At 70.4% G+C, this 115,343-nt stretch carries 98 protein-coding genes, 1 tRNA gene and 1 pseudogene (1 of these 100 running past the window's edge); 41 read left to right on the top strand and 59 right to left on the bottom strand.

The genetic code is table 11. The features are described 5' to 3' along the window. From ACIBD9_RS25145 to ACIBD9_RS25135, 3 genes are all read right to left on the bottom strand, one after another. On the bottom strand, positions 1 to 1,062 hold the beginning of the coding sequence (locus tag ACIBD9_RS25145; protein ID WP_396721337.1) for a glycosyl hydrolase family 95 catalytic domain-containing protein. 1,938 nt of this gene lie to the left of the window's left edge; only the first 1,062 of its 3,000 coding nucleotides appear in the window; its start codon is at positions 1,060 to 1,062; its stop codon lies beyond the left edge, outside the window. Positions 1,063 to 1,215: 153 nt separating this feature from the next. Then, complete coding sequence (locus tag ACIBD9_RS25140) at positions 1,216 to 1,383, bottom strand: hypothetical protein (protein WP_396721336.1); 168 nt, start codon at positions 1,381 to 1,383, stop codon at positions 1,216 to 1,218. A 33-nt stretch (positions 1,384 to 1,416) separates the two neighbouring features. Beyond that, positions 1,417 to 2,415 (bottom strand): hypothetical protein, encoded by a 999-nt coding sequence (locus ACIBD9_RS25135; protein ID WP_396721334.1) that lies wholly within the window; start codon positions 2,413 to 2,415, stop codon positions 1,417 to 1,419. A gap of 101 nt (positions 2,416 to 2,516) precedes the next feature. Between ACIBD9_RS25135 and ACIBD9_RS25130 the strand changes: the two genes are divergently transcribed. Then, positions 2,517 to 3,518 carry a hypothetical protein gene (locus tag ACIBD9_RS25130; protein ID WP_396721333.1) on the top strand — a complete coding sequence of 334 codons (1,002 nt, stop codon included), beginning with the start codon at positions 2,517 to 2,519 and terminating at the stop codon, positions 3,516 to 3,518. On the opposite strand, the gene ACIBD9_RS25125 is transcribed toward ACIBD9_RS25130, so the two are convergent. After that, positions 3,497 to 4,333: a helix-turn-helix domain-containing protein gene (locus tag ACIBD9_RS25125; RefSeq protein WP_396721375.1), complete on the bottom strand. Its 837-nt coding sequence runs from the start codon at positions 4,331 to 4,333 to the stop codon at positions 3,497 to 3,499. The genes ACIBD9_RS25130 and ACIBD9_RS25125 overlap by 22 nt on opposite strands. Before the next feature lie 183 nt (positions 4,334 to 4,516). Here ACIBD9_RS25125 and ACIBD9_RS25120 point away from each other — a divergent pair, with 183 nt between their 5' ends. Further along, positions 4,517 to 4,861 carry a DUF1330 domain-containing protein gene (locus tag ACIBD9_RS25120; RefSeq protein WP_396721331.1) on the top strand — a complete coding sequence of 115 codons (345 nt, stop codon included), beginning with the start codon at positions 4,517 to 4,519 and terminating at the stop codon, positions 4,859 to 4,861. 112 nt (positions 4,862 to 4,973) lie between these two features. Continuing rightward, a complete protein-coding gene (locus ACIBD9_RS25115) occupies positions 4,974 to 5,849 on the top strand; it encodes an alpha/beta fold hydrolase (RefSeq protein ID WP_396721329.1) in 876 nt (291 codons plus the stop codon). A 7-nt stretch (positions 5,850 to 5,856) separates the two neighbouring features. Here ACIBD9_RS25115 and ACIBD9_RS25110 read toward each other — a convergent pair whose 3' ends face one another. Continuing rightward, positions 5,857 to 6,087, bottom strand: coding sequence for a hypothetical protein (locus ACIBD9_RS25110; RefSeq protein WP_387174566.1), 231 nt, complete (start codon positions 6,085 to 6,087; stop codon positions 5,857 to 5,859). A 94-nt stretch (positions 6,088 to 6,181) separates the two neighbouring features. Here ACIBD9_RS25110 and ACIBD9_RS25105 point away from each other — a divergent pair, with 94 nt between their 5' ends. Together ACIBD9_RS25105 and ACIBD9_RS25100 are read left to right on the top strand one after the other, a co-directional pair. Then, positions 6,182 to 6,904: a TetR/AcrR family transcriptional regulator C-terminal domain-containing protein gene (locus ACIBD9_RS25105; RefSeq protein WP_396721327.1), complete on the top strand. Its 723-nt coding sequence runs from the start codon at positions 6,182 to 6,184 to the stop codon at positions 6,902 to 6,904. Between the two features lie 171 nt (positions 6,905 to 7,075). Beyond that, positions 7,076 to 7,474, top strand: a complete 399-nt coding sequence (locus ACIBD9_RS25100; RefSeq protein WP_396721325.1) for a hypothetical protein — start codon at positions 7,076 to 7,078, stop codon at positions 7,472 to 7,474. An 82-nt stretch (positions 7,475 to 7,556) separates the two neighbouring features. On the opposite strand, the gene ACIBD9_RS25095 is transcribed toward ACIBD9_RS25100, so the two are convergent. From ACIBD9_RS25095 to ACIBD9_RS25085, 3 genes are all read right to left on the bottom strand, one after another. Then, entirely contained in the window at positions 7,557 to 8,726 is a 1,170-nt protein-coding gene (locus ACIBD9_RS25095; protein WP_396721323.1) for a hypothetical protein, read from the bottom strand. After that, positions 8,723 to 9,238 (bottom strand): SigE family RNA polymerase sigma factor, encoded by a 516-nt coding sequence (locus ACIBD9_RS25090; RefSeq protein ID WP_396721322.1) that lies wholly within the window; start codon positions 9,236 to 9,238, stop codon positions 8,723 to 8,725. The genes ACIBD9_RS25095 and ACIBD9_RS25090 overlap by 4 nt, the downstream gene beginning before the upstream one ends. Before the next feature lie 122 nt (positions 9,239 to 9,360). Beyond that, positions 9,361 to 10,539 (bottom strand): MalY/PatB family protein, encoded by a 1,179-nt coding sequence (locus tag ACIBD9_RS25085; RefSeq protein ID WP_396721321.1) that lies wholly within the window; start codon positions 10,537 to 10,539, stop codon positions 9,361 to 9,363. Positions 10,540 to 10,823: 284 nt separating this feature from the next. On the opposite strand from ACIBD9_RS25085, the gene ACIBD9_RS25080 reads away from it, so the two are divergent. Beyond that, positions 10,824 to 11,870, top strand: a complete 1,047-nt coding sequence (locus ACIBD9_RS25080) for an SMP-30/gluconolactonase/LRE family protein (protein ID WP_396721320.1) — start codon at positions 10,824 to 10,826, stop codon at positions 11,868 to 11,870. A 50-nt stretch (positions 11,871 to 11,920) separates the two neighbouring features. Here ACIBD9_RS25080 and ACIBD9_RS25075 read toward each other — a convergent pair whose 3' ends face one another. Beyond that, the gene (locus ACIBD9_RS25075; protein WP_396721319.1) at positions 11,921 to 12,559 is read right to left on the bottom strand and encodes a hypothetical protein; all 639 of its coding nucleotides are present in this window, start codon (positions 12,557 to 12,559) and stop codon (positions 11,921 to 11,923) included. Then, positions 12,556 to 12,717, bottom strand: coding sequence for a hypothetical protein (locus tag ACIBD9_RS25070; protein ID WP_396721317.1), 162 nt, complete (start codon positions 12,715 to 12,717; stop codon positions 12,556 to 12,558). Before ACIBD9_RS25070 ends, ACIBD9_RS25075 begins: the two co-directional genes overlap by 4 nt. A gap of 72 nt (positions 12,718 to 12,789) precedes the next feature. On the opposite strand from ACIBD9_RS25070, the gene ACIBD9_RS25065 reads away from it, so the two are divergent. The 6 genes from ACIBD9_RS25065 to ACIBD9_RS25040 all read left to right on the top strand — a co-directional run bounded on the left by ACIBD9_RS25065 (position 12,790) and on the right by ACIBD9_RS25040 (position 21,212). Further along, a complete protein-coding gene (locus ACIBD9_RS25065; protein WP_396721316.1) occupies positions 12,790 to 16,869 on the top strand; it encodes a tetratricopeptide repeat protein in 4,080 nt (1,359 codons plus the stop codon). Between the two features lie 66 nt (positions 16,870 to 16,935). After that, the gene (locus ACIBD9_RS25060; RefSeq protein ID WP_396721314.1) at positions 16,936 to 17,622 is read left to right on the top strand and encodes a haloacid dehalogenase-like hydrolase; all 687 of its coding nucleotides are present in this window, start codon (positions 16,936 to 16,938) and stop codon (positions 17,620 to 17,622) included. 399 nt (positions 17,623 to 18,021) lie between these two features. Beyond that, positions 18,022 to 18,543 carry a hypothetical protein gene (locus tag ACIBD9_RS25055; RefSeq protein ID WP_396721312.1) on the top strand — a complete coding sequence of 174 codons (522 nt, stop codon included), beginning with the start codon at positions 18,022 to 18,024 and terminating at the stop codon, positions 18,541 to 18,543. Between the two features lie 2 nt (positions 18,544 to 18,545). After that, a complete protein-coding gene (locus ACIBD9_RS25050; RefSeq protein ID WP_396721310.1) occupies positions 18,546 to 19,118 on the top strand; it encodes a hypothetical protein in 573 nt (190 codons plus the stop codon). Positions 19,119 to 19,125: 7 nt separating this feature from the next. Next, on the top strand, positions 19,126 to 20,355 hold the full coding sequence (locus tag ACIBD9_RS25045; RefSeq protein ID WP_396721309.1) for an MAB_1171c family putative transporter: 1,230 nt from the start codon (positions 19,126 to 19,128) through the stop codon (positions 20,353 to 20,355). Further along, positions 20,352 to 21,212, top strand: coding sequence for an oxygenase MpaB family protein (locus tag ACIBD9_RS25040; protein WP_396721308.1), 861 nt, complete (start codon positions 20,352 to 20,354; stop codon positions 21,210 to 21,212). The genes ACIBD9_RS25045 and ACIBD9_RS25040 overlap by 4 nt, the downstream gene beginning before the upstream one ends. 50 nt (positions 21,213 to 21,262) lie before the next feature. On the opposite strand, the gene ACIBD9_RS25035 is transcribed toward ACIBD9_RS25040, so the two are convergent. Further along, positions 21,263 to 21,928, bottom strand: a complete 666-nt coding sequence (locus ACIBD9_RS25035; RefSeq protein WP_396721307.1) for a response regulator — start codon at positions 21,926 to 21,928, stop codon at positions 21,263 to 21,265. Then, a complete protein-coding gene (locus ACIBD9_RS25030; protein ID WP_396721306.1) occupies positions 21,925 to 22,773 on the bottom strand; it encodes a sensor histidine kinase in 849 nt (282 codons plus the stop codon). Before ACIBD9_RS25030 ends, ACIBD9_RS25035 begins: the two co-directional genes overlap by 4 nt. Positions 22,774 to 22,885: 112 nt before the next feature. On the opposite strand from ACIBD9_RS25030, the gene ACIBD9_RS25025 reads away from it, so the two are divergent. Genes ACIBD9_RS25025 through ACIBD9_RS25015 form a run of 3 tightly spaced genes read left to right on the top strand, consistent with a single transcriptional unit; the run spans position 22,886 to position 24,983 of the window. Continuing rightward, on the top strand, positions 22,886 to 23,599 hold the full coding sequence (locus ACIBD9_RS25025; protein WP_396721304.1) for an ABC transporter ATP-binding protein: 714 nt from the start codon (positions 22,886 to 22,888) through the stop codon (positions 23,597 to 23,599). Next, positions 23,593 to 24,345, top strand: coding sequence for a hypothetical protein (locus ACIBD9_RS25020; protein WP_396721303.1), 753 nt, complete (start codon positions 23,593 to 23,595; stop codon positions 24,343 to 24,345). The genes ACIBD9_RS25025 and ACIBD9_RS25020 overlap by 7 nt, the downstream gene beginning before the upstream one ends. Then, the gene (locus ACIBD9_RS25015; RefSeq protein WP_396721302.1) at positions 24,342 to 24,983 is read left to right on the top strand and encodes a hypothetical protein; all 642 of its coding nucleotides are present in this window, start codon (positions 24,342 to 24,344) and stop codon (positions 24,981 to 24,983) included. Before ACIBD9_RS25020 ends, ACIBD9_RS25015 begins: the two co-directional genes overlap by 4 nt. Before the next feature lie 82 nt (positions 24,984 to 25,065). Here ACIBD9_RS25015 and ACIBD9_RS25010 read toward each other — a convergent pair whose 3' ends face one another. The 4 genes from ACIBD9_RS25010 to ACIBD9_RS24995 are packed head-to-tail and all read right to left on the bottom strand — an operon-like array spanning position 25,066 to position 30,595. Beyond that, positions 25,066 to 27,390 (bottom strand): glycoside hydrolase family 3 N-terminal domain-containing protein, encoded by a 2,325-nt coding sequence (locus ACIBD9_RS25010; protein ID WP_396721300.1) that lies wholly within the window; start codon positions 27,388 to 27,390, stop codon positions 25,066 to 25,068. A gap of 39 nt (positions 27,391 to 27,429) precedes the next feature. Next, a complete protein-coding gene (locus ACIBD9_RS25005) occupies positions 27,430 to 28,296 on the bottom strand; it encodes a carbohydrate ABC transporter permease (protein ID WP_396721299.1) in 867 nt (288 codons plus the stop codon). Further along, positions 28,293 to 29,291, bottom strand: a complete 999-nt coding sequence (locus ACIBD9_RS25000) for a carbohydrate ABC transporter permease (RefSeq protein ID WP_396721298.1) — start codon at positions 29,289 to 29,291, stop codon at positions 28,293 to 28,295. Before ACIBD9_RS25000 ends, ACIBD9_RS25005 begins: the two co-directional genes overlap by 4 nt. Then, positions 29,288 to 30,595, bottom strand: coding sequence for an ABC transporter substrate-binding protein (locus ACIBD9_RS24995; RefSeq protein ID WP_396721297.1), 1,308 nt, complete (start codon positions 30,593 to 30,595; stop codon positions 29,288 to 29,290). Before ACIBD9_RS24995 ends, ACIBD9_RS25000 begins: the two co-directional genes overlap by 4 nt. 139 nt (positions 30,596 to 30,734) lie before the next feature. On the opposite strand from ACIBD9_RS24995, the gene ACIBD9_RS24990 reads away from it, so the two are divergent. The 4 genes from ACIBD9_RS24990 (at position 30,735) to ACIBD9_RS24975 (ending at position 36,835) form a co-directional block, all read left to right on the top strand. Continuing rightward, positions 30,735 to 31,739 (top strand): LacI family DNA-binding transcriptional regulator, encoded by a 1,005-nt coding sequence (locus ACIBD9_RS24990; protein WP_396721295.1) that lies wholly within the window; start codon positions 30,735 to 30,737, stop codon positions 31,737 to 31,739. Between the two features lie 178 nt (positions 31,740 to 31,917). Continuing rightward, complete coding sequence (locus ACIBD9_RS24985; protein WP_396721294.1) at positions 31,918 to 33,765, top strand: glycoside hydrolase family 15 protein; 1,848 nt, start codon at positions 31,918 to 31,920, stop codon at positions 33,763 to 33,765. 125 nt (positions 33,766 to 33,890) lie between these two features. Next, positions 33,891 to 34,445 (top strand): hypothetical protein, encoded by a 555-nt coding sequence (locus tag ACIBD9_RS24980; RefSeq protein WP_396721293.1) that lies wholly within the window; start codon positions 33,891 to 33,893, stop codon positions 34,443 to 34,445. 215 nt (positions 34,446 to 34,660) lie between these two features. Then, positions 34,661 to 36,835 carry a HelD family protein gene (locus tag ACIBD9_RS24975; protein ID WP_396721292.1) on the top strand — a complete coding sequence of 725 codons (2,175 nt, stop codon included), beginning with the start codon at positions 34,661 to 34,663 and terminating at the stop codon, positions 36,833 to 36,835. 102 nt (positions 36,836 to 36,937) lie between these two features. Here the strand turns inward: ACIBD9_RS24975 and ACIBD9_RS24970 are convergent, their stop codons facing one another. The 3 genes from ACIBD9_RS24970 to ACIBD9_RS24960 form a co-directional block, all read right to left on the bottom strand. Beyond that, positions 36,938 to 37,801, bottom strand: coding sequence for an alpha/beta fold hydrolase (locus tag ACIBD9_RS24970; RefSeq protein ID WP_396721291.1), 864 nt, complete (start codon positions 37,799 to 37,801; stop codon positions 36,938 to 36,940). Positions 37,802 to 37,924: 123 nt separating this feature from the next. Continuing rightward, positions 37,925 to 39,346: a dihydrolipoyl dehydrogenase family protein gene (locus tag ACIBD9_RS24965; RefSeq protein WP_396721289.1), complete on the bottom strand. Its 1,422-nt coding sequence runs from the start codon at positions 39,344 to 39,346 to the stop codon at positions 37,925 to 37,927. Position 39,347: 1 nt separating this feature from the next. Further along, complete coding sequence (locus ACIBD9_RS24960; RefSeq protein ID WP_396721288.1) at positions 39,348 to 39,908, bottom strand: hypothetical protein; 561 nt, start codon at positions 39,906 to 39,908, stop codon at positions 39,348 to 39,350. Positions 39,909 to 40,093: 185 nt separating this feature from the next. Here ACIBD9_RS24960 and ACIBD9_RS24955 point away from each other — a divergent pair, with 185 nt between their 5' ends. After that, positions 40,094 to 40,702, top strand: coding sequence for a TetR/AcrR family transcriptional regulator (locus ACIBD9_RS24955; protein ID WP_396721286.1), 609 nt, complete (start codon positions 40,094 to 40,096; stop codon positions 40,700 to 40,702). Between the two features lie 98 nt (positions 40,703 to 40,800). On the opposite strand, the gene ACIBD9_RS24950 is transcribed toward ACIBD9_RS24955, so the two are convergent. Together ACIBD9_RS24950 and ACIBD9_RS24945 are read right to left on the bottom strand one after the other, a co-directional pair. Then, positions 40,801 to 42,036: a low temperature requirement protein A gene (locus tag ACIBD9_RS24950; RefSeq protein WP_396721284.1), complete on the bottom strand. Its 1,236-nt coding sequence runs from the start codon at positions 42,034 to 42,036 to the stop codon at positions 40,801 to 40,803. Positions 42,037 to 42,146: 110 nt separating this feature from the next. Continuing rightward, positions 42,147 to 42,656: a hypothetical protein gene (locus ACIBD9_RS24945; RefSeq protein ID WP_396721282.1), complete on the bottom strand. Its 510-nt coding sequence runs from the start codon at positions 42,654 to 42,656 to the stop codon at positions 42,147 to 42,149. A 205-nt stretch (positions 42,657 to 42,861) separates the two neighbouring features. Between ACIBD9_RS24945 and ACIBD9_RS24940 the strand changes: the two genes are divergently transcribed. The 3 genes from ACIBD9_RS24940 to ACIBD9_RS24930 all read left to right on the top strand — a co-directional run bounded on the left by ACIBD9_RS24940 (position 42,862) and on the right by ACIBD9_RS24930 (position 45,531). Then, complete coding sequence (locus ACIBD9_RS24940) at positions 42,862 to 44,106, top strand: PQQ-dependent sugar dehydrogenase (protein ID WP_396721280.1); 1,245 nt, start codon at positions 42,862 to 42,864, stop codon at positions 44,104 to 44,106. Between the two features lie 468 nt (positions 44,107 to 44,574). After that, positions 44,575 to 45,009, top strand: coding sequence for a hypothetical protein (locus tag ACIBD9_RS24935; protein WP_396721279.1), 435 nt, complete (start codon positions 44,575 to 44,577; stop codon positions 45,007 to 45,009). A gap of 318 nt (positions 45,010 to 45,327) precedes the next feature. After that, positions 45,328 to 45,531, top strand: a complete 204-nt coding sequence (locus ACIBD9_RS24930) for a cold-shock protein (RefSeq protein ID WP_238661733.1) — start codon at positions 45,328 to 45,330, stop codon at positions 45,529 to 45,531. 125 nt (positions 45,532 to 45,656) lie between these two features. Here the strand turns inward: ACIBD9_RS24930 and ACIBD9_RS24925 are convergent, their stop codons facing one another. Then, positions 45,657 to 46,952 carry a hypothetical protein gene (locus ACIBD9_RS24925; RefSeq protein WP_396721278.1) on the bottom strand — a complete coding sequence of 432 codons (1,296 nt, stop codon included), beginning with the start codon at positions 46,950 to 46,952 and terminating at the stop codon, positions 45,657 to 45,659. 290 nt (positions 46,953 to 47,242) lie between these two features. Here ACIBD9_RS24925 and ACIBD9_RS24920 point away from each other — a divergent pair, with 290 nt between their 5' ends. Continuing rightward, the gene (locus ACIBD9_RS24920) at positions 47,243 to 48,016 is read left to right on the top strand and encodes a gamma-glutamyl-gamma-aminobutyrate hydrolase family protein (protein ID WP_396721277.1); all 774 of its coding nucleotides are present in this window, start codon (positions 47,243 to 47,245) and stop codon (positions 48,014 to 48,016) included. 194 nt (positions 48,017 to 48,210) lie between these two features. Continuing rightward, positions 48,211 to 51,780: a hypothetical protein gene (locus ACIBD9_RS24915; protein WP_396721275.1), complete on the top strand. Its 3,570-nt coding sequence runs from the start codon at positions 48,211 to 48,213 to the stop codon at positions 51,778 to 51,780. Positions 51,781 to 51,783: 3 nt separating this feature from the next. On the opposite strand, the gene ACIBD9_RS24910 is transcribed toward ACIBD9_RS24915, so the two are convergent. Further along, complete coding sequence (locus tag ACIBD9_RS24910) at positions 51,784 to 52,851, bottom strand: DUF1611 domain-containing protein (RefSeq protein WP_396721274.1); 1,068 nt, start codon at positions 52,849 to 52,851, stop codon at positions 51,784 to 51,786. Positions 52,852 to 53,032: 181 nt separating this feature from the next. Between ACIBD9_RS24910 and ACIBD9_RS24905 the strand changes: the two genes are divergently transcribed. Then, positions 53,033 to 53,875, top strand: coding sequence for an aminotransferase class IV (locus tag ACIBD9_RS24905; protein ID WP_396721273.1), 843 nt, complete (start codon positions 53,033 to 53,035; stop codon positions 53,873 to 53,875). A 14-nt stretch (positions 53,876 to 53,889) separates the two neighbouring features. Here the strand turns inward: ACIBD9_RS24905 and ACIBD9_RS24900 are convergent, their stop codons facing one another. Both ACIBD9_RS24900 and ACIBD9_RS24895 read right to left on the bottom strand, forming a co-directional pair. Continuing rightward, entirely contained in the window at positions 53,890 to 54,183 is a 294-nt protein-coding gene (locus ACIBD9_RS24900) for an NIPSNAP family protein (protein WP_396721272.1), read from the bottom strand. Next, positions 54,180 to 54,440: a hypothetical protein gene (locus ACIBD9_RS24895; protein ID WP_396721270.1), complete on the bottom strand. Its 261-nt coding sequence runs from the start codon at positions 54,438 to 54,440 to the stop codon at positions 54,180 to 54,182. The genes ACIBD9_RS24900 and ACIBD9_RS24895 overlap by 4 nt, the downstream gene beginning before the upstream one ends. Before the next feature lie 177 nt (positions 54,441 to 54,617). Between ACIBD9_RS24895 and ACIBD9_RS24890 the strand changes: the two genes are divergently transcribed. From ACIBD9_RS24890 to ACIBD9_RS24880, 3 genes are all read left to right on the top strand, one after another. Further along, entirely contained in the window at positions 54,618 to 54,752 is a 135-nt protein-coding gene (locus tag ACIBD9_RS24890) for a hypothetical protein (RefSeq protein ID WP_327031646.1), read from the top strand. Between the two features lie 812 nt (positions 54,753 to 55,564). Further along, positions 55,565 to 56,536, top strand: a complete 972-nt coding sequence (locus ACIBD9_RS24885) for a hypothetical protein (protein ID WP_396721268.1) — start codon at positions 55,565 to 55,567, stop codon at positions 56,534 to 56,536. 457 nt (positions 56,537 to 56,993) lie between these two features. Further along, positions 56,994 to 57,488 carry a hypothetical protein gene (locus ACIBD9_RS24880; RefSeq protein WP_396721266.1) on the top strand — a complete coding sequence of 165 codons (495 nt, stop codon included), beginning with the start codon at positions 56,994 to 56,996 and terminating at the stop codon, positions 57,486 to 57,488. A 124-nt stretch (positions 57,489 to 57,612) separates the two neighbouring features. Here ACIBD9_RS24880 and ACIBD9_RS24875 read toward each other — a convergent pair whose 3' ends face one another. Beyond that, complete coding sequence (locus ACIBD9_RS24875; protein WP_396721264.1) at positions 57,613 to 58,503, bottom strand: DUF1963 domain-containing protein; 891 nt, start codon at positions 58,501 to 58,503, stop codon at positions 57,613 to 57,615. Positions 58,504 to 58,555: 52 nt separating this feature from the next. Here ACIBD9_RS24875 and ACIBD9_RS24870 point away from each other — a divergent pair, with 52 nt between their 5' ends. The 4 genes from ACIBD9_RS24870 to zwf all read left to right on the top strand — a co-directional run bounded on the left by ACIBD9_RS24870 (position 58,556) and on the right by zwf (position 64,093). Then, positions 58,556 to 58,870, top strand: coding sequence for a hypothetical protein (locus tag ACIBD9_RS24870; protein ID WP_396721262.1), 315 nt, complete (start codon positions 58,556 to 58,558; stop codon positions 58,868 to 58,870). A gap of 733 nt (positions 58,871 to 59,603) precedes the next feature. After that, positions 59,604 to 61,292, top strand: a complete 1,689-nt coding sequence (locus tag ACIBD9_RS24865; RefSeq protein WP_396721260.1) for a hypothetical protein — start codon at positions 59,604 to 59,606, stop codon at positions 61,290 to 61,292. Positions 61,293 to 61,343: 51 nt separating this feature from the next. After that, positions 61,344 to 61,517 carry a transposase gene (locus ACIBD9_RS24860; protein WP_396721258.1) on the top strand — a complete coding sequence of 58 codons (174 nt, stop codon included), beginning with the start codon at positions 61,344 to 61,346 and terminating at the stop codon, positions 61,515 to 61,517. 1,082 nt (positions 61,518 to 62,599) lie between these two features. Beyond that, positions 62,600 to 64,093 (top strand): glucose-6-phosphate dehydrogenase, encoded by a 1,494-nt coding sequence (zwf, locus tag ACIBD9_RS24855; protein WP_396721257.1) that lies wholly within the window; start codon positions 62,600 to 62,602, stop codon positions 64,091 to 64,093. 364 nt (positions 64,094 to 64,457) lie between these two features. Here zwf and ACIBD9_RS24850 read toward each other — a convergent pair whose 3' ends face one another. Continuing rightward, the gene (locus tag ACIBD9_RS24850) at positions 64,458 to 64,727 is read right to left on the bottom strand and encodes a hypothetical protein (protein WP_396721256.1); all 270 of its coding nucleotides are present in this window, start codon (positions 64,725 to 64,727) and stop codon (positions 64,458 to 64,460) included. Positions 64,728 to 64,737: 10 nt separating this feature from the next. Next, positions 64,738 to 65,238, bottom strand: coding sequence for a hypothetical protein (locus ACIBD9_RS24845; RefSeq protein ID WP_396721377.1), 501 nt, complete (start codon positions 65,236 to 65,238; stop codon positions 64,738 to 64,740). On the opposite strand from ACIBD9_RS24845, the gene ACIBD9_RS24840 reads away from it, so the two are divergent. From ACIBD9_RS24840 to ACIBD9_RS24830, 3 genes are all read left to right on the top strand, one after another. Next, a complete protein-coding gene (locus tag ACIBD9_RS24840; RefSeq protein ID WP_396721374.1) occupies positions 65,129 to 65,899 on the top strand; it encodes a transcriptional regulator in 771 nt (256 codons plus the stop codon). The two genes, ACIBD9_RS24845 and ACIBD9_RS24840, sit on opposite strands and share 110 nt — an antisense overlap. Before the next feature lie 735 nt (positions 65,900 to 66,634). Beyond that, positions 66,635 to 68,644 (top strand): DNA/RNA non-specific endonuclease, encoded by a 2,010-nt coding sequence (locus tag ACIBD9_RS24835; RefSeq protein WP_396721254.1) that lies wholly within the window; start codon positions 66,635 to 66,637, stop codon positions 68,642 to 68,644. A gap of 64 nt (positions 68,645 to 68,708) precedes the next feature. Next, positions 68,709 to 69,698: a hypothetical protein gene (locus ACIBD9_RS24830; protein ID WP_396721253.1), complete on the top strand. Its 990-nt coding sequence runs from the start codon at positions 68,709 to 68,711 to the stop codon at positions 69,696 to 69,698. 629 nt (positions 69,699 to 70,327) lie between these two features. On the opposite strand, the gene ACIBD9_RS24825 is transcribed toward ACIBD9_RS24830, so the two are convergent. The 3 genes and pseudogenes from ACIBD9_RS24825 to ACIBD9_RS24815 all read right to left on the bottom strand — a co-directional run. Then, positions 70,328 to 74,188 (bottom strand): ThuA domain-containing protein, encoded by a 3,861-nt coding sequence (locus ACIBD9_RS24825; RefSeq protein ID WP_396721251.1) that lies wholly within the window; start codon positions 74,186 to 74,188, stop codon positions 70,328 to 70,330. Positions 74,189 to 74,969: 781 nt separating this feature from the next. Next, the gene (locus ACIBD9_RS24820) at positions 74,970 to 75,110 is read right to left on the bottom strand and encodes a hypothetical protein (RefSeq protein WP_396721249.1); all 141 of its coding nucleotides are present in this window, start codon (positions 75,108 to 75,110) and stop codon (positions 74,970 to 74,972) included. Positions 75,111 to 75,162: 52 nt separating this feature from the next. Further along, positions 75,163 to 75,347 (bottom strand): annotated as a pseudogene (locus tag ACIBD9_RS24815) (IS701 family transposase); the annotation flags it as partial. A 179-nt stretch (positions 75,348 to 75,526) separates the two neighbouring features. Here ACIBD9_RS24815 and ACIBD9_RS24810 point away from each other — a divergent pair. Continuing rightward, positions 75,527 to 75,751: a hypothetical protein gene (locus tag ACIBD9_RS24810; RefSeq protein WP_396721247.1), complete on the top strand. Its 225-nt coding sequence runs from the start codon at positions 75,527 to 75,529 to the stop codon at positions 75,749 to 75,751. Between the two features lie 199 nt (positions 75,752 to 75,950). On the opposite strand, the gene ACIBD9_RS24805 is transcribed toward ACIBD9_RS24810, so the two are convergent. The 12 genes from ACIBD9_RS24805 to ald form a co-directional block, all read right to left on the bottom strand. Next, a complete protein-coding gene (locus ACIBD9_RS24805; RefSeq protein ID WP_396721245.1) occupies positions 75,951 to 76,883 on the bottom strand; it encodes a hypothetical protein in 933 nt (310 codons plus the stop codon). A 2,261-nt stretch (positions 76,884 to 79,144) separates the two neighbouring features. Beyond that, entirely contained in the window at positions 79,145 to 79,345 is a 201-nt protein-coding gene (locus ACIBD9_RS24800) for a hypothetical protein (protein ID WP_396721244.1), read from the bottom strand. Between the two features lie 699 nt (positions 79,346 to 80,044). Beyond that, positions 80,045 to 80,677, bottom strand: coding sequence for a LysE family translocator (locus ACIBD9_RS24795; protein WP_396721242.1), 633 nt, complete (start codon positions 80,675 to 80,677; stop codon positions 80,045 to 80,047). A gap of 530 nt (positions 80,678 to 81,207) precedes the next feature. Next, positions 81,208 to 81,281: transfer RNA gene (locus tag ACIBD9_RS24790), tRNA-Pro, on the bottom strand. A gap of 208 nt (positions 81,282 to 81,489) precedes the next feature. Continuing rightward, positions 81,490 to 82,896 (bottom strand): ribosome biogenesis GTPase Der, encoded by a 1,407-nt coding sequence (gene der, locus ACIBD9_RS24785; RefSeq protein WP_328654992.1) that lies wholly within the window; start codon positions 82,894 to 82,896, stop codon positions 81,490 to 81,492. Then, positions 82,893 to 83,573 (bottom strand): (d)CMP kinase, encoded by a 681-nt coding sequence (gene cmk, locus ACIBD9_RS24780; protein WP_387174481.1) that lies wholly within the window; start codon positions 83,571 to 83,573, stop codon positions 82,893 to 82,895. Before cmk ends, der begins: the two co-directional genes overlap by 4 nt. Positions 83,574 to 83,765: 192 nt before the next feature. Beyond that, positions 83,766 to 84,536 (bottom strand): pseudouridine synthase, encoded by a 771-nt coding sequence (locus ACIBD9_RS24775; protein ID WP_238659881.1) that lies wholly within the window; start codon positions 84,534 to 84,536, stop codon positions 83,766 to 83,768. Continuing rightward, entirely contained in the window at positions 84,523 to 85,608 is a 1,086-nt protein-coding gene (gene scpB, locus ACIBD9_RS24770; protein WP_396721239.1) for an SMC-Scp complex subunit ScpB, read from the bottom strand. The genes ACIBD9_RS24775 and scpB overlap by 14 nt, the downstream gene beginning before the upstream one ends. Next, positions 85,601 to 86,638: a segregation and condensation protein A gene (locus tag ACIBD9_RS24765; protein ID WP_396721237.1), complete on the bottom strand. Its 1,038-nt coding sequence runs from the start codon at positions 86,636 to 86,638 to the stop codon at positions 85,601 to 85,603. Before ACIBD9_RS24765 ends, scpB begins: the two co-directional genes overlap by 8 nt. A 41-nt stretch (positions 86,639 to 86,679) precedes the next feature. Continuing rightward, positions 86,680 to 87,603: a ParA family protein gene (locus ACIBD9_RS24760; protein ID WP_124862901.1), complete on the bottom strand. Its 924-nt coding sequence runs from the start codon at positions 87,601 to 87,603 to the stop codon at positions 86,680 to 86,682. A gap of 179 nt (positions 87,604 to 87,782) precedes the next feature. Next, positions 87,783 to 88,748, bottom strand: a complete 966-nt coding sequence (locus tag ACIBD9_RS24755) for a site-specific tyrosine recombinase XerD (protein WP_396721235.1) — start codon at positions 88,746 to 88,748, stop codon at positions 87,783 to 87,785. A gap of 38 nt (positions 88,749 to 88,786) precedes the next feature. Beyond that, on the bottom strand, positions 88,787 to 89,902 hold the full coding sequence (gene ald, locus ACIBD9_RS24750) for an alanine dehydrogenase (protein WP_387174473.1): 1,116 nt from the start codon (positions 89,900 to 89,902) through the stop codon (positions 88,787 to 88,789). A 280-nt stretch (positions 89,903 to 90,182) separates the two neighbouring features. Here ald and ACIBD9_RS24745 point away from each other — a divergent pair, with 280 nt between their 5' ends. Next, the gene (locus ACIBD9_RS24745; RefSeq protein WP_372492730.1) at positions 90,183 to 90,470 is read left to right on the top strand and encodes a TM2 domain-containing protein; all 288 of its coding nucleotides are present in this window, start codon (positions 90,183 to 90,185) and stop codon (positions 90,468 to 90,470) included. Positions 90,471 to 90,554: 84 nt separating this feature from the next. On the opposite strand, the gene ACIBD9_RS24740 is transcribed toward ACIBD9_RS24745, so the two are convergent. From ACIBD9_RS24740 to recN, 9 genes are all read right to left on the bottom strand, one after another. Then, on the bottom strand, positions 90,555 to 91,160 hold the full coding sequence (locus tag ACIBD9_RS24740; RefSeq protein ID WP_238657994.1) for an NUDIX hydrolase: 606 nt from the start codon (positions 91,158 to 91,160) through the stop codon (positions 90,555 to 90,557). Then, positions 91,157 to 92,908, bottom strand: a complete 1,752-nt coding sequence (locus ACIBD9_RS24735) for a CTP synthase (protein ID WP_238657995.1) — start codon at positions 92,906 to 92,908, stop codon at positions 91,157 to 91,159. The genes ACIBD9_RS24740 and ACIBD9_RS24735 overlap by 4 nt, the downstream gene beginning before the upstream one ends. 163 nt (positions 92,909 to 93,071) lie before the next feature. Then, entirely contained in the window at positions 93,072 to 95,486 is a 2,415-nt protein-coding gene (locus tag ACIBD9_RS24730; protein WP_396721233.1) for a hypothetical protein, read from the bottom strand. Then, positions 95,486 to 96,664 (bottom strand): glycosyltransferase family 4 protein, encoded by a 1,179-nt coding sequence (locus ACIBD9_RS24725; RefSeq protein ID WP_396721232.1) that lies wholly within the window; start codon positions 96,662 to 96,664, stop codon positions 95,486 to 95,488. The genes ACIBD9_RS24730 and ACIBD9_RS24725 overlap by 1 nt, the downstream gene beginning before the upstream one ends. Then, positions 96,661 to 98,346 carry a murein biosynthesis integral membrane protein MurJ gene (gene murJ, locus ACIBD9_RS24720; protein ID WP_396721231.1) on the bottom strand — a complete coding sequence of 562 codons (1,686 nt, stop codon included), beginning with the start codon at positions 98,344 to 98,346 and terminating at the stop codon, positions 96,661 to 96,663. Before murJ ends, ACIBD9_RS24725 begins: the two co-directional genes overlap by 4 nt. A gap of 1 nt (position 98,347) precedes the next feature. Beyond that, positions 98,348 to 99,214: a hypothetical protein gene (locus ACIBD9_RS24715; protein ID WP_396721230.1), complete on the bottom strand. Its 867-nt coding sequence runs from the start codon at positions 99,212 to 99,214 to the stop codon at positions 98,348 to 98,350. 67 nt (positions 99,215 to 99,281) lie between these two features. Further along, positions 99,282 to 100,223, bottom strand: a complete 942-nt coding sequence (locus ACIBD9_RS24710; protein ID WP_396721228.1) for a copper transporter — start codon at positions 100,221 to 100,223, stop codon at positions 99,282 to 99,284. A gap of 27 nt (positions 100,224 to 100,250) precedes the next feature. Then, positions 100,251 to 101,429, bottom strand: coding sequence for a putative cytokinetic ring protein SteA (gene steA / locus ACIBD9_RS24705; RefSeq protein WP_091407271.1), 1,179 nt, complete (start codon positions 101,427 to 101,429; stop codon positions 100,251 to 100,253). A 119-nt stretch (positions 101,430 to 101,548) separates the two neighbouring features. Further along, positions 101,549 to 103,306 (bottom strand): DNA repair protein RecN, encoded by a 1,758-nt coding sequence (gene recN, locus ACIBD9_RS24700; RefSeq protein ID WP_396721372.1) that lies wholly within the window; start codon positions 103,304 to 103,306, stop codon positions 101,549 to 101,551. 89 nt (positions 103,307 to 103,395) lie between these two features. Between recN and ACIBD9_RS24695 the strand changes: the two genes are divergently transcribed. Continuing rightward, positions 103,396 to 104,415 carry a helix-turn-helix domain-containing protein gene (locus tag ACIBD9_RS24695; protein ID WP_396721225.1) on the top strand — a complete coding sequence of 340 codons (1,020 nt, stop codon included), beginning with the start codon at positions 103,396 to 103,398 and terminating at the stop codon, positions 104,413 to 104,415. Positions 104,416 to 104,496: 81 nt separating this feature from the next. Here the strand turns inward: ACIBD9_RS24695 and ACIBD9_RS24690 are convergent, their stop codons facing one another. The 5 genes from ACIBD9_RS24690 to ACIBD9_RS24670 form a co-directional block, all read right to left on the bottom strand. Beyond that, positions 104,497 to 108,216: a S8 family serine peptidase gene (locus tag ACIBD9_RS24690; RefSeq protein ID WP_396721223.1), complete on the bottom strand. Its 3,720-nt coding sequence runs from the start codon at positions 108,214 to 108,216 to the stop codon at positions 104,497 to 104,499. A gap of 158 nt (positions 108,217 to 108,374) precedes the next feature. Next, positions 108,375 to 109,259, bottom strand: coding sequence for an NAD kinase (locus tag ACIBD9_RS24685; protein WP_091407282.1), 885 nt, complete (start codon positions 109,257 to 109,259; stop codon positions 108,375 to 108,377). A 103-nt stretch (positions 109,260 to 109,362) separates the two neighbouring features. After that, entirely contained in the window at positions 109,363 to 110,223 is an 861-nt protein-coding gene (locus tag ACIBD9_RS24680; protein ID WP_396721222.1) for a TlyA family RNA methyltransferase, read from the bottom strand. A 38-nt stretch (positions 110,224 to 110,261) separates the two neighbouring features. Then, positions 110,262 to 110,573, bottom strand: coding sequence for a hypothetical protein (locus tag ACIBD9_RS24675; protein ID WP_396721220.1), 312 nt, complete (start codon positions 110,571 to 110,573; stop codon positions 110,262 to 110,264). Next, positions 110,570 to 111,157, bottom strand: coding sequence for a phasin family protein (locus ACIBD9_RS24670; protein ID WP_396721219.1), 588 nt, complete (start codon positions 111,155 to 111,157; stop codon positions 110,570 to 110,572). The genes ACIBD9_RS24675 and ACIBD9_RS24670 overlap by 4 nt, the downstream gene beginning before the upstream one ends. Positions 111,158 to 111,268: 111 nt before the next feature. Here ACIBD9_RS24670 and ACIBD9_RS24665 point away from each other — a divergent pair, with 111 nt between their 5' ends. Beyond that, positions 111,269 to 111,607, top strand: a complete 339-nt coding sequence (locus tag ACIBD9_RS24665) for an SCP2 sterol-binding domain-containing protein (protein WP_030334914.1) — start codon at positions 111,269 to 111,271, stop codon at positions 111,605 to 111,607. A 12-nt stretch (positions 111,608 to 111,619) separates the two neighbouring features. Here the strand turns inward: ACIBD9_RS24665 and ACIBD9_RS24660 are convergent, their stop codons facing one another. Both ACIBD9_RS24660 and ACIBD9_RS24655 read right to left on the bottom strand, forming a co-directional pair. Beyond that, entirely contained in the window at positions 111,620 to 112,651 is a 1,032-nt protein-coding gene (locus ACIBD9_RS24660) for an HAD-IIA family hydrolase (RefSeq protein ID WP_396721217.1), read from the bottom strand. Next, on the bottom strand, positions 112,648 to 113,631 hold the full coding sequence (locus tag ACIBD9_RS24655; RefSeq protein ID WP_396721216.1) for a Replicase polyprotein 1ab: 984 nt from the start codon (positions 113,629 to 113,631) through the stop codon (positions 112,648 to 112,650). Before ACIBD9_RS24655 ends, ACIBD9_RS24660 begins: the two co-directional genes overlap by 4 nt. On the opposite strand from ACIBD9_RS24655, the gene ACIBD9_RS24650 reads away from it, so the two are divergent. After that, complete coding sequence (locus ACIBD9_RS24650) at positions 113,620 to 115,167, top strand: hypothetical protein (RefSeq protein WP_396721214.1); 1,548 nt, start codon at positions 113,620 to 113,622, stop codon at positions 115,165 to 115,167. The genes ACIBD9_RS24655 and ACIBD9_RS24650 overlap by 12 nt on opposite strands. The last annotated feature ends 176 nt before the right edge of the window (positions 115,168 to 115,343 follow it).

Genomic DNA, 115,343 nt, shown 5'->3' with positions numbered 1-115,343 from the left:
CGGGTCGTTGACGGTGTTGTGCTGGGCGATCCGGACGTCGGTCGTCTGGTCGGCCGCGGATGTGCGGCCCAGATCGAGCGTGACCCGGCCGAACAGCGCCTGGTAGTCGGCCACGTGCCGGCTGCGCAGCTGGTCGTAGCTGCTGGCGCGCGCGGCGGTGAGGCGCTGCCGGGCGACGCCCTGGTAGTCACCGCCGACGTTGCGGTAGTTGACGTAGCTGGAGCCGATGGAGATCAGCAGGACCACGCTGTTGGCGTTGGTCACCCGCAGGGTCCCGCCGGAGCTGGACACGCTGCCACCGCTGACGGTCGCGTTGGCCAGGGCGAGGAAGCGGACCGCGCCGGTGACGCCCTCCATGTTTCCGGAGACGCCGTCGAGGCCGATGGTGGTGCCGTCCGGGCTGGACACCGTGGTGCGCTGCGGGCTGTCGAAGGTGGCGGTGAAACTGATCGAGCCGGTGCGGTCGGCGGTCAGTCGCATCGCGATGACCTGATCCGGCGCGCTGGCGAACACCTCCCGCTGGTGACGCACACCGTTCAGCACGTACGACGTGGTGACGGTGGCGGTGGTGAGGTCGAGCGTCCGGTCGTACTGGGACGCTCCGCTGGCGGATCCGAAGGCGAGCCGGAGGTTACCCACGGTCTGGTAGGCCAGCTGGCCGCCGGGGTTGCCCATCATGGTCTGGTTGATCAGATCCTGGGCCTGGGTCCACTGGTTCGCGTTGACCAGCCGCCGGATCTCCGCGAGCGCTCCCGCGCCTCGGGGGTTGCTGGGATCGTGCGGGCCACCGGCCCAGACGGTGTCCTCGTTGAGCTGAAGTCGCTCGGCGTCGACGTTGCCGAAGACCATGGCCCCGAGCCGGCCATTGCCGATCGGCAGCGCCCGCAGCCAGTCGGTGCCGGCCCCCTCGTCGTACCAGAGGGCGAGGTCCCCGGCGGCCAACACCTGCGGCGGTGCCACCGAGTCCGCCCGCGCCGTGGCGGTCCACGGCACCGGCAGGATAGCGCCGCCCGCGCCGGCTGCGCCGATCTTGAGGGCTTGCCGTCGGGTCAGGTCTGACATCGATCCTCCAAACGGTGACCAGTCCGGCCACCCCGAAGCGTGACAACTATGGGACTCGACATGGGGATCCGCTTGGTGGGGCCAACCGGGACCCCGCTGGAGCAGGCCGACGCAGGCCTTGGCGAGCCAGACATCTGATGTGTTTCGGGAAGGTTACTCCGGAGCCACAGAATAGGCAACGGTCGATCGAAGGGTGGGCACGATGCCCATCCGGCCGGTCAGCAAGACGCAGGGACTGGTGAGCAGCAGCGAATCGACGCGGCGCAGCGCCGCGATTCGCGAGATCGACGCCCACGACCACGCACCCGGATGGACATACATCAGATGTACGATCCCCTCCCGGATCGGTCCGCGTCAGGGAGCCGCCGTGGCATCGCGTGCTGACTGCCGCTCGGCACGGCGCCGACCGGTGTTCGCGACGATCAGCAGGCCAGGGATGGCACCGAGCAACCAGACCGCGATCAGCGGCCAGTGGATCAGCGCGCCCACCGCACCGCGGATCCGCGGGATCATCCCGACGGTGTACGACGCCTGCTGGTCCCAGGTTCGGCAGGACAACGAATAGGCGCCGGGCACGGGCACGTCGAAGGAGGCGACCCAGGCGTACGAGGCGTAGTCGCCCCCGTAGTCGCCCGGCGCGATGGTGACCACCGTCGCCGACACGACCACCTGGTCGACGCCGGTGACCTGGCAGTCCGGATCTCGCGGCGCAGAACCCACGGCGAAGACCGCGTACCGGCCGGCCGCCGGCAGCCTCAGCTCGCCCGACTGGCTGGCCGAGGCCGCATACGGTCCGACCGCCCCGTACTCGACCCAGTCCTGCCATTCTGTGCTGCCCTCCGCACCGAGCTGGACCGTCGTCTGCCCGAGCAGGGCGCCCACCACGGCGACGATCGCCCCGGCGACGAAGCCACGTCGGGTCGGCACGGGCCCCGGCCGCTCCCGACCTCGGCCGAGCAGGTGGCCGACCGTCGCGCCGCAGGCGGCCAGCAGAACGCTCCCGACCAGGACGTCCCGCCACGGCGCCGACCCGGTGAGCGGGATGACCCACCGGTAGACCGCCAACGTCGTACCCACGAACACCGCGCTGACCAGCGTGACCGCGACCACCGCCGCGACCAGGGTCCGCCCGGCACGACGCGGACCGGGACGCCGCGCTGCCACCACGGCCGCGAGGACGGGTGCCGCCCCCACGGTCCACCACAACGCCGCGCCGACCCTGGCGTTCTCCTCCCACCGGTGCGTCCACTCGAAGAAGACCAGCGGGGCCGGCACCGTCACCAGCAGCCACACCGCCAGAGCCATCGGTCCGGGGACCGACCGCCCCACCACCCGCCAGGTCGCCGCGTTCATGCACCGATCATCGGGCATTGAGCACAGCGGCTCCCGTACGCAATCGGGTTGTTCTCCGCCGCCATACGGGTGACCATGGGCGGCATGGCGGGAGCTCGGGGATGAGGTCGCCGCTTCAAGGTGGACTACCGCCGGGCGGCGCGGCGGTCGTCGGAGCCGTCGTGGAGATCGCCTGCGACGAGTCGGGATTCTCGGGCACGAACCTGCTGCACTCGACCGCCCCGGTGATCACGCACGCGAGCGTCGACCTGACCCTCGACGAGGCCATCGCGCTCATCACCGCCCTGCGGTCCGGGTTCCGGTTCGCACCGCACGAACTCAAGTCCGGGCGGTTCCTGCGCGGCTCGGGCGCGGACGAGGCGCTGGAGTGGTTCCTGGCGGCGCTGGCCGGCCGTGCGCACGTCCACCTCATCGACAAGGAGTTCTTCCTCGTCACCCGGATCGTCGACTTCCTGCTGACCGAGCCGTCGTACGCGGCGGGCACCCGCCTCGCTCGCGAGCACCATCAGGCCGCTCTCGCCCTGCACGAGGCCGGACGCTCGACCGGAGGCGACTGGGACGCCTTCCTGTCGGCGTTCGTCGATCTGGTCCGGATGAAGCGGCGGCTTCCGGTCGACCAGACGGTGCGGCGGTTCTTCCAGGCCCGCGACGCGCTACGGCGGCACGGGCTCGGCGCGGTGGCCGATGCCGTCCTCGACGGTCTTCGCCCGAGTCACGTGCGGTCCGTGGTGGCCAGGCTCGACGTCGACGACCGCACGGTCCCTCCCCCGCTGGAACCGCTGTTGCCGGCGCTGGCGGAGACGGTCCTGTCCTGGAGCGGCGGCCGGCGGCAGGTGCTGGTGACCCACGACGAGCAGAGCGCCCTGACGGCCGACCGGCTGACCCGTCTCCAGCGGGTGTTGGCCGACAACGGCGACGCGCCGGCGGCCGGCCTCGACCGGGCCGGGGCACTGCCGAACGGGGTGTCGCCCCTGGCCGGGCTGGTGGTGGTCGACTCCCGCGACGATCCGCGCGTCCAGGTCGCGGATCTCCTCGCGGGAGTGGCCCGGCGGATCCCCGGCATCATCGACGACGCGCTCCGTCAGCGGCCGCCTGCGGGGTGACGGGCGGCAGCCGAGTCACTATCGGCACGGGCTCGGAGGGCTTGCGTGGTCGCCGAGTCAGCGGGAAAGAACGCCTCGACGGCCAACCCGGCGACTGTGACATCGCGCGGCGTGCCGAAGAGGGTCGTGGTGCTGACGAAGGACAGCTCCTGGTCACCGTGCCGGTATCGCAGCGGGACGAGAACACGGGAGAGGGCATCGCCGACCGGTGTCGTGTCGACGTCGCCACCGGGATAGCCGCGAAGCTCCTCGTGCAGGTCGTACAGGATCGGGTCGTTGGTTGACGTCGCCTGCTGGTGCAGCCGTTTCAGCAGGTGGGCACGCCACTCGGGCAGGTTGACGATGCGCGGTGCCAGACCGTCGGGGTGCAGGCTGAGGCGCAGCACGTTGATCGGTGGGGTGAGCAGGTACGGCTGCGCGTCCATGGTGAACAGGGCGACGGCAGGGTTGGCGTCGACGAGGTGCCAGTGCTCGTCCACGAGCAGCGCGGGGTACGGACGGTGACCGTCGAGGATCTGCCGTACGGCGGCGCGTACCGGTGCCAGCTCGGGGTCGCTGAGTTCGTGGCGGGGGTAGGCGGGCGCGTAGCCGCCGGCCAGCAGCACCGTGTTGCGCTCGGCCAGCGGCATCTCCAGGTGTTCGGCCAGCCGCAGGATGAGGTCGGGGCTCGGCCGGGACCGGCCGGTCTCGACGAAGCTCAGATGCCGGGTCGACACTCCCGCCTCGATCGACAGGTCGAGCTGGCTCATGCCGCGAGTTCGGCGCCAGTCCCGCAGCAGTTCCCCCACTGGTCGTCCCGGCCGGGTCGAGATCATCACTCACCGACCCTAATTCCGCGTCGGCACCCGGGCCATTACCTGCGAGGTAATCGACAGCCCACCAGGACAGCGGAAATAGTGCTTCCGACACCACCGATCCGGCGCCGCGACGCGGCGGCCCACGCCGCCTGCCGCCACCGCGACCCGGGGCAGAAGACCAGACGCAAAGGACAGGCAATCATGACCGCGTACGCGCTCGCGCACCTCCGCAAGGCACCCGTGCACGCCGAGGTGCTGACGTACCTGGAGCGAATCGACGCCACCCTCGCGCCTTTCGCGGGCCGGTTCATCGTCCACGGCGGTGCCATCGACGTCCTGGAGGGCGACTGGCCCGGCGACGTGATCGTCATCGAGTTTCCCGACCTGGCCCGGGCCCGCTCCTGGTACCAGTCCAGCGACTATCAGGAGATCAAGCCCTTGCGGACGAGGCACCTCACCGGCGAGGTGATTCTCGTCGACGGAGTCGAGCCCGGCCACGACTCGTCGCAGCTGGCCGCGACCATCCGCCGCGCCACCGATCGGTAACCCCGGACCCTCGCCCCGCCCGGGTCGACGCGCGCGCGTCGTCTCGAAGAACCGGGTGGCTCGCCGCCCGCAAGGCACGACGACTCCGGTCGGCCGGCCGTAGTCTCATCGGATGCAGGACATCCAGACGCACACCCTGGTCATTCCCGGCGTCGACCTGGTCTACGACGTCCGCGGTCCGCTACCTCCCACTGGCGCCCGACGCGCGCTGCTCATGATCGGCCAGCCGATGGCGGCGGAGGGCTTCACCGCCCTCGCCCCGCACTTCACGGACCGCACGGTCCTCACCTACGACCCGCGTGGCCTGGGCCGCAGCGTCCGCAAGGACGGTCGGTCCGACCATACGCCGCAGCAGCAGGCCGCCGACCTGCACGCGCTCGTCGAGGCGCTCGACGTCGGTCCGGTGGACGTGTTCGCCAGCAGCGGCGGCGCGGTGACCGCACTCGAACTGGTCGCCACCCACCCCGGCGACGTCGCCACCCTGGTGGCGCACGAGCCGCCGATCAACGCCGTGCTCCCCGACGCCTCTGCCGCCGAGCGCGCCCGAGCCGGCTTCTACGAGGCGTACCAGGCGAAGGGCTCGGGTGCCGGGATGGCCGCGTTCATCGCGATGACGTCCTGGCAGGGCGAGTTCACCGATGCCTACTTCGCCCAGCCCACCCCCGACCCTGCGATGTTCGGCATGCCCGCCGACGACGACGGCAGCCGCGACGATCCGCTGCTGTCGAAGAGCTCGTGGGCGATCACCGACTATCGTCCCGACGCGGGTGTGCTCACCGCCGCGCCCACCCGGATCGTGGTCGCGGTCGGCGAGGAGTCGGCCGGGACGTACACCGCTCGCACCGCCCTGGGACTCGCGGCGCTGCTCGGTCAGGAGGCCGTGGTGTTCCCGAGCCACCACGGCGGGTTCCTCAGTGGCGAGTTCGGCTACGCGGGCAAGCCCGAGGAGTTCGCCGTGCGGCTGCGGGAGGTCCTGGACGCCGGCTGACGTCCGCTCAACCCGTCGTGTCCGAATAAACCTCGACGTCGTAGAGCAGCTGCACGTTGCGGCGCCCGTTCGTGATGCCGACGAAGACCGGGTCGCCGAACGGGGTGCGGCCCTGGCGCCACACCTGCTCCCGGGCCGCCTCACGCGACTCGTGATGGAACCTGCCCTCCTGGTGCAGTTGCAGCACCCGACGGGCGGTGGTCCGGTCAGTGTCGAGGTGAACTCGCAGGAGAGGCATGCCGGAACCTCCTTGCCAACCGTCAGCACAACTTACGTACGGACATCCACCTTACCGTCGTTAAATAGCCTGTCCACGTGTTTAGGATGGCTCCATGACCACCGTCGAGCCCGGTATGTCCACCTCGCCGTCGATGGCGCGAGACAACGGCACCGCACCGCCGGTATGGCTGCGTGCGGTGCCGTCGCGGGCGCGGCGCAAGCCGCCACTGAGCATCGAGCGCATTGTGGACGCGGCGGTGATCGTGCTTGACGAGCTTGGTGCCGAGGGCCTGACGATGCGCTGCCTCGCGCAGCGGCTCGACGTGACGGCGACCGCGTTGTACTGGCACGTGCGGACGAAGGACGACGTGCTGGACCTGGCCGTCGACCAGATCTTCGGCGACGTACCGGTTCCGGACGCCAGCGACAACTGGCTGGAGGACATCCGCCTCCTCGCTCGTGCCTGGCGCGGTGCCATGCTCGACCACCCCTGGGCGCCAGGGCTCGTCGGGCGCCCCATGCTCGGTCCCAACGTCCTGGCCCGCACTGAGTTCCTGCAATCGGCGCTGGTACGCGGCGGCTGCAGCGGCCTTCACCTCGCGGTGACCACGCGCCTGCTGGCCAACTACGTCATCGGCGCCTCGCTCACGGAAGCCACCTGGCGACGGACCGGGGCGCCCGAAACCCGGGCGGCTGCCCGGGCCCATATCGTCGCGCGCGCCGACGCCTATCCGACTCTCGATGCCTCTGGCCACCTCGACGACACCCGATGGGATGACGAGCTTCTGTTCGAGGAGGCCCTCAACGGCATCCTCCAGACAGCGGCGCGGCGGTAGCGAGCCGACCGGCCTCGGCGCCATCGGACGTCGCCACCCCCGCCGCGTGCTCCGCACGGCCCGGACGCGGAATTTCCCGCAGCTGACCCCAGCAGCCGTATCGTGGGAGGCAGCGGCGACGATCTGCCGTCTTCGATGAAGGCGCCACCCGCGGCGGTCGAGGAGAGCATAATGATTGGTCTGGCGACCATCGGCGCCCTCGTCGGCGTCCTGCTCGTTGGTCTCGTGGTCCTGGTCCGTAAGCCGGCCGACGCCCGGTCGGTGCTCAGATGGTCGGCCCTGGCGATCACCGTGCTGGTGGCCGCCGCGCTGGCTCCCCTCACCGTGGACGACTCGGGCGTCGCGGCCAGCTATCTGCTCGGCGTTCCCGTGGTCGCGGCACTGCTGCCCGTTCTCGCGCAGCGGGCCGGTCGGCTGGCCCTGGTCGCCGATCTGGGGGCCGCGTTCGTCATCACCGGATGGGGCCTGCTGCTCGGGCTGGGCATCGGTGGCGCGTTCCTACCAGCGGCGATACTCCTGATCGCCAGCGCCGTGGGCAGCTGGGCGCCGCGCCGATCCACCACCAGGTAAGGCGGCCCAGTCGTCGCCGACCCGCGCCAGCAGCCGCAGCACGCTCCCGGCGAGCCGCGTGGTGGAGTTCTGGCTGAACTCCTCAGCGAACGCAGCGCCACGCCAGCGGCCGGTACGCCTGGTTCTCGTAGACGGCCCCGACCACCGTCAGACCGTCGTCGCTGATCCCCTCGGCCGTGTACGTGCCGGCCTCGGTGGCCCGGACCTCGGGTCGGCCCGGCAACCGACGGGAGGTGCCGTCCGAGGCCACCACCAGCGGCGCACCGTCGGTGACCAGCAGGTCTCCATTGGCCGCGATGCCGGCCGCCCCGGGGAAGGGCAACAGGTTCACCGCGCCGGTGGCGAGGTTCCACCGCACCGGCAGCATCTGCACGGCGCCGCCCTGTTGGCCGCCGGGAACCATGCCGATCGCCCAGTCGCCGTGCGCCGAGTCGACCGACGCACGCGGGTAGCCGTCGGGCACCGCCAGCGCCGCCCCGACGCCCTGCGGCGTCCACCGGTAGGGCAGTTCGCCCATCGTGCCGACGATCGTGCCGTCCTCGGTGATCCCGGTCGCCGACGATCCGCGCTGACCGAGCAGCCGGTACTGCTGTGGGTGGTCCGTCGACCACAGCACGGCGTGGTGTGAGTCGTCGGACCTGCGGGCGGTCCCGACGATGTCGCCCCGGCCGTTGACCGCGTGGACGAGCACCGCGTCGTAGCCGGGCGGGGTGGCCAGGAAGCGCAGCTTCCCGTCCCGGTACACCCACCCGGTGCCGTCTCCGTTGGTGCCGACCACCTGGCCGCTGGCGTTGACCGCCGCCGCGTGCCGCGCGGCCGCCGGCAGGACGACCGGCCGGCCGTTGGTCCACAGCACGACCCGCCCGTCCTCCTGCCCGGTTCCGATGTCGCCGACGATGTGCCGCCCGGTGGGGTCGACCCTGTTGGCCACCGCGACCGGGCCGTCGATGGGCTGCGACAACCACGACGCCTGGCAGGTGACCGGCGGGCGCGGAGCGGCCGACCCGGTTTCGGCAGGTGACACCGCGAGCGCCGGCGTGGTCGGCGCCGGCGCGTTGGCGGTCCCTCCGACCTCAACGGCACCCACGACGCCGACCCCGGCCAGCACCGTCAGCGCGGCGATCCCGCCGACGCGGTGACGCTGGCGGCGTCGCCGGCCATCGCGGACCGCCCGGATCACGTCGACCCGCGGCTCGGGAACCGGCACCGACCGCAGCAGCGCGGCGATCCGCTGGTCGTCCACCGTGGTCATTTCGGACTCCTCACTGACATCTCGGTGACGTCAAGCACCTGGCGAACGGCCGCCAGCGCCCGAGCCGTCTGCGCCTTCACGTTGCCTTCGGAGCAGCCCATCGCGGCGGCCGTGTCGGTCAGCGACAGGTCGCACAGGAACCGCAGGACCAGCACGGTGCGCTGGCCGCGCGGGAGGCGGGCGAGCGCGGCGAGCAGGCTGTCCCGCTCGGCCAGGTCGTCCTGCGGCGTCACCGGCGAGCGCTCCGGCTCAGGCACCGACCCCAGCAGCCGGACCTTCGTCCAGCTCAACCGCTTCTCATCGACCAGCTTGTGCACCAGCATCCGGTGTACGTACGCGTCGACGTTGTCGGCCCGGCTGACCCGGCGCCAGTTCACGTAGAGCGCCGTGATCGTCTGCTGCACCACGTCGTCGGCCAGATGGGCGTCGCCGCACATCAGGAACGCGGTCCGATGCAGGCTCGGCAGTCGCGCGGAGACGTACTCCACGAACTCACCCTCGGCATCCACCATCGAGGCTCCCTCCTCCGCAAGCTCGACGGGACCGGACGCCCATCGGGTTGCGTTGCCGTCGAAGTACGGTCGGAAGCCGGACCACTCGGCCGAGTCGGGGGGTGTGCAGCCCCGTTCCGGTCTCAGCCGACGGCGCTGGCCATCCGGCGGACCGCCTCGGTGACGAGCTCCGGCGCGGTGGCGAGGTTCAGTCGCACGTGCCCGCCACCGCCGGTGCCGAACGCCGAGCCGGGGTTGAGCGCCACCCGGCCGCGGTCGAGGAACACGGTGGCCGGGTCGTCACCGAGGCCGAGGGCGCGGCAGTCCAGCCAGGCCAAACAGGTGGCCGGACCGGGGTGGTAGCGGATGGCTGGCAGGTGCTCGGTGAGCAGCGCGGCGAGGAGCCGCCGGTTGTCGTCCAGGCCGGTCAACAGGGCGTCGAGCCACTCGCCGCCGTCGCGAAAGGCAGCGGTGTGGGCTATCACGCCGAGGTGGCTGGTGCTGACGCTGACCCCGATCGGGACCCGGGCGAGGTCTTTGGCCGCGGCCGGGCCGGCGACGAGGAGCCCACCGCGCAGGCCGGCCAGGTTCCACCCCTTGGAGGCGGACATCAGCGACAGGCCGTTCTCCGTGCCGGGCACCGAGAGGTACGGCACGAACCGCGCTCCCCCAGCCACCACCGGAGCATGGATCTCGTCGGCGACCACCCGCACCCCGTGCCGCTCGGCCAGACCGGCGACGGCGGTCAACTCGGCCGCGGTGTGCACGACGCCGGTCGGGTTGTGCGGGCTGCAGAGCAGGTACGCCGCCGGCCGTCCACCGGTCCGAGCCCGCCGGAACGCGTCCTCCAGCGTGCCGGGGTCGATCCGCAGGTCCTCGCCGAGCGGCGCCTCCACTATCCGGCGGTCGGCGTGCGCCACGGACTCGTAGAACGGCGGGTAGACCGGGCAGTTGACGACCACCGCGTCCCCCGGTTCGGTGACCAGGCGCAGCGCCTCGACGACGCCGTGCATCACGTCGGGTACCAGCCTGGTGCGCTCCACGGCCAGCCCGTCCCAACCCCACCGCCGGGCGGCGAACTCGGCCAACGCCTGCGGGTAGGCCGTGCCGGCGGTGTATCCGGTGTCGCCGCGCGCGACGGCGTCGGTGATCGCTCGCGCGACCGGCTCGGCCAGCGGCACGTCCATCTCGGCCACCCAGAGCGGCAGAACGTCGTCGGGGTACTCCCGCCACTTGAGGCTCGTTCGCTGCCGGAGCTGGTCGATCGTGAGCTGACGGAGGGGATTCACCGCGGTTCGGGCACCACTGAGCAGGCCACTCATGGCCCAACCCTATTCCCTGCCGTCGGTGCCCGACGCCCCGAGCCACCGCCGGTCCATCCACTGTGGTCGTACCGGAAGGATTTTCCAGCACTGTTCGGCATTGAGCAGCGTCTTTGCGTTCGCTCTTGATCCGGGGCCGGAAGAAACGGCGAAAGACTGCTGCGGGTCGCCAGTTCATAACCTAGGCTCCCGAATACCCACATCGACGGCCCGCCCTCACGCCGTGCCAGCCACCGACCTCGCACGCCGGCCATCGCCACCCTCGACGCCGATTGGAGTATTCGATGACCTGGCGTCCCACCATTGCCGCACTGGCCGGCCTGTGCCTCGCGGTCAGCGCCACCACACTGCCCGCCGGTGCTGCCGTCGACGCTGCGCATGTTAGCGCTCACGTCACCCTCGCCGGCCCGCCCGGCGCACCGCCCGGGGTCTGCCCGACGGGAGCCAGCTACGGCCCACCGCTGCCGGCCAGCACCCTGACGGCCCCGCGAATCCAGGGCGGGTTCACCTTCCTCGAAGGGCCGGTCTGGGTCGCCGACGGCGGCTACCTGCTGCTGTCCGACATGGCGGCCGGCACCGGTCCGTACAACGTCCAGCCGTCGACGATCCGCCGGTTCACATCGCCGGCGACCTTCGACACGTTCATCGCCAACGCCGGCAGCAACGGGCTGGCGCTCAGCGCCGACGCCCAACAACTCGTCGCGGCAACCCACGACCAGCGCAGCGTTTCCACGTACCGGCTGAGCGACCGGGTCCGCGGCACCGTCGCGGCGAACTACCAGGGCCGGGCGTTCAACTCGCCGAACGACGTCGCGGTCCGTTCCGACGGCGTCGTCTACTTCACCGACCCCAACTTCCAGCGCGGCAACCGCGCCGACCAGATGAGCGGGCGTACCAGCGTCTTCCGCGTCTCCAACGGGCAGGTGTCGCTGGTGGACGACCGGTTGCGCCAACCCAACGGCATCTCGCTCTCCCCGGACGGGTCCGCGCTGTACGTGGGCGCCTACTCCGAGAACAAGATCTACAAGTACGCGGTCCAGCCCGACGGCAGCATCGGCGCCCGCAGCGTTTTCGTGAACTACATCGGCGGCCCGGACGGCGGCACGATCGACTGCGCCGGCAACGTGTACTGGACCTCGGGCGGCGACTCCCTGGTCCACGTCTACTCCCCCACGGGCACCCAGCTCGGCACGATCCGGCCCGGCAACACCGGCACGACAAACGTGGCGTTCGGCGGCCCCGACCGGCAGACCCTCTACGTCACGTCGGGCCCGTGGGGCGACTCCGGGCTGTACAGCGTGCGACTCAACATCCCCGGATATCCGTACTGAGCGACGGCTGATGGCGCGCCGCTGCCGTCGTGGCCCGACGTGGCGGCGCGCTACCCAGCGGTGGCGGCGATGAACACCACCGCCCCGACCACCACCAGCGCGGCGGCCAGGAAGGTCTGCCGGCGGGCCCGGCGCAACGCCTCCCGGACCTGCCAGGCGTGCGCGGTGGCGAGCAGCCACCGCAGGTACGGGTCGGTCCGGGCGATGTTGCGACGCGCGGTGGCAAGCCCTTCCCGCAGGACCTCCCGCTCCTGCGGCGGGGCCGTCGACAGGCGGCCGGTGATCTCCGCGGCGATCCGGCGGTGCCGCAGCAGGCCGTCGACGTCACCGGCGTACCCGCCGAAGTGGTACCAGGGCTCGGCCTCCAGCCGCTCGCGCAGACCGCGCAGCTCCGGCCCGGTGAGCGACGCCGGCGTGGTCATCGGCGGGACGAGCACCTCGCTGGTCCGCCAGATCGCCCAGGCGACGCCGAGCAGCGCCACCAGCAGACCGCCGCCCGCCCACATGGCGTGGATCCAGTCGGTGACCTTGCCGGCGGCGATCAGCGGGCCACCACCGAGCAGCAGCGCGCCCACCGCGCCGGCCGAGGAGATGATCCACCGTGCCGCGGCCCGGCTGTCCGCGACCGAGTCCAACGGGGACGGCAGCGCGTCCAGCCCTGCGCCGCTGGTCGGCGACTCCGCGGTCATCGGGGATCGTCGCGGAAGACGACACCCAGTGGGCCGTTCTCGTCGTCGGGCAGATCGGTGTACGGCACCCAGCGCTGGCCGTCGAAGAACTCCAGCTCGCCGCTGTCGTTGATCCGCACGGCGTTGACCTGCGCAAGCTCCTCAGGATCGTCAGCCATGGATACAGTATCGGTCAGTCCGGCAATCCGCCCCGGCGTCGGGTCGTCCGCCGGCGACAGCGGGGGGCCTCTTTGATCCGGTTGACCGTCAGCGCGACCGGCGTGGTCCTGGCCGTCCGAGGCGAGCGGTGGCGGCGCCCGGTGGGCCTGGCCGACCAACGCACCGCCGACCTGCTCTGGCGGCTGCGCGGCAACCCCTCGGTGGAGCTGTCGTACGAGGTAGGCGTCGCGCTCGGCCGCCGCTTCCTCGACGCCCCCGGCCCGGCCCTGCGCGCGGAGCTGGCCCGGCCCGGCCGGCACCGGCTCGGCATCGAGGTCATCGACCCGGCCCTGGCCGACCTGCCCTGGGAGACCCTGGTGCTGCCCGGCGAGGAGCTGCCGCTGGCACTGCACCCCGACGTCGACGTCTTCCGGACCGGCCCGGACACACCGGTACCCACGGTCCGGGTGGACGGCCCGCTGCGGATGCTCGCGGCGATCGCGAGCCCGGACGACTCCACCCAGCCGCTGCTGGACCACGAACGGGAACTCGGGCGGATCCTCGGCGCGGTGGAACCCGGGCACCGGCACGGGGTGCGGGTGCGCGTCCTGGAGTGGGGCAGCGCCGACGCGATCCGGGCGGCCCTCGCCGAGGAGCCGTTCCACATCCTGCACGTCTCCAGTCACGCGCGCCCCGGCGCGCTGCTGCTGGAGACCCCCACCGGCGCGGAGGACCGCGTGGACGCCGCACGGTTCCTGGCCGAGGTGCTGCCACCCGACCGGACCGTGCCGTTGATCGTGCTCGCCGGCTGCTCCACCGCCCGGCCGGACCAACGGGAACTGCCCGGGCTGGCCGGCGCGCTGCTGGCCCACGGTGCACCGGCGGTGCTGGCGATGAACGGGACGGTCAGCGACGCGTACACCATCGAGTTCTGCGCTCGGCTCTACGAGCGGTTGGCCGCCCGGAGCGAGCCGGAGCTACTCGCGGAGGTCTCCGCCGTACGCCGCGAACTGGCCCCGACCGCCGCCGAGTGGTGGATGCCGACGCTGTTCCTGGCCGACCACGGGCTGCGGCTGGCCGGCGGACGCGACAGCGGGGGCATCGCCGCGCCGACCGAGCAGTCGGTCGTCGGGGACGGCGTGGTGCGCGCGCCCACGGACTTCGTGGGCCGCCGTGAGCTCCTGCGCCGACTGTCCCGGGGACAACTGCGGGTGCTCGTGCACGGCATCGGCGGAATCGGCAAGACGAGTCTCGCCGCGGAACTCGCGCAGCGGTTCCGCGACGCCGGCGGCATCGTCGTGGCGACCCACGGCGACGCCACCGTCGACGGGATCCTCGACGAGCTGCGCCGCCAGGTGGAGATCCGCTGCGCCGGGTCGGCTCCCGACGACCCGCTGCGGCAGCTCCTCGTCGCCCTCGCCGAGCCGGGCCACGACTGGCGACGACGACTGGCGACGATCGGCACCGTTGGCCCGCCGCTCCTGCTCGTCCTCGACAACGCCGAGGACGCCCTGGACGCCGAGCACCGGTTGGCCGACGCGGACCTGGCCGCGTTCCTCGCCGCCTGGGCGGCCCGGTACGAGCTGGTGGTGACCAGCCGGCACCCGTTCCCGGTCGCCGGTCTCGAAACCTGCCATCTCGGCCCACTCTCCTGGCAGGAGACCCGCAAGCTGCTCTGGCGGCTGCCGGGCGTCGGCCGGCTGACGCCGGCGGAACAGCAACGGATGTGGCACCGGCTGGGTGGTCACCCGCGCGCGCTGGAATACCTCGACGGCCTGCTGCGCGGCGGCCACGCCCGATCCGACGAGGTGGCCAGCCGGCTGGCGGCGGCCGGCGGCGGCCGGGACGCCGGGCCGGCGGAGGACGGCACGCCGCTGGCCGAGGCCGGCGCGCTGGCCGCCGAGGACGTGCTGCTGCCCCGGCTGCTCGCCCGCCTGGAGGCCGTCCCGGCAGCCCGCCGGTTGCTGCTCGGCGCGGCGGTGTACCGCACCCCGGTAGACCGGACCGGCCTCGCCTGGCAGCTCGCCGACCCGACGGACGGCGGCGACCCACCACCGGAGCCCGCGGGGCTGGACGAGTCGGTCGAGACGCTGTCGCAGCTGGGGCTGCTCGCCCCGGTGACCGGGGGCCATCTGGTGCACAGGTGGACGGCGGCGAGCCTGCTGCGGATAGCGGGCCGCGACGCGGTGGTCGACTCGCATCGCCGGGCCGGCCGGTACTGGGGCTGGCGGGCCCGGTCCACGAGGGACCAGCACGAGTTCATCCGTCGGGTCGTCGAGGCGCGGTACCACCACCTGGCGGCGGGTGACACCGACGAGGTCGTCGCCTACTCGGAGTTGGCCTGCCAGGAGTTGCACGCGGCCGGGCACTGGGCCTGGGAGGAGAAGATCTGGCGTGAGCTGCTGCCGATGGCGCCGCCGGGCTCCGCGCGCGCGGCGAGCTTCCTCAAAGGGCTCGGCGACGTGCACCTCAACCGGGGCGAGTACCCGCAGGCGACGGAACGCTACGAGGCGGCGCTTGCCGTCTACCGGGAGCTCGGCGATGAGAGCGGGGTCGGCAAGCTCCTGCACCAGTTGGGCCTGGTGGCCGGCGACCGGGGCGACCTGGCGACAGCGGACCAGCTGTACCAGGAGGCAATGACGATCCTGAGCCGGCTCGGCGACCGCGGGGCGGTCTCCCGATCGCTGCACCAACTCGCCGGCATCGCCCGCAGCAACGGCGACCCCGAGCTGGCCATGACGCGCTACCTCGACGAGCTGGCGATCGCCCGGGAACTCGACGACCTGGACGGGATCGCGGCGGCTCACCACCAGATCGGCATGCTCGCCTTCGAAGCCCGGGACTTCGTGAAGGCTGAGCAGTGCATCCAGGTGGCCATCACCACCTACGGGCGGTTGGGCGTCCGGGTGCAGCAGGGCAGCGGGTTGGTGATGCTCGGACGGATCGCTCTCGCCCAGTTCGCGTACGACACCGCCGAGTCCCGGGTCCGGGCCGCCTTGAAGATCTTCGAGGAGGTCGGCAGTAACGGCCACATCGCGGAGTGCACGCTGCTGCTCGGTCACCTCGCTCGCGACCTCGGCGACCTCGAATTCGCCGAGAGCTGCTTCGCTCGCGCCCGGACGATCGTCGCGGCGCTCGGCGAGGCCCGGCTGCTGCGCCGTTGCGACGAACTGGTCGGCGGCGTCCGGACCGTTCTCGGCCGGGTCGCCGAGGCGGTGCCGCACACCCTGGGCGCGCTCGGCGGGGACGACGTGCCGCCGCACCAGTCGGCCCTGGAGTGGCTGGCCGTGCAGCGCCTGGAACTGGGCGCGGCCTTCGCCGACGTGCTGGCCCGACACCTCGACCCGGAGCAGGCGGCGTACGTGGCCGACCGGGTCGAAGCCTACCTGCGGTTCCGATTTGACGGTTCCCACCCGACCCCGCTCGGCAGCGGATACGTCCTGCTCGCCATCGCCGCCGCCCAGGCGGGCGAATTCGGCACCGCCCGGATGTGCCTCCTGCGGGCACTGCCGATCTGCGCCGCCGCCGGCTACCAGGCGGGGGTCGCCAAGTGCCACGAGGATCTCGGCATGGTGGCGCTGGAGACCCGCCAGCTCGCCGAGGCCCGGTCCCGCTACGAGCAGGCGCTGGAGGTCTACCGCGCGTTGCGACACGAGACCAACCAGGCCATCGTCCTGCACCAGCTCGGCCGGGTCTGCGAGGAACAGGAGGACCTCGCGGGCGCGGACGGGTTCTACCGCCGCTCGATCGCGATCAAGGAACGGCTGGGGAACCGGTCGGGCGTCTCCAACAGCACCTTCCACCTGGGCCGGGTCGCCGGCCTGCGCGGCGACCAGGCCCTGGCCGAGCGGTGCTACCGGACCTGCCTGCGGATCGACCGCGAGCAGGGCAACTGGGAGGAGGTGGCGCTGGACCAGGTGGCGATCGGGCAGCTTCGCGTCGAGCAGGGCCACCCGGCGGAGGGCATCCCGCTGATCGTCGAGGCACTGGTCATCGACCGCCAGATCGGGTCGACGAACGCGGCGCTCGATCTCAACGCGCTGCGCGAACTGCGGGCCGGACTTGGCGACGAGGCGTTCACGGCCATCCTCACCGACGCCTTCGGCCCGGCCCGCGCCGGTGAGGTGCTCGACCTCATCGCGGTGCTGCCGGCCGCGGCCAAGCCGACCTGACCCACCCGGCCGCCCGTACACTCGGCTGATGGCGCACCGCCCGTGGCACCGGGGTCGGTGAAACCCGTGAGGGCACCGGCCCCCGGCACCGTGATCGTCGATTTCGACGGTGTGCTGCTGCGCGGCGACGCCTTCGGGCTGTTCCTGCGACGCACTGCCTTCGCGGGTTCTCGGCTGCCGCTCGCCGTCGTCCTGCTCGTTCTCCTCGCGCCCATCGCCGTCGTTCCCGCCCTCCGTCCGTGGGCGGCGCGGTGGATCAGCCGGATCGGCTTGTTGGGCTGGAACGCGGACGAGCTGCGGGCAGAGCTCGAACGCTTCGGCGCGGACCTCGGTGCGGAGCCGGGGCGGATCATCTCGCCCGGTCTACGGATGATCCGTACCCACCTGGCCGCAGGCGACCGGGTCATCGTGGTGACCGCGTGCGAGCACACCCTGGCGCGCGCGGTGCTCGACGCGATCGACCTCGCCGGGGTCGAGCTCGTGGCCTCGCGCATTCGTGGGCCGCGACTGATCGTGCACAACCACGGGGCGACCAAGATGGCGCAGCTCGCCGTTCAGGGGGTGACGCCACCGTGGCAGGTGGCCTACAGCGACTCCCTGTCGGATCTGCCCATCCTCAGCGCCGCGCAGCAGCCCGTGCTGGTCAACGCGAACGCGCGTCAGGTCGCCAGGGCGCGGCGGTTACTCGGCGCCCGGCTGGCCACCGTCACCTGGATGAGTGGGCACGGCCCGGCCGAGGATCCTGACAACTGAGCCGGCTACCGGGTGACCGTCCGGCGCCACTGTCGCTGGGCCGCCGGCAGAAGAACTTGTCCTCTGCCGGAGCGGCCCAGCGACCCCCCACCAACAAGCGGCGACCGGGTAGGTGTGGTCTGCCGCCACCGAACCGACGCGCGAGCCACGCCGCGGGAGAGGCCCCCGTTGCTCCTTGCGGAGCTAACCCCTCCCACCGATGACTTCCCGGGTTCGGCCGGCCGGACCACACGCTCATCCGGCGCGCAACGGGTGTTGAGCCGATCGGGTTCACGCTCAACGCACGTTGCTCCAAACAGGAGCGAGCATACGCTCACGTTCCGTGCACGTGTCAACATCTGTTTTGCCTCGCGGCGTATCTGCGACACTGTCGTTTAGGCGGCTGGAGGGTGAAGAACCATGGTTGACGATTGGCCTGAAGAGCAGGAGCTGCCACCCCTCGACACGCTGGCCGCGAGGCTGGAGTACCTCTTCGACAAGATCCGCCCGACGCCCGACGAGCTCAGCGACTCCGACGAGTCCGGGCGCAGGTACACCAACCGGGAGATCGCCGACAAGATCAACGAGGTGGCGGCCGAGACGGGCGTGACGATCAGCGCCGCCTACATCGGAGAGTTGCGCCGAGGCGTGGCCAGCGATCCCCGTACCTCACACGTCCGTGCCCTGGCCGCCGCCTTCGGAGTCAACTCGGGCTACTTCGTCGACGACGCGGCAGCACGACGAACAGCGGACCAGATCACGCTGCTCAACGAGCTGCGCCGGATGGACGTCAAGCAGGTGGCGCTGCGCCAGGTGCTGGCCGACAACGGGCTCTCCGCGACGGACACCATGCTCATCGAGCAGATGGTGGCCCGCTTGCGAGCCGTGGCGGCAGGTGTCGGCGCCGGCACGACCAGTTCCGCGCCGGCCGATCGCGGCTAGCCGTGCAGATCCTTCGGTGGGAGTACACCGACGAGCGGGAGAACGCTGACGTGAAGTTGCACCGACTACGCAGGCGCTGCGAGCGGATCGTTGCCGAGCTTGAGGTGCCCGAGCCCTTCGACATCCGCAAGCTGTGCGACGTCCTCGCCGAACGGCGTGGCCGGCCGATCCACCTGGTGCCGATCAAGCTGCCGGCACAGACCGTGTGCGGGATGTGCGTACCAACCCGTGACTTCGACGCCATCTTCTTCGAGCAGGACACCTCGCCGCTGCACCAGTTGCTGATCATCGGTCACGAGTTGGGTCACCTGCTCGCCGGCCACCGGGCGACCGAGGTGCTGGACGCGGACGCCTCCCGCCTGTTACTACCGGACCTCGACCCGCAGCTGGTCCAGCGCAGTCTCGGTCGCAGCAACTACGCCGCGGCCGAGGAACGCGAGGCCGAGATGATCGGCTCACTGCTCCTGCGGCGGGTCCGCGGCAACCGCAGCGACGTGGACGACGCGCCGTTGACCGGCCGGGACGTCGAGCTGTACGGCCGGCTGCGGCACTCACTCGAACATCCCCACTGGTAGCGCCGGAATGGACACCGTCCTCTACGCGGTATGCGCCGCGGTCGGCTGGATCGCCCTCGGCTACATGGTGCGGCTCCAACGCCGGCACCCCAGCCAGGCCCGCCGCGCGATCTGCTTCGGTCTCGGCGCGTTCGCCGCCGGGATCACGGTCGCCATCCCGCCCGTCGCGACCGCGATCGACGAGGTGTCCGGGCTACCCAACCTGGCCAAGGTGATGGCCCACGCCGGCGCGCTGGCCATCTCGGCGAACGCCGAGATCATGCTCCTGCACTTCGCGCTTCCCCCGGCGACGGCCACCGCCCGGGCCCGCAGGTGGATCTGGGTCACCGCGTGCGCGTTCCTCGTCATGGTCGGCCTGTTCGCCTACACCCTCACCTACGACGAGCCGGTGCTCCTGACGGTCGAGTACGCCACCGACCCCGTCGTGACCGCCTACCTGCTGATCTTCCTGATGCTCGGCTTCTTCGCCTACTGCTTCGACATCACCCGGCTGTGCTGGAGCTTCGCGAAGATCTGCGGACGACCCTGGTTGCGACGTGGCCTCCGCATCACCGCAGTCGGGGCCGCCTTCGCGCTGCTCTACAGCACCAACAAGATCGGGTATCTCGTCGCCTACTGGGCCGGCTACCAACCGGTCGGCGAGCGACAGATCGCCGCGGTCCTGGTGACCATCGGCGCTCTGCTCATCACGATCGGCCTCACCATGCCGGCGTGGGGGCCCACCCTCAAGATCACGCGACGGTGGGAGGACTACCACTCCTACCGACGACTCGAACCGCTCTGGCGTGACCTCATCGCGGCCCTTCCCGAACTCGAACTTGACCCCACCCTGCGCCGACGCCGGGCAGCCGTCCGCGACACCGACTACGCGCTGACCCGCCGGGTGGCCGAGATCCGCGACGGCCGCCTGGCGCTGCGCCCGTACATGGATATCAGTGTGACGGCGCTGGCCGCACAGTTCGCCGAGCGAGCCGGGCTGACCGCCGAGGAGCGGCAGGCATCAGTCGAGGCCGCCCACCTGGCCTGCGCCCTGCGTCGCCACGGCGCCGGTCTGGTGGCCGCGGTCCCGCAACCCGCCGACGAGCTGCACCGCCCGGACGGCGGCTACGCCGGTGAGGTCGCCTGGTTGACGCTGGTCACCGAGGTCTACGCCCGCTCGCCGGTGGTGGCCCAGACGATCGCCGCGACCCGGGAACCGGCCACCCCGCATCCCACCGCTGGAGACGCCCGCCGATGAGAGGCCGCTACGCCAACCTGACCCGGACCCGCGCTCTCGACCCGGAGCGCGACTACCTGGCCATCTACCAGACGATGCTGCGCTACGAGTTTCCCTGGGACCTGAAGCTCGGGCTCAACCTCGCCTTCAACAGGTCCTTCTCCGTCCCCGCCATCGCCAGGGTGCACACCGCCACCGGCGAGTTGACCGAACGCACCCAGAAGCGGATCGACGACACCGGCCTCCTGATGTACGAGATGGTGCTCAACGGCTTCGACCAGCCGCGGGGCCGTGAGGCGTTGCGGCGCGTCAACCAAATCCACCGTCCATACGACATCAGCAACGATGACTTCCGCTACGTCCTCGGCTGCCTGGTCGTGGTCCCCACCCGGTGGTTGCAGGAGTACGGCTGGCGCCAACCCTGCTGCCACGAACGTCAGGCCACGTACCTCTTCTACCGGGAGCTCGGCCGGCGGATGGGCATCACCGACATCCCCGGGTCGTACGACGAGTTCGAGACCTGGTTCGACGCACACGACGCGGCTCACCTGCGGCCCAACGACGACGCGGCGGCCATCGAACGCGCCACTCGCATGCTGATGCTCACCCGGCTCCCCCGAGTGCTCGCGCCACTGGGAAACGCACTGGTCAGCGCCATGTACGACGCGCCGCTGCGACGGGCAACGCGGGTCGGCACGCCGGCCTGGCCGGTCCGGGCGGGGCTGCACCTGGCCTTGAAGACGCGCTCGCGGTTGCAGCGGTGGTTCGGGGCGCCACGGACGACGGCGTTGTTCGCCGACGGGATCAGGGCCAGGAGCTACCCCGACGGGTACGAGATCAGCCAGCTCGGGCCGCACCACGATCGGGCGGACGAATAGGTATCTCGGCGGCGACAGCGAACGCGCGACGCAGACCGCGACGCTCAATCTCAGTGACGCGGCCGCACCAGCCCCGCGTCGAAAGCCGCGATGACCAACTGTGCCCGATCTCGTACGGCCAGCTTCGCCAGCAGGTGCGTGATGTGCGTCTTCACCGTCTTCACGGAGATCACCAGGGCAGTTGCGATCTCGTCGTTCGACAGGCCGCCGCCGATCAGTGTCAGCACCTCGACCTCCCGGCCGGTCAGCCCGCGCAGCGCCGCTGTCGGCCGGTCCGGGTACGGCGCAGCGACGTAGTGCGCCACGAGCCGGGTGAGGATCGACGGCGCGAACAGCGATTCACCTCGGTGGGTCCGGCGGATCGCCTCGATCAGCTCCTCCGGGCGAGAGTCCTTCAGCAGGAAGCCGGACGCGCCGGCGTGCAGCGCCTCGTACACGTACTCGTCGAGTTCGAACATGCTCAGAACCAGCACGCGGGCGGCGGACAGCGCGGGGTCGGCACAGATGCGGCGGGTGGCCTTGAGGCCGTCGAGGTGCGGCATCCGCACGTCCATCAGGATGACGTCGGGGCGGGTGGTCCGGGCCTGCGCCACGGCGTGTGCTCCATCGCCGGCCTCACCGACGACGGCCAGGTCCGGCTCGTTGTTGATGATCATGGTGAGGCTGTGTCGGAGCAGCGCCTGGTCGTCTACCAGCAGCACCCGGATGCCGCTCACGCTGCCCCGTCCCGAATGCGCGCGGTGACGCGGAAGCCCTGGTCGACGTGCTCCGCGGACAGGGTGCCGCCGAGACTGCCGATCCGCTCCCGCAGCCCGGCCAACCCGTGCCCAGCACCGGGTGTTGCCAGCCATCCGTCACCTTGCGGGCCGGCGTCCGCAACCGTGGCCACCACGTACGTTCCGTCCCGAGACACCCGCACCCGAACGTCTGTCGGGCCCGCGTACCGTGCCGCGTTGCTGAGCGCCTCCCGCACGGTCTTGCAGACGGCGACCTGTACACCCTGCGATACCGAACCGAGCGGCTCGACCGTCAGCCGTGTTCGAAGCCCCGCGAGCGACGCCCCGTGCACGATGCCGGGTAAGTCGTCGAGGTTGTCCACCGGAGCACGGCGGCTGGCGGCCGACGGCTCACGGAGGACGGTGAGCATGCGGCGCAACTCGGCCGTCGCGTGCCGGCTCGCGTCCTCGATGTCGGTGAGCGCCGCCTCCACCTCGGCAGGTTTGGGTAGGTGCCGGGTGGCCGCCGCGCGGACCGTAATCAGACCCAATCCGTGCGAGACGATGTCGTGCAGGTCGCGGGCGATCCGCAGCCGTTCGGCGAGCACCGCCTCGGACGCCGCCCAGGCGGTCAACCGGGACTCGTAGGCGGTTCGGTCGGTGCGTGACCGTCGCACCGCCCACACCGCGGCGGCGACAGCGCCGCCGGCGATCAGCGGCGGCACGACGACCGCGAGCGGGCCGCGCGCGCCGACCGTACACATGGCCATCACCAGCACGCTGGTCACGACGACAACAACCGGCACGGCCCTGGACTGCCCGGAGGGGCGCGGATGGGCGTTCACCACCCCGACTGTAGATCTCAGACCAGGGTCTGACGGTCCGTGGCCCGACCCGGCCGTCGAAATCCGAGAACGGTCGGATGTACGAGGGCCGACGCGCCGGTTGACTCGACGCATGATCACGATCGAACGCGTCAGCAAGACCAGGAGCAGGACGCAGATCCTGTACGACGTCAGCTTCGAGGCCCAGCCCGGCCGGGTCACCGGCTTCCTCGGGCCGAACGGAGCCGGCAAGACGTCCACGCTCCGTATCCTGCTCGGCCTGGACCGCCCACAGAGCGGGACTGCACTGATCTGCGGGCGCCCGTACCGGAACTTGGACCGCCCGCTGACAACGGTCGGCGCGCTGCTCGACGGCAGCGGCGCGCACCGGGCCCGCCAGGCCCGCGCCCACCTGCGGTGGGTGGCCGCCAGCAACGGGCTGCCCGATTCCCGCGCCGACGAGGTCCTCGAGATCGTGGGCCTGACGGGCGCCGCGCGCAAGCGTGCCGGCCGTTTCTCGCTCGGGATGAGCCGCCGGCTCGGGCTCGCCACCGCCCTGCTCGGCGACCCCGAGGTGCTGGTGCTGGACGAACCGGTCAACGGCCTCGACCCGGCCGGGATCCGCTGGATCCGCGGGTTCCTCAAGGACAGCGCGGCGGAGGGCCGCACCGTCCTGCTCTCCAGCCACCTGATGGGGGAACTGGCCGAGATCGCCGACGACGTCATCGTGATCGACAAGGGGCGGGTCGTGATCCAGGGCAGCCTCGTCGACGTCACCGGCGGTCATCGCACGCTCGAAGACGCCTTCCTGGCGCTGACCGCCACCGAGGCTGGCGGATCATGGTGAGCCTTGTTCGCGCCGAGCTGCGTAAGCTGCTCGGCCTGCCCACGGCCTGGGTCGCCCTGGTGCTGGGCACCCTGGCGGCACCCCTGATCGTCGTGCTGAACGCGCCGTACACCCGCCGCGCGATCGCCGCCGGCACCGTCACCGACACGTCCGATCTGGGCCTACGCGACCTGGGCCTCGGTCTTATCGGTCCGATGATCCTCGGGGTGATCGTGGTGAGCAGCGAATACACGTCCACCGGACCGGACAGCCCCGGCGCCCGCCAGCTCACCACGACGCTCACCGCCGTCCCCGACCGCCTGCGTCTGCTCACCGCGAAGACCACCGCACTGGTGCTTGTCGTCGCGGCACAGGCGGCGGTCACCGCCGCCGCCGCACTCAGCCTCGCCCGAGTGCTGCACGGCGACCACGCGCGGACACCCACCGCGGCCCGAGTCGCCGGCGCGATCCTCTACTGGACGCTGACCGCCTTGCTGGCCTACGCGATCACGCTGATCACTCGCAACGGGATAGTGCCGCTGACACTGCTGATCGTCAACAACACGGTCGTCTCGGTGTCGTACCTGCTGACGAAGGTCACCGACCTCGCCGCCTACCTGCCGGACATCGTCGGGGCGCGGATGTTCATCCGCGCCGCGGACTTCCCCGTGGAGATCTCCCCGCTGACCGCCGGACTGGTGATGACCGCCTGGGTCGTGGCGTTACTCGCGGTCGGCGCGGTCCTGTTCCACCGGCGGGACGTGTGACCACCGCCCGTGCGGAACTACGCAAACTGCTGACCCTGCCGTCGCTGCGCCTGACCGTACTGCTGACCTGGACCGCCCACCTGGCACTGACCTGGGCGTACAGCGTGGCCGAGTCTCGCGGCGAGCCACTCGGCGACAACGCCGCCCTGGCGCCACTCAGCTACACCCAGGCCGGCTTCCTGGTGCTCGGCGTGCTGGCGGCCGCATCCGAGTACGAGGAGGGCGGCCAGATCCGCACCACACTGCTCGCGTCGCCCCGGCGGCTGCCTCTACAGGCGGTGAAGGCCCTCACGCTGGCCGTGGTGACGCTTCCGGTAGCCGCCACGACGGCGGCCACCAGTGCGTTGCCGGCCGGCGAGGCCACGTGGACACCGGCCGCAACCGCGTACCTGACGCTCACCACACTGCTCGGGGCGGCATTCGCCAGCGTCGTGCGCCGCGCAGTGCTCGCCGTGATCCTGTTGGTCGGTCTGTACTTCATCGCGGGACCGCTGATCCGCACCTGGTCCGCCACCAGCGCTGCTTACCTACCGGACACCGCGGCCCTCGACCCGTCCCGCGGCGCCGCCGCAACGGTCGGCTGGACCCTCGGTGCCCTGGCCCTCGCCGCCTACACCTTCCACCGACGCGACGCCTAGGTGTGCACATCTCCACCTGGGGGCACGCGAGTGGGGCCGGTCCGCCGACACGTCCACGAGGACTGACGGCGGACCGGCCCTTTCAGCGGATGTCGGTGGTGGTCCAGCGTGGCGAGGCGTTGGTGACCGGAACGGTGTCACCGACCAGCGTGGTCAACGCCTGGGCGTCCCGCCGCCCGCTGGTGCCGACCCAGAGTTCGACGTCGCCGGGCTCCACGACGCGGGTAAACGTCCGGTCGGAGAAGGCCAGGCGGGTGGTGGGGACTGTCAGCTCGACCGTGACGGACTGGCCCGGTTCCAGGTGGACTCGCCGGTAGCCGAGCAGCTGCGCCACCGGCCGGGTCACCGAGGCGACCAGGTCGCGACCGTAGAGCTGGACCACGTCGTCGCCGGCGACCGCGCCGGTGTTCGTCACCCGCACCGTCACCCCGAGCGCCCCGTCGGTGGGCACCGTGCCGGGCACGGTGAGGTCGCCGTACGCGAACGTCGTGTAGGACAGGCCGTGGCCGAACGGCGCCACGGGCGTCGCCGGCAGGTTGGTCACCTCGTTGCCCGCACCGAGGGTGGGGTGCAGGTAGGAGTACGGCTGCGCGCCGGCCGACCTGGGCAGGCTGACCGGCAGCCGGCCCGACGGGTTGACCCGCCCGGAGAGCACTCCCGCGATCGCCCCGGCGCCCTCCTCGCCCGGGAAGAACGCCTGCACCACCGCCGCGCATCGCGAGAGCGCCCAGCCGACCGCGTACGGCCGGCCGGTGAGCAGCACGAGGACGACAGGTGTGCCGGTCGCCAGCACCGCCTCGACCAGTTCGCGCTGGACGCCGGGCAGCTCCAGGTCGTCCCGGTCGCAGCCCTCGCCGACCGTGCCGCGTCCGAAGAGGCCGGCGTGGTCGCCGACGACCAGCACGGCGACGTCCGCTCCGGAGGCCGTGGCGACCGCCTCGTCGAAGCCGGATCGGTCGTCGGTGTCCACGTCGCAGCCGCGCGCCCAGGCGACGAGATCGCCGCCGAACTCGGCCCGCACGGCGTCGAGCACGGTCGGCACCTCGATGCCGGTCTCCACGCCGGGGTGCTGGACGAGGACGTGGTTGAGGAATGAGTAGCACCCGAAGAGCGCACCCTGCCGGTCGGCGTTCGGGCCGATGACGGCCACCCGTCGCCCCGCCGGCAGCGGCAGCGTGTCCCGGTTGGCGACCAGCACGATCGATTCCTCGGCGAGCCGGCGGGCGATCGACCGGTGCTCCGGCGAGTCGAGGTCGATCGCCGGGGGCGGCTCGTCGTTGAAGGTCGCGTCGAGCAGACCGAGGTCCTGCTTCTGCCGCAACACCCGCAGCACCGCGCGGTCGATGAGCGCCTCGTCGACCTTGCCCGCCCGCACCGACTCCCCCAGGGTCAGATAGGCGTCGCCGGTCGGCAGTTCGACGTCGACACCGGCGGTCAACGCCTGCCCGGCCGCGTCCGCGTGATCGCCCGCCACCTGGTGCAGCAGGTTGAGGAACGCGACCCCGTAGTAGTCGGCCACCACCGTGCCGTCGAAGCCCCACTCATCCCGCAGGATGCCGGTCAGCATCGTCGGGTCGGCGGCGACGGGCACCCCGTCGATCTCGGCGTACGAGTGCATGACACTGCGGGCGTCGCCGTCGAGGATCGCCATCTCGAACGGGAGGAGCAGCACGTCGGCCAGTTCCCGGCGGCCGACGTGCACCGGAGCGAAGTTGCGTCCGGCGCGCGAGGCGGAGTAGCCGGCGAAGTGCTTGAGGGTGGCGTGCACGCCCTGCGACTGCAGGCCGCGCACGTACGACGTGCCGATGGTGCCGACCAGGTACGGGTCTTCGGCGATGCACTCGTCCACCCGACCCCAGCGGGGGTCACGGATCACGTCGAGCACCGGAGAGAGCCCCTGGTGGACGCCCAGGGCCCGCATCGAGGCGCCGATCGCCGCGGCCATCTCGGCGACCAGTTCGGGGTCGAACGCCGCACCCCAGGCCAGTGGGGTGGGGAAGGTGGCCGCCTTCCACGCGGACAGCCCGGTGAGGCACTCCTCGTGGACGATCGCCGGGATGCCGAGGCGGGTCCCGGTGACCAGGTCCCGCTGGAACTTCCACAGCCAGGCCGCACGTTCCGCCGCGTCCAGGGGACGGGTGCCGTAGGCGCGGGTGAGGTGACCGAGCCCGTGCCGGGAGAAGTCCTCGAGCTTGAAGGCGTCGCCGAACTCTCCCTGCAACGGTGCGACCGCCTCGCCGTCCTCCTTTTCCCAGAAGCCGACGAGCTGGGCGATCTTCTCCTCGATCGTCATCCGGCCGAGGAGATCGCGTAGGCGCGCCCCGCCGTCGTGCCCGTCCGGACGGCCGTGCCCCGGACCTGCCTGAGCCGGCGCCGGCCCGTCCACCACCGCGTGGACCTCAGTCATGCTGTGCCTTCCTGTGGTTGTGCTCAGTACCGCTGCCGCTCAGCCCTTGACCGCACCCTGCAGGCCACCGACGATCTGCTTCTCCGCGAGCGTGAAGAAGAGCAGTGCCGGCAGCATCGCCAGCGAGGTGAAGGCGAGTACGCCTGCCGTGTCGGTGGTGTACTGGCTGGAGAAGTTCTGCACGCCCAGCGGCAGCGTGTGCAGGTTGACGTCGCTGAGCACGAGCAGCGGCAGCAGGAACGAGTTCCAGCTCGCCACGAACGCCAGGACGCCAACGGTGACGAGCGCGGGCCGCGACAGCGGCATCGCGACGCGCCAGAGGAAGCCGAGCCGACTCGCACCATCGATGGCGGCGGCGTCCTCCAACTCTCTCGGGATGGCCGAGAGGAAGGGACGCAGGATCACGATCGTCAGTGGCAGTGAGAAGGCGACCTGCGGCAGGATCACCGCGTAGTAGGAGTTGATCAGGTTCAGGTCACGCAACATGAGGTAGAGCGGCAGGATCGCCGCCCCGGCCGGAAACAGCAGGCCGAGGGTGAAGAAGGTGTAGAGCCCCTCCCGCCCGCGGAAGCGGTAGCGGGCGAGCACGAACGCGGCGGCCAGCCCGAGCACGACCACGGCCAGCGTCGTGCCGAGGGCGATGACCGCGCTGTTGAACGCCTGTTGCCAGAAGTTGCTCTGGGTCAGCACCCTGGCGTAGTTGTCCCAAACGAACGGGTCGGGCAGGCCGGCCGGGTCCGCGACGATCTGCGGGGTGGTGCGGAACCCACCGATGACGACGTAGATGACCGGGGCGATCGACACCGCCGCGATCGCGAGGGCGAGCGCGTAGGTGAGCGGCGTGCCCCAGGACACCTGACGGCGCCCGGTGGACGGGGGGAGAACCGTGTTCACGGCCATCGTCACTTCGCCCTTCCGGTGATGGCGCCCTCGATGTCGCGGCGGAGCAGGAACCGCTGGAACAGCAGCGCCGCCACGAAGGAGATGACGAACAGGATTACCGCCACGGCGTTGCCGTAACCCCAGAGCCGGGCGAAGAACCCGTTGTCCACCATGTAGGTCGCCATGGTGGCCGATGCGCCGAGGGACCGCACCGCGGGCACCGAGGTCACCCAGATCATGTCGAAGATCTGCAGCGAGCCGATCATGGACAGGAACATCCAGATCCGGATCGTCGGGCCGAGCAGCGGGATCGTGACGTGTCGTTGGATCTGCCACCAGCTCGCGCCGTCGATGGCCGCCGCCTCGGTCAGCTCGTCGGGCACATTGGACAGTCCGGCGAGGAGCAGGATGATGGCGAAGCCGACGTATTTCCAGGTGAGGATGGCCAGCAGGGTCCAGATGACCACATCCAGGTCCGCCAGCCAGGCCTGCACCAGGCCGCCCATTCCCAGCGACCGCATAAGAGCGTCGACAGTGCCGTGGTCGGTCAGCAGCAGCTTCCACATGATGCCGACGGTGACCTCGGCCAGCACGTACGGCACGAACACCAGCAGGCGGAACACCGCCCGCCCACGGAAGCGGCGGTTGAGCAGCAGGGCGACGCCCAGGGCGATCGGGCCCTGGATCAGCAGCGACCCGAACACGATGATGGCGTTGTTGCGCAACGCGTCGAGGAAGATCGGGTCCTGGAAGGCGAGGGTGTAGTTCCGCAGGCCGACGAACTCGGTGGGAGGCCCGACACCTCTCCACCGGAACAGGCTGTAGTAGACCGCGAAGCCCATCGGCACCAGCACGAACATCACGTAGATCAGGACGGCCGGCGTGGTGAGCCCGATGATCTCGTACCACTTGCGGCGGTTGTCGGCTCGGCGGGCGGAGTCGCGCCCGGCCCTGTGGGGGCCCGCCGGCGACGCGGAAGCGCCGCCGGCGGGCATACGGATCTGGTTGGCGGAGGTCACTTGCTTGCGGCCGCCTTCATTGCCGAGACGACCTTCTCAGGCGTCCCGTTGCCGGCGAAGATGGCGACGATCGCGTCGTTCATCGCGTTGCCGACGGTGCTGCCGTAAGCCGTGTCCAGCCAGAGCTGGACGTAGCTCGCGCTGGAGGTGGCCTCCAGGATGGACTTCAACGCGGGGTCCTTCACGGCGTCCGCCGCGCCCTTGGCGACAGGCAGGCCGGTGCCGGTCTCGGCGTAGCCCTTCTGCACCTCGGGGCTCACGATGTACTTGAGGAACTCGACGCACTCCGCCGGGGCGTTCTTGGCGCAGGAGAACCCGTCGCCACCGCCGAGAGCCGCCTTCGGGTCGCCCGGGGAACCGGAGATCGCCGGCACCGGGAACCACCCGAGGAACGACGCGAGCTTCGCCTTGTCCGTGGTGACGGTGTCCAGCGTGCCGCGGTTCCAGTCACCCATGAGCTCCATCGCGGCCTTGCCGTTGGCGAGCATGCCGTTGGCGCTGGTCGGGTCGTTCTGGCCCGGGGTGGCGATGAAGTTGGGCTGGAACGGCTTGGTGTCGATGAACGTCTTCAGGTCCTGGCCGGCCTTCACGAAGCACGGGTCGTCGAAGTTCTTCTCCGCGGAGGCCTTCTTGAGGGCGTCGACCGAGCAGGCGCGCAGCGCCATGTTGTACCACCAGTGCGCGGCCGGCCACTTGTCACCGGCGCCCACGGCGATCGGAATGACGTTGGTCGCCTTGAGCTTGGTGACCGCGGTGTTGAGTTCCTCGAAGGTGGTCGGCGGAGCCGAGATGCCCGCCTTGGCGAACATTTCCTTGTTGTACCAGATGCCCTCGATGCCCATCCGGAACGGCAGGCCGTACTGCTTGCCCTTGACCTGCCAGATCTCCGCGGCGCTGCCGATGTCGCCGACCTCGGTCTTGGTCTGGTCGGTGATCTCCTTGAGGTAGTCGGCCTCTACCTGCTCGGTCATCTCGCCACCGCCCCAGGCCTGGAAGATGTCCGGCGGGTCGCTGCTCAGCAGCGCGGCAGGGAGCCGGGTGCGCTGGAGCTGGTTGGTCTCGATCGCCTCGATCTCGATCTTGACGGTGGGGTGGAGCGCGGAGAAGTCCTTGGCGACCTTCTCCCAGTAGGTCTTGCCGGGCCCGTCCTGGGAGGCGTTGTGCCACCAGGTCAGGGTCACCGGGTCCTTGTACAGCTCGCTCTGAGGGGCCGCCTCTTCGCCGCCGCCGGAACACCCGGCGAGGACGACAACACTTGTCATTAACAGTGCCAGAACGGCACTCGCACGCCGCTTCGTTGCCATCGATGTCTCCTCGACTAGTCAGTCGCGGTACTCGGCCTGCGGCGAAGTTTTACAGTCATGTAACTTGATGTCAATCGGTATCGATAACGTTTTCGAGTCGCTGACGACGCACCCCCGGCGGGGCCCTATCATCATCGACGTGGTGTTTCAGCAGCGCGTCAAGATGTCGGATGTGGCACGTACTGCCGGCGTCTCGGTCGCGACCGTGTCGAAGGTCGTCAACGGCCGCTACGGCGTGGCCCAGGCGACCGTGGAGCGCGTCCAGCAGGTCATCCACGAGCTCGGCTACGAGGCGAGCCTGGGGGCGCAGAGCCTGCGCAGCCACCGCACCAACGTGCTCGGCATCCTGGTCGCCGAGTTCGAGCCGTTCTCCACCGAGCTGCTCAAGGGGGCGTCCCAGGAGGTCGCGGGGAGCGGATACCAGCTGCTGGCCTACTCCAGCGGGGACGGCGAGGGCGCCGCCGTGGGGTGGGAGCGGCGCTCGCTCGCCCGGCTCTCCGGCACTCTCATCGACGGCGCCGTGATCGTCACGCCGACCGTGGTCGAGACCGAACACAGCTTCCACGTCGTGGCCGTCGACCCGCACACGGGGCCGTCCGACCTGCCCACCGTCGATTCGGACAACTTCGCCGGCGCCGTGCTGGCGACCAACTACCTACTGTCCCTCGGCCACACGCGGATCGGGCACATCAGTGGCCGCACCGACCTGAAGTCGGCGCAGCTGCGCGAGGCCGGCTTCCGCAGTGCGATGGCCGAGGCCGGGGTGCCGGTGGACGAGCGGCTCGTCCGCGTCGGCGGGTTCCGGATCGAGAGCGCCGCCGGCACGGCCGCGGAGCTTCTCGCCCTGACCGACCGGCCGAGCGCGATCTTCGCGGGTAACGACCTCTCCGCGATCTCCACGATGACCGTGGCCCGCGACATGGGCCTGTCGGTGCCCGACGACCTGTCGGTGATCGGCTTCGACAACGTCCCGGAGTCGGCGCTGGTCAACCCGCCGCTGACGACCATCATGCAGCCGCTGCAGCGGATGGGGGCCGAGGCGTTGCGCCTGCTCATCGACCTGATCGCCGGTGTCGAGCGGGACACCCACATCCGGCTCCCCACCGAGCTGGTCATCCGGTCGTCCTGCCGCCCGCAGCGCTGACGCCCTCGGGCCGGGCGCGGCACCGGCCGGCGAGCGCTCCCGTCTCCGCGAGCGCCGGTCCGGGCCGGAGTCGTCGGGGTGGGGGCACGCGACAGGGTGGCGGAACATGAATCTCACCTAAGTCGACAATTCTCCCCCTAGGTTCGATGCGCAGGACGCAGCCGAACCGGGGAGAGACGTGGACAGCTATCCGGCGATCGAGGATCACGGGCTCATCGGCGACCTGCAGACCGCCGCGTTGGTGACGTGTGACGGGACGGTCGACTGGTTCTGCGCGCCGCGGTTCGACTCGCCGAGCATCTTCGCCGCGCTGCTGGACAAGGAGAAGGGCGGCTACTTCCAGATCGCGCCGCACGACGTGCGGTACGTGACCAAGCAGCTCTACCTCCCCGGCACACCCATCCTGATCACCCGGTTCATCAGCGCCGACGGCGTGGCCGAGGTGATGGACTTCATGCCGGTCACCGGCGAGCGGGCCACCGACGCGCACCGCCTGGTCCGCACCGTCACCATGGTCCGAGGCAGCATGCGCTTCCGGGTGGAGTGCCGGCCGCGGTTCGACTACGCCCGCGAAGAGCACCAGCTGGAACGCCACCACAACGGCTACGTCTTCCGCAGCCGGTCGGCGACGCTGACGTTCAACCCGGTCGACCCGGTGCGGCGGTTGATCTCCGAACAGGGTGACATCCACCTCGAGGGCGGTGACCTCGTCGCGTACGGCACCCTGAACGAGGGCGACACCGGCGGGGTGGTCCTGGAAACGGGCGGTACCGAGCCACGCGTCATCCCGCCGGAAGAGATCCAGGGCATGTTCGAGTGGACCCGGGACTACTGGCGACGCTGGCTCGAACGCTCCCGCTACACCGGCCGTTGGCGGGAGATGGTGGAGCGCTCCGCCATCACGCTGAAACTCATGACGTACGCGCCCACCGGCGCGATGATCGCCGCGCCCACCGCCGCGCTGCCGGAACTGGTCGGCGGAACCCGTAACTGGGACTACCGCTACACCTGGGTACGCGACACGTCGTTCTCGGTGCACGCGCTGCTCGGCCTCGGCTTCACCGAGGAGGTCAGCCGGTACATGAACTGGCTGGACGAGCGGATCCGCGAGGCCGGCGACCACCAGGACCCCCTGAAGATCATGTACCGAGTGGACGGCTCCTCCGACCTGCACGAGGAGGTGCTGGACCACCTGGAGGGCTACCGCGGCTCCCGGCCGGTGCGGATCGGCAACGGCGCCGCCGACCAGGTCCAGCTCGACATCCACGGCGAGGCGCTCTACGCCATGCACCTCGCCGACGAGCAGGGCATCCGCGTCTCGCACCAGGTGTGGAAGAGCACCGTCCGGCTCGTCGACTGGCTCTGCCACAACTGGGACCAGCCCGACGCCGGCATCTGGGAGAGCCGCCACCACCCCCGCAACTACACCTTCGGCCGGGTGATGTCCTGGGTCGCGCTGGACCGGGCCATCCGGCTGGCCACCCGCACCGGCCGCCCCGGGGACATGACCTGCTGGACCGAGCAACGCAACCGCATCTACGACCAGGTCATGGCCCGCGGATACGACCGGGCCCGCGGCACCTTCGTGCAGGCGTACGACGAGGCCGTGCTGGACGCGGCACTGCTCGCCATGCCGGCGGTCGGTTTCGTCACGCCGAGCGACCCCCTGTGGCAGTCCACCCTGCAGGCGATCGAGCGCGAACTGGTCTCCGACAGCCTGGTCCACCGGTACGACCCGGTCCACTCCCCCGACGGTCTCCCCGGCCACGAGGGCACCTTCAACATGTGCACCTTCTGGTACGTCGAGGCGCTGGCCCGTTCCGGCCGTCTCGACGACGCCCGACTCACATTCGAGAAGATGTTCACCTTCAGCAACCACCTCGGCCTCTACGCCGAGGAGATCGCCGCAACCGGAGAGCAGATCGGCAACTATCCCCAGGCGTTCAGCCACCTCTCACTGATCAACTCCGCGCTGACGCTCAACGACCTGCTCGACACCGAGGCCGACGCTCGCCGCCGCCGGTAGCGCGGGCACGCCCCGGTCAGCCGCCGTCGCGCGGCCGACCTCGGGAAGGGCTTGACGCGCCCACGTCCATCGCGCATGGTCGATACGCATTGACCATCTCGAATGTATTGACGCGGGGAGAACCAATGAGAGCATTCGTCACCACCGCCTCGGCTGCGGTCCTGCTGCTCCTGGCCACGGCCGGCGCATCCCACGGCCAGCTGGCGGCCGACCCGCCCTGCACCGGACAGGTCCACCCGAACCCCGGGTTCGAGCGCGGCACCACCGGCTGGACCGCCGGCCCCCGCATCGTCGTGTTCGGCGACGCGCCCCGACCCGCACACACCGGCCGCGCGTACGCCGCCTTCGCCGGACTGGACGTGACGCGTACCGACCTGCTGCGCACCACCGTCACCGTGCCGGCCAACTGCGACCTGACGGTCCGCTTCTGGGTCCGGACCACCACCACGGAGACCAGCCGAAGCGACTATCTGAACGTCGGACTGGCGGTCACCGGGATACCCCCGAAGACGAGGTTCTCGCTGGCCTTCGACGGCGGGGCGCAGTGGCGGGAGTACGCCATGTCGAGCGGAACCGCGACGACCGAGCGGACCGCGACGGTCAGCTTCGTCGGCAGCGAGACGGCCGGCAACGGCACCACGGCCTTCGACGTCGACGACGCGACCTTCACGTTGAGCTGACCTGAGCGAGGGCCCGCAGAACAGATAAAGACCGGACTGTCAATAAGCGAATCCGAATTGGTGAGGCCACAAGCAACCCCGGAACTGCAAGGCATTGAGATTCCGATCTCTGCCGACGGATTTCCTGGCCGATGGGGAAAAGCAACCCTATGCTTGCCGCCGAATGCACTGCGGCTCGTCCGGGCCGAGGGTTCCACCGATACGGGGATTTGCGAATGCACCGGGAGTCTGCTCTGAGCAGCGGCATTGTCGACGTCAGCGAAGCACCACCGGACGGCCAACTGCCAACCTCCACCGCGGAGGGTGCCGCGCGTCGATCCGCGGTCGCCGAGGAACAGGCGTTTCTGGACGTGGCCACGGCCCGGCGCGACAGGCTGGCCGACCACCTGCAGGCCGAACTTTCGGCAGAGACGCTGGACGCGTTGGAGCAGGCCCGGCAGCGCATGCTCCGCCGGCAGTACGACGAGCTTCGGCGAGCAGGGGAAGGGTTGGTCTTCGGCCGCCTCGACGGCCGTGACGGCACCGTGCGCCACGTGGGCCGTGTCGGTCTCCGCAACGACGGCGAGGACGATGAGCCGCTGCTGGTGGACTGGCGCGCTCCCGCAGCTCGGCCGTTCTACACCGCGACGGCCGTCGACCCTCAGGGTCAGGCACGGCGCCGGCACATCCGTACGACGGGATCGACAGTCGTCGGCGTGGACGACGAGCCGCTGGACGGGACCACAACGGCGGAACTCGTCGGCGAAGGCGCTCTACTGGCCGCCCTCGACCAGCGGCGCACCGGGCACATGTCGACAGCCATCTCCACCCTGCAACGCGAACAGGACGACATCATCCGGGCGGAGGCGACCGGCCCGCTGATCGTCCAGGGCGGCCCGGGCACCGGCAAGACCGTGGTTGCTCTGCACCGCGTCGCGTACCTCCTGTTCACCCATCGGCAGATGGCCGACCAGGCGGTCCTGGTCCTCGGCCCCTCGCCGCGGTTCCTCCAGTACATCGCCCAGGTGCTGCCCGCGCTCGGTGAGACCGCCGTCGTCTCGGCGACCTGCGACACGCTGCTCAGCGACATCCAGGTGGGTCGCGACGAGAGCCGACTCGTCGCCGAGATCAAAGGCCGTGCCCTCTGGCAGCCCGCGCTCGAGAGCTACGTCGCGTCGCTGCTCCCCCGGTCCCGCGAACTGAAGCTGCGCTGGGAGGGCGAGTTCTACGTCATTCCAGCCGCAACCGTGGCGCAGGCGCTGGCCTCGGCGGTGCAGGGACGCCCGTACCACCGTGCCCGCGCGGCGTTCGCCGAGCAGTTGCACCACCTCCTTGCCGATGTCGTGGCCGAGCAGCGCGAGGCGCTGATGGACGAGATGGAGGAGGGGTTCGAGGACATCCTGGCCCGCGTCGACAGGGGCATGGGGTACGAGCACCACTCCGCCCGGACGTCCACCGGCAGCGACATCGACGGGTTGCTCTCCGAGGAGGAGATCGAGCAACTGCGTGGTCGGATCGCCGAGGACCCCACGATCGCCCGGTTCATCGAGGCATGGTGGCCGACCCGCGACGCCGAAACCCTGCTGGGTGACCTCCTGACCGACCGCGCCCTGCTGGCCCGGTTCGCTCCGCGACTGTCCCCCGAGGAGATCACCGCCGTCGCGGCCGAGCCCGCCCCGTGGGCACCAAGCGACATCCCTCTGCTCGACGCCCTCGCCGACCTGCTCGGCGAGGTCGACGCCCCGCAACCACAGGGCGAGTTCGTCGCCGACCGGGCGCGCCGCCAGCGCGGCTGGGTGTACGGCCACGTCGTGATCGACGAGGCGCAAGAGCTGTCCGAGATGCAGTGGCAGATGGTCCTCCGGCGGTGTCCCAGTCGCTCCATCACCGCCGTGGGCGACATCGACCAGGCCGAGGCAGCGCACCGGCACACCAGTTGGGCACAAGCGGTGCAGGCCGTTTTCGCAGACCGCTGGACCGCCGCGGAACTCACCATCTGCTACCGGACCCCGCGCGAGGTCATGGACCTCACCGAACCGGTCCTGAAAAAGGCTGGCAGCCACAACACGCCGCCACGAGCGGTGCGCTCCTCCGGCATCGTTCCGTGGGAGCTCACCATCACGACCGCTGAGCTTGCCGGTGCCGCCCTCGAAGCGGTGCGGCAGTTGCAGCAACGGTGGCACGGCGGCACGGTCGGCGTCATCGCCCCCGCGGCCCGCATCTCCGCACTCCTGGCCGTGCTGGGTGATGTGCCGGTGCTCACCGCGACCCAGTCCAAGGGATTGGAATGGGACGCGACGCTCCTCATCGACCCTCAGGGAATCGCCGCCGAACCGCGCGGCTGGAACGGCCTCTACGTCGCGCTCACCCGATGCACCCAGGAACTCGGACAGCTGATGCTCACGCAGTAGTCGCCATCGACGCGACAGCGTTCCGGCGCGGGTTGTCGCGGTTGATCGCAGCGATGTGGGCTACCGGCGTGGGTCCTCCAGTGGGCGGGCGGGGCGAGGGGCTCAGGACAGGAAGTGGTGCAGCGCCGCGGTCAGGTCGTCGGGGTTCTCCTCGGCGACGTGGTGGCCGGACTCGATCGAGTGGCCGCGTAGATCGGGGGCCCACGGGCGCCAGATGGCCAGCGGATCGCCGTACAGGTCTTCCAGGTCGTCCCGGGTCGACCACAGCAGCAGAGTTGGGCAGCGGACAGTGCGGCCGTCACGCCGGTCGGCTTCCTCGTGCGCTCGGTCAACGCCGAGGCCGGCCCGGTAGTCCTCCAGCATCGCCCGTACGGTGACCGCGTCGTGGATGGCCTGCCGGAACTCCTGGTAGTTCTCGGCGCCCATGCTCTCGGGCCGAGCCTTGGTGGCGTACCAGGCGTCGGGGTCGGCGGCGATGGCGCGCTCTGGCTTGTCTGGCTGGGCGAAGAAGAACCAGTGGTACCAGTCATGGGCGAACTTCGCGTCGCACCGGGCCAGGGCCTCGCTGATGGGTACACCGTCGATGACCACCAAGTGACTGACCGCGTCGGGATGGTCCAGCGCCAGGCGTAACGCCACGTACGACCCACGGTCGTGCCCGACCGTCGCGAACGTCGGGTGGCCCAGTTCAGCCATCAGCTGGACCATGTCCGCGGCGACCACCCGCTTGGACTGCTGGGAGTGGTCCGCGCGGATCGTCGCCTTGCCCGATTGCCCGTAGCCACGCATGTCGGGACAGACGACGGTGAACCCGCGATCAACCAGCTGCGGCGCGACTCGATGCCACGTCGACCCCGTACGCGGATGTCCGTGAATGAGGAGGACCGGCGGCCCCTGTCCCGCATACCGGACCCGCAGTTCCACCTCCCCGACGTCGATCCGCTCGTCCTCGAAACCGTCGAACATGCGCGACAAGTATCCCGGCCCCGGTCAGGGAAAACATCCATCCACCCGGATGCGCGGACACCCGATCGGCACCTGGCTCTCGTCCCGGCGCGGACAGCGCCGGGACGAGTGCTCGGTTCGCCGTCAGCGGCCGTATGTCTCCAACAGCCGCAGCCACACCTCGCTGATGGTCGGGTATGCCGGCACCGCGTGCCACAACCGGTCCAGCGGGACCTCACCGACGATGGCGATGGTCGCGGCGTGGATCAGTTCCGCCACGTCCGGGCCGGCCAGAGTGAAGCCGACGATCACCTTCCGGTCCTCGTCGACGACCATCCGGGCGTGCCCCTGGTAGCCATCGGCGTGGAGCGTGGACCCGGCAACCGCACCCAGGTCGTAGTCCACGACCCGGATCCGCAGCCCAGCCGCCTCGGCCGCGGCCGCCGTCAAGCCCACCGACGCGATCTCCGGGTCGGTGAAGACCACCTGCGGCACCGCACGTTCGTCTGCCGTCGCCACGTGCCGGCCCCATCGGTCGTCCTCGACCGTGGCACCCTTCGCCCGGGCCACGATCACATCGCCCACCGCCCGGGCCTGGTACTTGCCCTGATGGGTCAGGAGCACCCGCCGGTTCACGTCGCCCGCGGCATACAGCCACTCCCCGCCGCCGACGACGCGCAGGGTGTCGTCGACCGCCAGCCACGCACCGGGCGCCAGCCCGATGCCGTCGAGGCCGATGTCCTGGGTGTTCGGCGTACGACCAACCGCCACCAGCACCTCGTCAGCCTCGACCCGCTCGCCGGAGGCGGTCTCGATGTGGACGGTTCCGCTGCCGTCGCGCTTGACGGAAACGGCCTCCGCGCCGAGGTGTACCGACACACCGGCCTCGCGCAACGAATCCGTGACCCGCTCACCGGCGAACGGCTCCGCCGACGGCAACACCCCATCGCGGGCCAGCACCGACACCGACGACCCCAGGGCGGCGAACGCGGTCGCCATCTCGGCCGCCACCACGCCACCACCGATGATGGCGAGCCGGCGGGGCACCGACTTGGCCGACGCGGCCTCGCGGCTGGACCACGGCGCCGCCTCGCGTAGACCCGGGATATCCGGCAACAGAGCGCTGCTGCCGGTCGCGACGACCACCGCGTGCCGCGCCGTCAGCCTCGTCGTGACACCGTCGACGCCGGTCACCTCGACAACCCGGGCGGAACTGATCCGCCCATGACCACGGTGCAGCGCGATGCCAGCCGACTCCAGCCACGAGACCTGCCCGTCGTCCTGCCACTGCGACGCGAAGGAGTCCCGCCGGGCCAGCACCGCAGCCGCGTCCAGGTCTCCCGTCACTGCCTCACGCGCACCCGGCAGGTGTCGAGCCGCCCGCAACGCGGACGCGCTGCGCAGCAACGCCTTGGTCGGCATACAGGCCCAGTACGAGCACTCGCCACCGACCAACTCCCGCTCGACGATGGCCGCGGTCAGCCCACCCCGCACGACCCGGTCGGCAACGTTCTCCCCGACCGGACCGGCACCGATCACGACGACGTCGTACTCGATGGTTGTCATGTCAGTTGCCCTTCGCGGCACGGCCGAGGCGGACAGCGGCGATGAGGAAGAAGATGGCGCCGGGAATGGCGTAGCCGGCCGCGTTGGTCAGCGAGGGGTGGTCTGCGGAGGCTCCGGCGATGAAGGACCCACCAGCGAGAACGGAGATGCCGCCGCTGATGATCATCGGCCACTGGCCGCCCATCTTCCGTCGGGTGACACCGACGATCAACTGGACCAGCCCGGCGACGATCGCCCAGGCGCCCCAGACCCGCAGGACGGCGGGAACACCGGACGCGCCCGCGACACCGACGCCGACCGCCGCGATCAGGCTCACCGCGACGTTCACGTACAGCAGGGCCGGCGAGCCGGTGGTCCGTGACGAACGGAGGTCGTAGATGGCGGCGCCCACGTCGAACAAGGGGTAGAGCACGAACAGCGCCACCGCGAGCGGACCGATCTCCTTGGCGGTGGCGATCGTCACGAGTGCCCACACGATGGCGAACGCGAAGCGGACGAAGTACAGCCGCCGCAGTGCGGACGCGGTCTGGGAGATGCCGGTCGGAGCAGCAATGGTGGTCACGGGTGACCCTTTCAGCGGAGAGGTAGGGAGACCGAACGTTCTACCCCCCGAGCATGACAGGCTCAGCCCGCACCGTCAAGACCGACCGTTCTATCCACCCGCGCTTGTCGCCATCGACGTGCCGCCGCCGAACTGCGGCGGTTCGGGTCCATCAGACCGAACGTTCTATCCGCTAAGCTGGTGGGATGACGCGCGGAAAACCCGACGCTCGGCCCTCTGAGGCGCGCCTCCGGCTCCTCGCCACGGCGACCAGGCTCTTCTACTCGGAGGGCATCCATTCCGTCGGCATCGACCGGATCATCGCCGAGGCGAAGGTGACCCGGGCGACGTTCTACCGGCACTTCCCCAGCAAGGACGATCTGATCCTCGCCTACCTGCGGGAAGTCCACGAGATGGAGCGCAGCACGGTCGACGCGGCCATCGCCACCGACTCGTCGCCGGTCGACCCACTCCTGGCCATTGCCGGCTCCATCGCACAGAACATCCAGTCCCCCGGGTTCCGTGGCTGCGCCTTCCTGAACGCCGCAGCGGAGTATCCCGCCGCGGAACACCCGGTACGCCAGGAGATCATCGCCCACCGGCAATGGTTCCTGGACACGCTCAGCACACTCATGGCACAGGTCCACCAGGAGACGGCGGATCCCGCCGCCCGCCACTTCGTCATGCTCCGCGACGGCGCCATGGCCGCCGGATGCCTCTTCGACCCCGCATTGGTGTCCGAGACCTTCCTGCGCGGCGTCGAAGGCCTTCTGTCGATCAATGCCGAGCGCCAGTCGAGCGAGTCCGCCGGCTAGTCACGACAGTCACGCAACGACACCGTCTTACGCGGCGGGGCAGGCAATGACGGCGGTGCCATCTCCAGGTGGTCGTCGGTCCGCCAACGGCCGCGCGGTCACGCCTCGGAGTCGCGAACCTCGGGTGCGCCCCGCCCGATCGGCGAGGCGGGAACCTCCACCGGCTGTCCCCGGCTCCGCAGCGCGTCGAGGAGCGCGACCAGCGCCAGCACTCCGGCCACCACGCTCAGCCCGACCATCGGCGTCCAACGAGCCAACGCCGGCGTGAACACCAGCAGGGCCACCAGTCCGATCACGCGGGGCTGGGTGACCCGGCCGAAGATCTCGTACTCCAGCCGCATACGGGCGACCAGGAAGAGCATGGGCCCGCCCACCACGAACAGCAGCCAACTGGGCCGCGGCTGTCCGAACGGCTGATCGATCACCAGCTCGTAGCCGACCGACGTGACGAGCACGCTGAGCACGACCAGCAGGTGCGTCCGTTCCGACGCCGCGCCCAGCCGGCCGGGCATGACCGCTCGGTCCAGCGCATCGGACAGCAGCAGACCGGCGCGGTGGAAGTAGATCCGCCAGAGCAGCGCGCTGGTGGCGAACGCGACCGCGAAGGCGGCTGCCCGCTCGGCGGAATAGTCGGTACCGCTGAAAACCACGCCGATGACCAGAATCGACTCACCGAGCGCGATGAGAAACACCTGCTGGTAACGGTCGGCGAGGTGAGTCCCCGCGATCCGCCAGCGGCTCACATTCGAGGCCCCGAGCCACGGCAGCGGCCAGCCCAGGGACCAGGCGAGGTAGTCGACGGCGAGGGCGGCAGCCCACAGCGGCAGGCGAAGTCGGTCCGGACCCAACGCGCCGGCCAGCCACAGAGGCGCGCTCGCCGAAGCCCACACCGCAAGCCGGAACGGCACCAACCGTCGCGGATGGCCACGCAGCGCGGCGGCGACCACCAGCGGCCGCACCACCATCACCGTCAGGTACGCGGCCACGAACGGCAGTGCCCGCTCCTCCATGGCGCGCGGCAGCGTCACCGCCATGATCAGGCCGGCGAACATGGTGCCGACCACGACGGCCTGAATGATCGGCTGCTCTGGTTCGTAGCGGCTGGTGATCCAGGCGGTGTGCGACCAGATCAGCCAGAGCGCCAGGAAGAGCAGCAGGGTACGTCCGAACCCTGTGACGAGCGCCCAGCCAGTGTCATCGCTCAAGCCGGCGAATCGTTGCGAGACCCGGGTGAGTGCCACGACGAAGGCCAGATCGAAGAACAGCTCCAGGAACGTCGCGCGGCCTGAACTGGTGGGAGGACGCAGCAGCTCGGCACCCCGACCCGCCGCCATCGTCCGCCTCCGTCCCCGCCCCTGGTGAGCAACGAGCCGGCAGCCAGCGGAGTTGCGTCAGCCCTCACCTGATGTGAGTTGGGAATGCCCGAGTCGGGCACGTGGCGGCGTCAGGTCACGAATGCGGAGGGCAGGCCGAGTTCGGCCCGGGCCACCTCGATGAATCGGCGCTCGGCCTCCCACAGGGCGTCGAACCGATCGGCGGGCAACGCCTGGGCGTCGCTGCCCGCCCGGGTGGCGGCCAGGAGCCGGGCCTGGCGCACCAGCTCCGACGAACCGCTCACCACCTCGACCTGGCCGGCCACCAGCCGAAGCGCGGTCTTGGTGCTCTCCAGCCGCTCCCGGTAGCGGCTGCCCTCGTCGTCGAAGAACGGCATGAGATCACTCGGATCACGCGGGCGCGGCACCGCGGTGATGCGGGCGGCCGGGTTGAGGACGAAGGCCACGTACTCCCGGACCGCGCCGATGAAGTCGGTGTACGCGTTCAACCGGATGTCACGCCACTGTCGATCCTGGTCGCGCCGCCACAGCCGGTCCTGGGCCCGGACGGTGAGCCACCCCCCGATCAGGACCGCCAGCAACGTCGTCGTCGCGGTGACACCCGCCTGGACCACACTCACCGGCACCACCGTTCGTATCGATCGGTAACTCACCCTACCGCCCGTTGTCACCCGCTCCGGAGGTCCCGCGACGGACCGGGTCCGGCCGGTGCCGCCAGGCGTAGCCGGTCGGAGTCGCCAGACGTCGGTTGGATATTGATCCCAGCCGATGTATCGTGGGAACGCTCCCAGACCGCCACCAATCCACCTGCCCGAGGAGCTGAACATGTCACGACGGCGTTATCGCCCGGCCACCATGCTGGCCGGGCTGATCGTTCTGGCCCTGGCCGCGTCCCTGGCGCCATCGGCGCCAATGGCTGGCACCGCCGCGGCCGACAGATCCCACCCCCGCGCTGCGCCACTGACCGAGCTGACCGTGGTATCCGAACAGGTGGCCTTCGGTCTGCAGCGTCCGATCGCAATCACCGGACTGCCGGACGGCCGCATGCTGATCGCGGAGAAGAACGGCACCGTCCGCGCCTACCACCCCGACACCGGTCTGGCGGCCGAGCCGGTGCTCGACCTGACGGCCCGGATCGACACGTCGGACAACGAGCGCGGCCTGCTCGGCATCACGCCTGCGCCGAACTTCGCGCGAACCGGGATGCTCTACGTGGCCTACACGAGCCTGCCGGCCGGCGCGCTGACCCTGGCGCGGGTGCCCATCGGCGCTCCCGACCGGGTGCAGGTGCTGCTCACTCAGGAGCACGCCGAGTACGGCAACCACAACGGCGGCCAGGTGGCGTTCGGTCGCGACGGCTACCTCTACTGGTCCCTTGGCGACGGTGGCTACGCGAATGACCCGTTCAAGTCCGGTCAGAACCTCGGCACCCTGCTCGGCAAGATTCTGCGGATCGACGTCAACCGCTCCTGCGGGGGCAAGCCCTACTGCGTGCCCTTCGACAACCCGTTCGTCCGCACGCAGGGCGCGCGTCCAGAGATCTGGGTCTACGGGCTGCGCAACCCGTGGAAGTTCTCCATCGACCCGGTCGACAACTCGCTGTGGATCGGTGATGTCGGCCAGGGCCTGATCGAGGAGATCAACCACATCCGCCCGTCGCAGCGTGGCGCGAACCTCGGCTGGTCCTGCCGAGAGGGCACGCCGGTCTTCGACGAGACGCAGTGCCGGCCGGGTGTGCGGCTTACCGACCCGGTCGTCGAATACGACCACTACATGACGGAGAACTGCTCCATCATCGGCGGTCTGGTGTACCGGGGGTCCGCCACCCCGGAGGCGCGGGGAACCTACATCGCGAGCGACTACTGCTCGACCCGCGCGTTCGCCGTGCGTCCCAAGTCCACGGGTGGCTACGAGTCCGCTGAGATCGGCACCTTCCCCACCCAGCCGACCGCGTTCGGCACCGACGTGAACGGCGAGGTGTACGTACTCAGTGACCTCCCGGGGTGGCTGAGCCGGGTGCGGTTCGAGCGAGTGCAGCCAGCCCCCACCGGCGGGGTCGCGAACCGCTGATCCTCGCTCCACATCGCACCACCCCTGGGGACGGCCGTGTTCGGCGGCCGTCCCCACGGTTATCTGGTCCTCCCTAGGAAACGCTGGACCGCCCACGGCGCCGAACTGGTCGCCGCCAACCCCGCTAACGGCCAGCGCCGAGTACTCACCTCCCTACCCGACTACGCGCGGCTGACCCTCCCCGGCAACTAGAAGCGTCCGAGCCAGCACCATGACGGGCGAGCGCTTGTAAAAGAACCCACGACAGACCGGCCGGACCCGCCTCAGCAACCCGATCACGTGCACGCTGATGTCGATGGGCGGGCGGGGTCTTGCGCTTGGATCCGGACGGGGCCGCGAGAAGGGCGCCTGAACCGGTCTGGGGAGGAAGGACCCAGTGCGGGTGTCAGGTTCGCGCGTGTCCTCGGCGAGCAAGCCTGAGTACGCCGACTCATGCCCGGCCGGGTTGAGCCATCCACGCTGAACCGCATGACGTCTGGAGCGGTCGACACAGGTCGGCGAAGTGGTCCGATCGTGGGGCTCCTGGTGCTGGTCTGGGTCTGCGGGCTGACCGCGGCGGCCGTGTGGTGGGTGGGCATCCTCCTGGAGCAGTGGAGCGTCAGCTACGGCGACCAGTCCGGCGAGTTCGAGGACCTCGAACGTCGGGCGAGCGTGGCCCTGCTGGTCGCCGCGTTGGTCGCGACCGCCGGGCCGGCAGTCATCGCGCTCGTCGCGTACCAACTGCGGCGGGTGCGCACCACAGTCGTCTTCCTGGTGCTCACCGTCGTGATCGCCGTGCCCGCCGTACCGATCGCCGTCCTCGCCGGCCGGGACCTCGATCCGCCGGCGGCAGCGACGACGCCCGGCCCACCGGGGCACTGCGTCGAACACAGCGGCGGTGACACCCGCTGCCCGGGCGGCTGACCAAACAGGGCCCTCGTGCCGTCGTGCCATGATGCCCCTGCAGCCGTTACCTAATCGTCCTGATCCTGGCGTGGCGGTGCCGGTGACCCAGCCATCGGCGCAGGGGTGACCAGATCCGCTCACCTCCATGGATCAAGTCATGTGCTACGGTAGCCCAGTTGCAGTTTTGATTTCCTTAGACGTTTTCCGGCGCCTGATGGGGCATCTGAAACCCATCCAGGCGCTTTTCGTTTTTCGTGTCGTTTCGACGCGGGTAATCAACGCAGCGGCGTAAGGGTCCGCACAGTGCGGTCTCTAACAGCCTGCGAAGGAGCAGACATGACTACAGGCACCGTGAAGTGGTTCAACGCCGACAAGGGTTTCGGCTTCATCAGCCCGGACGACGGCGGCGCCGATGTCTTCGCCCACTTCTCCGCGATCTCGGCGAGCGGCTTCCGCAGCCTCGACGAGAACCAGAAGGTGGAGTTCGACATCACCCAGGGCCAGAAGGGCCCGCAGGCGGAGAACATCCGCCCGGTCTGATCCACACTCTGCGAACGGCGGCCCGACTGATTCAGCGGGCCGCCGTTCGGCGTTTCGTGCGCCCACCACGGCATGTCGAAATCGTCTGATCGGCAGAAGCCCGGCCATCGCGCTCATCGAACTGCTCAAGAGGTAGCCGGGCCAGCTCCCGCGTCTTTCGCGAGCAACAGCGCGGCGGTGCCGTCCGCCACCGAGCGGGACAGGTTTGCCAGGCGGTGCCGGGCCGTTTCGGCGCTGTCCGCGAGCACCACGATGTCGGCACGCCCGGACGCCGCGAGATGACCGACGTTGTGCACGAGCAGATCACCGCGCCTGGTGGACGGATTCCAGAGCCTGCCTTCCAGACGATCGATCAGGACGTCGAACGGAATCGAACGCAGCTGCGGATGCCGCAGGGCGCCGAAGGCGTACGGCTGTGATCTGTTGGGAAAGAGGCGGTCCAACATGGCCCCCAGCACCGAGCCGCCGCTCCACCTGGCATTGCAGTCGACGACCCGAACGTCCGCGTCCGCGAGGGACCGGCCGGTGACGATGAAGTCGAACGACAGACGCCCGAGATATCCCAGTGCTTGCAGGAGCACCGCGATCGTCGAAGCGTGGGAGCGCAGGCGGCGCACGATCTCGGGCGGAAGCGCGCCGGCGACGCCGCCGCCGAACTGGGACCGATCGACGTCGGTGAAGATCTGATCGATGACCCGGCCGCAGGTCGGTGCCGCCGCCTCCCCCGGCGCTATCGTCACCTCGATGCTGGGTGCGGCGAGTGTCTCCTCCCAGCTGGTCACCAGCACGGCCGAGTCATCTCGGAGACCCAGGTCGCGGTAGACGTCGGCGGCCCAGGCGATGAGGGCCCGCCGGTCGAGTCGACGCAGGACGTCGGTGGCGAAGACGCGCATGCCCAGACCGCCGGCGGAATCCGGTATCCGTACGGCGAGTTTGGGCGAGTGTCGGGAGATCTCCTCGATTGCGGCCGGGACGTCGGCGAAGCGGCGCGTCACCCGCAGCCGGGGGATCGCCTCGGCGCCGAGCAGGTCCGCGACCGTACTGAGGAACCAGGACTTGTCGTTCGCCAACTGACACAACCGGGGAGGCGGCCCGAGCACTGGCACCGACAGGCGGGCGGCACGGGACAGGCGATCAGCGAGCTGCCACGCCGCCTCGGACGCGTGGTAGGGATGCAGATATGCGCCGCCGCGAGCGGCCTCGACCAGGGCCGCCGACGTACGGCTGTCGCTCCAAGCCGCCGAGCACAGGTCAGTCGCGGAGTCGGGGTGCAACCAGACCGGATCACCCAGCCCGAGGCGCCCCGAGTAGTACTCGTCGAATCCGGCTGGTGGCCGTGGCCGAGAAACGATGATGTCGTCGCCTCCGGCTCGCAGCCGGGCTCTGAGTTGAAACCCGTCCGGATACGGGATCTGATCCATGAGTCGGATCGCGCTGTAGTCATCGAACAGGACGGCCCGCCGAGCGACGGTCCACGCCCCGCGATCCGTCGTCGCTTCCCTCTGCGCGTGTAGTTCCGAGTCGCCGTGGAGAATGTCCGCCGCCAGCCGCCGCGGATCTGGCCTCTTCCGGGATTGCGATGATCGCATCTGTATTCCCATCTGCTCCCGTCGCACCGAGGATAGAGGGAGCATCGATGACAGCGAGTGGCCCGCCGCCGCGTGGTCACGGTCGTTTGTCGCGTGTCGCACTGGGGCGAGAGGCTGACCACGTGAGATCACCAACAGGCAGCACACCCGTCGTCGGCGTGCTTGCCTGTACCAGCCAGAGCGCCACCGGCACCACCTACTCACACGTCAACAGGACGGTCGTACGCCAACTCGCTCGGCACGCCGACGTTGCCGCCGTACTGATCCCGGCCACCGAGCCGGACAATGCCGGCGCCATCCTGTCGGTCCTCGACGGCCTCGTGCTGCCCGGCGGTCCGTCCTTCCTGCATCCGGCCAGTTTCGACACGGCCACACCGATCCACCCCGACCGCGCCTACGACCCTGCGCGCGATGCCGTGGCCAGCGCGCTGCTCGCCGCCGCGGCCCACCTGCCCGACCTGCCGGTGCTCGGCAGCTGCCGGGGGATGCAGGAGATCGCCGTGCACAGCGGCGGGCTGCTGTGCGAGACCGACCCCACCGGTAGCCACCGGCGGCTACCCGATGAGAACGACGACCGGTGGGGCCCGGCCCACCCGGTCACCCTCACCCCCGGCGGCCACCTCGCCACTCTGCTCGGCCAGCCGCCCAACGCGGAGTTCCTGGTCAACTCCCAACACTCGCAGATCGTCGACCGGCTGCCGACCGGCGTCCACATCGAAGCGGTCGCGCCCGACGGCGTGATCGAAGCCATCGCCGTCGACCGGCCACACCGATTCGTGCTCGGCGTTCAATGGCACTTCGAACAGCACACCGCCCGCAGCCCACTGGACCTGGCTCTCCTGGCCGATTTTGGCCGGCGCTGCCGGACCAGACACAACGGCGGGCCCGCTCGCTGAGCCGGTCCGCCGCCCACGTTGTGCCGGTGTCGGCCAGGGTGCCCGGGACGGCTTGGCGACACATGTCGCCTTGCGCCGCTGAGACATCGAAGCGATACCATGAGCGAGGCGTACGCATTCTCGGCTCCCCGTGCACTGACGACGGCGGCACGGGGTTCGCCTCTGGGGCACGTCCTGTCGGACTCGGAGTCGGCGTGAAGAGACAACGTGCACTCGCGCTGTATCTCAATGTCGCGCTGATTCTGGCCACGAGCCTGCTCGGTCTGATCGGCAACTACCTGACGAACCTGAGCGAACCACCCACCTACCTGCGGGTCCTGCAGTCTGTGGCGATCCCGGCGTTCGTCGTGATCGTGGTTCTCCTCGTCGTCGGGCAGGTCGTTCTGCACGTCGCGGCGAATCCCAAGGCGAAACGCTCCGACTGGGACCCGCGCCGGCCGCCGTACCCGGGGTTGGAGCCCTTCCGGGAGGAGGACTCGGCCGTCTTCTTCGGTCGGGACCAGCAGATCTCGGACATCGTCCGGCGGATGCTCGCCGCTTCGGCGGACCCTCGGGAGCGGCTGCTGGTGGTGGTTGGCGCGTCCGGCGGCGGGAAGTCCTCGCTGGTGCAGGCAGGTGTCGTTCCGACGCTCAAGACCCGGCGGTGGATCAACCTGCCCACGATCAACCCGGGCGGCGCACCGGTGACGAACCTGGCCAAGGCCATCACCGAGGCGCTCCCGGAACCGGTCGCCATACCGGTCATCGTCCGGGCGATACGCGAGAACCCGGCCAGCGCGGCGAACTACGTCGCCGAGATCCGCCGAGGAATGGGACGCCGGTTCGGCCACGTGCTCCTGGTGATCGACCAGTTGGAGGAGCTGTTCACGCTCTCCGGCGAGAGCGATCGGCACCTGTTCCTCGAGATCGTCGAGCGCCTGTTGGCCGCCGACAGCCGTTTGTCGGTGATCGCCAGCATGCGCATCGAATACCTCGCGCAGTTCCTCGACAGCGACATGGCGGCGCTGTTCCAGAACCCTGTCGCGATCGGTTCCATCAAGACGGAGTACCTCACCGCCATCATCGAGGAGCCGGCCCGGATCGCCGGCATGACGTTCGAGCCGTTGGTCGTCAACCGGATCATCGCCGACGTCGGCACGACCGACGCGCTGCCGCTGTTGGCGTACCTGTTGCAGGAGCTCTTCTTCGAGGTCCGGCCCGGAGCCGCGGTGAGCCTGAAGGCCTACCTCGCCACCGGCGGGGTCGGTGGCGCACTCACCCGGCAGGCCGACCAGGTCGTCACCGAGCTACGCGGGGAAGGCGGCATCGCCCCGATCCTGACGACCCTGCTGCGGTTCGTCTCGCTGGACTCGAGCGAGGCGACCAAACGGCCGGTAGCTCTGGCGGAGCTGAGCTCCGAGCAGCGCCGTACCGTCGCCGCTTTCGTCGACGCGAGGCTGCTGGTCAGCAAGGTGCAGGACGGCGAACCGGTCGTGGAGGTGGCGCACGAGTCGCTGTTCCGACTCTGGGCGCCGCTGCGGCAGGAGGTCGAGACGCGCGCCGAGCACCTCCGTCGGCGCTCCGAGTTGGAGCGGTGGGCCGCCGACTGGCAGCACTCCGGGCGCAGCGACGACTACCTCCTGACCGGGCAGCGGCTGGTGCTGGCCGAGCAGTGGCTCACCGGCCTGGAGGCGCTCGGCCAGGCGAGCGAGGTGGTCCGGGCCCTCATCGAGCAGTCGAAGCGCCGGGACCTGGCCTTCCTGCGTCGCGTGTCGGAGAACATCGGCCGGTACGTCCTCGCCAATGCCGAACGGTTCCCGGAGCTGTCGATCCTGCTCTCCATCGCGGCGATCGCCGAGGCGCCCATCACGCCGTTGATCGAACGCGCCCTCATGTCCGCGCTCGCCTTCAGCCACCTGCGACGGGTGCTCTCCGGGCACACCGACACCGTACGGTCGATCGCCTGGTCCCCGGACGGCCGCCTGATCGCGACCGGCTCCCGGGACAACTCCATCCGCGTGTGGGACCCCGACTCCGGCCAGGCAATCGCCGAGTTCACCGGTCACGACGCCATGGTGGAGGCCATCGCCTGGGCGCCCGACTCGCGCCGCGTCGCCAGCGGTTCCCGGGACCGTACGGTCAAGTTGTGGCGGGTGGGCGCGGACGATCCGCCGCCGACCCTCTACGGCGCCGACGACCTGATCCGTGGCATTGCCTGGTCGCCGGACGGCGAGCACGTCGCCGCAGGCGCACAGGACCACCACATCCACGTGTGGCGGACGGACACCGGCGACCACACGGCGACCCTGCGCGGGCACACCGGCGACGTCTACGGTCTCGCCTGGTCGCCGGACGGCACTCTGCTCGCCTCAACGTCGCACGACCGCACTGCCGTCGTGTGGGACTTCGCCACCGGTGAGCAGCAGACCGTGCTGCGGGGGCACACCGACTTCATCGAGGGCCTGTCGTGGTGCCCGGATGGGCGACGGCTCGCCACGGCCTCGGGCGACCAGACGATCCGGATCTGGGACGTCACCGACGGCCGTCAACTGCTGCTGATCCGTGGGCACACCGATTTCGTCTGGGACGTGTCCTGGTCACCCGACGGACGGTCGCTGGCCTCCGCCTCCAGCGACCGGACCGTACGGATCTGGGACGTCAGCGACGCCCGGGAGGTCGCCGCGCTGCGTGGTCACGAGGACGCCGTGTGGGGCGTGGCCTGGTCGCCCGACGGCACCGCGCTCGCCTCGGCCTCCAGCGACCACACCGCCCGGGTCTGGTCGATACTGCCCCGCGGTGCCGAACGACAGGCGTTCACCGGGCACACCGGCGGGCTTCGCGCGGCGGTGTGGGCCGCCGGCGGGTCCCGGATCGCGACCGCCTCGGACGACGGGACGGTCCGGGTCTGGAACGTGGCGTCCGGAGTCGTCAGCACCTTCACCGGGCACACCGGCACCGTCTGGGGGGTGGCGTGGGCACCCGACGGGCACCGCCTCGGCTCGTGCTCGAACGACGGCTCGGTGCAACTGTGGCGCCCGGACAGCGTCGAGCCATACCTCCGGCTGGACGAAGAGACGATCTGCGAGGGTCTCATGTGGGCCCCGGACAACACACGGATCGCCACGGCCTGCCGGGACGGCACGGCGTCGATCTGGAACGCCACGACCGGCCGCCGGCTGCTGCAACTGCGGGGCCACACCGACTGGGTGGTCCGCCTCGCCTGGTCGCCGAGTGGGCGCATGATCGCCACGACCTCGGACGACCGTACCGCCCGGGTCTGGGACAGCGCCACCGGCGAGGAACTCGCCGTCCTTCGCGGCCACCACAACTGGGTGGACGGCGTGGCCTGGTCACCGGACGAACAGTTCGTCGTCACCTGCTCCGCGGACTGGACCTCCCGGATCTGGGCCCCCCGCACCGGCCGGCACATCCGGACCCTCGAGGGCCACGAGGGGCGGGTACGGGCGGTCGCCTGGTCGCCGTCCGGCGACCAGATCGCCACCGGCTCCTACGACCGCACCGTACGGGTCTGGAGCGCGGTGGACGACGCGGAGCCTCGGGTGGTCGGTGTACACGTGGATCGGGTGACATCGGTCGCCTGGTCGGCCGACGGGCGGACGCTGCTCACCGCCTCGCTGGACAAGTCGGCCCGACTCTGGTCGGTCCAGCCCGACATCGACGACCTTCGGGGCCGAGCCCGGCACCGGGTGTTCCGAAATCTGTCCGCGGGAGAGCGACAGTCGCACATGCTCTCGCTGCCGGACGAATCGCCCGGGCAGCACTGAGCCTCACCGTCGGTCGCGCTCGGCGTGCCGAGTCAGCCGCAGGACGGAGTCCAGCAGGATGGCGGCGGCATCGGTGGCCCGGGTGTCGACCACCGGCACGGGATAGCGATCCCCCTCGCGGAACGGGCTGCCACCGAAGACGGAGAACCCGGCCAGCGTGGCGGCAACGCCGACTCGACGACAGAGGTCCGCGATCGTCTGGAGTTCGTCGGTCACCGGCGGGACCGGCAGGCCGGGGAACATCGCCCGGACCTGACGATCGGTGTCGTGGCACATGATGATCGCATCCGGCGCCGCCCCATAAAGAAGGTTGACCGAGTTGCCACCGTAGACGCGGTGCAACGTCGCCGCCTGCCCCTCGACGACGACGAGTTCGTGCCCCGCGCCGGCCAGGCGATGGACGGCACGCTGCACGGCCCCGGTGATGAAGTCCGCGAAGATGCGGTCGACCTGCACCACCGCGTCCGCGCCACACATGGCCGCGATCTGCCCGGTCGCCAAAAAGGCGCTACGCATGCCCCGGGAGAGCGCCTCGCGGTGTACCGCGAGGGCCGTCGTCATCTTTCCGACGGCGCAGTCGGTGCCGGTCGTCAGCAGCACCGTCGCGTCAACCGACAGGTCGGTCGACAGCGTCTCCCGAGGGCCGTCGCCCCGCACGTCGACCAGCTCGACACCGGCCGCAGTGGCCAAGCCGACCAGGTCGGTATCGTCGTTCAGCCGGGCGTGTGTGCTGCAGATGACGTTGAGCCCGTGCCGGACCACGTCGACGGCCACAGCCTTCAGCCGGGCGGGGACGACCGTGTGCGCGTCCATCGAGTTGACGCCGATCACCACGCTGCGGGCACCGGCTCGCGAGGCGGCGGCGAGATCCGGCACCACGGGCACGCCAAGCGGCCCGACCCCGAGGACCACGCCGGCATCGGCGCCGGCGTGGCGTGCGTCCACCACGCAGGCGACCGTCCACCGTGTGCCGGTCAGGATCAGGCCGGACGCCGTCTTGGTGCCAGGCAGACCCAGCCGACCATCGGTCCAGACGGCAACGGGATCCAGAGCGGAGGAAGCCGGTTCCATGTTCCCAGTGGGTACTTCCATCAGTCATCAATCTGCTGAGGGCGAAGTGGCTGGGGCCTGTCGTAGCATAGGCCAACGGCAATGCGGCCGAGCGAAGCATTCGGCGGCGGCGGCGCTCCGATCGAGGGCATGCCAGGGCCGTACGCACACTCATGGCAGTGTGGCGAAGGAGTGTTCGGCAATGGACCGGCTGGTGGCAGTTCACGGCATCGGCCTGGTCGACCCGGCCACGCCGATCGTCCATGCCGACGACCCGGGGCTGCTGCGTGGCGACGGGGCATTCGAGGCGTGGCTCCTGGCTGGTGGCGAGCCCGTACTGCTGCCCGCCCACCTGAACCGGATGTCCCGATCGGCGCTCAGCCTGGCGCTGCCGCTACCGGAGCTCGACGTGCTGCGCACCTTCGTCCTCGACGTCGCGGCGGCCTGGCCCCGCGATGTCGAGGCGGTCCAGCGCCTGGTGTGCACCCGGGGGCGAGCCGGCACCGGCCGGCCCACCATCTTCACCACAGTGGAGCCCGTACCGCCCTGGACATCGGTCAACCGGAAGCACGGCCTTCGTCTCGTCACGGGCACCGTCGGGTTCCCGGTCCGCGAACGCGCGAAAGCCTCGTGGCTGTTGGGCGGCGTGAAGTCCCTGTCGTACGCCGTGCACGCCGCCAGCCAGCGGTGGGCCGCCAGCCGGGGCGCTCAGGAAATGCTCTGGCTCAGTTCCGATGGCTACGCGCTGGAGTGCCCCAGTTTCAACCTGGTCTGGATCCGGTCCTCGACCATGTTCACCGTCCCGGGCTGGTCGGGCATCATCGCCGGCACCACGTCCGGCGCGCTCATCGGGCAGGCCGCCGCACTCGGCCTGGGCACCGACGAGGCCCTGGTGACCCCCGACGAGTTGGTGCACGCGGACGGCGTGTGGCTGACCGGGTCGCTGAGCGGGATCCTCGCCGCCACCGAAATCGACGGGCGTCCGCTGACGCGATCCCCGCTCCTGGGCGAGGCCAGGCGGTTGATCGGCTATCCCGAGACCTGACCGGCCGCCCGCCATCACAGCACCGGGTCGACCGTGCGGATCTCCTCGCTCAGCAGGTAATCGTGGGGGTCCAGGCCCATCGCGGTACGCTCCGGCGAGCGCCAGTAATCGACGTTGGCCTCCTCGAACGACTGCGGACCGGGGTGCGACACGAGCCAGATGTGCTGCTGACGCTCGACATCGACCCAGGACCCCGAGATCTCGAAGCCGAAGCGCTGGCGCAGTGGCACGACGAGCGTCCGCCAAGCCGTCACCCACGCGTCGAGCCGCCCCGGCCGGACGGTGTAGATCCGCAATTGCGTCGTCACGTCCCACCGCCATCCCGGCACACCTCGACACCCGCGAGCCTGACGATACGCCGTCCCAACGTCCCAGCTTCTCCGTCATGATCGGGCCCGGCGAGGATGATGTTGTGGAGGTTGGCGATGCCGGAAGCATCGTCGGCCAATGTCCGGGCGGCGCGACGGTAGTCGCGCAGGATCTTGAAGCTTTCATCCTGGACAGGGTGTTCGATCCCTGCACGGACCGTACCGCCGAAATGGGGGTACGAGTCGGTGAGCGACACGAACCACTGCCCCACCGCCGGCGACGCACTTCCAAACATCGCCAAGAGCTGGAACAGCGTAGGGTTGGCGTGCAGTGAAGACCTCGCGCACGCCGCGCGGGTCTTCCGTCACCTGCACGCCACGATCAGGCGAGTAACACGTTGCACGTTCACCGACCTGCTCCAGGAGGTTCGATCATGTCCAAGGACTCGACGAGCAAGGCGAACGTCAAGAAGAAGGGCAAGACGATCAAGGAGAAGCAGACTGCGAAGCGCCTGAAGCGCGACGAGCAGAACGGCCATTCCTCAAACATCGTGCCCACCGGGCGCTGACGCCGGCATGGACGACAAACGTGGTTGCCGACCCCGGTAAATGAGGTTTTCGGGGGGCGCCTCAAAACCCATAGACAAACTTAAAGCCCTGACCAGCATTTCCGCTGGTCAGGGCTTTAGTCTGTCGGGATGGCCGGATTCGAACCGACGACCCTTGACCCCCAGACCTCGGCGAGGTGGTCGGGTTAGGTTCGCCCCGCTGCACGGCAGCCGGATCGATGCCGTAGCGGCTTCATTGGGTCCCGTCGGTTGCTGTACTTCGTTGCTGCACTACCGGACTTCCGCCCGGGGCCGACCCCCTCCCCTGCCAACCCTGCCATCACGCCTGACGACGACCGGGTTGGAACCCCTTACACCTCCGGCTTCGATAGATCATCTCCTATCGGACGGATTGCCGGGGTGGCCTACGCAACCGTCGCCAAAGCCTCTCGACGTTTGACACGGCTTCTCGGTCCCGGTTGTGCCGGATCTGTGCCCGATGACCTTCGCGACGCGAGCATGCCAGGACGCCGTAGCCCCAATACCGCCAAAGGTCCGACTTGCGGCGAGAGGCATGAGCGCGAAGAGTATCGATGTTACCGCGAGACATGTAGATCCTTGACACGCCGACCCGATGATCATCCAGAGCGTACTGATCTAGGTGGCAGCCGACCCAAACCCGACGAGCAGAAGCTGTTGCTGGCATCGCCGGAAGCCAGGCCGACCGAAAGTCGCTAGGGCCAGCCGCAGCTGTGATCTACCGCCGCACGAGTTGGCTCAACGAGCATCTAACAGCACCTGCCCCCGACGCGCCTTCGGGTCAACTCTCATGAATGGCGCTCGCATCGCGGTTCGTCGTTGCCGCCGAAACGCCCAGCTATGTATTCTCTTCCAACATGACCCTCGACCAGGAGCCGGAACTTTCAGAAAAAGATGGGCCCGGCGGAGGTCAGAGCGACAAGCCGCCGCAGAGAACCGGAAGTCCACCGCAGACACACCTTAGGTCGACACCCTTCGGCCTTCCGATAGCGTCTGCCGAGCAGCGTGTCGGCTGGCATCGTTCGGAAGAACGCCGACGCGTAATTAAGGCGTTCACGTGGGTTGTCGCCGCCGACCTGCTCGCCGTCACACTGGTTGGGCTCGTTCGGTACATCTACGTGTTCAAGTTTTCCTCTAGCCTCTTCACTAGTCCGATAGAAGCAGGCTTGCAGGCGTCTACTCTTGCGCTAGGCATATCGCTATATCCGCTCGTTGGATTCATTTTTTATAGGCGGACGCAGTTTCGCCTATATCGAGACCGTGTCGAACTGGAGCGAGCCAAGGTAGAGGTGCAAGATGCTGAGTCGAAGTTGGCTGACCGCGACAGCTTACACTTCGACTTCCCCTCACTTTGGGGAGTAACCGCCAAGAGGCTGGATTACTACCATGAGATCGCAACGCAGCAGGCAAACGCCAGTTTCAGGCGAGCACAGTGGGCGATGGGCAGTGGATTTGCGATCCTGCTGTTGTCGTTAATCACTTCGCTTGTCGCGAAGACCCTCGTTTCCTCCGTCACGGTCGCATTCATTGGTGGCCTGTCGGCCGCCCTGGGTGGCTATATTGGTCGCACGTTCCTTCGATCACAGGAGGCCGCTTCCGAGAAGCTTCAAGGGTATTTCTATCAGCCACTAGAGCTTTCTCGGATTCTGATCGCTGAACGATTGCTGCAGGATCTACCAGAGGACCGGCGGGCGGAAGGAACGCTGCGGATAATCGAGGGAATCGTGCGGCCACCCGAAGCTCCGGCAAAAGGGAGCCCGGACTAAGTCGTTACTCGGGCGACCGGCCCAGCCTCATCCGTACACCTGCTAGCCATCCCGGAGCGCCAGAGTGCCCCGCCGGAGGCACTGTGCATCGACCAACGCGCAAGCCCCGGAACCGTCATCGATCATGGCGGCCCGGGGCTTCTTCGTATGTCGCGCCGTCGGCGGGCTGTCACCGTCGCGCTGGCGGCCCAAGGCCAGAGGCGCGGCGGCGGGCCCGGCTCAGGTTCGGCGGCGCGCGCGGCCTGCGAAGCGGGCCGCCTTGATCTCGTACAGAAAATTCTCACAAGGCTGGATCACCTTGAATTATCCCGTCACGGGACATGCTTGACACCCGCGTCCCACCACATGCTTGACACCGCTGGCTGAGAGCGTGTGAAGTCGGCCCGGCTCGTCGGTGCGACCCGGAGGTGATTGCGTGGATTCTGGCCAGCGGGAGACCTGGCGCGAGGATCTGCGGATGGCCATTGCCTCCGCGATGCTCGATTTCGAAGACCGCTACGGGTACCCGCCTGGCGAGAACGGCGTCAGCGAGCCCGACGCAGCCGCTGCTGCACGGCTCGCTGCTGTTCGTCCCGCTATCCCCGCCGACCTCGTAGACCTGTACGCCGCAATCGGTGCCGTAGATCTACCGGACGTCGGTAACGGGCTCTTCCTGCACACGGCCTCTGACGTGGCTGACGCCCACGAGTCACGGGACCTCTGGCACGTACGTGGCCGCCACGACGCCGATGTTGTCGTATTCGCCAGCGATGGCGGCGGCACCCAGTACGGGCTGGCCATGCCGGCAGGATCTTCCGTCTACCGCCTCCCACCGGACGCTGTCCTCGGCGGCATCTACACCTCGGAGGACCCACGCTTCGACGTAGCTGCCCCGGACCTGCCGATCTTCCTCGACCGCTTGCTCCAAGCCGTCAAGGCGTTCGCTGCCTCGAGCAAAACGCCGAGCTTGTAATCGATCGCCTAGGTCAAGCGTCAAGCATGTGGTGGGACTAGGCACGGATTACCTCGAATCTCGGGTTTCACTTGATCCGTTACACATCAGCTTCACTTGACGGGTGACAGCCGCCGCCGGTGTTCTATGGGATCAACTCAGCCACGGGAAGTGCCTCGTCCAGCCGACTAGCAGCCAGGTCATCGTGGCGGATCACGAAACTCCCGTCACTGCGGTAATAGAGCTCGTTGTCTACGGGAAAGCGGGCCAGCGACACCCACTCACTCGTCAGCCGGTGTGTCTCCTTCTCCACATGGGAATACCATTTCGCGACCGGGATGACGATCTCGCCGGTCTTCTCGCGCCACGCGAGGGTCTGCTCCGCAATACTCTTGATTACTTCCTCGTCGGCATACCCGCCGATATAGGCGCTGGCGTACCCGTTGTCAGGCGGCCAGAGTTCGTTGGCCAGAGCACAGAGTTCGTCAAGGTGCGGCAGGTCACGCTCGAGATCACGGGCCAACTGCTGCTGGAAGGGCGACAGGTCGTCCTCGTCCTCGTTCTCCTCGTCCTCGTCGTCCCCCCCGAACCAATCGGGGAACTCCGCGCGCAGCGTGGCGCCGACGTCGTACTGCTCGCCGACGAACGCGTCGTCGGTGGATCCTGTCGCCAGCTCGGTATCGGTCCCGGCCGGCACATACACGACTCGCCCGCATCTTCGCTCCCCGGTGGCAGCGGCCTGCTCGTGGTTTAGGAAGAACAGCAGCGAGCCGTCTGCCGGCAGGCCGAAGCCGTCGATTCCTGGCAGCGCCGCACAGTCGACCGAGAAGATGAACGGCAACGGACTGACCCCGTCGGACGGCCAGTCCATGCCCACCGGCAGCCGGGGCAACCCACCGAACTGCCCGACCGGAACACCGCCGGATCCCCCGCTCAACCGGATTGACAAACGGAGGTGCTGGATGAACTGGCCGACCTCGTCGTCCGGGATGCCCAACGCGAGCGCTGCACGATGAAACTGCCCCTGATGATCCATAGCGCAACATGGTGCCACGAAGACAACAACAGAGGGCGAGCCCGGCGACCGTGTGCCCACGGCCCGCAGCGACCAGTACGCGGCCTTCGACGACGCCATCGCCGCTCGTGGCGTAACCCTCCGCACCAGCGGCGATGATTACCGCCGCCCGCACGAACTTCCCGGCTGGTACCACCAACTCGCCCCGGTCACCCCAACCTCCGCCTGGACCACCAGCACGGAACGGGCCGCATTCGCCCAGGCCCGCATCCGGCTCGGTACCGGCGCCGCCGTGCTGCGCAACTACACGAAGTCGATGAAATACCACCGGCACGACGCCACGTTCATCCCCGACCTCACCGACCCGACCACCGCCTGCCTGGTTTAGTGCGGCCAGCAGGTGCACCTGGGCCCCGGTCGGCCCACTGCCGCGCAGTGTCCTGCCGTCGCCGCGATCACTCGTCAGCCGGCCCCGGTCAGACCCGCCCGGCTGAGCAGCCAGCGGCACAACGCAGCATCGAGGGCGTCCGCGTCGATACCGGTCAGTACCCGGGACAGGGTTCTGTCGTCAGGCACCCGCCGGACACCGGTGAACGCGTCGCGGGTTGCACCGAGACGCCCCACGCCGCTCCGGCAGGTCGGCGGCCCATTCGACGATCTCCACGACGCGGCTCGATTCCCGAAACCACCGCCGCGACGCGAGCAGTACCGGCAGCGGATGGATCCGGCCGCCAGCGTCCCGTGGGTCTGGAACCCGGGCGAGGGCCTGCAGCAACCCTGGCGTGTCCTGTTCCGACAGCGGCAAAATTCGCCGCTGAACCGATCGCGACTCCTGCGTGACAAGGCGCCTTTGATAAACAGCGTAAGTCCCGGCTACCTGGACGGCATTGATCGAGGTCTTGACTCTATGCGCCGCCCTGCTCATGATTTACTGCGGCGGTTCAACAGTGAGGGTCAATGTGATGACGCAGGTAGAGCCACCGGCAGGAGGCCCCACATCAGCCGTCACTCTCAGCGATCTTGGACAAACTGGCCGACTCGCGCGCGCCGGTCGAGGCACGAGGGACTGGCTGACACGTGGGGCCCATCGGCGGGAACTGAGTATCGCGAGCCTCGGTTCGGTGCTCCTCGCTGTCGCGATGATCTGGCTGATTCCGCCGTACGCGGTTCGCGTGGTGACCGCCGGCGCCAAGACTGTGCCGATCGCCGACCCGGCCCACACCATCGTCGGTGACGCGGGTGATCCGACGGCCCAAGCATGGCTGGTGGGATGGGGTGGCCACGCACTCACCCACGGTCTGCGTGGCCTGTGGGATACCAACGCTTTCTATCCCGACACGTACGGCCTGGCCCTGAACGACAGCCTGCTCGGCTATGCCCCGGCAGGGCTGATAGGCAACGGTGTAGTCGGCGCCGTGCTGCGCTACAACATCCTGTTCGTGCTGGCTTTCGCGCTCGCCTTCCTCGGCGGCTACGCGCTCCTGCGCCAACTTGGCGCGAATAAGGTCGCCGCCGCGGTAGCCGGGGCCGCCCTCGCCTACGCGCCCTGGCGCTACGGCCACGACGGCCATCTGAACATTCTCTCCACCGGTGGTATCACTCTGGCCCTGGCGATGCTGGCGCGCGGCCACGGACTCTCGTTCACCCGCGGCTACCTTGCCGAACGAGTCCGGCCGGGATGGGCGTTCGCTGGCTGGCTCGTCGCGGCCTGGCAGGTCAGCCTAGGCTTCGGCGTGGGGCTGGGATTCGTATACGTCCTCGCCGCCCTCTGCCTGATCACACTGATAGCCTGGCTGATCCACCGCCCACGCCTCAGCCTCCGGCTGATCGTCAGTGATCTGATCGGCGGGCTGGTCTTCACCGCGGTGACCGGATACTTCGCGTACGCGTACAAACACGTGCGCGAGCTCAACCCAGATGTCACCCGGGACTGGGACTACGTCGCGTACTTCTCCCCGACACTGCGCGGACTTCTCGTGGCGCCGCAGTCCTCGCTGCCCTGGGGCACCCTGCACAACGACGCCCGCACCGCTCTTGGTGGCGTACCGACTGAGAAAGTGCTGCTATGCGGGTACGCACTGTATCTACTGGCCTTCGCCGGCCTGTTCCTGTCCCGCTGGTCACCGGTGCAACGGCTTCTGCTGCTGTTTGGGGCGGTCGTCGGAGTGTTGTTCGCGCTGGGCACGAACGGGCCGATCTACCGCCTGCTCTATCTTTACGTGCCCGGGTTCGATGGATCCCGTACACCAGGCCGGTTGATCTTGTGGCCCACTCTCTGCCTGGCCATCCTCGCGGCCGGCCTGGTTACCCACCTGGCCGAGGTGGCTCGCAGGGGCGCCAAGCCGAAATGGTCGGTGGGAGCGGCACGGCTACTGACCGTTCCGTTGCTGGTCCTCGTGCTAGCTGAGGGCCTGCCTGACCTGGGCCACCCCCAAACCCCAGCCAAACCGGCCGCGATGGCGCTAGCCTCCGCGCACGCTCCGATCATGGTATTGCCGTCCAACGACGGTATCGACCTCCACGTCCTGCTTTGGTCGACCGACGGTTTTCCCACCATGGTCAACGGTGCGGCCAGCTACACCACACCCAACCGTCAGGCGATCCGCGACGTTATGGCGACCTTCCCCAGCGAGCCGGCCTTGGATCGGTTGCACCAGCTCGGCATCCGCAGCGTCGTCCTGCTGCGCGACCGGGTCCAAGGCACCCCATACGAACCACTGCTTAACATCCCCGACGTTCCCGGCATCACCCGCCATGACGTCGGGCCAGACGTGGTCTACACCATCGACACCAACACCAAGAACCCCTAACGAAACGATGTTGGGCGTGTCCTCGGGACACGAGGATCGTTCTGTCTGAACGTGAGGAGGGGTGAGCAGCCGCCGTGGATCGTCTCGGACGAACTCTGGGCCGAGATCGAACCACTGTTGCCACCCCGACCACCACGCCGGCACCGGTTCCCCGGGCGTAAGCGCCTCGGCGACCGCAGAGTGTCGTGCGGAATCCTGTTCATGCTTCACACCGCGATTCCGTGAAGGTTCCTGCCCCAGGAGTTGAGGTTCGGCTTCGGGAAGACCTGCTGGCGCAGGTTGCGGGACTGGAACGACGCCGGCGCATGCCAACGACTGCACGAGATCCTGCTCGGCAAGCTGCGGGCCACCCATCAGCTGGACATGTCGAGGGCGGTGATCGACGGCTCCCACATCCGGGCGCTCAATGGCGGCCCAAAACCGGTCCGAGCCCGGTCGACCGCCGCAAGCCAGGCTCGAAACACCACGTCATCACCGACGCGGGCGGCGTCCCCCTCGCCGCGTCCCTGACCGGCGGCAACCGTCACACGAGTCCGGACTCGGCACCCGACGCGAGTACGGCGACACGGGACCCGGTCGCTGCGGCCCTCGCCGGCACCACCGCGGTGCTGATGGTCTCTGCCGCAGAGCGACGTCCCGTCGACCGTCCCACCGTCGAGTGCGCTGGTGCTCGTGCTTGAGGCCACCGCATGGGCTGCGGCCTGCCCGGCAAGCTTCACAGGAGAAGAACTTGCTCCTGGCTGATCCGCCACGGCACCAGCAAGCAGCAGCCGACGACGAGTTCCTCCAGGTCCTCAACGCCCGCCGCGCCGCCGCCCAGTCGGCACCTGTACCCGGCGGGAGAAGCCGTAAGCAGTCTCAACGGTCGCGCCATCACCATCAAAGACAATCAGGAGCGCACCGAGCGATACCGCGCCGATGGTGTCGGCGCGTACTGCGACAGCCTGGTCGTGGACGCCCCATGAGTGGAACACGTGCTGGAGCTGACCGCCTTCGCCGGCTGGGCGATGCGAGGTCAGCGAGTCGTGCACAAACCCGCCCCCGATACCGGCGGGTCTGGTTCGGCGCCGCCGCCGGCGAGCCGTTGACCTCCGCGGGCTGCCTGGCCACGATCACTCTTACCACCACCGCGTACGCCGACAGACTGCACCGAATCGCCTACCCGTCAGCCCGGCATGCGACGCTCAAGCTCCGTGACTAACGGGCCACGCCGCGTGGCCCCGGACACTACCGCCGAAGCTCGCACAATTCCTGGCATGACAGCACACCCCCCAACCCCATCCCTTGTGCCCGGAGGAACGCAGACCATGGACCACGCATCTCAGCTCATCCAGGAGCGGAGTGCCCCGCCGGCCACGCTGGTGATCTTCGGCGCCTCCGGTGACCTGACTCGACGCAAGCTGCTGCCCGCGATCGAGAGCCTGGCTCGGCACGAGCGGCTCCCGGACCAGTTCGCGCTGGTCGGCGTCGCGCGCACGTCGATGACCGACGAGCAGTTCGCCGAGAGCGCCTTAGGCGAACGCACCCTCGCCAGCAAGCGCCAGCTCCAGGGCGGCGTGCGCTACGTGGCCGGCGGCTACGACGACCCGGAGACCTACAAGCGGCTCGTGGAAACCCTCGACGAGTTGGACGCACAGCGGGGCACGTCCGGCAACCGGCTCTTCTACCTGTCCACCCCGGCCGGAGCCTTCGAGCCGGTGATCAACGGACTGGCCGGTGTCGGGCTCAACCAGCCACGCGACGGCTCCTTCTCCCGCCTGGTCATCGAAAAGCCGTACGGGCGCGACCTGGCCACGGCCCGCGAGCTCGACGGCGTCGTGCACAGCGCGTTCGACGAGCACCAGGTCTTTCGTATCGATCACTATCTGGGCAAGGACACCGTCCAGAACGTGCTGGCGCTGCGTTTCGCGAACTCGATCTTCCAGCCCATCTGGGATCGCTCCTGGGTCGACCACGTGCAGATCACCGTCGCCGAGACCCTCGGCGTCGGCAGCCGCGGCGGCTTCTACGAGGACGCCGGCGCGATGCGGGACATCGTGCAGAACCACGTACTCCAGGTCCTCGCGCTGGCGCTGATGGAGCCACCGGCCTCATTCGAGGCTGAGGGCCTGCGCAACGAGAAGGTGAAGCTGCTGCAGGCGATCCGGCTCCCCACCGACCGGGACATCGCCGAGGCCGCGGTCCGGGGACAGTACACCCGGGGCGGCACCCGCGAGGAGCTGATGGCCGGCTACCGCGAGGAGGCCGGCGTCGACCCCCTGTCGCGGACCGAGACCTACGCCGCGATGCGGCTCAACGTGGACAACTGGCGTTGGGCCGGAGTGCCGTTCTACGTACGCACCGGCAAGCGCCTGCCGGCCCGGCTCACCGAGGTGGCACTGCAGTTCCAGCGACCGCCGCACCTGCCGATCCCGACCGACCAGCTCACCGGCCTCGATGCTGACGCGCTGATCCTGCGGATCCAGCCCAACGAGGGCATCTCGCTGCGCTTCGGTGCCAAAGTGCCGGGTCACTCCTTCCGGGTCCGCACCGCCACGATGGAGTTCTCCTATGACCAGACGTTCGTCGAGGAGTCCCCGGAGGCGTACGAGCGTCTGCTCCTGGACGCGCTGATCGGTGACGCGTCGCTGTTCATCCGCAGCGACGAGGTGCAGCAGTGCTGGCGGATCGTCGATCCGATCATCGACAACTGGGAGAAGGACAACTCGCCAATCCCGACCTACGAGGCCGCCTCCTGGGGCCCGACCGACGCCGACCGGCTCATCGGCCGGCACGGCCGCAAGTGGCGCAACTCCGCGTGACCCTGCCACAACGAGTGTGACCGCGCTGCTGAGCCCGATCGCTTGGTCGCACCATAGACGCGCAGCGCGTTCCTCTCAGTGAGCCGGTCATCGAAGTCGGTGGCCGGCCGTACGGGTGCGGGGCTCTGCAGCCCTGCGGCTGCGAGTTGCGTCCAACGGCACCACAAAGGGCCAGTCCGCGCATGAAGGATGTAGCGACGTCGACGGGCGGCAGGGCCGGGGTTTCGGACCGGGGGCGGGCGGCGTCGATGGGGCTGTTCGGCATCGGGGGCCGGGTGGCGCAGGTCTCAGATCGCCGGATCTGGTTGAGGTCATGGGTGTCGGCCGACCGGTGCAGGTCGTGCCGTTCGTGCTGGTCTGCCGGCTACGCCCGGAGATGGCCGCCGCGACCCGCCGCCGGAAGTTCGTGGTGAACGTCTCGGCGATGGAGGACCAGTTCGCCTGCGGCTATAAGGGGCCGGGACACCCGCACACCAACATGCCGGTTGGCGGCGGCGATGTTGGTGATGCCGGCGGTGCGCAGTTCGGGGGTCTTCTCGACGATGGTGACGCGGAAGCCGTACCGGTGCAGCCAGTAGGCCAGGGCGGGGCCGGCGATGCTGGTGCCCGAGATGAGGACGCTTGTGTTCTTCATGCCCGCGACGCTAAGGATCACCGCTGGCAGCGTCCTTCAGACCGCTGACAGACTCGAGCGTGGCCACAGTTGTCTGGACGTCGAGCTGCCAGCCCGTCCGGTACGCCGCGGCGAAGGCCTGCTCCCCCAGCGCGGCCTGCCCGCGCCGGGTGAGGTCGCCGATCCGCCAGTCGGTGCGATCGTGCACGCCGCGCAGCCGGGCTGCGGTGCCCAGCAGGACGGCCGACTCTCGATGACGCCCGTGCGCCGCAGCGAGCGCGGCCGCCGTCACCGCCACCAGCGACAGTATCGGCCGGTCGCCGGTCTCCAGTGCTGCGGCGTAGGCCTGCCTGAGATTCTCGCGCGCGCCGGCCGGGTCGCCCATGGCGAGCCGCAGCACGGCCCGCGTGTTGCCGACCAGAATCCGCAGGTGGTCCTCGGCGAAGTGGTGCCGGCGCCGGTCGGCATCGTCGTCCGAGGATGTTCTCGACGCGGTCGCCCGCGCCCTGCGCCTCGACGACGACGAACGCACCTACCTGTTCGACCTGGCCCGGTCCTCGCGGGCCGGCAGTCGCACGCCCTCGCGTCGCCGCGACGTCGAAGTCCCGCCCCGAGTCCAATGGATGCTCGACTCCATGGCGATGTCCTCGGCGTTCGTGCGCAACGGACGCACCGACGTCATCGCCGCCAACCCTCTGGCCCAGGCCCTGTACGCGCCGATGTTCGCCAGCGCCACCGCCGACAGGCGTGGGCGCCCCAACCTCGCCCGCTACATCTTCCTCGACCCCGGCTCCCATGACTTCTTCGTCGACTGGACCGCCGCCGGCCACGCCACCTCCGCCCTGCTGCGCGCCGAGGCCGCCCGCGAGCCCCGCGACCGCGCGCTGCGCGACCTCATCGGCGAGCTGTCCACACTCAGTCAGGAGTTCCGCGACCGGTGGGCCGCGCACGACGTCCTGATCCGCCACGACGGCGTCAAACGACTCCAGCACCCCGAGGTCGGCCACCTGGAGCTGACCTTCCAGGACCTCGACCTGCCCTTGCCCGGCCGCGCCGTGCACAACCTGATGATCTACACCGCCGAATCCGGCACCCCGTCCGAGGACCGCCTCAAACTCCTCGCCAGCTGGTCGGTCACCCCAGCTGAGAAAACCAGAACAACAACGGAAAACGCCGATGCCGTACGGCGATAACCACCCGACGATCACCGGCAGGTTTGCGCCGGTCACCTGAGGCTGAGCGGCGGTTCTCCGGTCGTACGGGAAACAAGATTTTGATCGTCATCTCGCCAGGCTGGTGCGGGAGGGGTGGCAGCGGGTCGCAGGCAGGGCCCCAGCAAAGTCTTGGGGACGTCCGACTTGGGCTTTCGGCCGTGAAGCGCCTGGGTTGCGCGAAGCAAGGCGGGGGCATGACCGCTTCAGATGATCATCAGGGTGTCGAAGCCTTGATCGTCAGCTCACCCAGGCAGTCGGTGCATCGCCTCGGTCACCCCAGATCGCACATCGACGGGCGCAATCTGCTTCCTCTCGCGGGGCGAACGGGCGTCGAACCGGCGTACCGGGGCGCTGATCGAGCACCACGGCCCCAACGAGGCAGCCGACGACCCCGACGCCCAGGACCGGCGCAACGGAAGCCCTGTCACCTACGAGGCCCTACGAACAGGGACCTACACCTACGTCGAGTACTCCAACGGGGATCGGGAGTACTACAAGCGGAACGTCGACCCGCACCAGCTCAACAATATCGCCGCCGGGCTCTCAGCAACGCGACTGGCGGCGCTACACGTCGCGCTTACAGCGTACGTCGGCTGCCACAGCCACTCGGCGTGCTGGACGGCAGGTCACGTGCCGGCCTGACAGCACATCAACCGCAGGGGCCCGCACCGCTTCTATCGTGAGAGGTCGTCAGGTACTAGACAGCGTTCACGGGTGTCCTTCTCTACCGTTGGCGTTTCGCGGCTCAGTCGGTCCAACGGGGAGGACATCATGAGCGGGCGGCGGCAGGCCCTTCTGTGCGGCATCTCAGTGGCCCTGTTAGCGGTCACCGGTTGTACCGGCGGAGACAAGAAGATCGAGGTGAGTACCAAAGACGCTTTCACCGCGGCCGTAGAAGCGATGCGGCAGGCACCCGGGCTGCAGTACATATCGGATCTGGGGGGCATGGCGGTCACCACGCGCGCGACCAGTGCCGGCCAGTCTCTGAGCACGATGGCGCTCGGCGGTATCAACGTGCAGAGTTTGAGCATCGGCGGCAAGGCCTATGTCCGCTTCCCCGACGGCTTCGCGGTCCCTGGCACCACCGGCGCGCAGTCGAGTTTGTTGACCGGTAAGTGGCTCACCGGAGGAGCCGCAGCCGGCCCCGCCGCTCAGCAGGCTCTCACGCCCCGCTCCCTCGCTGACGCCGTCGACGAACGCCTCCGCGCCGACGGCACCACGTTCCCGCGTTCAGGTGAGACAACACCGGTGGAGGGGGTGACGACTTGGAAGGCCACCACCTCTCAGGCCGAAATCTTCGTGAGCACACAGCGTCCGCATCGGCTGGTGCAGATCGTGTCTAAGGAAGGAGGTGCGTCACTTCCGTCCTTCCCGAGCCTGCCGGCCTTCCCGACCAGGACCGGTGCTCCCTCAGCCCCTGATCTACCGAGTCTGCCGCCGTTGCCGAGCCTGCCGTCACTGCCCGGCATGCCGACGCTGCAAGGAGCCGCACACGCCTCCACGGCTCGGGCCGGCAGCGGCGGTTCGCGACAGGTCAGCTGGCGGCGGATGGCACCTGCGGCGCCGACGTTGCCCGGACGGATCCGCGTGGCCGACATGGGGCAACCCGAGGTGGATGCCCTGTTCCGCGACCTGACCAGAAATGCCAAGGAGCTGGAGAGTTCGTTCGACCTGTCCTACCAATTCACGGCCAGAGGCAGCGCCCGCTTCACCGGATGCGGTCCCGGCGCCTGCCGGATAACCGTCACCATCAGCAGCCGCTTCGTGGGCAAGGACCTGCAGACGCCCAAGTCCGCCAGCGCCACCATGACCGTCACGATGACCGGTGATGGCAGACCAGTCGGCGGCTGCACCACCACAGGCACCCTGCCGGTCAACGCCACTGGCCAACTGAGCTGCACCAACGTGTCCCCCGCTTGGACCAGCTGGTACCTGCGGGCCCGCGCTCAGCGCGGCGCCCATGTCTACGCGGCGCAGGCTCAGGTGCTGGCGCGTGCGGTGACACGCGTGCAAGTCCAGCGGATCCTCGATGAGCTGCAAGAGTGGCTCGACGACGCCCGCACACGCCTGCAGCCGACGCCCACGGCCGCGCCGAGCGCCAGCGCATCGCCCGCACCGGCTACCGCCTCCCCGTCACCCAGCAGAAGCACATGCGTGAGTTCCCGTCCGCCGGGCGCGCAGGGCAGCGGCGGCGGGTGGATCGTGAACACCACACAACCGGTGGCCCACCGCAACAAGAGCACCACTCCCCCAGGCGGTCCCGGTGCTCGGGCCAGCCAGGCGACCGCCTGCATCACCAGGCCCGCCGCGAAGGGAACCGCCGCTCAGGGAGACATCACCGGCTGGCAGGACGCCCAATCGTTCGCTACCAGAAACGGCGGCGGCAGCCTCGCCCGGTGCCACCTCGTCGCCAATGTCCTCGGAGGCAAGGGCATCGCGGCTAACCTGGTCCCCTGCTGGCAGGTGGGCATGAACACCGGCACGCCCAGCATGCGCACGTATGAGCAGACCGCCCAGACAGCGGTGGGACGGTTGAACGCCGGCGAGGCGGTGTACTACGAGGTGACAGCGCAGTACCGCGACGCCACCAGCACCATCCCGACGTCGGTCACCATGAGCGCTACCGTCCAGAGGGCCGACGGCACGACGCAGCCCCTGTTCAGCGGCAGTATCGTGCCCAACAATCGGACGGTTAACGGAGCGGTGGTCAACCTTGGAAACTGACGGTCCCGGGCCATCAGCAGCCGGCGCCCCCCGCAGCACCCCGCCACGGCCGGCGGACATCGCGGTGGTGTTCCCGCAACTGGCGCCGTTGGCACGCACGACGACACGTCTGCACCCACGTCCCGGCTCACCGTCTGTCCGCGGCAGCTCGGTCGGCGGGCCGCTGCTGTGGCCGGTCACCGAGGCGTGGCCGTTCTGCGATGGTCCGCACCAGCCGGACGGCCGACCGGCGACAACGGTGCAGGATGTGAGACTGCTGCGGCAGCTCATGACGGCTGCGAATAACCGTCCTGCCGGTGACATGCTGTTCACGCCGCAGGAGCAGCAGGTCGTGGACCGTATTGATCGTGGCCGTCCCTGGCCCGAGGAGCCAGTGGCGTTGCTGCCCGTCGCCCAGCTCTATCTTCGCGACGTGCCCCATCTACGTGTGCCCGAGCAGGCGGACATGTTGCAAGTGTTGTGGTGCCCATTCGACCACCCCGAGCAGCAGATACCGAAGACGGCGCTGTTCTGGCGCTCCTCGACCCGGCTCACCGACGTGGTCGCCTCTCCCCCGCAACCCGTGGCGGTCCAACATGAGGGTTACGTCCCTCAACCGTGCCTCATCCATCCTGAGCAGGTGACGGAATATCCCGCCCCGCTCCAGCTGGAGCAGGGCCTGCGCGAGCAGGTGGAGCAGTGGAGCGCCCGGCAGAAAGCCGGCGCTGCCCCGGAAAGCGCGTACGACCAGGCAGAGTCCGCGTTCTACCAGTACGAATTGTCCGTTGCGCCGGGCTGGAAAGTCGGCGGCTGGGCGCCCTGGAGCTTCACTGACCCTCATCCGCTGCCCTGCCAGAGCTGCGGAACACCGCTCGAGCCGCTGCTGACGATCGCCTCGAGCGAGTGGGACGACAGCAACCACAGTTGGATCCCCTACGAGGACAGAGACGATGCCACGCGTGAGGTATACCCGGACCCTGCGCGGCCGAGCCTAATGTCTATCGCCGGGTTCAACCTGCAGCTCTACGTCTGTCCGGTATCGCCGGAGCATCCACACGCCGAGTTGCTGCAGTAGCGCGGCCGGACGGAGCGCTGCGTCATCATGGCGTGACGGCAGTTGTAGAGGCGTGGTTTTGGGGTGGGCCGGTCGACGGCAGGATCATGCCGGTGGAGATCTCGGATGCCAGCGGAGAGCCACCCGCGACCGTCGAGCTGCGCCAATCCGGCATCTATTTCGGAGCCCGGCGATGCCCAGGCGCCCGCGCTCGAGCACGTGTGTGTCCTGGCAGACCGAAACCTTTCGGCGGCGGCGTTCGGCGGGCGTCCTTCCACCACCAACTCGTCAACACTGCCGACCCACGCGACTACGACGTCCACTACTGCTCCACCGGCCAGGTGCGCTTCGCCCGATATGACGGCGCGACCTGACAACCCGCACCGGTCGCGGACGTACCGCCGCTGGTGTTCACCGAGGCGATGCGGGACGTGGACCTGTTCCTCGGCGTCACCTCGATCGCCACCGACCCGCAGTGGGCCGACCGCGGCGAGGACCGGTTCCGGGACTCCTGGCACCGCACCGCCGTCGGGGCGCTGACCCCGAAGCGGCATCGCCACCGCCGCCCGTCATGTGGCGATGGCCGGGACAGACCAGGGGCGCAGGGACCTTCGAAGGTCCCTGCGCCCCATCGTGCGCGGTCTACCCGATCAGCTGTAGACCTCGAACTCGAACAGCGAATATCCCCAGGCCGTGGCGCGGGCCGTACCGTTGATCCGCACGTAACGACCCGTGGCGGCCAGCGCGGTGTTGTCGTCCACCCCACCGTCGCCACCGGCGATCGTCCGGGCCGTGGTCCAGGTTGTCCCGTTGGCCGACGTCTGGATCTGGTACCCCGAGCCGTACGCCCCCTCCCAGGTCAACTTGACCCGATTGATGGGGTACGACTGACCGAGATCCACCTGGATCCACTGCGGGTCGGCGAAGGCACTCGCCCACCTGCTGGTCAGCGAACCGTCCACCGCGGCGGAGGCCGGGTAGGCGACCGCCTCGGTGCTCGACGCGGTCGCCGGCTTGTTCAACGCCAGGTTGCCGGCAGGCGGCTGTACGACGCCGCCGCCGTAGACCTCGAACTCGAACAGCGAATATCCGTAGGCGGTGGCGCGGGCCGTACCGTTGATCCGCACGTAACGACCCGTGGCGGCCAGCGCGGTGTTGTCGTCCACCCCACCGTCGCCACCGGTCACCGTCCGGACCGTGGTCCAGGTGGTCCCGTTGGCCGACGTCTGGATCTGGTACCCCGAGCCGTACGCCGCTTCCCAGGTCAGCTTGACCCGGTCGATGGAGGTCGACTGGCCGAGGTCCACCTGGATCCACTGCGGATCGCTGAAGGTGCTCGCCCACCTGGTGGTCAGCGAACCGTCCACCGCAGCCGAGGCCGGGAATGTGCCGGACTCGGTGCTCGACGCCGTCACCGGCTTGTTCAACGCCAGGTTCCCCGACGGCGGCTGCGTGGTGCCGGAGGTGAACGTGAAGTCGTCGATGTCGAACAGCGATCCCGCGCCACCGGTGAACACCAGGTACAGCTGGTGCGTTCCGGCCGGTGGGCTGATCGTCCCGGTGACGTCGGCCCACGTCTCCCAGCCACCGGTCGGAGTGACCTGCACCGTGCCGGCCACCGGGCCGGTCGGTGAGTCGACCCGCACGGTCAGCGTGCCACCGACGCCGGCCGAGGCGACCCGCGCCTTGATACCGGTGACGCCGGCGAGGTTGTACGGCGTGAAGGAAATCCAGTCGCCGTTCTCGATGTACCCGATGGCGTTGCCGCCGTGGGCGCTGGGCTTGGCGGCGAGTTGGACGCCGTTCATGGCGCCGAAGTGCTCGGCCTGCCGGGTCCGCGGTTGCAGCACGTGCTGGTCCTGGACCGCGACCCCGCCGACCGGGGTGTACACCGCGGCGAGCACTCCGAAGATGTTTGCGGACGCGTCGTGCTCACCGTCCACCGTGGTCTGGATCGACCCGGTGCAGCCGTTCTTGCTGGTGATCGGGTGACCATGACTGTCGTGGCCGAGGATGTAGTTGAGCTGGACCCGGCTGCAGTCGATGGTGCCGGCGTTCGGATCGGTGACCCTCACCTCGTAGGGCACCAGGTCGCCGAACTGGAACACCGATCCGTCGGCCGGTGTGATCAATTCGATGGATGGTCGGCCGACCCCGATGACGGTACTGGCCGTCGAGGTTCTGCCGCCGGGGTCCCGTACCGTCAGCGTCGCGGTGTACTCGCCGTTCGCCGGGTAGGTGAACGTCGGGTTGGCCGCCGTGGAGTCGGTGCTGCCGTTGCTGGTGAAGTCCCAGGCGTACGTGATCGGGTCGCCGTCCGGGTCGTTGCTGCCCGCCGAGCTGAACTGCACGGCCAGCGGCGCCGCGCCGGAGGACGGGGTGGCGCTGATCTGCGCGATCGGTGCCCGGTTGCCGCCGGTGTTGTACTCGATCCGGTAGAGGGCCGAGTTGGCGTCGCCGCCGAACCAGGTGGTGCCGTAGTCGAGCACGTACAGGGCGCCGTCAGGCCCGAACTCCATGTCCATGATCGCGGTTCCGGACCACGGGATCGGCTCGATAGCGCCGGCCGTGCCGTTGGCGTTCAAGGTGACCGCCTTGATCCAGCGACTGGTGAACTCCCCGAGGAAGACCTTCCCGTTGTACGACGCCGGGAACTTCACGTCGGAGGCCAGCGCCGGGTTGAAGTTGTAGACCGGACCGCCCATGGGCCCGCCCCCACCCAACTCGGGCCGCCAGGGCCCCTGCCCACCGTAGGGCAGCCAGGCCGCCTGCGACGGCGGCAGCGTGGTGATGCCGGTGTTGTTCCGGGAGTTGTTCGTCGGCCCACCGGCACAGTTGTACGGGCCGGACGACGGCCCGCTGGGGAACGTGAACTCCTGGTAGGGGGTGTTGTAGTTGGAGCAGTACGGCCAGCCGTAGAAGCCCGGCTGGGTGATCCGCTCGAACGAGACGGTGCCCGCCGGCCCGCGCTGCGGGTCGGCAGAGCCGGCGTCGGGGCCGTAGTCACCGAGGTAGACGACCCCGGTCGCCTTGTCCACGCTCATCCGGAACGGGTTACGGAAGCCCATGGCGTACACCTCGGGCCTGGTGTTCGCCGTGCCCGGGGCGAACATGTTGCCGGCCGGGATGGTGTAGCCGCCCGTCGCACCCGGCTTGATCCGCAGCACCTTGCCGCGCAGGTCGTTGCTGTTGGCCGAGGTGCGCTGCGCGTCGTAGGCGGGGTTACGGTCGGCCCGCTCGTCGAGCGGCGCGGAACCGGCCGAATCGAACGGGTTGGTGTCGTCACCGGTGGACAGGTACAGGTTGCCGGCGGCGTCGAAGTCGATGTCACCTCCGACGTGGCAGCACAGCCCACGGCTGGTCGGCACGTCGAGGATCGTCACCAGCGAGGCCGGGTCGATCGTGTTGTCGTCCCGCACGGTGAGCCGGGCCAGCTTGTTGGAGCCGTTGAACGGGGCGAACTGCGCCGCCGTGCCGGTGGACGGAGCGTCGCCGCCCGGCGTGCTGAGCGGCGGCGCGTAGTAGACGTACACCCAGCGGTTGCTGGCGAAGTTCGGGTCGGCCTTGATGCTCTGCAGACCCTCCTCGTCGTGGCTGTAGACCGGCAGCGTCAGGGCGATCTTGGTGTTGCCGTTGACGTCGGTGTACCGGATGACGCCGTTCCGCGAGGTGTGCAGCACACCCCGGTTGGGCAGCACGGTGAGGCCCATCGGTTCACCGGTCTCCTCCACGCCCTTGGCCAGGTTCACCTGGTTGAACGTGCCGACGGGGGCCTGCACGGAGCAGTTGCCGATGTTCTGCGCGGCGTACCTGATACCGCCGAGCAGGTGGGTGCGGAAGTTGGCCTCGGTGTAGCTCTCCTGGGTATGGCCGAGGCCGGTGTACCAGGAGCGGCCGCCGTCGTAGGGCCGGCACCACGAGATCGGGTGGTCGCCGTTCATGGTGCCGCCGGTGTATGTGGCCTCGTTGAGATTCGCGAGGACGTGCACCTGCGAGCGGGGGTTGGTGCGGTAGTTGTACAACTCGTCGGTGCGGTTCCAGTTCACCGGGATGCCCGCGTTCGAAGGGTGGGCGGTGTCCTCGATGCGGACGGTGGCCGGCTGGATCGCGGGGTGGCTGGAGAAGTAGGCGCCGACGAGGTTGCCGTACCAGGGCCAGTCGTATTCGGTGTCGGAGGCGGCGTGCACGCCGACATAGCCGCCGCCGGCGCGGAGGTAGCGCTCGAACGCGGCCTGCTGGGTCGAATCGAGCACGTCGCCGGTCGTGGACAGCCAGATGACCGCTCTGAACCTGGCCAGGTTCGTGTCGGTGAACTGGGCGGCGTCCTCGGTCGCCTCGACCGTGAAGTTGCCCTGCGTGCCCAGTTGCTGGATCGCACTGATCCCTGCGGGGATCGCGTCATGCCGGAACCCCGCGGTTTTGCTGAAGACCAGCACCGAGAAGTCGGCCGCGAATGCCGGGGCGACGTTGACGCCCATCCCGGCCAGTACAAGAGCGACGATTAGCAGCACTCTGCGAATCATGATCGGTTGGTTACCTCTCGTGAGGAAGCAGCCGAAACGTGCGCCGATCACGTCTCGAACGTGGCCGCGGTAGGCGGCCCCGCGGGTAGGTCCCGGGACGCGCATAGCGGTGCCGCGTCTGTCCCGGTGACAGAGGGTCGTCGGCACGTCGCGCCTCAGTGAAGGTCGCGCGGCGCCGTGATGGGGATGGGGACGGGGGTGGGGTGGGGTGGGGTGGGCGGCTGTTGACGGTGCCTGGTCGGGGGTGCAGCGCCGTCATCTTCTTTGACCTCTATCCTCGGGAGAGCGCTCTCTCATCAAGGTTTGAAAAAGCTAACAGATTCGTCATCGCCCAACAACGGTTTCATCGACCGCCGTGAAATCCGACTGCCGAAGTCCGCCCCGGTCGGGGAGTGCGCGGCGGTGATCGACGGGACGCTCCCACGACGTCCTGGCCGGCGCGGGCCTTCGGGTCGTTGTCGAGGAATGAGGGCACGTAGGCGCTGGTCGCCGGCGAGCACCGCCGCGGTGAGTACGAGGGTGGCGACGCCGAGGGCCGCCAGCTAAGTGAATTCGGTGGTGAACCGCAGCCACGGGACCACACCGTCGACGGTGCCGAGACGTACGAAGCGTCGCGGCCCCCACGTCGGCCCGTTCGACCGACCCGAACTGGTGGAGATCCTCGCCGAACTCGCCAGCCGCTGGCCAGACATACAACGACAGACCTGCACCACCGAGCCAGTCCCCCCGCTTGATGGCTTGGTGGTGAAGTCGGGCCAGCGGTCGGTGGTCACCACGCGCTCGGGCGCGACGAGATCGAGACCGACTGTTTCTCGACAGACTGGATCCGGTCGTCGCCGCTGCCCTGCGGGGCGAGGGGCGTGGCCGAGATGCCCGGCAGCAGGTTGCTGGCGCTCGAGCGACTGGGCACCGACCACGGGAAGCGGCAACCTCCCGCACCCGCCCTATCCAGCGATGCGCATGACCGCGTCGGCGTCCCACTTGGCACGGCCCAGCAGGTGCTGCATTCCGTGCGGTGTGGCATCTCCGGCGTGCTCGGCGATGGTCCAGCAGTTCTTGCGAGGCAGGTCCGAGAGCAGCCCCAGCAGCAGCGAGCGTGCCGTGCGGCGGGGCTCGACCCGGTGAACCGACCCGCGAGACTGCTCATCAGGCCCTCGAACATCGCCTGCCATCGCTCCGCGTCTACGCTATGACCTGCGGCCACCGTTTGATCATTCGTTGTCTTCACAAACCACGATGATCTTCGGTGGCCACGCTCGTGCCTAAATCGGCAAGATCACGATCACAGCCGGGGCGTGTGGGCTCCGCCCGAAGGGGAGAGTTCCGATGAGCCGCTATTCGATGGACGAGCGCGAGGCCTTCGTGGCCATGTCCCGGTTCGTGTGGCAGTTCGCGAACCGCGCCGGGGACGACCTGCTCACGCTCCTGGGAGACATCGGCATCGAGGCAGACGGCGGGCCAACGGATCCCGCCGCGTGGAACGACTGGCTGGCCTGCGTTCGCTCCGTAGTAGACGGCGCAGAGAACCCGGCCAGCGGCTCGGCCGGATAGAGACCAGCGCAGCGAGCATCAACTCCACCAGGAGAAGATTTCTCGACTGGCCCCGACAGCAACGATCACGATCTACGGCTGGAGTACTAGAGACCCTCGCCCGTCAAGTCTGGGTCGGTGGTGCGCGAGAGGCGGCCCGCGTTGACGATCGAGTGGCTCACGACCGCATCGATTGTCGGTACCCTAACGGGACGCTGGATCAGATGCCGAGCGCTGCCCGCAGCCGGTGAACGCGGTAGACGGCGATGGGGTTGGCGCTGACGTCGTTCCAGGGCCATCGGGTCACCCGGCCCCGCATCAAGGCAAGGTGTGGCCTGGCCGATTTTCGGTCGCCGATGACGCTGAACCAGGCGGCGGCGTAGTTGTGAGCGAGTATCTCGCCTGGCCGCTCGCAGCTTGCCAGGTTCATCCGAGTCGACGCCTGCCGGGCGCGTTCGAGAGCGTCGACGTCCTTCCGCAGGGGCGTGCCGGCGTTGTCGCGACGCCAGCGTTCGAAGTTCGCGATGTGGATCAGGGCGTGAGTCGGGGAACCGATGGGATGGCCGTCGGTCCACTCCCGCGCGCACTGCGCTGTGAAGGCGGCGGAATATCCCCAGTGCGGAGTGACGGACATGACTGCTTGATAGTGCCCGCGAAAGTGGTAGGGACTGCGCTTGGCCAGCTCCTCGCGGCGTTCACCGGTACGCTCCGGGCCGATCTCCAGCCCTCGCGCCAGCTGCAGTAGCCACACCCAGGGCGATGCGTCCGCAGGCGCCAGCGCGGCCGACGCCTGCAGCAGCTCCTGGGCACAGTGCAGACCGTGGTGGAAGCTCGACATCTGCTCGGCGCCGGTGTAGCGGGCAAGAGCCCCGCCGCGTAACAGCCAAGCCCGTGCGACTTCCAGCGCGCCCCGCAGCAGGTACGCGGTAGCGTCTGCTCCGAGCGAGGCGATGTACTGCTCGAACTGGGCCGGGACAACGGCCTTCCATCGCCCGATCAAGGTCTGCACGGCAACTTCGACGCGGTCTGACCGATCTTCGTCATCGGATACGCCAGCCTTGATCGCAACCATCAGGCCGGGCCAGTCACCCTTCCGGGCCGCATTACGCACCGCCAGCAAATCAGGTCGGCCGTAAGTGATGTCGAGTGCCATGTCACCTTGCCCCAGATAGATCCACGCCCGGGATCGTGCCACACCGAATGTGGGCCGCCGAGGCCCTACCGGGCTGATTGGGGTTCGACGGGCAGACGCCGCTCGCGAACTCGGGCTTGCCGATTTCCAGTCCACTCCGCCGCCAAACTATGATCAACAATGCGTTCTCCTTTGACGCGAGACACGCACAGACCCAAGCACCCATCGACAGCGCCCGTGATCATCGACTCGACCGGGTGACCGTAGAGAGCCCGCGAATCCGGTGTGAAGCACCGTTACAAGTTGATTCCACAGAGCGGTCATCGGAGTAGCAAAAGGGCCGGTCGTTCACGGTCAGCTACGGCGGCGGCCAGCGTGCGTGAGCGAGTAGGGGTCAACCCGCCCGTCCTGGCGGGTCTCGTTGCCGAACTGTCCATCGGCCCCGACGCTGCGTCAACTGTTCCACCGGAACGGCGGCCAACACCGTCCAGCAACCGTCGAACATTCGCGTTAGCGGACCGCTCGTTGACGCAGATGCGCGGCCGTCCCGCGGCGCAGGAAAAAATGCCCTATCTGTCCAAAATCGCCTGCCGTTAAGAAGTCCAGCAGCGACGAAAACCAAGCAGATGCAGTACGCCTACCAGGCGAATGACCGCAGAGGCAACCAAGATCGGGTCGCAAAACCGCCCGGGTTAAGGGCTCCAGCAGCGCCTCACACGCCACTTCACCGAGCTAGAACAATAGACTGAGGATTTCCGCAAGTCACTGACCTGCGGAAACCCTCTCGCTGTCGGGACGGCCGGATTCGAACCGACGACCCCTTGACCCCCAGGACGCTTCGCCACACGTCCAGGCACGTCACACACGCCATCCCCAAGATCAGGCCGTGCGGCTGACGTCGGGCCGCGCACCATCGCGCAGGCCGTGTGGTCGCTACTTGGCCCCCGGGACGCTGACACGCTCGATGACCGCAGCGCGCGGTTTAGGAAGTGTGGACACGGGCGGAAGCCGCTCGGCAGCGGCCTGGCTTGACCTGCGTCGCCACGCTGGCTGTCACGTCCAAGAGCTGACCGCCGTTGACACTCGGCTCCCGTCCCATCGGGCACGGAGCGGGCACGCCCTGCCCCCTGCGGTCGCCGGCATTGCCGGCTCTCCTGCTGTACGCGCCTCTCGGATCACTGATCTCCTGCCAGCCCTCGCTCCGGCTGGTCGGGGAGTGGAGTACAGGTGCTTTCGCCGGTTCTCAGGTACCAGAGCACCTGATCGGACGCTGGCATGGGCAACGGGTCACCGAACGAGTGGACCTCCAGCTCCGCGAGCTGCCCGCTGGCAAGGAAGAGCAAGATGCCTCCGAACCACCGCCCCTCTTGATCGGGAAACTGTCCTTCTACGCGAACCGGAGTCTGTGCCGGTGAGGCGGGAAGGTTCTTGCCTTGTGGGAAGAGGTGGATCGTCCCGCATCCACATCCGCATCCGGGGCGGGCCATGACGTCTCGCGCTTGTACGCGGAGCTCCTCAACACCTGCGAAGTTGTGGCGGAGAAGTGCTTCCAGGACGCCGGCCTCGTTCGCGCTCAGGTGCCGTAGTGGCGGATCTGGCTCTGTCACGGCAGAAGCTTAGGCGCGGGCGACCGAAGCGCCTAAAGCCCATCTCTGTCGAAGATCCCCGCCAGAGGCATGTTCTGGCACTTGGCGCGACTGTGAGTACCGGCCGGCGCGCCGCCCGATGCCGGCGCCTGCGCCGCCAGCAGGCCGAGCGCGGCCGGCGCGGCCCGCTTGCGGTCCGCCTTGATCCAGAGAACGAGCAATTCGGCAAATGACCCGGGTAGCCACCTGAAACTTGACCAACGGTCAAGCAGCGCTAGACACGCTCCAACTTGACTGATCTTGGTCCCCGGAACGGCGAAAGGACCGACCCGATTTCCGGATCAGCCCTCTGACCTGCGTCGGGACGGCCGGATTCGAACCGACGACCCCTTGACCCCCAGAACGATTTGCTAAGCGTTTCCGCACGTCACACACGCTATGCGCATAGTCAAGCCGCTCTCTCGAAGGTGTACCGCTTAGCATCGCGCACCACGTGCGGTCCCCGCGTGGTCCCCCGGTCCGTAGATGGTCCGGCCGGCCCTCCGATCCGTAGCCTCGGCCGAGCTGTCCAAAACGGTCCGCCCCCCTGCGTTTGTGGCTGGCCCTGCTCCTGCAGGTGTTTTCGTCCGTACCTCATGGTCCGAGGCTGTTGCTGTCAACGGTTGCTGTCAGCCCTGGCACCCGATCCCGGAGACATCAGCGGTTCACGAAGCCGGGGTAGGCGTCCACGCGTCCATCGAGCCGCTGCACCATGAGCTGGTCGCCTTTGCGCCAGATCGTCTCGCCGGGATACACGAGGACCGGTTGATCTAGGACGAAGTGGCCCCAGCAATCAATCAGCGTGAGGCGGTCGGCCTGCTCGCGGAACGATGGACTTCTCCTTCTGGCCGTGCTCATGCGCGACAGCATCGGCCAGGCGGCAGACGGGCTCAACAGCTGGCGACGAGTCCTGACCGGGATCACAGTGACCTACGCATTACGAGATCAAGTGGGGGGAGCATGCGACCTGCCCGAGTCGGCTCCTAGCAGCGGAAACGCCTCTCGACATCTCCCACCACTCCCCGTCGTCCGTCGACCTCTTGCGGACTGGATGCGGACTGCACAGCCAGTGGGCGGCCGGGAGATTAGAAGAAGATCACGGATGGCTGGTCAGGTGATCGCGCCCCTGGTCAGCCCGTCCGTCATTGTCCGGCAGGGTCGGCGTTGGTCGGCGGTCTTGGCTGTACGGATGGCTGTACAGCCATACGGATTAGGAAGTGTCGACACGGCCGGGAGTCGCACGGCGGCGACCCTGGCTTGACCTGCCTCGCCACGCCGGCAGCCACGTCCAGGAGCTGACGCCGTTGACCCTCGGCTCCCGCCCCATCGGGCACGCAACGGGCACGACGGGATCCAGCTGGTCGCGCTCGCACCGTCAGATTGGAAGAGCGCGCGCTCAACGGGCTGTGATGCCCGAAACGCCTGCTTACTGCGGCTGTCGCCCCTGACCGTTCATGCCCGCTCGTGACCGCTGGCGGCATCGGCCACTGGCCCCCGGGCGGCACGTCCACTCGGGCCGGATGACGTCCCTCAACCCTGTCTGACTTGGAAGGGGCATCATCGCTCGACGGCCAGTCGCACGCCCAGCCCTATGAATACGCCTCCCGTCGCTGTGTCGATTCGGCGGCGAGCGGCCTGCCGGCGACGGAGCCATCCCCCGATCCGCCCTGCGAGCACGCCCACTGTGCCGTCGACGATAAACTCCAGGACGATCAAAATGGTGCCAAGGATCGCGAACTGCGCCCAGACCTGACCCAGTTGTGGGCTGATGAACTGTGGGAGGAACGCGATCGTGAAGGTGACCATCTTCGGGTTAAGTAGGTTGGTTAACAATCCACTGAGATAAGCCCGGCGGTCCGAAATGCCTCCACCAACGACTGGCAACTCGCTCTGCTCGCTCTTGCGGTGCCGAATCATCTGCACACCAAGGTAGACCAAATAGGCGCCTCCGACGATCCGCACCACCGTGAAGGCGGTCGGCACTGCCGCGAAGAGAGCGGCCAGCCCAGCGGCTGCCACGGCGACGTGAACGGCCTCGCTCGTTGCCACCCCTGCCGTGGCGAGCAGGCCGGCGCGCGGACCGCCGCGCATCCCACACCCTAAGACGAACAACATGTCCGGCCCGGGACTGACCATCGCGATGATCGTGGTCAGGGTGAAGGCCACGAGCAGGTGCTGATCTATCGGCATGACAAGACCATTCCACATGTCGCCACAGCCCGGCAGGTCTCGCCCGTCACCGAAACCTGGGACACAAGCAGGCCGAAGGGGCAATGTGCGAAGAGCGGCGAGACTGATGAGGATCTCCTCGTCGGGCAGTCGCCAGACCGTCCAGCCTCCCCGGACGTACGACCTGGTCCCCGTCCGGGGAGGCTGGTAGCCCTTGTGGTGCCCGACGAGGAGATCCGCGGAGGCATCTCTGAGGAGGGTCGGGGTTCGGGGTGGAACCCGAGGTCTTCAAGGTCTTGTGTCCCGTGAGCGTCACCGGCCGGCCCGGCCGATGCCGGCCGGAGGTCGCCAGCAGGCCGGGGCCGGGCCGGCGCGGCCCGCTTTGCGGGCCGCCTTGATCCAGAGAACGAGCGATTCGGCAATTGACCCGGGTAGCCACCTTAGACTTGACCAACGGTCAAGCAGCGCTAATCAGCTTCAGCTTGTCTGATCTTGGTCCCCACAACGGCGAGAGGGCCGACCCGATTTCCGGATCAGCCCTCTGACCTGCGTCGGGACGGCCGGATTCGAACCGACGACCCCTTGACCCCCAGTCAAGTGCGCTACCAAGCTGCGCCACGTCCCGCCCCCGCGTGGTTTCCCCCGCGGCAGCCGGTACAGCTTAGCGCAGCAGCTCCGGGTCGTCCGCACAGGCCCCACCGGCGTCGCGACACAGCCGAACCACCCACAACGAGCCACCGCACAACCCCTAAAGCGTCCTAGGAGGGTGGGGGTGGACAGGGAAATGCCGGATGGGCAGGATCACCCATCCGGCATGCGCATAACCGAAGCGGTCAGCCGTGCGCCTTGCCTCGGCCGCCGGGGCCGAGCTTCTTGCGCGGGCGGACCGAGATTTCGATCGGGCTGCCCTCGTACCCGAATTCCTCGCGGAGCTTGCGCTCGACGAAGCGCTGGTACCCGGCGTCCAGCGGGCCCGTCGTGAAGAGCACGAACCGTGGCGGCGCCACACCGGCCTGCGTCGCGAACAGGATGCGCGGCGCCCGTCCACCACGTACCGGGTGGGGGGTGGCCTGCACCAGCGCGGTCAGCCACTGGTTGAGGTGCGCGGTCGGCACGCGGGTTTCCCAGCTGGCCAACGCCTTGTTCAGGGCCGGGGCTAGCTTGTCCACAGCACGGCCGGTCATCGCCGACAGGTTCAGCCGGATCGCCCAGGGGATGCGGCGCAACTCCCGGTCGATCTCCTTGTCGAGGTAGTAGCGACGGTCGGCGTCGACCAGGTCCCACTTGTTGAACGCGATGACAAGCGCGCGGCCCGACTCGGTCACCATCGACAGGATCCGCTGGTCCTGCTCGCTGATCGGCTCGCTGGAGTCCAGCAACACCACGGCAACCTCGGCGGCCTCGATCGCGCCGGCGGTCCGCAGGCTGGCGTAGTACTCGGTGCCACTGGCCTTGCCGACCCGCTTGCGCAGACCGGCCGTGTCCACCAGCTGCCAGGTCTGGCCGCCGATCTCGACCAGGCTGTCCACCGGGTCCACAGTGGTGCCCGCCACCGAGTCGACGACCGCCCGCTCCTCGCCGGAGAACCGGTTGAGCAGGCTGGACTTGCCGACGTTCGGCCGCCCGACCAGCGCCACCCGGCGCGGTCCACGCGGACGGTTCTCCACGATCGCCGGTGCCTCCGGCAGCGCGGCGAGGATGGCGTCCAGCAGGTCGCCGGAGCCGCGTCCGTGCAGCGCGGACACCGGGAACGGCTCACCGAGACCGAGCGACCACAGCGACGTGGCCTCCATCTCGATGGAGTTGTTGTCGGCCTTGTTCGCCACCAGGATCACCGGCTTGGCGCTGCGCCGCAGCATCTTCACCGCGGCCTCGTCCACGTCGGTGGAGCCCACCATCGCGTCGACCACGAAGAGCACCACGTCGGCGGTGACGACGGCCGTCTCGGCCTGCGCCGCGATGGCCGCGGCCCGGTCCTTCGCGTCCGGTTCCCAACCGCCGGTGTCCACCACGGTGAACGCCCGGCCGTTCCACTGCGCGTCGTACGGGACCCGGTCACGGGTCACGCCAGGAACGTCCTCGACGACCGCCTGCCGGCGGCCGATGATCCGGTTGACCAGCGTCGACTTGCCCACGTTGGGACGGCCGACCACGGCCACCACCGGCTGCGGGCCGCTCGGTTCCTCGACCGCAACCTCGGGCTCACGCAGCTCGACCCACCCACCACCATCGCTACTCATGCCACTCCCCGCTCGGTGAGCAGGTCGCGCATCCGCGCCACGACCTCGTCGATGCCCAGCTCGGTGGTGTCCAGCACCACCGCGTCGGGCGCCTGGGCCAGCGGGTTGACCTTGCGGGTCGAGTCGAGCCGGTCCCGCCGCGCCAGGTCCGCGGCCGTGGCCGCCACGTCGGCGGCGTCCTCGGCGCTGCGCCGGGCGGCACGGGCCTCCTCGGAGGCGGTCAGGAAGACCTTTAGGTCGGCGTCCGGCGCGACGACCGAGCCGATGTCGCGACCCTCGACCACCATCCGACGAGCGTTGGCGATCATCTCGCGCTGCCGGGTGACGAGCAGCTCACGGACAGCCGGCACGGCGGCGACGGCGGAAACGGCGCCGGTCACCTCCGGGCCCCGGATATCCGCGTCCACGCCCACGCCGTCGACGGTCACGGCGTACCCCTGCGGGTGGGTGCCGATGTGCAGCTTGACCTCGCTGGCGACCTTGGCCACCGACGCGGCGTCGGCGAGGTCCACGCCGGAGCGCAACACGGCCCACGTGATCGCCCGGTACATCGCCCCGGTGTCCAGGTAGCGCGCACCGATCCCGACGGCGAGCCGCCGCGACACGGTGGACTTACCCGAACCGGACGGCCCGTCCACAGCGACCACACATCGCCCAGTCCGTACGTTTTCCTCCACCGTGTCCTCCTCAGCCCGTACCTCACGGATCGCCCGGTGCTGGCGCCGCAAGCGGTTGTCAATCGTCATCAATCATGCCCGGGTGCGCTAACGAACCCGCGCGCGACGCCGCCGGAGGCGACCCACGCCACCCGGGCGGCCGCGTCCGGCCATCGGTGGAGCCTACCGGCTGCCGTACCCCGAACTCGGGGGTCAGTCACCCACCGCGTTGAACAGGGCGGCGACCTCGGCGTTTGTCAACCGCCGGATCCGCCCGGTCCGCAGTTCACCCAGCCGGATCGGACCGATCGAGGTACGCACCAGCCGGGTGACCGGGTGGCCGACCTCCTCCATCAGCCGCCGGACGATGTGCTTGCGCCCCTCGTGCAGACTCAGCTCCACCTGGGCGGATTTACCCAGAGTGTCCACCACCTTGAACGAGTCGACCTTGACCGGCCCGTCCTCCAGCTCGACGCCGGCCAACAGCCGCTTGCTCAGGTTGCGCGGAATCGGCCCGACCACCTCGGCGAGGTAGGTCTTCAGCACCTCGTACGAGGGGTGCATGAGCTTGTGCGCGAGGGTGCCGTCGTTGGTGAGCAGCAGCAGGCCCTCACTGTCCGCGTCGAGCCGCCCCACGTGGTAGACCCGCTGCTCCACCCTGTTGCCGATGAACTCGGCCAGCTCGTTGCGTCCCTTGTCGTCCGCCATGGAGGTGACCACCCCGCGCGGCTTGTTCATCGCCACGTAGACCAGGCGGATGTCGACCTGGAGGCGCTCCCCGTCCACGTGGATCACGGAGGTGGCCGGGTCGACCTTGTCGCCGAGCTTGGCGACCCGCCCGTCCACGGTGACCCGGCGGCGGAAGATCAGGTCCTCACAGGCGCGCCGGGAACCCACGCCGGCGGCGGCGAGCACCTTCTGCAGGCGCTCAGCCCCCTCGTAGACGGGCGCGTCGGGTTTCGGGGAACGGTTATCGGGTCGCATCAGCAAGCTCTTCTACGTCGTCGGGCAGGAAGGGTGCGAGGGGCGGCAGCTCGTCGACGGTGTTCAACCCGAGCTTCTCCAGGAACAGCGTGGTGGTCCGGTAGAGGAACGCCCCGCTGTCCGTTTCGGTGCCGCACTCCTCGATGAGGCCGCGGGTGACCAGCGTACGGATGACCCCGTCGCAGTTCACACCCCGGATGGCTGAGATTCGTGAACGGGTCACCGGCTGCTTGTAGGCGACCACGGCGAGCGTCTCCAACGCCGCCTGGGTCAGCCGCACGGACTGCCCGTCCAATACGAACCGCTCAACGTACGTAGCGTATTCCGGCCGGGTGTACAGCCGCCACCCACCGGCCGCCCGGCGCAGCTCGAACCCGTGCCCGGCCGCGGTGTAACCGGCGGCGATCTCGTCGAGCATCGGCCCGACCCGCTCGGCGGGCTGCTCCAGCACCTGGGCCAGCACCAGCTCGCTGACCGGCTCGTCGACCACCAGCAGGATCGCCTCCAACGCGCCGCGCAGCTCGGCGTCGGACAGCTCGGGCGCGGGTTCCGGCGCGGCCGTCGCCCGCCGCCGCCCCGCCAACTGCCGCCGGGGTACGTCCCCAGCGCCACCCGACTCCCCCGCCGCGCCCTCCGTCCCTGCCCCGAGATCCGGCTCGGCCGTGTGCTCGGTCACCGCCCCGGAATCCGGCCCCGCCATGTGCTCGGTCACCGCCCCGAGCTCCGGCCCCGCCGAGGGCACCTCGCCCGAGGGCGCCCCGACAAGATCTGACTCACCCGACCCCACCTCAGCAGGGCCTGACCCACCCGGGTCCACGTCGCTCGGGCCCTGCCCATCCGGGTCGGCCTGCGCCGAGCCCGAAGCGACCGCGTCCGGGTCGGCGGAGATGGCGGCGGGTTCGGGCTCCGGTCGGGGCGGCGCCGCTTCAGGTTCTTCGGTGTCCGGTGGTGCGGCTGACTCGTCCAGCGAGGTGGGGGTGTTTTCGGCGGCGGGTCGGCGGGGGCGGTCCCACGGGGGGACCCAGGCGGCAGCCTGGTCGGCCAGTGAGTCCCGGCGTTCCTCGTCACTCATCCCGCGCACCCTCCGTCATTCCGGTCCCGTCCGGCCCGCCGGCCTCCCCCGCCAAGTCAGACCCAACCCCGGCCGGTTCAGGCCCAACCTCCGCCAGCTCAGACCCAGCCTCCGCCGGCTCAGGCCCAACCGCCGCCAGCTCGGCCCTCGCCGACTCAGGCCCAGCCCCCACGGGCTCCGGGTCGGCCGGGGCGCCGGCGTACTCGTCGACGTGCAGCTCGGTGTCGCCGTCGGCCGGGCCGGTCCAGCGCACGGTCAGCTCCTCCAGGGCCTGCTCCTGCACGAAGGACACCAGGCCCTCCCGGTACAGCTCCAGCAGCGCGAGGAAACGGGCCACCACCTCCAGGGTGGCCTCGCAGTCGGCGCAGAGCAGCGAGAACGTGGCCGTGCCGGCGCGGCGCAGCCGGGCGGCGAGGATGGCCGCGTGTTCCCGGACACTGACCCGGACCATGTGCACGTGGGCGATGGAGACCTCTGGCACCGGCTTCGGGGTCATCGCCTTCACGGCAAGCTTCAGCAGCCGCTGGGGGCCGATGCCGAGCACCAGGTCGGGCAGTGCCTCGGCGTAGCGGGGCTCCAGGCTGACCGCACGCGGATACCGTCGGCCGCCGACGGCCTCCAGCTCGGCGATGTGCGCCGCCGCCTCCTTGTACGCCTTGTACTGCAACAGCCGGGCGAAGAGCAGGTCCCGTGCCTCCAGCAGGGCGAGGTCGGCCTCGTCCTCGACCTCGGCGGCGGGCAGCAGCCGGGCCGCCTTCAGGTCGAGCAGGGTCGCGGCGATGAGCAGGAACTCGCTGGCCTCGTCCAGGTCCCAGTTGTCGCCCATGGCCCTGATGTAGGCGATGAACTCGTCGGTGACCGTGTGCAGGGCCACCTCGGTGACGTCGAGCTTGTGCTTGCCGATGAGCTGCAGCAGCAGGTCGAACGGGCCGGTGAAGTTGGCCAGCCGGACCGTGAACCCGGCGGGCTGCACACCGTCGACCACGGCCACAGCGGCGGTGTCGGGCGGGTCGAGGGGTGGCGCGGTCACCGGACGACCGTAGTCCACGAGGCGGGCACCGGGAGTTCCGGCTACCGCTCCGACTGGGCGGCGATCACCTCGCGGGCCAGCTGACGGTAGTTACGTGCCCCGGAGGAGGCCGGGTCCATCGTCGTGATGGGGGCACCGGCCACGGTGGACTCGGGGAACTTCACCGTCTTGGTGATGACCGTCTGGTAGACCTTGTCGCCGAACGCCTCCACCACCCGTTGGAGAACCTGGCGGCAGTGCGTGGTGCGGCTGTCGTACATGGTGGCGAGGATGCCTTCGAGCTCCAGGTCGAAGTTGAGCCGCTCGCGCACCTTGTCGATGGTGTCCAGCAGCAGTGCCACACCGCGCAGGCTGAAGAACTCGCACTCCAGCGGGATGAGCACACCGTGCGCGACGGTCAGCGCGTTGATCGCCAGCAGGCCGAGCGACGGCTGGCAGTCGATCAGGATGTAGTCGTACTCCTTGCGGACCGTGCGCAGGACCCGGGCCAGAGCCATCTCCCGGGCGACCTCGTTGACCAGCTGGATCTCGGCGGCGGAGAGGTCGATGTTGGCCGGCAGCAGGTGCAGGCCCGCCACGTCGGTCTTGATCAGGACGTCCTCGGCGATCACGTCGTCCTGCATGAGCAGGTTGTAGACGGACAGGTCGAGGTTGTGCGGGTTGACGCCCAGGCCCACCGAGAGAGCGCCCTGCGGGTCGAAGTCGACGAGCAGCACCTTGCGGCCGTACTCGGCGAGGGCCGCACCCAGGTTGATGGTGGTGGTGGTCTTACCCACGCCACCCTTCTGGTTGGCCATCGCGATGATGCGCGCAGGGCCGTGCCGGTCGGTGGGCATCGGCTCAGGGATGGGCTTGCGCATCGTGTAGGCAGCCGGGTCCGCAGGACCCAGGTCCGCGCCGAGCGTGGCCTGCTGCTCGCGGAGCTCGGACGTCCAGGTCTCGGCACGGTCACCGTTGCCAGCCATGTGCTCGTTGCCCCCTCCCGACGACCCACCCGGCGTCGGAGCCGTCCGACGTCCTTCGCGGCGCCGCTGCGCACCCCGGTCGTGTCGCTCCAGGAGGTCCGCGCCGATGCCGACTGTACGCCACCGACCAGCAGGGGGTTCGGCACCGGCCCGGCGTGTCGGCGCGGACCGTGACCGGTTCAGCCCTGGGCGCGTGGGTGGGCGGTGGCGTACACCTCGCGCAACCGCTCCACGGTGACCAACGTGTAGACCTGGGTGGTGGTCACCGACGCGTGCCCGAGGAGTTCCTGGACCACCCGGACGTCGGCGCCGCCGTCGAGCAGGTGGGTGGCGTACGAGTGGCGCAGGGTGTGCGGGGAGACCGCGGCGGGCCCGTCGACGGGCAGCCCGGCCCGCTCGGCGGCGCGGCGCAGGATGCCCCAGGCGCCCTGGCGGGACAGCGCGCCGCCGCGGGCGTTCAGGAACACCGCCGGGGTGCCCCGGCCGGCGGCGGCCAGCCCGGGGCGGGCCCGGACCAGGTAGGCGCGGACGGCGTCGACGGCGTACCCGCCGATCGGCACCAGCCGCACCCGGCCGCCCTTGCCGCGCAGCAGCACCGTGCCCTCGTCGGTGTCGAGGTCGTCCACGGCGGCGCCGACCGCCTCGGAGATCCGCGCGCCGGTGCCGTACAGAAACTCCAGCAGCGCCCGGTCGCGTAGCGCGAGGGGAGCGTCGTCGCCGGTCGCGGTGATCGGACCGGCGGTCTCCAGCAGCCGGATCACGTCGTCGACCGGGAGCGCCCGAGGCAGCCGCCGGGGCGGTGTGGGCGGGCGGACGTCGCGGCTCGGGTCGGCGCCGGCCAGGCCCTCGCGCAGGGCGAAGCGGTGCAGGCCGCGTACCGCGCTGGCCGCGCGGGCGGCGGAGGAGACCGCCAGCGGCGGGTGCGCGTCGTCGCCGGCGCGCAGCCGCGCCAGGTGCGACTCGACGAGGCCGGCGCCGACCGACGCGAGGTCGGTGACGCCGGCATCGACCAGGGTCGCGAGATAGCGGTCCAGATCCCGACGGTACGAGGCGAGCGTGTTCGCCGAGAGGCCACGTTCGACGGTCAGATGGTCGAGGTAGCCGCGAACGGCACGGCGCAGCGCCGGCGTGGGTGGTGTGCCCACGCCGGCGGAGTCCGTGCCGCCGGTCAGCCCGCCACCGTTCAGGCCAGCGCGTCGGCCAGCGGGAGCACGTCCATGCCGTGCGCCTCGGCGACCGGACCGTAGGTGACCTGACCGGCGTGGGTGTTGAGGCCCAGCGCCAGGGCCGGGTCGTTGCGCAGCGCCTCGCGCCAGCCCTGGTTGGCCAGCTCCAGGGCGTACGGCAGGGTGACGTTGGTCAGCGCGTAGGTGCTGGTGTTCGGCACCGCGCCGGGCATGTTCGCGACGCAGTAGAAGATCGACTCGTGCACCTTGTAGACCGGGTCGGCGTGCGTGGTGGGGCGCGAGTCCTCGAAGCAGCCGCCCTGGTCGATGGCGATGTCGACAAGCACGCTGCCCGGCTTCATCCGGGAGACCAGCTCGTTGGAGATCAACGTCGGGGCCTTCGCGCCGGGCACCAGCACCGCGCCGATGACCAGGTCGGCGTCGAGCACGGCCCGCTCGACCTCGTACGCGTTGGAGGCGACGGTCTGCAGGTGGCCCCGGTAGATCGCGTCGGCCTGCCGCAGCCGGGCGACGTTCTTGTCCAGCAGCAGCACCTCGGACTGCAGGCCCAGCGCGATCGCGGCGGCGTTCATGCCGGAGACGCCGGCGCCGATGACCACGGTCTTGGCCGCGTACACGCCGGAGACACCGCCGGGCAGCACACCGCGCCCACCGCCGGTACGCATCATGTAGAAGGCGCCCACCTGCGGGGCGAGCCGGCCGGCCACCTCGGACATCGGGGCGAGCAGCGGCAGCGACCGGTCGGGCAGCTCGACCGTCTCGTACGCGATGCCGGTGACCCGGCGGTCGATCAGCGCGTCGGTGCACTCCTTGGAGGCGGCCAGGTGCAGGTAGGTGAAGAGCACCTGCCCCTCGCGCATCCGGTGGTACTCCTCGGCGATCGGCTCCTTGACCTTGAGCACCAGCTCGGCGGTCTCCCACACCTCGTCGGCGGTGGCGAGGATCTTCGCGCCGGCGGCGGCGAACTCCTCGTCGGTGATGCTGGAGCCAATTCCGGCGCCGGACTCGACGAAGACCTGGTGGCCGCTGCGGGTGAACTCGTTGACGCCCGCTGGCGTGATCGCCACGCGGTACTCGTGGTTCTTGACCTCGCGTGGGATTCCGACCTTCACGATGCAGACACCTCTCTTCGGGGCTGCTCTCCCCCGACTGCTCGGTGCCGCGACGGCCCCTTTGCCACCGCGGTACACCGGTCCCGCGGCGGCAGTCTAGGCGCGCACGGCGCCGCCGCGAGCCAGCACAGTGGCATCCGGTGCCCGGGTGTCCTGACGAAGTGTCAGGGCGCCACCCGGATGCGGCGGTCGAGCGTCACCTCAGCCGACAGGACAGTGTTTCACCATTATCGTCCCATCTGCCGGGTGGCGGTGCGGACAGGCGACGAGTGGATCACTAATGTGTCCGCCCATGACCACTCCTCCTTACCAGCCCGGGTACCCCCAGCCGGGGTACCCCCAGGGCGTCTCCGACAAGAGCAAGATCGTCGCGGGCATCCTCGGCATCCTGCTCGGCACCTTCGGTGCCGGTCGGTTCTACACCGGACACACCAAGATCGCCGTTCTCCAGCTCGTCGTGAGCCTGGTGACCTGCGGTGTCGGCGCCCTCTGGGGCGTCGTTGACGGCATCCTCATCCTGGTCAACGGCGGCACGGACGCGCAGGGCCGTCCGCTGCGCGACTCCTAGACCAGACAGCGAAAGGGGCCCCGCGGCTGACCGCGGGGCCCCTTTCGCGCGTACTCCCCCACCGGGCTGGACCGGCGGCGACGCTCAGCGCGGCAGCGGTGCGTCCGCCCGGCGCAGCTGCGTGAAGCCGGTGTCCCGGGCGCGGGCCGCGGCCAGCAGCCCGGCCACCGCGGACGCGTTGGTGATCTCACCGGCCAGGACCATGGCGACCGCCTCGTCCAGGTCGATCCGGACGACCTGGAGGTCGGCCTCCTCGTCGTGGCGCTCGTGCCGCTCGTCGGCCGGCACGTCGCCGAGGTCCCGGGCCAGGAACACCCGGACGATCTCGTTGGTGAACCCCGGCGAGCTGTGCAGGTCGACAAGCACGTCGACCCGCCCGGCGGTGAGGTCGGCCTCCTCGGCCAGCTCCCGCAGCGCCGCCGCCGGCAACTCCTCGCCGGAGACGTCCATCAGGCCCGCCGGCAGTTCCCACAGGTGCCGCCCGACCGGGTGCCGGTACTGCCGGATCAGCACCACCTGGCCGGCGTCGTCGAGCGCCACCACGGCCACCGCCCCGACGTGCCGGACGAGGTCACGCAGGCCGGTGCCACCGCCCGGCATGGTCACCTCCTCGGTGACCACGTCGAAGATCCGCCCCCGGTACCGCTCCTCCCGGGAACGCACCTCGTACCGGTGCTCAAGGTTGCTCATGACGTGGACGACGCCTTCGTCGCGGCGCCGTTGCGGGCGGCCTTGCGCGTCGTCGGGGCCTCCGCCGCCGCGTCCAGGTCGACCGGCAGCTGGTCGGCCTGCGAGTACGCCACCGCGGCCTTGACGAACGAGGCGAACAACGGGTGCGGGCGGGTCGGGCGGCTCTTCAACTCCGGGTGCGCCTGGGTGGCCACGAAGAACGGGTGCAGGCTGCGGTCCAACTCGACGAACTCGACCAGCCGGCCGTCCGGCGAGGTGCCGGAGATGTGCAGGCCCGCCTTGGTCAGCGCGTCCCGGTAGGCGTTGTTCACCTCGTACCGGTGCCGGTGCCGCTCGCTGATCTCGGTGCTGCCGTACGCCTCGGCGACGATCGAGCCCTCGGTCAGGGTCGCCGGGTACGCGCCCAGCCGCATGGTGCCGCCCAGGTCGCCCCGGCCGGCCACGATGTCCTCCTGGTCGGCCATCGTGGCGATGACCGGGTGGGCCGCCTGCTCGTCGAACTCCAACGAGTTGGCGCCGTCGAGGTCGGCCAGGTGCCGGGCCACCTCGATGGTCATGCACTGCAGGCCGAGGCAGAGGCCGAGCAGCGGGATGCCGGCCTCGCGGGCGTACCGGGCGGTGCCGATCTTGCCCTCGATGCCGCGGACGCCGAAGCCGCCGGGGATGAGGATGCCGTCCACGCCGGCCAGCGCCGCGGCGGCGCCGGCGGGGGTGACGCACTCGTCGCTGGGCACCCAGCGCAGCTGCACCCGGGCCCGGTGGCCGAAGCCCGCCGCCCGGATCGCCTCACTCACCGACAGGTACGCGTCGGGCAGGTCGACGTACTTGCCGACCACCGCGACGGTGACCGTGTGCCGGGGGCGGTGCACCCGCTCCAGCAGGTCGTCCCAGCTGGCCCAGTCCACGTCCCGGAAGGAGAGGCCGAGCCGACGCACCACGTACGCGTCCAGACCCTCCCGGTGCAGCACCTTCGGGATGTCGTAGATGCTCGGCGCGTCCGGGGCGGCGACGACCGCCTCGGCGTCCACGTCGCAGTAGAGCGACAGCTTCTCCTTGAGCTTGACCGGGATCTCCCGGTCGCAGCGGAGCACGATGGCGTCCGGCTGGATACCGATGTTGCGCAGCTGCGCCACCGAGTGCTGGGTCGGCTTGGTCTTCAGCTCACCCGACGGCGCCAGGTACGGCACCAGCGAGACGTGCAGGTAGAAGCAGTTGTCGCGGCCCAGGTCGTGGCGGACCTGACGGATCGCCTCCAGGAACGGCAGCGACTCGATGTCGCCGACCGTGCCACCGACCTCGGTGATCACCACGTCGGGGAGCTGGCCGTCCTCGTCCGGGTCGGCCATCGCCAGGATCCGCGACTTGATCTCGTTGGTGATGTGCGGGATGACCTGGACGGTGTCGCCCAGGTATTCCCCCCGGCGCTCCTTGGCGATCACGTCGGAGTAGATCTGGCCGGTGGTGACGTTCGCCTTGCCGGACAGCGCCCGGTCGAGGAACCGCTCGTAGTGCCCGACGTCGAGGTCGGTCTCGGCGCCGTCCTCGGTGACGAAGACCTCACCGTGCTGGAACGGGTTCATCGTCCCCGGGTCGACGTTCAGGTAGGGGTCGAGCTTCTGCATCACCACACGCAGCCCGCGCGCGGTCAGCAGGTTGCCGAGGCTGGAGGCGGTGAGGCCCTTACCCAGCGAGGAGGCGACGCCCCCGGTGACGAAAATGTGCCTGGTCGTCCGTGCTGATGGGGCCAAGGCCTGCTCCCGTGTCGTCTGTCGCGGTCATGCAGACCGCCGTGCTTGATCAGCAAAGTGATCACGCGATCCACGGGATTCGACGGTAACACCTCCCGGGCGGGTACTCGCAGGCCGCACCCCGGCTGCGACACCTCCGGGCCATCCGGACGAGGCCCGGCGCTCAGGGCGCGGCAACCTCGGTCGATGACCGGGAGACCTGCCGGGGCGGTACGGGCACCGTCGGCGCGGGGTCCGGCGTCGACCCGCTCGCGGTCGGGCCGGCCGGTTCGTCGTCCTCCCCACGGCCCTCACTCGGGGTGTCCGACGCCGGTTGGGTGACCTTCGCCGGTGCGCTCCCGGGCGGGCCGCCGATCGGACGGGGGTGCACCGCGCCCAGTGGCCCACCGCCGCCGGTCGGGCCGTCACCCCCACCGACCGGGCCGACCCCGCCCGACCCCGAGTCGTCGTCGGCGCCGTTGGCGCGGGAGCGGCCCGGTGCCGGGCGGGTCCGGTCCGCGGCGTGCCCGAGCACCCGCAGCGACGCCAGGGCCGCCATCGGCACCACCAGGGCGGCGGCAGCACCCATCAGGTCCAGTGCCGCGCCGTCGAGCACACCACCGAGCACCGCGGCGACCACCGTGCCGGCCAGCGCGGCCCGGACCGCCGGGTAGATGCCGAACAGCCGCATCAACCCACCCCACGGCTGCAACAGGGCGAACCACACCAGCAACCCGCCGGCCAGCGCCAGCACGGTCAGCGGGCTGTTGACCAACGTCTCGAAGTTCTCCGTACTGGACCGGTGCACGGCGAACCCGCCGGTGCCGTCACCGAGCGCGGAGAGGAACCGGCCCAGGCTGCCCCGCTCCGCTGCGGGACGCCGCAGGTCCACCACGGCGAACCCGATGCCGACCGCCAGCGCGGCCATGGTGGCCCAGGCCAACCGGCTGATCGTCAACCAGCCGCCGGCGCTGATCACGGCGGCGACGCTCACCCCGGCGGTGAGCGCGATCGCGCCGACCGGGTCGGCGCCCAGGTACGGGCTGCCGACCACCACCACGGCGAGGCCACCCACCGCCACCATCACCGCCGGCCGCCAGCCCCGGTGCACCCGTTGGGCGAACCAGCCACCCGTGAGCAACGCGCCGGCGAGGAACACCCCCAGCCCCACCGTGCTCAGCCCGGCGTACCGGCCGCCCTGCAACGCGGAGTAGCCGACCACGCTGTTGAGCTGCAGGCGGGCCCCGGTGAGCACGTCCAGCCCGACCACGAGCGTGGTGAGGCCGGCCACCGCACCGACCGGCCCGAGGGTGTTCGCGTACCCGGGTGCGAACCGCACCGCCGCGGTGCCGGCGGCCACCAGCAGCGCGGTCACCCCGGCGAAGATCCACCCGGGGTGCTCGCCGCGCCACCAGGGCACCGCGTCGGCCAGCAGCGCCGCCGGTACCGTCAACGCCGCCGCGACCAGCAACAGCTCCACCACCGCCACGATCCGCCCGGAGACGGGCGTCGGGCCGGACGGGCCGGCGTGCGGGCGGGCCCGGCGCAGCAACGGCAGGATCGCGAGCGACAGCAGCACCTGCACCCCGGCGAGCAGCGCGAAGAAGACACCGGAGACAGCACGCTGGGCGGCCGCCTCCCGGTCGGCGTTCGCCGGCGCGTCGATGGCCTCGGCCAGGTCGGCCGGACGGCCACCGGTGCTGATCGCCGGACGGCCCAGGAAGAGCCGCTCCGGCATGGGCCGACCCAACGCGGCGAGGGCGGTCGGCGCGAGGTCGACGAGTTGCAGGTATCCGTCCCGGCCGGTGCTGGCCGAGGTGAGCCACCCCCGTTCCCAGCCCGGCCCGTCGGCGACCGCCACGTGCAGCCGCGACGGCTGGGCGGTGTCGGAGATCCCCGCCACCAGCACCAACGACCGCGGTGGTCGCGCCGCCAGCACCCGGGCCAGCTCGGCGTCCGCCGCGCGGGCCTCCTCGGCGCGGGTCGCCGGGTCGGCCCCCTCGACCGTGCCGAGGTCGACGATGCTCAGCACACACGACCCGAGCAGCGGCCGCGGGTCGGCCGGCAGCCCCGAGGCGTACCGGTCGACGCGGCCGAACGGTCGGGCGGCGGCCACGGCCGCGCCCGGGCCCACGGCGACGGAGCACCGCACCGACTCCGACAGCGAGCCGGGCATGGCACCCCAGGGCAGCCGCTGCTGGTTGTACTGGACCACGCTCTCCTGGTCGGGCAGGTTCGCGCCGATGCCGTCCGGTTGTTCCACGGTCACCGCCGCCGACGGGCAACCGTCGACCGACCGGCTGCCGTTCCACGCGGCGAAGCTGCCCGCACCCAGGGTCAACCAGCCGTCCACCGGGCAGGTGGGCCGGTGCGCGGAACGCACCGACAGTGAGCCGATCGAGCCGTCCTGGGCCATCCGCCACAGCGTCGGGGTGCTCTGCGGATCCACGTCCTCCCAGCGCAGCCCGGCGATCCCGGCGAGCACCACGAAGTCGGCGGTGCGTTGCGGGGTGCCCTGGGGTGGGCGGGCGGCGAGCGCGGTGACGCCCAGCGCCACCACGAGCACTGTCAGCAGGGCGGGGGCGATTCGGCGCAGCATCACCGGTGTCCCGTTCTCGGGGCGTCGGAGCCCGGGGCGGCCGCCGGACCGCCGGGATCCCCGACCAGCTCGGCGTAGAGGGCGACGAGGGTGGCGACGGTGTCCGCCTCGGTCGGCCACGTCGCCGCCCGTTCGGCTCCGCGCCGGCCCAACTCCGCCCGCGCCGCCGGGTCGTCCAGCAACGCGCGTACGGCCGCGTCGACCGCGTCCACGTCGCCGGCGGGGACCAGCGTGGCGGCGTCACCGACCAGGTCCGGGAGCCCACCCACCGCGGTGGCCACCAGCGGTACGCCGGCGCGCAGCGCCTCCTGGGCGAAGAGCTGCCGCGCCTCCCAGTCGCTGGTCACCACCGCCAGGTCGGCTCCGGCCAGCAGGTCGGCCACGTCGCTGCGGTGCCCCAGCAGGGTCACCGGCGCGCGGGCGGCCGAGGTCCGTGCGGCGAGCGGCAGATAGGCCGGCCCACTGCCGGCGATCACCACGACCGGCGGTGGGGTACGCGTACGCCAGCGGGCCGCCGCGTCGATCAGCACGTCGTAGCGCTTCTGCGAGTGCAGCCGACCGACCGAGAGGATCAGCGGCTGGTCCGGGCGGACGCCGAACTCGGCGCGTACCGCCGCCGGGCGTCGACGCGGCGCGGGCAGCGTCGGCGCGGCGACCGGGGCGAGCCGGGCGTCGGCGGCGCCCACCTCGGCGGCCCGTCGCACCAGGTCCGCGGAAGCGCCGAGCGCCACCCGGACGCCCCGGGCCACCACCCGTTCGACGAGCCGGGACACCGAACCCCGCAGTCCCCCCGCGAGCACCGCGTTGTGCCAGGTGACGATCAGCGGGGCGGCCGGACGCGCCAGTACGGCGACCAACCCGGCCCGCAGGCCGTGCGCGTGCACCACGTCCACCTCGGCGACGGTGAGCACCCGACGCAGGGCGAGCACCGCCCGGGCGTCGGCCGGAGTCGGGCTGGCCGGGATCTCCACCGGCTCGAACCGCGCACCGACACCGGTGAAGTCGAACTGTTCCTGGGTGGCGGCAGGTCCGCAGACCAGGACGGTGGCGCCGCCCGCGACGAGGCCACGGGCCACCGAGCGGACGTGCTGGCCGACCCCGCCGGTGCTGGACGCGAGCACCAACGCGACGGTGCCCGACCACCCGGCGGGCAGAGCTGGCTCATTTCCCGCGCTCACTGGCCCACCGTCTCCTTCCCGTCGCCCCGCTGCGGGGAGCCCGCGTCCGGGGGCGCACCGCCGGACGACCCCCGCCGGCCCAGACGCCGCAGCGCCCCGGCGAGCAGTGGCTGGACGTCCCGCCGGTCGACGAACCAGACCACGGCGAGGAACACCACCCCAACCAGAACCCCGGACAGCATGCCCTGACCGAACGCCGCCGCCGTCGTCGGGGTGCCGCCGTCCAACTGGTCGAGCCAACGGCTGAGGCCCAACCCGGCGAGCCCGGCGAGCACACCGGCGAGGCCGCCGGCCGCCCCCGCCCGTGCCGCGCCGGCGAGGGCGGAACGGCCGGCGCTGCGCAGCACCGCCACGAGCAGCAGCGCGCCGAGCACCAGCATCCCCACCGAGTTGGCGGACGTCACCGCGAGCACCCGGTCGCGCAGTGGCAGCACCGCGCCGAGCAGCAGGACGACGCCGGGCACCACCAGGAAGCCGACCGCCGTGGCGAGCGTCGCCGCCCGGGTCTCGCCCCTGGCGTAGAGCGCCCGGGTGAGCACCGCGAAGAGGCCGTAGCCGACCAGGCCGGGGGCGTACCCGATGATCGCGGCGGCGGCGGTCGACGCGGTGTCCGACGGGAAGAAGAAGTGCCCGACCGGCCCGGCGGTCCCGATCAACGCGGCCGTGCCGAGGCAACTGAACAGGAGCACGCCGCGGACAGCCGGTGCCAGGGTCGCGCGGTAGGTCTGCTCGTCCCCGGCGGCCCGTGCCGCCGCCAGGGTCGGGTAGGCCGCGATCGCCAGCGGCACCGCCAGCACCGCCCACGGCAACAGGTAGACGGTCTGGGCCAGGTTGTAGACGCCCGGGTTGCTCCGCGCCCCGGCGGTGACCTGGTTCAGGCTGACGATCAGGGCGATCTGCTGGGTGGTGACGGTGACAGCGCCGGCCACCGCCAAGCCGCCGACCCTGGCCCGCGCGTCGGCGGGGAACCCGAACCCGGGCCGCAGCCCCAGGTGCAAGCGGCGAACCGGGATCAGCAACGACAGGGACAGCACCACCACGCCGAGGGTGGTGCCGCCAGAGAGCAGCAACTCACCGCCCGGGCTCACCCCGCCGACGGTGGCGTACCGGCCCTGCGTGGCGGTGAACCCCAGGTACACCAGGATGACGGTGAGACTGGACAGCAGCGGGGCGAGCACCGGCCAGGCGAAACGGCGGTGTGCCTGGAGCACCCCGGTGAGCACGATGCCGACCCCGTACAGCGGCAGTTGCGGCGCGAAGACCCGCAGCATCCGCACGCCGCTCTGCTGCTGGGCGGTGGTCAGGTGGTGGCCCAGGGACTCGACCACCGGGCCGGCGAGCAGCACCACGAGCAGCGCGAGCGGGACCAGCAGGGCCAGCGTCCAGGTCAGCAGCGCCCCGGTGGTCCGGGCCACGGCCGTCCGGTCGCCCGCCGCGACCGCGCCGGCGAGCAGCGGTACGACGAGGCTGGCCAGCGCTCCCCCGGCGACGATCTCGAAGATGAAGTTCGGCACCGCGTTGGCCACCACGTAGGTGCCGCCGAGGTCGGTGGGCGCCAAGCTCCAGGTGAACACGGCGGTGCGGCCGAAGCCGGCGAGTCGGCTGGCCACGGTGAGGACGGCGATGAGCGCGGCTGCCCCGGCCAGCCGGCCGGCGCCGGCGAGGGGTGCCGGTATGGTCACGTCAGTCGGCGCGTCGGCCCAGTGCGTCGAGCTCGCGCAGCCCCGGGGTCCGCTGGATCACCGCGGTGAAGCTGACCTTCTCGCTGGCGGCGGTGAGCCCGGCGAGGACGGCGAGCAGACCGGCCCGGCCGAGCGGGCCGGTGCGGGCGGCGAGCGCGACGCCGAGCAGCGCCCCGAGCGCGTTCGCGCCACTGTCGCCGAGCATCACATCCTCGGCCAGGTCGTCGCGGAGCAGGCCGGCGGCGGCGCCGGCCGCGCCCGCGGCGATCCCACCCTGCGGGCCGCCGGTCAGCGGCGCGGCGAGCAGCAGCCCGGACTTGAGGGCGCGGCCCGGCCGCAGGTCGAGCAGGTTGAGCAGGTTGGCCGTGCCGGCGATCACGCCGGCGCCGAGCAGCACGTCGACACCCCGGCCGAACGCACCGTGCCGCTGCCGGCGCGGGTGCGCGGCGACCCGGGGGTCGGCGGCGAGCAGAGCGGCGGCGCCCAGCCCGGCGGCGCCCACCCCGACGACCTTGACCAGACCGGCGGTGACCCGTCCCTCACGCAGCGCGGCGAGGTGCCCGGCGAAGCCCTTGGCCGTCTTCTGCTCCGGGCGCGCGCCGACCACGTCGTCGTACAGGCCGACGCCACCCGCGCCGAGACCGGCGACCAGGGCGGCCCCACCGGCGGCCCCGCCGGTGGCACCGAACGCGCCAGCGGCGGCCGCACCGGCGGCGAGCGCCGGCCCGGCGGCCAGGCTCACCGTGCGGCCACGGAAGTTGGTGCGCTCCAACGCGGGTCCGGCCGGCGAGGTACGCGCCTCACGCAGCGCGTACCGGGCCGCCGCGGCACCCGCGCCGGCGATCAACAGCCGGCCCAGCGCGCTCACGCCGCCACCTCGCTGGCTCGGTCAAGCGCCGCCTGGTCGGATCCGGACACGGGGGTACGTCGTTCGCTCACTGGGGCAGTTTAGGCAGCAGCGACGGGGCGTTGTCGCCGACGCCGTACTGACCGGCCTTCTTCTCGGTGATTTGCTGCACCAGGGCGAGGGTGGTGACCACCTGGCCCTGCACGGTGTTGGCGTTGTCGACCGTGGAGATGGTCTGGGCGAGCACCGGGTCGCCGCGCACCACGCCGACCAGATTGCCGCCCACGGAACCGTTGCCGGCCACCACGATCGACCCGGTCCGGTCGAATTGCTCGGCGATGTTGACCACCGACTCGTCCCGCTTGTCGGAGTCCTTGTCGACGTACGGCTGGCCGCTGACCACGACGACCGCCTCCGCCGAGGCGGTGACCTTGTTGCTGTCGGTGGTCAGGTAGCCGGCGTTGTTGTAGGCGGCGAGCACCGCCCGCCGGTCGGCGTCACTGACCGGCGCGACGCCCTGGGCCCGGTCCAGCAGAACGCTGGCCAGCAGCGCGCTGGAGGTCTCCACACCGTGCCCGTTGCCCGGCAGGCCGGTGGTCTGCGCGGTCGGACGGGCCGCGGTGACGGCCAACTCCAGCAGGTTGGAGTTGTTGTCCGGGTTGATGAACTTGTCCTGCAGGTCGACCTGGCCGGTGATGGTGGCCCCGGCGAGCTGGAGCTTCTTGAGCACGCCCTCGGTGTGGTCGCGCCCGTTGGGCAGGCTGAGCACCACGACCCGACGCCCGGTGAGGGTGCCGGGCAGGACGACCTGGGAGATCTCCTCGGCGAACTCCTCTTCCAGCGCGAGTTGCTTCTCCATGTTGCTGACCGTCTGGCGCCAGTGCTGGTTGTCCTTGCGCAGCCCGGTGACCTGCCCCTCGAGCGAGTCGGCGACCGGGCCGTTGAGGGCGGCTGTGCCGACCACCAGACCGATCGCCAGAGCCAGGAAGACCGCGGTGAGGGACACCACGTGGTAGCGGAAGTTGATCACGCTTGCAGCCTCTTGATCGGTCGGGAACTAGAAGAGCCGGTACAGCTGGAACACGAAATTGTCCCACCACTCGGCGACCACGCCCAGGTACGCCTTCCCGACTGTCGACACGGCCACCGCGGACGCCATCGCCGCGATCGCCGACAGCACCAGCAGCAGCAGCGACGAGCCGGAGATGCTCTGCCGGTAGAGCCGGCTCACCCCCTTGGCGTCGACCAGCTTGCCGCCAACCTTCAGCCGGGTCAGGAACGTCGAGGCCATCCCGCCGCGGCCCTTGTCGAGGAACTCGACGAGGGTGGCATGGGTGCCGACCGCGACCAGCAGCGAGGCGCCCTTCTCGTCGGCGAGCAGCATGGCCAGGTCCTCGCTGGTCGCCGCGGCCGGGAAGGTGATCGCCGGCACACCGAGGCCGTTGACCCGGGGCAGGCCCGGCGCACGCCCGTCCGGGTAGGCGTGCACGATCACCTCGGCGCCGCAGCGCAGCACGTCGTCGGTGACCGAATCCATGTCCCCAATGATCATGTCGGGGGTGTAGCCGGCCTCGACCAGGGCGTCCGCGCCGCCGTCGACGCCGATGAGCACCGGCTTGAACTCCCGGATGTACGGGCGCAGCACGTCCAGGTCGGCCTTGTAGTCGTAGCCGCGCACCACGATCAGGCAGTGCCGCCCCTGCATCTGGGTCTCGATGTCCGGCACCCCGACGCCGTCGAGCAGCAGGTCGCGTTCCTGACGCAGGTAGTCCATCGTGTTGGCGGCGAACGCCTCCAACTGCACCGACAGACCCTCCCGGGCGTCCGCCATCGCCTTACCGACCGACTCGGCGTCCTGCAGGCTGCCGTGGGCCACCGGCTCGTCACCGGCGAAGACCGTGTTGCCCTCGATGCGCACCTGGTCGCCCTCGCGGATCCGCTCGAAGACGCCCTCCCCCAGGTCGTCGAGGAGCGGAATGCCGGCGGCGATCAACACCTCCGGGCCGAGATTCGGGTAACGGCCGGAGACCGAGGGTTTGGCGTTGAGCACCGCCGCGACCCCGACGGCGACGAGCGAGTCGGCCGCCACCCGGTCCAGGTCAACGTGGTCGATGACCGCGATGTCACCGGGGCGCAGCCGACCGACCAGGCGTTTCGTCCGGCGATCAAGGCGCGCGGTGCCGAGGACTCTGCCCGGTTCGGAGTTCCGGTTCCGGCGCAACGTGGGTAGACGCATCGTGACCATCCTGGCATGTGAGGCAGGCTTTTCTGTCGCGACATGCCTGAGCAGGGCCGCCTACCCAGGGAAGCACACACCGGCACAAGCCGGTGTGCTTGCGCTCACAATACGCGGCGTCACAACCGCCTTTCCTTGGCGGCCACTGCCAGAAGCTCCTCGGCGTGGGCGATACCCAGATCTGAATCGGGCAAACCCGCCAGCATGCGCGCCAACTCCCGGGCCCGCTCGGTGTCCTCCACCACCCGCACCCCGCTGGTCGTCACCGCGCCACCGGTGTCCTTCGCCACCACCAGGTGCCGGTCGGCGAACGCGGCCACCTGCGGCAGGTGCGTGACCACCAGCACCTGGTGGCTGCGGGCCAACCGGGCCAGCCGGCGGCCGATCTCCACCGCCGCCTGACCGCCGACCCCCGCGTCGACCTCGTCGAAGACCAACGTGGGCGGGCCACCGGAGCCGGCGAACACGACCTCGATGGCGAGCATCACCCGGGACAGCTCACCGCCGGAGGCGCCGCGCTGCAACGGCAGCGACGGCGCACCCGGGTGGGCCAGCAACCGCAGCTCCACCTCGTCACCGCCGTCCGGGGTGACCCCCACCTCGACACCGTTGACCGACAGCGTCGGCTCGGCACGCCCGGCCGGACGGGGCAGCACCGCCACCTCGATCCGCGCGTGCGGCATGGCCAGACCGGCCAGCTCGACGGTGACCTGGTCGGCGAAGCGGACCGCCGCCTCCTGCCGGGAGGTGGACACCCGCCCGGCGAGGTCTGCCACCTCGACGGCGAGGCGCTGGCCCTCCCGCTCCAACTCGTCGAGCACGTCGTCGGACATGTCCAGGTCGGACAGTCGGGTGCGCGCCCGATCGGCCCAGGCGATCACCCCGTCGACGTCGTCGGCGTACTTGCGGGTCAACGCGCGCAGCGCCGCCCGCCGCTCGTAGACGTGCTGCAACCGGGCCGGGTCCGCGTCCAGCGTCGCCAGGTACGCCGACAACTCAGCGGACACGTCGGTGACCAGCGTGGCCGCCTCCTCCAGGCGGGCCGCCAGCTCACCGAGCGCCGGATCGGTGCCGGACTGCGCCTCCAGGGTCCGCCGGGCGGTGCCGAGCAGCGCCGCCGCGTCCGGGGTCTCCTCGGCGGCCTCCGCGCCACCGGCCACGCACTGCTGGGCGATCTGCGCTGCCGTCCGCAGGCCCTCGGCGTGCTCCAGCCGCTGCGCCTCGGTCTTCAGCTCGTCGTCCTCACCGGGCTGCGGATCGACCCGGGTGATCTCGTCGAGGCCCAGCCGCAGCAGGTCGGCCTCCTGGTTGCGCTCGCGGGCGTTACGCCGCCGGTCGGCCAGGTCGTCGACCACCCGACGCCACCCCGTGTACGCCTCGCGCAGCGCGTCGAGCAGCTTCTCGTGCGCGGGGCCGGCGAACCGGTCCAGCGCGGCCCGCTGCTCGGCCGGGCGCAGCAACCGCAGCTGGTCGGACTGGCCGTGCACGGCGACCGCCTGCTCGCCGACCTCACCGAGCATCGACACCGGCATGCTCCGCCCGCCGACGTGGGCGCGCGAACGCCCCTCCACCGTCACCGTGCGGCTCAGCAGCACCGAGCCGTCCTCGTCGGGTTCGCCACCGGCCTCGGTGATCCGCGCGTGCACGGCGTCGGCGACCCGCCCCTGCAGCCGCAGCCGCCCCTCCACCACCGCCCGGCCGGGTTGGGCGCGGACTCGCCCGGCGTCGGCCCGGCCGCCGAAGAGCAGGCCGAGGCCGGTCACCACCATCGTCTTGCCCGCACCGGTCTCGCCGGTGATGACGTTCATGCCGCCGGTCAACGGCAGCGTGGTGTCCTCGATGACGCCCAGTCCGGTGATGCGCAGCTCTTCCAGCACAGCCACCGACAGTAGACGCGAGGCCCGACACTTGACCAGCCGACGGGCCCGGGTACGGCCCGTACCCGGCCGACGTACAGTTCTGCCCCGTGTTGGACGTGATCGGCCTGACCTCGGCTGAGGAGGAGCTCTACCGCTGCCTGCTCCAGCTCACCACCGCCCGCATCGACGAGTTGGCCCGTCGCCTGCACCGGCCCCGTGAGCAGGTCCTCGCCCAGGTGGAGGCGCTGCGCGGCAAGGGTCTCGTGCAGCGCAGCGACAACGACCCGGACGCCCCGCTGCGCCCGACCGCCCCGGACGTCGCCCTCGGCGGGACGCTGCTGCGCCGCCAGGAGGACCTGGAGGCCGCCCGCCGCCTGGTCACCCAACTGGCCGAGGAGTACCGCTCCGGACTGCGCCGACACCACGTCGACCACCTGGTGGAGGTGATCACCGGCACCCGGGTGCTGCGGGACCGGCTGCGCGATCTGCAGAACTCCGCGCGCACCGAGGTGCTCTGGTTCTGCCGGGCCAATCCCCTCGCCATGGCCGGCCCGGAGAACGTCGAGGAGTTCGACGCGCTGGCCCGTGGGGTGAGCTACCGGGCCATCTACGAGCGTGACCTGCTGCTCGAGCCGGGCGCGTTGGCCGACCTGGCCAAGGGGGTCGCCGCCGGGGAGCAGGCCCGTGTCCTGGACCGGCTGCCGGTCCGACTGGCCATCGTGGACGCCCGCACGGCCATCTGCCCGTTGGTGCCGGACCGCGACGGCGGCGAACCGAGCGCCGCCGTGATCGGTCGCAGTCAACTGCTCGACGCGCTGCTCGCCCTCTTCGAGAGCCACTGGCGGGTGGCCACCCGGCTGCGCCTCGACGACCCCCTCGCCGTCGCGACGCCCGAGGGCCGACGACCGGAGCCCGAGGCCCACCCGGGCGACGGTTACCAGCCCGACGCCGACGAGGCGCGGCTGCTGTCGCTGTTCGTGGCCGGCGTACCGGACAAGTCCATCGCCTCCCAGCTCGGGGTGAGCCGGCGGACCGTGCAACGGCGGATCGCCGACCTGATGGCCGCCGCCGGCGTGGACACCCGTCCCGGGCTGGCGTTCCAGGTGGCCCGACGCGGCTGGCTCTGACGCCGAAAGGGCCCGCCGTCGACCGACGGCGGACCCCTCAACCGGAAGGGCGGGGCGACCAGGCCGCCCCGCCCCGCCCGATCAGCGCAGCCCGTACGCCTGGAGCACCGTCTGGTCCACGGTGTTCCCGGCCCGGTCGGCGGCGTGCACCCGCAGCGACACCGTTCCGCGCCCCGCCGGCACGATCGCGGTGTACCGGGTGCCCGACCCCGCGGTCGGCGCATTGCGCCAGGTGACGCCCCCGTCGAAGGAGACCTGCACCCGGACGCTGGTGCCGGTCGGCCCCGGCACCCCGGCCGGCTGCCGCAGGGTCAGCCCCAACTGGTGCGGTCGGTTGCCGCGTACCGTGCCGAGCAGGTCGGCCGGCACCCGGTAGTCCACCTGGAGCAGCGACAGCGGCGTGGCGGCGTCGCCCGCCGGTCGGGCCGAGGTGAACTCCCAGGCCGTGTCGGTCCGCGTGCCGTAGCGCCACTCGACCGAAGAGCGCTTGGTGGTCACGTCCAGGCGGTAGCGGGCGGCCCCGGCGGTCGTGGGCACCGGCGCCCAGCCGGCGGAGAGGTCCGCGATCTGCTGCCCGTTGCGGCTGACCCGCGCCGCGACGGCGTCCGACTCCTCACTCTCGCCGGCCAGGCTGTAGTGCCCCTCGGCGTCGACGAACTCGGGCACCCGCAGATCCAGGTTGTCACCGGTGCGGGTGGGCACCGGCACCCCACTGGCCGGGACGGCCGGGCGGATCACCGGCGCGTGCCAGGTCTCGGTCACCCGGTCGTCGGCGGCATAGCGCCGGGGCTGCTGGGTCAGACCACCGGTCAGCTGCCCCCACTGCATGAACATGAGCTTGTGCAGCACCCGTTGCTGCCACCAGTTGTCACCGGCGCTGACGAACTCCCGCCGGGTGGTGCCGGCGCGGACCAGCCGCTGGTTGTCGTTCCAGGCGGTGTCCTGCCACGCACGCCACCCGAACCGCTGCTCGCTGGCCCATTCCCCGCCGACGTTCCCGTAGTGGGCGGTGACCTCGGCGGTGTTCCCCTCGGTGACCTTGTGGACGATCTGCTCCGGGACCCGCCCCTTCGAGACCTGCCACACGTCGTACAGGTACGGGCTCTCCACGGTCAGCGTCAGGTCCAGCGTCGTGTGGCGCTTCCGGACCGCCGCGATGACCTTCTGCCCGTCGTCGTACGCCACCGCCATCGCCGGGATCGGCAGCCGGTCGCCCAACGGGGTCCAGGACGTCCACGCGCTCTGGTCGGCGGGTCGGACGACCAGCGCCACCTTCGCGCCGGCGGCGGCCGCCGCCGCGATCTGCTCCTCCTCCGAGGCGTCCGGGCTGGTGGTGAGCAGCGCCGCGGCGCCGCGTACCCGGGTCAACTCGGCCGGGGTGCCGGTGCCGGCCCAGACCAGCGGCAGCCTGCGCCGGTCGGTCGTCGCCGGCGAGTAGCCCATCAGGTTGATGTCCAGCGGACCGGACACCCCGCTGATCGTCGCGTCCACCATCGGCGCGACCAACTGCCAGCGCGACGCGAACTCGAACTCGCCCTGGCGCACCGCGCGGGTCGGGGTGACGTTGACCTGCTGGATGGTGCTGTAGGTCATCACCCCGTGGTCGACCTGCCGGCCGTTGCCGAAGACCCGGTGCTCGTAGAAGCTGATCGTCGACCGCTGCTCGGTGGGCTTCGGCGTCTCGATCCGCACCGGGGTTCCCTTGCGCGGGTCGAGCACCACGGTGAGGTCCCGGTCGACAAGCAGCTCCGGGTCGGTGACCAGGGTGATCTGCTCGTCCAGCGGGGCACCGTGCTCGATCAGCGCCTCGACCAGGTAGGGGCCCTCCTCGACCTGGATTCGCACCTCGCCGCCCACCCAGCCGAGCCAGTCGGATTCGGGCTGCTCACCGAAGAGGGTGAGCACCGACGCGAGACCCGGCTGACCCTGCATGTCCAGCGCCCGCACGGTCACGATGTGCAGCGGGCCGCTGAGGGTGAGCGCGACGGCGGTGCGCACCGCGACGCCGTCCGCGCCGGTGGCCACCAGCCAGCCGCTGTGCAGACCCCGGTCCAGCTTCGCCGGGTCCGCCCGCAACGGCACGGCGACGCTGCCGCCGGCCGGCACGGTCACCTCGGCGCCGCCGACCGCGACCCCGTCGGTCTCGGCCGCACGGGTGTCAAGGTTGCGCAGCTCCAGGGCCAACCGCAGGGTCTGCGGAGCCGTGCCGCCGTTGGTGTACGTGACGGTCCGCTCGACCGTCGCGCCACCGGTGCTGAGCCGGCCGAAGTCGGCGGTGCCGGACCCGTACACCCGCTGGCCGAGCGCGCGGGCCACGTCGACCCGGCCCGCGCCCTGCTCGAAGACGGTCAACGCCGGGTTCGCCTTCGTGGTGCTGACCAGCGCGTCCTTGAGCTTCGCGGCGGGCCAGTCCGGGTGTTCCTGGGCCAGGATCGCCGCCGCTCCGGCCACGTGCGGAGTGGCCATCGAGGTGCCGGACGCGGTCGTGTAGGCGTCGTCCACAGGCGTACCCATGGTGGTGCCGGCGGCCCGGGCGGCGATGATGCCGACGCCCGGCGCGGTGATCTCGGGCTTGAGGCCGTTGTCGCCCAGGCGCGGGCCCCGGCTGGAGAACTCCGCCAGGTTGTCGGCGCGGTCCACCGCGCCGACGGTGAGCGCCGCCGCGGCCGCGCCGGGCGCGCCGACGGTACGCGCGGCGCCCGAGTTACCGGCGGCGACCACGAAGAGCGTGCCGGTCTCGGCGGTCAGGTCGTTCACCGCCTGGCTCATCGGGTCGGTGCCGTCGGTGGGGTCGCCACCGAGGCTCATGCTGACCACCTTCGCGCCGGAGTGGGCGGCCCACTCCATGCCCGCGATGATGGACGAGCTGTAGCCGGAGCCGCCGTCGTCGAGCACCTTGCCGACCAGCAGCCGCGCGCCCGGGGCGACGCCCTTGCGGAGCCCGTCGGACGCGGCCCCGCTGCCGGCGATGGTGGCGGCCACGTGGGTGCCGTGGCCGTGCCCGTCGCGGGCGCTGCCGCTGCCGGAAAAGTCCTGCGCCTCGGCGATCCGACCGGCCAGGTCGGGGTGGGTGGCGTCGACGCCGGTGTCGAGCACCGCCACCTTCACGCCGGCACCATCCCGACCGGCGGCCCAGGCGATCGGGGCACCGATCTGCGGCACGCTGTGCTCCAGCGTCGGGCGGACCTTCCCGTCCAGCCAGATCCGCTCGACACCGGCGCCGAGCCGGGCCGGCGAACCGGCGGTGACCCGCTGCCCGGGCGCGCCGCGCAGCGACGTCCACAGACCACCGAGGTCACCCTTGCCGACCCGCAGCGCGGCGCCGTTGATGCTCTCCAGGGGACGCGCGTCGGTGGCGCCGGCCAGCGGCCTGACCCGTCCGGCGGCCGGCTCCTGGTAGCGGACGATCAGCGGCAACGCGCCCTGCGCGGCGTCGCCGTACCCGTCGGCCGCCAACTCCTGCACGTCGAACAGGTCGGGGTCGAGCACCCCCGCGGAGAGGTACGGCATGACGTCGCTGGGCAGCACCCGCAACCCGCCGTCCGCCTCGACGGTCTGGAAGGTGACCCGGTTGCGCCCCGGGCCGGGGTGGACGGTGGCGGCGACCCGACCGGGCGCCGCCTGCACCAGGTCGACCTGGTCGCCGGTGATCAGGGTGATGCGGACGGGTGCGTGCTGGGCGGGCGTGCCCGACGTCGGGCCGGTGGGCCGGGCGGGCGGGTCGGCGGACGCCGGTGCGGCGACGCCGACCACCAACGCGCCGACCGCGCCGACGGCGAGCCAGCGTGGGGACCAGTGCATGCGATGGGCTCCTCTACTCCTCCAGGCCCGCCATCCGTGGATGAGGGCCGATCGGAGTCTGCGTCGGAGCGTGTCACCGGGTCACTAGTCGCCCGCCGCCGCAGCGGCGACATGTCGTCAGGTGGACACCTGACATCCACCGAGGGTGTGCGCCACGGTCACCGGCGGCTGCCGCGCCAACCGTGCACGGGGAGGCCGAACTTGGCCACCAGCCGGTCGGTGAACGGGCGGGGGCGCAGCCGCACGATGCGTACCGGCAGCGCGCCGCGACGCACCGTCACCCGCGCGCCGGGCGGCAGGTCGTAGACCCGCCGGCCGTCGCAGGAGAGCACGGCGAGGGTGGTGAACGGGTCGACGGTGATCACGAAGGTGGACGTCGGGGCGGTGACCAGCGGGCGGCTGAACAGCGCGTGCGCGCTGATCGGCACCAGCAGCAGCGCCTCCACCTCCGGCCAGACCACCGGGCCGCCACCGGAGAACGCGTACGCGGTGGAGCCGGTGGGGGTGGCGCAGACGACCCCGTCGCAGCCGTAGCGCGACAGTGGCCGGCCGTCCACGTCGACCAGCAGCTCGAGCATCTGGGCCCGCTCGCCCTTCTCGATGCTGATCTCGTTGAGCGCCCAGGACTCGATGGTCGGCCCACCGTCGAACTCGGCGGTGACGTCCAGGGTGAGCCGCTCGTCGACCGTGTAGTTGCGGCCGACGACGTCCCGGACCGCCGTGTCCAGGTCGTCGATCTCCGCCTCCGCCAGGAAGCCCACCTTGCCGAGGTTGATGCCGAGCAGCGGCGCCTTCGCGGGCCGGGCCAGCTCGGCGGCGCGCAGGAAGGTGCCGTCCCCGCCGAGCGCGAAGACGATCTCGGCGCCCTCGGCGGCCTGCGGGCCGGCGACCGGCACCACGCCGGGCAGGTCGAGGTCGTCGGCCTCGTCGGCGACCACCCGTACCTCGAAACCCGCGTCGATCAGGTCGGCGGCGACCGACCGGGCGTGCTCCGTGCTGCGCCGACGGCCGGTGTGGGTCACCAGCAGCGCGGTCCGGCTCATCGGGCCGCCCGCCCACGCCGGCGGAGTCGCTCCACCGACGCCGTCGCCTCGACACGACCGCGTGTCACCGCGCGGCCCGTTGCGACGCCCTCACTGCGCGCGTTCACCCTGCGACCTCCTCCGCCGCCACGTCCGGCACCTCACCGGCCGTCGTCGAGCCGTCCGGCCCGGCCGCCACCACGGCCCGCACCCGCTGTGGGTCGGCCGCTGGTGCGCCCCGGCGCAACCATACGAAGAACTCCACGTTGCCGCTCGGCCCGGGCAGCGGGCTGGCCGCCACGTCGGCCAGCCCGAGGCCGAGCCGCGCGGCCGTCGCGGCTACGTCCAGCACCGCTTCGGCGCGCAACTCCGGATCACGGACCACACCGCCGGCACCGACCCGGTCCTTGCCGACCTCGAACTGCGGCTTGACCATCAACGCCAGGTCACCATCGTCGCGGGTGCAGCCGGCCAACGCCGGCAGCACCAGCCGCAGCGAGATGAACGACAGGTCGGCCACCGTGAGGTCGACCGGGCCACCGATCGCGTCAGCATCGAGGGTACGGACATTCGTGCGCTCCAGGACGCGGACCCGCTCGTTCGTGCGCAGCGGCCAGGCGAGCTGCCCGTAGCCGACGTCCACTGCCACCACCTCGGCCGCGTCGGCGCGCAGCAGCACGTCGGTGAACCCACCTGTCGACGCCCCCGCGTCCAGGCAACGCCGCCCGGCCACGCGCAGCCCACCGGGGGCGAACGCGGCCAGCGCGCCGGCGAGCTTGTGCCCGCCCCGGGAGACGTACTCCTCGGCCGGATCCGCGCCGGTCACCAGCAGCGGGTCGGCGGGGTCGACCATCGCGGCCGCCTTACGGGCGACCACGCCCCGCAGTTGGACCCGGCCAGCCTCCACCAACGCGGCGGCCTGCTCACGGGAGCGGGCCAGACCGCGCCGGACGAGTTCGGCGTCCAGCCGGTTACGACGTGCCATGGGTGGTTCTCCGGTCTGCTCAGGCCTGGTCGTCCCGCTCAGGTCTGGTCGATGGTGGCGAGGGTTTCCCGCAGCGTCTCGTAGGCCGCCTCGTACTGGGCGATCTGGTCGGCGGGGGCGAGCGTCGCCGCGTTGGCGATGGCCCGCACGGCGGCGTCCACCGCCGGATGCCGCGGCTCATCGTCCCCGAGGTCCGGCGGCGGCCCGGGACGCGCACCCACCGGCGGCCCTGGCCGGGCCGGAAACGAGCCGCCGGCCGGCGGTGCAGGCTGAGGCGGGAAGGACCCGCCGGCCGATGGACCGGGCCGGGGCGGGAAGGACCCGCCGGGCGGTGGACCGGGCCGGGTCATTCGGCGTCGTCCGGCTGCTGCTTGCGGACCGCCTTCTTCGCGGGCATCACGGCCGGCGTCGGGACGTCCTCGTCGGCGGTCCGGCTGATCGTCGCCGGCGCCTTCTTGGCGATGGCCTTCTTGGCGACCGCCTTCTTCGCCACGGCCTTCTTCGCCACCGGCGCGGAGACCGGGGCACCGGCCGAGCCGACGGACGGCACGAGACCGGTGCCCGGCCGCGCGGCGACGCTCTTGTCGGGTGGTGCCGTGGGACCGGCGGTCGACGCGTCGGCCGGCTCGGCGGACCGCGCCTCCCGTAGCTGCCGTTCCAGGTCGTGCACCCGCCGGGTCAGCTCGGCCACCTCGTCGGCGGTGGCCAGACCGACCGCGCCGAGGGCCCGGTCGACCTCGAAACGCACCAGCTTGGTCAGTGCCTCCCGGTTGGCGGCGCCGGTGGTGACCAGCTCCTCGCCGAGGGCCTGGAGTTGGGCGGCGGTCGCACCGCCGGAGCCGACGAGGCGACGGGCCACGTCCTGGGCCTTCTTCCGGGGCGCCTCCGCAAGGCCCATGGCCAGCTCGAGGTAGGCGCGCCACGCGTCCTGCATGCCTGAGTCCTTCCACGGGGCGGGGTGTGCAGGTGTCACGCTACCGGGCACCCCGGACCGACCCGTGCGGTACGGTGCCGAGGACGGCGTGGCGATCAGCGAGGGGGAGATGTGGCCAGCGTGGACGAGTGCCGGCAGGCGTTGCAGGAGCTGGCCGCCCGGTTGGATCGCAACGCCGAGACGGTCCGCGAACGGATCGACCTGGACCGGACGCTGGCCTGCCGGATCACCGACCTGGACACCGCGTTCCACGGCCGGATCACCGGCGGTCGACTGGTCGAGCTGACCGACGGCGACGACCCCAAGGCCAAGATCGCGCTGAGCACGTCCAGCGACGACCTGCTCGCCCTGGTCCGGGGCGACCTGGACGTCACCAACGCGGTGACCTCCCGCCGGGTGTCGATCAAGGCCAACCCGTTCGACCTACTCAAGTTGCGCAAGCTGCTCTGACGACCGCCCGGGTCACGCCGCCGCGGTCAGACCGAAACTCTCCACCGCGTGGGCCGCGTCCGGGCCCACCGGGCGGATCTTCGGCAGCGCCGGCACCGGCGCCGACCAGGCCACCGCGCAGAGCGCGGCCAGGGCGTCCAGCGGCCGACCGGCCCCGGCCAGCTCCAGCGTGCCGTCCCGGTCGGTCACGGACCAGCCGCCAGCGTCCGCCAGGCCCGGGACCCGCACGGCGGCAGCCGGGTCGAACAGCCCCGCCAGGTCCCTCGCGACGTACGTGGGACGGCGCTGCGGCTCGGCGGCCAACAGCTCCGGTACGCCACTGACGCCGGTGAGCACGAGCAGGCTGTCCAGCCCTGCCCGGCGAGCGCCTTCGATGTCGGTGTCCAGCCGGTCACCCACCACCAGGCTCCGCCCACCGCCACTGCGCCGAGCGGCGGTCTCGAACAGCGCCGGCTCCGGCTTGCCGACCACCACGTCGGGGTCGCGCTCCAGCGCCGTCCGCAGCACGGCGACCAGCGAACCGTTGCCGGGCAGTGGCCCCCGCCCACTGGGCAGGGTCCGATCGGTGTTGGTGGCGATCCAGATCGCACCCGCCCGCACCGCGATCGACGCCTCGGCCAGCTCGGCCCAGCCGACCTGCGGGCCGTACCCCTGCACCACCGCCGCCGGCTTCTCGTCGGCCTGGGTGACCGGGGTCAGACCGACCGCGCGCAGCTCCGCGCGCAGCGCCTCCGCACCGACCACCAGCACCGACGCGCCGGCGGGCAGCCGGTCGCGCAGCAACTCGGCCGAGGCGGCGGCGGAGGTGAGGACCTCCTCCGGCCGGGCCGGCACACCCATCCCGGTCAGCAGGTCGGCGACCTCACTGGACCGGCGGGACGCGTTGTTGGTGGCGTACGCCACCGACCGTCCCTCGGCGTGCAGCCGGGCCACCGCCTCGACGGCGCCGGGGATCGGCCGGTCGATCAGGTAGATCACGCCGTCCAGATCGAAGACGACCAGGGTGTACCCGTCGACCAGCCGCTCCCCCACGCCCGTGCTCACCGCTGCGTCGAACCCGACTCGTCGTTCCGGGCCGGCACGTCGGCGTTTGCCGCGTCGCTGTCCGCCGCGTCGGCGGACGTCACGCCGCTGTCGCCAGCGGTGTCCGCGTCGGCGTTGCCGCCGCTGGGGTGACGGTCCTCGTCCTCGTCGTCGGAGCCTCCGTCGTCGGCGGGACGGCCGACAGCGGCGTCCTCCTCGTCGTCGTCGAAGTCTTCGTCTTCGTCTTCGTCTTCGTCGTCGTCGTCGAAGTCTTCGTCGTCTTCTTGGTCGTCGTCTTCGTCGTCGTCGTTCTCGTCGTCGTCGTTCTCGTCGCCGGTCAGGTCGGCGTCGGGTCGGGCCGGAACCGCGCCGGGAGCGCCCGGGCCTGCGGCGATCTCCTCGGCGGCCTCGTCCTCGTCGTCACCCTCGATGACCACACCGTCGAGTTCGAGCAGCCGCTCGGCGGCGTCGGTCTCGCCCTCGGTGTCGACGTCGGCGGCGCGGGAGAACCATTCGCGGGCCTCCTCGCGCCGGCCAACCGCGAGCAGCGCGTCGGCGTACGCGTACCGCAGCCGGGCCGTCCACGGCACGGTGGCCTCGCTGGTGAGGTCCGGGACCTGGAGCATCGCGACAGCGGCGTCCTTCTGCCCGAGGTCGCCCCGCGCCCCAGCGGCGACGATCAGCAGCTCGATCGCCACGGCCTGGTCCAGCTTCTCCCGGTCCGCGCCACGGAACAGGTCGATGGCCCGCTCCGGCCGGCCGAGAGCCCGCTCGCAGTCCGCGAGCACGGCCAGGTGGCTCTGCAACCCGCTCATCCGGTGGTACGTGCGCAGCTCGGCGATCGCCGACTGCCACTCCCCCGCGTGGTACGCGGCCAGGCCGACCGCCTCACGGACAGCGGAGATACGCGACGCGAGCCGGCGGGCGGCCAGCGCGTGTGCCAATGCCTCGGCCGGGTCCTCGTCGATCAGCTGTCCGGTCGCGACCAGGTGCCGGGCCACCGTCTCGGCGACCGGCTTGTTCAGCGAGAGCAGCTCAGCGCGAACGTCCTTGTCGAGGTCGGTCGCGACGATGTCGTCCGGCAGCGCCGGGGCCGAACTACGCCCGCCCTCGAACGACTCCGAGCCACCCGCGCGGTCGTCGCGACGGAACTCCCCCTCGCGACGCGGCCGCTCGTCGGCCCGGGAACGCTCTCCGCCCCGGTAGCCGCCCTCACGGTCACCGCCACGGAAGCCACCTTCACGGGGGGCGCTGGAACGCGAACCATCGCGGTCGCCGCCACGGAAGCCACCCTCACGGCGGTCGCCACCACGGAAGCCACCCTCACGGGGGGCGCTGGAACGCGAGCCGTCCCGGTCGCCACCACGGAAGCCGCCCTCGCGGGGGGCGCTGGAGCGCGAACCGTCCCGGTCGCCACCACGGAAGCCACCCTCATGAGGGGCGCTGGAACGCGAGCCATCGCGATCGCCACCACGGAAGCCACCCTCACGGGGGGCGCTGGAACGCGAACCGTCGCGGTCCCCACCACGGAAGCCACCTTCGCGCGGCGGGCCGGAGCGAGTGCGGTCGCCACCCTGGTAACCGCCCTCACGGCGGTCACCACCACGGAAACCACCGTCGCGGTCACCACCACGGAAACCACCCTCACGCGGGGCACCCGAGCGCGAACCGTCCCGGTCACCACCACGGAAACCGCCTTCGCGGCGGTCGCCGCCCCGGAAGCCTCCGTCGCGATCTCCACCGCGGAAGCCACCCTCACGGGGGGCGCTGGAACGCGAACCATCGCGGTCCCCACCACGGAAACCACCCTCACGGCGGTCGCCACCACGGAAACCACCATCGCGGTCGCCGCCACGGAAGCCACCCTCACGCGGCGGGCCGGAGCGAGTGCGGTCGCCACCCTGGTAACCGCCCTCACGACGGTCACCGCCACGGAAACCACCCTCGCGCGGAGCGCTGGAACGGGAGCTGTCCCGGTCACCGCCCCGGAAACCACCCTCGCGGGGAGCGCCCGAGCGCGAGCCGTCGCGGTCGCCACCGCGGAAACCACCCTCACGCCGGTCACCACCGCGGAAACCACTGTCACGGCCGCCGCCCCGGAAGCCGCCTTCGCGGGGAGCACCCGATCGGGAGCCATCGCGGTCGCCGCCTCGGAAGCCGCCCTCACGGGGAGCGCCCGAGCGGAAACCACCCTCGCGCGGAGCACCCGAGCGGTCGCCGCCTCGGTAGCCACCCTCACGCGGGGCGCTGGAACGGGACCCATCACGGTCGCCGCCACGGAAACCACCCTCACGGCGGTCGCCGCCGCGGTAGCCGCCCTCACGGGGGGCGCTGGAGCGCGAGCTGTCCCGGTCACCACCACGGGAGCCAGAGTCGCGGCCGCCGGCGTATCCGCCTCGGGCGCCGCCGCCGCTGTCGCGGTCTCCCCGGTACGGGGGCCGGCCTTGGTCATCGCGGCGCGGGCCGCGGTCGCGTCCGCCCGCACCGTCAGTACGGTCTTCGTAACGACGGGGACGGTCTCCGCCCTGCGGTCCTGAACTCACAGGTACATCCTTCCTGATTGCGCCACCAATGGCGCTACGCAGTCGAGGGGCGCCCCCGGTGGGGGGGGCCGCGCCGGGGAGTTTTTTAGGGGGCGGGCAACACTACCACCCCCCCCACAGTGCCGGACCCACCGCGGGGGGGGGGGTTGGTTACGGGGTGGGGATTTTAT

The organism is Micromonospora sp. NPDC050784 (assembly GCF_044456765.1).
GTDB lineage: Bacteria > Actinomycetota > Actinomycetes > Mycobacteriales > Micromonosporaceae > Micromonospora > Micromonospora foliorum.
Note: the sequence above shows the minus strand (reverse complement) of the source record. Positions and strands in the feature narration are given on the sequence as shown.

Excerpts from the sequence above, each read along its gene's own strand:
- ACIBD9_RS25090 (WP_396721322.1), bottom strand. The coding sequence starts at position 9,238 with ATGGTGGATGCCGAGGGTGAGTTCGTGGAGTACGTCTCCGCGCGACTG.
- ACIBD9_RS25140 (WP_396721336.1), bottom strand. The coding sequence starts at position 1,383 with ATGTATGTCCATCCGGGTGCGTGGTCGTGGGCGTCGATCTCGCGAATC.
- ACIBD9_RS25025 (WP_396721304.1), top strand. The coding sequence starts at position 22,886 with ATGATCACGATCGAACGCGTCAGCAAGACCAGGAGCAGGACGCAGATC.
- ACIBD9_RS25075 (WP_396721319.1), bottom strand. The coding sequence starts at position 12,559 with ATGACCGCGGAGTCGCCGACCAGCGGCGCAGGGCTGGACGCGCTGCCG.
- ACIBD9_RS25070 (WP_396721317.1), bottom strand. The coding sequence starts at position 12,717 with ATGGCTGACGATCCTGAGGAGCTTGCGCAGGTCAACGCCGTGCGGATC.
- ACIBD9_RS25010 (WP_396721300.1), bottom strand. The coding sequence starts at position 27,390 with ATGACTGAGGTCCACGCGGTGGTGGACGGGCCGGCGCCGGCTCAGGCA.
- der (WP_328654992.1), bottom strand. The coding sequence starts at position 82,896 with ATGAGTAGCGATGGTGGTGGGTGGGTCGAGCTGCGTGAGCCCGAGGTT.
- ACIBD9_RS24810 (WP_396721247.1), top strand. The coding sequence starts at position 75,527 with ATGAGCCGCTATTCGATGGACGAGCGCGAGGCCTTCGTGGCCATGTCC.
- ACIBD9_RS24760 (WP_124862901.1), bottom strand. The coding sequence starts at position 87,603 with ATGGCTGGCAACGGTGACCGTGCCGAGACCTGGACGTCCGAGCTCCGC.
- ACIBD9_RS24775 (WP_238659881.1), bottom strand. The coding sequence starts at position 84,536 with ATGCGACCCGATAACCGTTCCCCGAAACCCGACGCGCCCGTCTACGAG.
- ACIBD9_RS24955 (WP_396721286.1), top strand. The coding sequence starts at position 40,094 with ATGACGCGCGGAAAACCCGACGCTCGGCCCTCTGAGGCGCGCCTCCGG.
- ACIBD9_RS25135 (WP_396721334.1), bottom strand. The coding sequence starts at position 2,415 with ATGAACGCGGCGACCTGGCGGGTGGTGGGGCGGTCGGTCCCCGGACCG.
- ACIBD9_RS25055 (WP_396721312.1), top strand. The coding sequence starts at position 18,022 with ATGGTTGACGATTGGCCTGAAGAGCAGGAGCTGCCACCCCTCGACACG.
- ACIBD9_RS24670 (WP_396721219.1), bottom strand. The coding sequence starts at position 111,157 with ATGCAGGACGCGTGGCGCGCCTACCTCGAGCTGGCCATGGGCCTTGCG.
- ACIBD9_RS24925 (WP_396721278.1), bottom strand. The coding sequence starts at position 46,952 with ATGGATCAGATCCCGTATCCGGACGGGTTTCAACTCAGAGCCCGGCTG.
- ACIBD9_RS24685 (WP_091407282.1), bottom strand. The coding sequence starts at position 109,259 with ATGAGCCGGACCGCGCTGCTGGTGACCCACACCGGCCGTCGGCGCAGC.
- ACIBD9_RS25130 (WP_396721333.1), top strand. The coding sequence starts at position 2,517 with ATGAGGTCGCCGCTTCAAGGTGGACTACCGCCGGGCGGCGCGGCGGTC.
- ACIBD9_RS24690 (WP_396721223.1), bottom strand. The coding sequence starts at position 108,216 with ATGCACTGGTCCCCACGCTGGCTCGCCGTCGGCGCGGTCGGCGCGTTG.
- ACIBD9_RS24905 (WP_396721273.1), top strand. The coding sequence starts at position 53,033 with ATGGACCGGCTGGTGGCAGTTCACGGCATCGGCCTGGTCGACCCGGCC.
- ACIBD9_RS24850 (WP_396721256.1), bottom strand. The coding sequence starts at position 64,727 with ATGAAGAACACAAGCGTCCTCATCTCGGGCACCAGCATCGCCGGCCCC.
- ACIBD9_RS25095 (WP_396721323.1), bottom strand. The coding sequence starts at position 8,726 with ATGACCACGGTGGACGACCAGCGGATCGCCGCGCTGCTGCGGTCGGTG.
- ACIBD9_RS24805 (WP_396721245.1), bottom strand. The coding sequence starts at position 76,883 with ATGGCACTCGACATCACTTACGGCCGACCTGATTTGCTGGCGGTGCGT.
- ACIBD9_RS24675 (WP_396721220.1), bottom strand. The coding sequence starts at position 110,573 with ATGACCCGGCCCGGTCCACCGCCCGGCGGGTCCTTCCCGCCCCGGCCC.
- ACIBD9_RS24930 (WP_238661733.1), top strand. The coding sequence starts at position 45,328 with ATGACTACAGGCACCGTGAAGTGGTTCAACGCCGACAAGGGTTTCGGC.
- zwf (WP_396721257.1), top strand. The coding sequence starts at position 62,600 with ATGGACCACGCATCTCAGCTCATCCAGGAGCGGAGTGCCCCGCCGGCC.
- ACIBD9_RS25045 (WP_396721309.1), top strand. The coding sequence starts at position 19,126 with ATGGACACCGTCCTCTACGCGGTATGCGCCGCGGTCGGCTGGATCGCC.
- ACIBD9_RS24800 (WP_396721244.1), bottom strand. The coding sequence starts at position 79,345 with ATGAGCACGGCCAGAAGGAGAAGTCCATCGTTCCGCGAGCAGGCCGAC.
- ACIBD9_RS24875 (WP_396721264.1), bottom strand. The coding sequence starts at position 58,503 with ATGGATCATCAGGGGCAGTTTCATCGTGCAGCGCTCGCGTTGGGCATC.
- ACIBD9_RS24950 (WP_396721284.1), bottom strand. The coding sequence starts at position 42,036 with ATGGCGGCGGGTCGGGGTGCCGAGCTGCTGCGTCCTCCCACCAGTTCA.
- ACIBD9_RS24995 (WP_396721297.1), bottom strand. The coding sequence starts at position 30,595 with ATGGCAACGAAGCGGCGTGCGAGTGCCGTTCTGGCACTGTTAATGACA.
- ACIBD9_RS24890 (WP_327031646.1), top strand. The coding sequence starts at position 54,618 with ATGTCCAAGGACTCGACGAGCAAGGCGAACGTCAAGAAGAAGGGCAAG.
- ACIBD9_RS24935 (WP_396721279.1), top strand. The coding sequence starts at position 44,575 with ATGACGTCTGGAGCGGTCGACACAGGTCGGCGAAGTGGTCCGATCGTG.
- ACIBD9_RS24975 (WP_396721292.1), top strand. The coding sequence starts at position 34,661 with ATGCACCGGGAGTCTGCTCTGAGCAGCGGCATTGTCGACGTCAGCGAA.
- ACIBD9_RS24910 (WP_396721274.1), bottom strand. The coding sequence starts at position 52,851 with ATGGAACCGGCTTCCTCCGCTCTGGATCCCGTTGCCGTCTGGACCGAT.
- ACIBD9_RS25110 (WP_387174566.1), bottom strand. The coding sequence starts at position 6,087 with ATGCCTCTCCTGCGAGTTCACCTCGACACTGACCGGACCACCGCCCGT.
- ACIBD9_RS24940 (WP_396721280.1), top strand. The coding sequence starts at position 42,862 with ATGTCACGACGGCGTTATCGCCCGGCCACCATGCTGGCCGGGCTGATC.
- ACIBD9_RS24745 (WP_372492730.1), top strand. The coding sequence starts at position 90,183 with ATGTGTCCGCCCATGACCACTCCTCCTTACCAGCCCGGGTACCCCCAG.
- ACIBD9_RS24885 (WP_396721268.1), top strand. The coding sequence starts at position 55,565 with ATGGCGCTCGCATCGCGGTTCGTCGTTGCCGCCGAAACGCCCAGCTAT.
- ACIBD9_RS25125 (WP_396721375.1), bottom strand. The coding sequence starts at position 4,333 with ATGATCTCGACCCGGCCGGGACGACCAGTGGGGGAACTGCTGCGGGAC.
- ACIBD9_RS25080 (WP_396721320.1), top strand. The coding sequence starts at position 10,824 with ATGACCTGGCGTCCCACCATTGCCGCACTGGCCGGCCTGTGCCTCGCG.
- ACIBD9_RS25040 (WP_396721308.1), top strand. The coding sequence starts at position 20,352 with ATGAGAGGCCGCTACGCCAACCTGACCCGGACCCGCGCTCTCGACCCG.
- ACIBD9_RS24680 (WP_396721222.1), bottom strand. The coding sequence starts at position 110,223 with ATGGCACGTCGTAACCGGCTGGACGCCGAACTCGTCCGGCGCGGTCTG.
- ACIBD9_RS24880 (WP_396721266.1), top strand. The coding sequence starts at position 56,994 with ATGGCCATTGCCTCCGCGATGCTCGATTTCGAAGACCGCTACGGGTAC.
- steA (WP_091407271.1), bottom strand. The coding sequence starts at position 101,429 with ATGCGTCTACCCACGTTGCGCCGGAACCGGAACTCCGAACCGGGCAGA.
- ACIBD9_RS25085 (WP_396721321.1), bottom strand. The coding sequence starts at position 10,539 with ATGAGTGGCCTGCTCAGTGGTGCCCGAACCGCGGTGAATCCCCTCCGT.
- ACIBD9_RS25120 (WP_396721331.1), top strand. The coding sequence starts at position 4,517 with ATGACCGCGTACGCGCTCGCGCACCTCCGCAAGGCACCCGTGCACGCC.
- ACIBD9_RS24965 (WP_396721289.1), bottom strand. The coding sequence starts at position 39,346 with ATGACAACCATCGAGTACGACGTCGTCGTGATCGGTGCCGGTCCGGTC.
- ACIBD9_RS25100 (WP_396721325.1), top strand. The coding sequence starts at position 7,076 with ATGATTGGTCTGGCGACCATCGGCGCCCTCGTCGGCGTCCTGCTCGTT.
- ACIBD9_RS24970 (WP_396721291.1), bottom strand. The coding sequence starts at position 37,801 with ATGTTCGACGGTTTCGAGGACGAGCGGATCGACGTCGGGGAGGTGGAA.
- ACIBD9_RS24795 (WP_396721242.1), bottom strand. The coding sequence starts at position 80,677 with ATGCCGATAGATCAGCACCTGCTCGTGGCCTTCACCCTGACCACGATC.
- ACIBD9_RS25115 (WP_396721329.1), top strand. The coding sequence starts at position 4,974 with ATGCAGGACATCCAGACGCACACCCTGGTCATTCCCGGCGTCGACCTG.
- scpB (WP_396721239.1), bottom strand. The coding sequence starts at position 85,608 with ATGAGTGACGAGGAACGCCGGGACTCACTGGCCGACCAGGCTGCCGCC.
- ACIBD9_RS24730 (WP_396721233.1), bottom strand. The coding sequence starts at position 95,486 with ATGCTGCGCCGAATCGCCCCCGCCCTGCTGACAGTGCTCGTGGTGGCG.
- ACIBD9_RS24740 (WP_238657994.1), bottom strand. The coding sequence starts at position 91,160 with ATGAGCAACCTTGAGCACCGGTACGAGGTGCGTTCCCGGGAGGAGCGG.
- ACIBD9_RS25020 (WP_396721303.1), top strand. The coding sequence starts at position 23,593 with ATGGTGAGCCTTGTTCGCGCCGAGCTGCGTAAGCTGCTCGGCCTGCCC.
- ACIBD9_RS25105 (WP_396721327.1), top strand. The coding sequence starts at position 6,182 with ATGACCACCGTCGAGCCCGGTATGTCCACCTCGCCGTCGATGGCGCGA.
- ACIBD9_RS24980 (WP_396721293.1), top strand. The coding sequence starts at position 33,891 with ATGAGAGCATTCGTCACCACCGCCTCGGCTGCGGTCCTGCTGCTCCTG.